The organism is Kitasatospora sp. NPDC051702 (genome assembly GCF_040681575.1).
Taxonomy (GTDB): Bacteria; Actinomycetota; Actinomycetes; order Streptomycetales; family Streptomycetaceae; genus Kitasatospora.
The window spans coordinates 31,432-143,528 of the sequence record NZ_JBFAZB010000001.1 but is presented as its reverse complement, the minus strand read 5'-3'; the positions used below and the strand labels follow the sequence as shown (position 1 = coordinate 143,528).

Here is a 112,097-nt window from a genome sequence, read left to right as displayed (position 1 = left end):
CGGTGCGCGGCAGTTCGTCGAGGAGCAGGACGGCGGCCGGGACCATGTGCCCGGGCAGCCGCTCGGCGAGCGCGGCGCGCAGCGCGTCCGGGTCCGGGGCGGCGCCGGGCGCGGGGACGGCGTAGCCGAGCAGCCGCTTGCCGTGCGGGCCGGGGCGGGCGATCACCACGGCCTGGGCGACGCCGGGCAGTTCGGCGAGGACGGCGGCGATCTCGCCGGGCTCGATCCGGAAGCCGCGGATCTTGACCTGGTCGTCGGCGCGGCCGAGGAACTCCAGGGTGCCGTCCGGACTGCGGCGGGCGAGGTCGCCGGTGCGGTACATCCGCGCGCCGGGCGGGCCGAAGGGGTCGGCGAGGAAGCGCTCGGCGGTGAGGTCGGGGCGGCCGAGGTAGCCGCGGGCCAGACAGGCGCCGGCCACGTACAGTTCGCCGGTGGCGCCGTCGGGGGCGGGCCGCAGCGAGCCGTCCAGCACGTAGGCGCGGGAGCCGCGCACCACCCGGCCGACCGGGGCGCCGTCCGGGCCCGGGGTCCAGGCGTAGGCGTCGACGGTGGTCTCGGTCGGGCCGTAGAGGTCGATCGGGTGCAGCCCGGGGACGGCGGTCAGCCGGCGCCAGAGCGCGGGCGGGGTGGCCTCGCCGCCGACCGCGACGACGGCGGGGCGGTGCCACTCGTCGTCCAGGATGCCTTCGGCGAGCAGGACTTCGAGGTAGGAGGGGGTCACGTCGAGGTAGTCGACGCGCTCGCGGTGGAGGTGGCCGGCCAGCACGGCGGGGTCGCGGTAGGTGGCGTCGTCGAGCAGGTGCAGCTCGTGGCCGTGGACCATCCAGAGCACCGGGTCCCAGCTGGCGTCGAAGGCGAACGAGGCGCTGTGGGCGACCTTGAGGCGCTCGCGGCCGGTGCGGCGCACGGCCGGGGCGATGTGGTCCTCGCCGTGGCCCGCGCACAGGTTGGCGAGCGAGGCGTGGGTGACCAGCACACCCTTGGGGCGGCCGGTGGAGCCGGAGGTGTGCAGCACGTAGGCGGCGTCCTGGAGCCGGGGGGCGGGCGGCGCGGAGGCGGGCTCGCCGTCGGCGTCGCCGGGCAGGACGGCGGACAGCCCGGCCGGCAGGTCCAGCGCGGCCAGGGCCTCGGGGGTGCCGATCGCGCAGACCGGGCGGGCGTCGGCCAGCACGGCCGCCAGGCGCGGGCGGGGGTGGGCCAGGTCGAGCGACACGCAGGCGCCGCCGGCCTTGAGCACGCCGAGCAGCGCGACCACGGTGTCGGTGCCGCGCGGCAGGGCGATCGCGACGGGCGCGCCGGCCCGTACGCCCAGGGCGGCCAGGCGGTGGGCGAGACGGTTGGCGGCGGCGTCCAGCTCGGCGAAGGTGAGCGCGCTGCGGCCGCTGCGGACGGCGACGGCGTCCGGGGTGCGGGCGGCCTGGGCGGCGAAGAGCTCGGGCACCGTCCGGTCGACCGGCGCCTCGGTGCGGCCGGCGGTGGCCCGGCGCAGCGCGGCCGGGTCGAGCAGGTCGATCCGGGCGATCGGCGTCCGCGGGGCGGTGAGGAGCAACTCGGCGAGGGCGTCGAGGTAGCGCAGCAGGCCGTCGCGGTGGGCGGCGAGCGAGGCGGCGTCGTAGCGGGCGGGGTCGGCGTCCAGGACGAGGCGCAGGGCGCCGCCGGGGGCCGGCGACACGCCGACCGCGAGGTCGTCGACGGGGCCGGCGGCGAGGTTGCGGACGACGCCGGGCAGTCCGGCGAGGTCGAGGTCGCCCTCGAAGGCCTTGATGTTGACCATCGGTCCGAACACGGCGCGGCGGTCGCCGGTGCGCCCGAGGTCGCGGCGCAGGTCCTCGAGCGGGTAGCGCTGGTGGCGGCGGACGGCGCGCAGCTCGCGGACGACGCGGCGCAGCAGCTCCTCGGCGGGGTCGGCGGCGTGGACGGCCACGCGCAGCGGGAGCACGTTGGCGGTGGCGACGGGGGTGCGCAGGGCGGCCGGGCCGCGGCGGTTGGCCAGCGGCAGGCCGAGCACGACGTCCTCGGTGCCGGCCAGCCGGTGCAGGTAGCCGGCGGTGGCGGCGAGGAGCAGTTCGGCCCAGGTGGCGCGGGCGGGGGCGGCGGCCCGCTCCAGGCGGTCGCGGGTGCCGGCGGGCAGGTCGGCGGTGAGGCGCAGCGGGGGTGCGGCGGGTGACGCGGTGTCATCGCCTGTGGCTGAGGGCGGGGTCGGGCCCGGGGTCGTGGCCGGCGTGCCGGGGAGGGTGGCGGGGCTGCCGGCGTCGGCCAGGCGGGCGGCCCAGTGGGCGCGGTCGGCCGGGTACTCCTCGCCGTCCCGGTAGGCGGCCTCCTCGGCGGCGGCCTCGGCGAGGTCCGCGAAGGGGCGCGCGGCGGGCTCGGTGGCGGTGGCGTGCGCGGTGTAGAGCTCGGCGACCCGCTCGCCGAGGAGGGTCAGCGCGTAGGCGTCGACGGCGAGGTGGTGGATCCGCCGGTACCACCAGGTCCGGTCGTCGGCGAGGCGGATCAGGGCCTGGGTGAACAGCGGGCCGCGGGTGAGGTCGGCCGGGCGGGCGAGGTCCGCGCGCATCCAGGCCTCGGCCTCGGCGTCCGGGTCGTGGGCGGCGCGCAGGTCGAGGCGGTGCAGCGGCCAGCGCGGGCCTGGGCTCAGCCGCTGACGGGGCGTTCCGTCGGGGCCGGTGACGACGACGGCGCTCAGCGCCTCGGCCTCGTCGACCGCCTGCCGCAGGGACTCCTCGAAGAGGTCCTCGTCGAGGAGTCCGGTGATCTCGACGGCGTCGCCGGTGTTGTAGGCCGAGCTGTCGGGGTCGAGCGCCTGGGCGTACCAGATGGCGGCCTGGGCGGCGAGCAGCGGGACGTCGGCGGCCTGGGTGTCGACGGCAGGCATGGTTCGGAGAGCTCCTCGGGGTCCGGCGAACGAAACGCCATACTTAGGTTAGCCTAATCTAACTTCATATGATCTGGTCAACGGCCCCCCGGGGCCACGGCCCTGACACCCCGGAGACGCCGCCCATGCCCCCGAGCGACGCCAAAGAGGCCGTCCGCGCACGCGTCCACGCCCACCGCGACGAGCTGCTCGCGCTCAGCCGCCGCATCCACGCCCACCCCGAGACGGCCTTCGAGGAACACCGCGCCGCCGCCTGGTGCGCCGAACTGCTGCGCACCCACGGCTACGCCGTCACCGCACCCGCGCACGGCCTGGCGACCGCGTTCACCGCGAGCCTCGGCGACGGGCCCACCACCGTCGCCCTCGTCTGCGAGTACGACGCGCTGCCCGGCCTCGGACACGCCTGCGGGCACAACCTGATCGCCGCCGCCGGCCTCGGCGCGGCCCTCGGACTCGCCCCGTACGCGGACCGGCTCGGGCTCACCGTGCGGGTGATCGGCGCACCCGCCGAGGAACGCGGCGCCGGAAAGGCACTGCTGCTCGCCGACGGCGCCTTCGACGGGGTGGACGCCGCGATGATGGTGCACCCGTGCCCGGTCGAGGTCGCCGACTTCCGCTCCTTCGCCCTCGGCACGCTCTCCGTCCGCTACACCGGCCGCGCCGCCCACCCGAGCCTCAACCCGCACGAGGGGCGCAACGCCGCGGACGCGCTGACCGTCGCCCAGGTCGCCCTGGGGCTGCTGCGCCAGCAACTCCCGCCGCACTGGCGGGTGCACGGCATCACCACCGCGGCCGGCACGGCGCCCAACCTCATCCCGGACAGCGCCAGCGCCGAGTACGAGATCCGCACCCCGGCGGCCGAGGACCTCGCGGAGCTGCGCGCCCGGGTCGAGGACTGCTTCCGGGCCGGGGCGCTCGCCACCGGCTGCGAGGTGCTGCTCGAACGACCCGAGCCGGACTACCTGGACATGCGTTCCGACCCCGCCCTGCTCGACCTCTGGCGGGCGAACGCGGCGGCCCTCGGCCGGCCGGAGCCGATCGAGAGCGGACCCTTCGCCTGCACCGACATGGGCAACGTGTCGCACGCGGTCCCGGCCATCCACCCCGTCCTCGACATCACCGGCGGCGCCTGCACCCCGCACGAGGCCGCGTTCGCCGAGGCCGCCGTGGGGCCGGAGGCGGACCGGGCGGTCCTGGACGGCGCGGTCGCCCTGGCCTGGACGGCCGCCGACCTCGCGGCGGCGCGGAGGGGCGGGGTGAGCGGACGGGCGGGGTGACAGCTGACAACTTTCAGATTTCAGCCGACAGATTTCAGATGACAGATTTCATCATCTGTCATCTGAAATCTGTCATCCGCCCCCCGCCACCTGTCCCCCGCCGCCCGTCACCCGCCGAGCAGTGCCGTCGAGGTCGCCCGGACCGCCGTCACGCCCAGGTCGCGGACCAGGGCTCCGACGTCCCCAGGCCGGTGCGGATCGGCCAGCACCACGGCGGCGCCGGTCCGCAGCGGCCACAGGAACTCCCAGAGCGGCAGACCGAGTTGGAGCACCCGGTCGCCCGGTCCGAGCGGGTGGGCGGCCTGCAGCTCGCGCACCCGGCGGTCCGCCTCGCCGTGGGTGAGCCGGACCTCCTCCGGTCGCCCGCCCGGCCCGAACCCGATGCAGAGCGGGTGCTGCGGGGTGAGCGCCCGGGGCGGGTCGGTGGCGAGCTCGCCCGCCGCGTCCAGCCCGGCGAGCGCCCCCGGCACCCCCTCCCCCAGTACGCACACCGGCGCCGTGCGGGCCAGCAGCAGCTCCCGGCGCCCGGGCGCGTCCGCCGGGTCCAACGGCAGGTAGGCCGCACCGGACTTGGCGACCGCCAGCAGCGAGGTCAGCAGGTCCGCCGGCCGGCCGGCGGCCGCCAGGCCCACCACCGCACCCGGGCGGGCGCCCCGCGCGGTCAGGACCCGCGCCAGCCGGTTGGCCGCGGCGTTCAGCTCCCGGTAGGTGACGACGGCGCCGCCCGCGATCACCAGGGCCGGCACCTCCGGCGTCCGCGCCGCCTGGGCCTCGACGGGCCCCACCGCGGTGGTCGGCGGGTGCTTCGGCGCCCGGGCCGCCCGGGGGTCCGGCGCACCGGGCCCGGACGGCGGAGCCAGGGTCAGCACACCGCCGGCCGGCCGCACGGCCGCGCTCCCAGGCGCGCTCCCCACCGCTCCCACCGCCTCCGCCGCCGGGGTCGCCCCCGCCGCTCCCCCCGCGGCTCTCTGGACCGCGAGCGCCTCCATCAGGCCGCGCCCAGCAGCGCGGCCCAGGCCTCGACGGCCGGGCGCTCGGCCAGCTGCACGAACCCGACCTCGGCGCCCTCGGCCCGCCAGCGCTCGGCGAGCGCCATCAGCCGCACCGAGTCCAGGCCCCAGTCGGCCAGGTTCTCGTCCAGCGGGATGTCCGCCGGGTCCTCCCCGAGCAGGTCGGCGACCTCGGCCCGGATCCGCTCCACCGTGAAGGCCATGCCCGTCACTTCCCTTCCAGCGTCGCGGACACGGCGTCCGCGGTCGTCACCAGTCCGCAGCGGCCGGCCACCCACGCGAGTGCGGCCCGGTGCTCCTGCGGGCCGAAGTCGGCGACCGCGTCGGCCACCACGAAGGCCTGCACGTCGCGCATCCAGGCGTCGCAGGCGGTGGCCTGGACCCCGATGTGCGCGTAGACGCCGGTGATCACCAGCTGGTCGCGGCCCTGCTCGCGCAGCAGCCGCTCCAGGTCGGTGCGCACGAAGGCGCTGTACTTCCACTTGGTGAGCACGGTGTCGCCCGGCGCCGGGGCGACGGCCTCGGCGATCGCGGTCGCCCGCGGGTCGTCCGGGATGCCGGGGCCCCAGAAGTCCTGCTGGAGGCCGCGTTCGGCCGGGCTCTGCCCGCCGGGCTGGGCCGAGTAGACCACCGGCATGCCGTGGACGGCGGCCAGCTTCGCCAACCGGGCGACGTTCCCGAACAGTTCGGGGACGGGCGGGGCGGCGGTGTCGAAGGCGTCCAGGAAGTGGTTCTGCAGGTCGTGCACCAGCAGCACGGCGCGCGCCGGGTCCACCGTCCAGGCGACCCGGTTGGCGGGCAGCTCCTCGGCGGCGGGCATCGGATAGGAGGGAATGCGGGGCAGGCCCACGGCGGTGGTTCCTTAGGGGACGGGGTGGATGGAGGGGGCGGGGGCTGGCAGCGCGGCCGCGATCGCGGCGCGCAGGTCCTTCTTGCTGACCTTGCCGATCCCGGTGGCGGGGAAGGCGTCGACGAACTCGACGCGGTCGGGCACCTTGTACTCGGCGAGCCCGCGTCCGCGCACGAAGCGCTTCAACTCGACGGACTTCGGCGGCCGTTCGGCGTGCTCGGGCCTCAGCACGACGTACGCGCAGGTGCGTTCGCCGAGGTACGGGTCGGGCATCGAGACGACCGCCGCGTCGTGCACGGCGGGGTGCGCGAGCAGGTGGTTCTCGATCTCCTCGGCGGCGACCTTCTCGCCGCCCCGGTTGATCTGGTCCTTGGCCCGCCCCTCGACCACCAGGTGGCCGGTGGGGGTGCGGCGGACGAGGTCCCCGGTGCGGTAGAAGCCGTCCGCCGTGAAGGAGGCGGCGTTGTGCCCGGGCGCGTTCCAGTAGCCGCGGATGGTGTACGGGCCGCGGGTGAGCAGGTGTCCGGTGGCGCCCTCGGGGACGTCGCGGTCCTGGTCGTCGACCACCCGGATCTCGTCGTCCGGGGAGATCGGCCGGCCCTGCGTGGTGGTGATCAGCTCGTCCGGGTCGTCCAGACGGGTGTAGTTGACCAGGCCCTCGGCCATCCCGAACACCTGCTGGAGGGTGCAGCCGAGCACCGGCCGCACGCGGCGGGCGGCCTCCTCACTGAACTTGGCGCCGCCGACCAGCAGCACCTCCAGGCTGTCCAGGTCGTTCCCGCCGGGCCCGGCCGCGCCGCGCTCGGCGGCGTCCAGCCAGAGCAGGGCGAGCGGCGGCACCAGCCCGGTGACGGTCACGCCCTCGCGCTCGATCAGCGGGAAGGCCGTCTCCGGGTTGGGCTGCGGGCACAGCACCACCCGGCCGCCCGCGTACAGCGTGCCGAGCGAACCGGGCGAGCTGAGCGGGAAGTTGTGGGCGGCGGGCAGCACGCACAGGTAGACGCTGTCCGCGTCGAGGGCGCACAGCTCGACCGAGCCGCGCAGCGAGTAGATGTAGTCGTCGTGGGTGCGCGGGATGAGCTTCGGCACGCCGGTGCTGCCGCCGGAGAGCTGCAGGAAGGCGACGTCGGCCGGGCCGGGCGCCTCGGTCGGGCCGGGCCCGTCGCAGGGCACGTCGGCGAGTCGCAGGTGCTCCCCCGGGTCGTCCCCGGCCACCAGGACCAGCCGCAGCGCGGGGTTCTCCGCCTGCACCCGGCTGGCGAGTTCGCGGTAGTCGAAGCCGTTCTCGACGGCCGGGACGACGTAGCCGGCCGCGCCGGTGAAGGAGCAGAAGTGGCCGATCTCGGTGGCCCGGTGCGCGGGCAGCGCGAAGACCGGCAGCGCGCCGATCCGGAAGAGCGCGAAGACCACCTCGAAGAACTCGGCCACGTTGGGCAGTTGGACCACCACCCGGTCGCCCCGGCGGATCCCCCGGGCGAGCAGCCCGGCGGCCATCCGGTCGGCGCGGCGGTCGAGTTCGGCGTACGTCCAGCGGCGCCCGGCGCCGGCCGGGTCCACGACGGCGATGCGCTCGCCGTGCTCGGCGGCCCGCTCGCGCAGCATCCGCCCGAAGGTCTCGCCGCGCCAGTACCCGGCGGCCCGGTAGCGCTCGGCGAACTCGGCGGGGTACGGGGTGAATCCGTCCGGGAGCGTCACTGCGGCACCCCCGCCGCGTCCAGGAAGGTGCGGAACTTGGCGCTGGTCTCGGCCAGTTCGTCCTCCGGGCGGGAGCGGTCCACGACGCCCGCGCCCGCGTAGACCCGCAGGGTCCGCTCGTCGGCCTCGGCGCAGCGGATGGTGACCACCCACTCGCCGTCGCCGTCCGCGTCGCTCCAGCCGACCATGCCGGTGTAGAGGCCGCGGTCGAAGGGCTCGACCTCGCCGATCACCCGCCGGGCCACGTCGGTCGGGGTGCCGCAGACCGCCGGGGTCGGGTGCAGCGCGGTGGCCAGCTCGAGGGCGGAGACCGCCGGGTCGGCCAGCTCGCCGCCGATGGTGGTGGCGAGGTGCCACATCGCGGCGGTCCGCACCAGGGTGGGCCGGTCCGGTACGTCCAGGGTGCGGCAGTACGGCGCCAGCGCGGTGCGGATCGCGTCCACCACCACGGCGTGTTCGTGCAGGTCCTTGGGCGACTCCAGCAGCGCGGCGGCGCGCCGGACGTCCTCGCCGAGGTCGGCGCTGCGCGGCACCGAGCCCGCCAACGGGTTGGCCAGCACGGTCGTGCCGCGCCGGGAGAGCAGGAGTTCGGGGCTGGCGCCGATCAGGGTGCGGCCGCCGCCGGCCGGGACGGCGAAGGTGTAGCCGCCCGGGTCCCGGCGGCCGAGCCGCTGGAGGATCGCGGGCAGGTCGAGGGCGCCGTCGGCGCTCAGCTCGACGGTGCGGGCCAGCACCACCTTGCTCAGCTCCCCGCCGCGCAGCCGCTCGACGGCCGCCGCGACCCCCGCGCCGTACGCGGCCGGCTCGGGCACCGGGCGGATCCGCCAGGCGACCTGCTCGGCCGGCGGGGCGGGCAGCGCGATCAGCGGGTCGTCGCGCAGCGCCCCGGCTCTACGGACCTTCAGCGGGACGGCGAGCTCGGCCCGGCTGTCGTGGTCGAAGGCCACCGCGCCGACCACCAGCGGCCGTTCGACCCCGGCGCGGCGCGCCTCGGCCAGTGTCGCGGCGACCCGCTCGGGCAGCGGGCGTCCGTCCTGCGGCACCCTGGCGTGCACGCCGGTGGTGAGCAGGGTCCGGGTCGGCGAGGCGAAGAACGCCTCGTCGGTGGCGGCCCGGTACTGGCCTAGCAGACCGCTGGCCGCGCCGATCACCGCGTGGTCGGGGCGCTGCGCGGGGGCGGCGGCGGGGTCCGCGAGCGCGGCGGGCCCGGCGGGGGCGTGGTGCACCGTGGTCACCGTGGTTTCTCCAGTCGTGGGACGGTCGGGACGGTCGGGGTGTGCCGGCGTGCCGGCGCCATCGGGGGCCTCGGCCTGCCGGATGCGCCGGGCCCCGGCCCCTGCCCCCGCACGGCGGCCCGGGCGCCGGGCACACCGCGGGGACGGCCGCCGCAGCGGCCGCCGGGGCACCCCCGGGCGGCCGGCGGGCGAGGAGCGGGGGGAACGGGGAGGAGGGGAACGGGGCAGGACGGGCCCGGAGCGGGCCCGGCGACGGGTCAGGCCCGCAGGGTGGCGCCGCCGTCGACGTACAGGTCGTGCATGGTGATGTGCCGGGCGCGGTCCGAGGCGAGGAAGACGACGGCCTCGGCGATGTCGGCGGGTGCGGCGATCCGCCCGAGCGGGATGCCGACCCGCCAGGAGCCCGGGTCGCCCTCGACGACGCGCCGCTCGGCGGCCTCGGCGTCCTCGCCCCAGAGCGCCCGCTGCATCGCCGTGTCGGTCGAGCCGGGCGAGACGATGTTGCAGCGCACACCTGAGCGGGCCAGCTCCAGCCCGAGACAGCGGGTGAACATGGTGGCCGCCGCCTTGGACGCCGCGTACGCGGCCATGCCGGCCCGCGGCACCCCGGCGGCGTTGGAGCCGACGGTGACCACGGCGCCGCGGCCGCGGCCGGCCATCCGGCCGCCGACGGTGCGACAGGTGTGGAAGACCCCGGTGGTGTTGACCGCGAAGGTGTCCGCCCAGTCCTGGTCGGTGAGTTCGACGGCGGGCGCGGTGCGCAGGATGCCGGCGACGTTCACCAGCACGTCCACCGGCCCGAGTCGGCGCTCGATGCCGTCGACGGCGGCCTCCACCGCGCGGGCGTCCGAGACGTCCAGCTCGTAGGGGTGTACGGCGGCCGTGTGCTCCGCGAGCGCCGCGAGCGCGCCGGGGTTGCGGTCCACCGCCGCGACGACGGCTCCCTCGGCGGCGAGCGCCCGGGCGACGGCGGCACCGATGCCCTGCCCGGCTCCGGTGACCATCGCGACGGTACCGGCGAATTCGGACTGTTGCACGGGACATCCCCTCCGACCAGCAAGATTAGGCAAGCCTAACCTAACACATTTGTTCGCCTGCACCGAGAGTCTGCGCGACCGTCAACTCCCCGCCTCGCCGACCGACTCCACCCCACCCCCGCCCGATGCGGCATCGAATCTGGACGCAACGTTGCGTCTAGTGCTAGCTTCCGACCCATCGAAGCGCAACGCAACGTTGCGTCCACTTTCCGCTCCGAAGGGAGCACCCCCATGCCCTCAGGGCCACCCACCCCCGCCACCGGCGCGCGCACACCCGGCCCCGACCCCCGCACACCCGGCCCCGACCCCCGCACACCCGGCCCCGCCACCCCGGGCCGCCGCCTCGCCCGGGCCGCCCTGGCCTTCGCCTTCTGGACCACCATGGCCGGCACCACCGTGCCGACCCCGCTCTACCCGCTCTACCAACACGCTCTGGGCTTCACCCCGTTGACGGTCACGGTGATCTTCGCGGTGTACGCGGCGGGAGTGGTCGCCGGGCTGGTCGCCCTGGGCCGGCTCTCCGACGAGATCGGCCGCCGCCCCGTCCTCGCCCTCGGCCTGCTGCTCGCCGCGGGTGCCGCAGGCCTGTTCGAGGCCGCCGACTCGCTGCCCTGGCTGCTCGCCGCCCGGGTGCTGTCCGGCCTCGCCGCCGCCCTGGTCACCGGCGCCGCCACCGCCGCCCTGCTCGACCTCGCCCCGCCGGAGCGTCGGCTGCGCGCCCAGACCGTCGCCCTCGCGGCGAACATGGGCGGCCTGGCCGGCGGCACCCTGCTGGCCGGACTGCTCGCCGAGTGGGCCGGCTCCCCGCTGCGGCTGCCGTGGACGGTGATGCTGGTCCTCACGGGCGTGGCCCTGACGGGCCTGCTCGCGGTGCCGGAGACCGTCACCGCGCCGGTCGGCTTCCGCCCGCGGCTCCAGCCGCTGCGCGTGCCCGCCGCCGTCCGCCCGGCGTTCCGGCGCGCGGCGGTCGCCGGCGGCTCCGGCTTCGCCGTGCTCGGCGTGCTGACCGCGGTCAGCGGGCTCTTCCTGGCGACCGTCCTCGGACTGCACGACCACGCGCTGGCCGGGCTGGTGGTCTGCCTCGCCTTCGCCGCCACGGCCGTCGGGCAACTGCTCGCCCGGAGCCTGCCGAAGGCCCGCGCCCTGCCCGCCGCCTGCGCCGGACTGGTGCTGGCCGCCGCGCTCGTCGCGACGGCCCTGCTCACCTCCTCGCTCACGCCGCTGCTGCTCGGTGCGGGGGTGAACGGCCTGGCCACCGGGACGGCCGTGGCGACCGGACTCGGCACCGTCAACGGCGGGGTCCCGCCGGAGCGGCGCGGCGAAGCGGTCTCCGCGTTCTTCGCGGTGCTCTACACCATGCTGTCGGTGCCGGTGGTCGGCGTCGGCCTGCTGATCCGGGCCACCGACCTGCGCACGGCCGGGGTCGTCTTCAGCGCCGTCGTCGCCCTCCTGGCGCTCGCGGTCGCCGCCGGGCTGCTCCGCAGCGGTGGCACCGCTGCACCCGGGCACCGGGAGGACGCGGCCCGGGCACCGCAGGGACGCGTGAGAGGATGACCCCGGCCGAGCCGTACCCCCGCCCGCGTGAGGACCCCAGCACCATCGCCAGCCAGCCCAGCCCCGCCACCGCCGGCACCCGCGCCACCAGCGGCCGCCGCAGCGAGGCCGCGCGCCTGGCCGTCCTGAACGCCGCCGACGACCTCCTGGTCGAGCACGGCTTCGAGGCGCTCACCATCGAGGGCATCGCGGCGGCCGCGGGGGTCGCCAAGCAGACCATCTACCGCTGGTGGAAGTCGAAGGTCGACATCCTCTTCGACAACCTGGTGCTGGACGCCGAAGGCGCCCTCGCCTGGCCCGAGCCCGCCGACCTGCGCGGCTACGTCCACCTGCACGCCCGCTTCCTCGCCGAGGAACCGGCCGGCAAGGTCCTGCTCGCCCTCCTCGGGCACGCCCAACTCGACGCCCGAACGGCCGAGTTGCTGCACACCGGATTCCTCGACGGGCTGCGCGCCCGGGACGTCTCCCTGGTCCGCGAGCAGCTCGGCCTGACCGAGGACGACGCCGCCGCGCTGCTCGACGCGCTGCTGGCCCCGCTCTACCACCGCGCCCTGGTGCTGCGCCGCCCGCTGGACACCGCCTTCGTGTCCGCGCTCGTCGACCGCCACCTCCCGCGCTGATCCCACCTTCCTCCAGCCCGGCGCGCTACCGCCCCGGGCCGATCCAGGAGTCGCCGTGTTCCGACGCCTGCGCCCCACGCACGACGTGGTGCTGACCGCCGTCACCCCGCTCACCCCCACCCTCACCCGGCTCACCTTCGCCGGGCCCACCCTGGCCGCCCTCGGCGTCGAGTTCCCCACCCAGTGGGTGAAGTTGGCGATCCCCGACGGCCAGTCCCGGGCCTACACCATCCGCCACCACCGCCCTGCGCAGCAGGAGGTCGACCTGGACGTCGTGCTGCACGGCGGCGGGCCGCTCTCCCGGTGGGCCTCCGTCGCCAGGCCCGGCGCACGCGCCCGGCTGGTCGGGCCGCGCGGTGGACGCCCCGCCCTCGACGGCGCGGCGCACCTGCTGCTGGCCGCCGACGAGAGCGCCCTGCCCGCGGCGCTCAGCCTGCTCGAACAGCTCCCGGCGGGCACCCGGGTGTCCGCCCACTTCGAGATCGCCACCGCCGCGGACGCCCTCCCCCTCGCCACCCGCGCCGACCTGACGGTGCGCTGGCTGCCGCGCGACGCGGGCGGCGGCCACGGCGTTCCCGGCGACAAGGGCCGTCTGTTCGCCCGCTCCGCCACCGCCGCCGAGCCGCCGCCCGGCTCCGCGGCCTGGGTCGCCGGCGAGGCCTCGGCCGTCGACGACGTCCGTCGCCACCTGCTCGCCGGGCGGGCCGTCCCCCGCGAGCTGCTCCACGCCAAGGGCTACTGGCGGCACGGCCGCCCGCTCTGACACCGCTGTCCGGGCCGGGTCCCGCCTGTGCCGCTCCCGGTCCGGCGGCGACGGGCCGCCGCAGGACCGGCGCGGGCGGAGAACGCGCGCCCTCGGCCGCGGTCAGCGCGCCGGTGTCGCCGGCGCCCCGGCCGCGGGAGCCCCGGTCGCCCGGCCCGCCCCCGTCGGGCGGGGCGTCGCCGGACCCGACCCGGTCGGCGCCGCGCCGGCCCCGGACGCCGCGCCGGCCCCGGGTGCCGCCGGGGCCGGGGCGAGGCCGGCGCAGCCGCGCAGGGAGTCCCGGCGCTTGAGGGCGGCCTCGGCGGCGGCACCCGTGACGGGCTGCGGAACGCCCTTGTCGTCGATGGTCGCCGGGGCGAAGGCCTCCCCGTCCACCTTGCCGTCCTTGCCGATGGTGAGGGTGGTGACGCCGGTCTCGTTGGAGAAGGCGTAGTTGGAGGTGCCGTACCAGAGGAAGTTGCCGAAGCCGTAGCCGACGTAGGTGCTGCCCAGCATGCCGGAGCCGACCATGGTGTGGGCGTGGGTGCCGACCACCGCGGTGGCGCCGGCGGCGGCGAGCTTCTTGGCGATGGTGGTCTGCGGGCCGGTCGGGCAGGCCTTGCCCTCGTCGCCCCAGTGCAGGTAGACGAGGACGACGGGCGCCTGCCGCTTCGCCGCCTCGACCGCCTTGACCACGGCGGGGACGTCCAGGGCCGAGGCGATGCCCGGCTTGTTGGCGCCGGCCCGCCACTTCTGGTTGGTGAGGTCCTCCACCTGGCTGGCGGCGACCACCGCGACCTTCACGCCGCGCACGGTGGTGACGTAGGGGGCGTACGCCTCCTTGGCGTCGTGGCCGACGCCGACGACCGGGATCGGCGAGGAGTCCTTGGCGGCGAGGGTGTCGGCGAGGCCGTCGGCGCCGAAGTCGACGGCGTGGTTGTTGGCCATCGAGACGACGTCGACGCCGGAGTCCTTGAGCGCCGAGAGCGCCTTGGGCGAGGTGCGGAAGGTGTAGGTCTTCGGCTCGGGGGCGCCGCGATCGGTGATCGCGGTCTCCAGGTTGAGCACGGAGAGGTCGGCGTCGGCGAGCGTCCGGGAGAGCGGGCCGAGGGCCGGCTCGGGCGGCTGGACGGCGAGCCTGGCCTCGGTGCGGCCCTCGAAGTGGACGTCCCCGGCGAAGGCGACGGTGATGCTGCCGTCGGGCCGGGGCGTGGTGGTGTCCTTCCCGCCGGTGCTCCCGGTGGGGGCGGCGCCGGGGGTGGCGGCCGGGCTGCTCGCCGCGGCGGAGGCGGCGGGGCTCGCGGCGGCGGGTGCCGGGTCGGGGTCGTCCGGGCCGCAGGCGGTGACGGCGGTCAGCCCGACGAGCAGCGCGACGGCGGCCGCGGCACGGCGCATGAGTGGTTCCCCCCGAGGTCGATCCGAGCGCGGTCAGCCTACGCCACGGCTCCGCCACCCCTCCGCCCCGGATCCGCAACATTTCGGACACAGGCCGACACGACGACCCGCTCCGGCCCCAGTGGGCCCGTCCGTCCCGACCGGCACGCGGACCGGGCCGTCCCGTCCCTGGCGCTCCGCCCGCCCGGGCGGGCAGCGTGGAGGAGGGGGCCGCCCGACACGGGCGGCGGGCCCGTTCCGGAGGTGGTTCGTCATGGGCAGCATCGAGGCCGTCGCCGGCCGCTCGCGCCGGATCGTGGTCGGCATCGACGGTTCGGCGCCGTCGAGGGCCGCACTGCGCTGGGCGGTCGACCAGGCCGCGCTGACCGGGGCGGTGGTGGACGCCGTCGCGGCCTGGGAGTACCCGTCGCTGTACGGCTGGTACATGCCGGTGGTGGACGACGGCTTCGAGCAGACGGCCCGGCGCACCCTGACCACCGAGGTGGACGAGGTGCTGGGGCGCGACCGCCCGGTGGAGGTCCGGGAGAGCCTGCTGCCCGGGCACGCCGCCGAGGTGCTGCTGGAGGCGGCCGAGGAGGCGGACCTGCTGGTGCTGGGCAGCCGGGGGCGCGGCACCTTCGCCCGGACGCTGCTCGGGTCGGTCAGCGTCCGCTGCGCCGTGCACGGGACCTGCCCGGTGGTGATCGTGCGCGCCGACGGGACGGCCTCGGCCGCACCGCGCGTCCCGGCGGAGGCGGCGGAGGCGGCAGGGGCGGCGGTCCGGCCGGAGGCGCCCGTCGCGGCGCGGTCGACGGTCGGCGAGGAGCCCGGCGGACCGGGCCCCGATCCCGTCCGCACCAAGGACTGGCAGCTCAGCCTGCACGTGGTCGAGGACGGCGGCACCACCCGGGTGCACGCCGTGCTGGACGCCGACGGCACCGTGCTGCACAGCGACGCCCTCGCCCGCCGCGGCCCGTTCGACGCCCCGGCGCCCGCCGTCGGGGACGAGTTCGCGGCCGGCCGCGCCCTGGTCGACCTCGGCCACCAGCTGCTGCGGGCCGGCGTCCACGGCGCCACCGGCCCGGCCGAGGACTGAGCCCGGCCGAGGACTGAGGGAGGCCCGGCCGGGGAGCGCCGGATGAGGCCCGCGGAGCACCGCACCGGCCGCCCCCGAGACCGGGGGCCGGGCGCCGACCGCCCGTGGTGCGGGATCCTGGAGCCCCGACCACCCCGACCACCCCGTCCGCCCGAACCCGGAGCCGCGAGCCGCCCATGGACGAGACCGTGACCACCCCGCCGGCCGATCCCGACCCCGATCCCGGAGCCGGAGCCGACGCCGGCCCCGGCGACTTCACCCCCGCCGAGCTCGCCCGCGGCCGCGCGCTGCGCCGCGCCCAGCTGCCGTGGGCGCTGGGCGGGCGGCTCGCCGGGCTGGCGCTGACCCTGCTGCTCGGTCTCACCCCGGCCGGGGCCGGCCTGGTCGTCGCCGTCGGGGGCTGGTTCGGCGGCTCCCGGACGGCCCAGGTGCTGGCGGGCGCGGCGGCGCTGCTGGTGCTGGGCCAGGCACTGCAGCTGCCGTTCGGCGCCCGGGTCCGGGTGGTCCGGGCCCGGTACGGGCTGGTGACGCAGGGCTGGGCCGGGTGGCTGTTGGACGCGCTGCGCGGTCTGGCGCTGGGCCTCGCGCTGGTGCTGCCGCTCGCGCTCGGGCTGTTCGCGCTGACCGCGTGGTCGCCGCGGTACTGGTGGGTGCCGGGGGCCGCGGCCGCGGCCGGGCTCACCGTGGCGCTCTCCTTCCTCCACCCGCTGCTGATCGAGCCGGTCTTCAACCGCTTCGCCCCGATGGCGCCGGGCGGGCTGCGCACCGCCCTGCTGGCGCTGGCGGAGCGGGACGGCGTGCGGGTGCGGGACGTGCTGGTGGCGGACGCCTCGCGGCGGACCACCGCGCTCAACGCCTACGTCTCGGGGCTGGGCGCGACCCGGCGGATCGTCGCCTACGACACCCTGGTGTCGACCGCGCAGCCCCGCGAGGTGGAGCTGGTGGTGGCGCACGAGCTGGGCCACGTGAAGCACCGGGACGTGCTGACGGGCACCGTGCTGGGCGCGTTGGGCGCCGCGGTGGCGGTGGCGGTGCTGGGCGTGCTGAGCGGCTGGGCGCCGCTGCTGTCGGCGGCCGGGGCGACGGACGCCGCGGATCCGCGGGCGCTGCCGCTGCTGGCGGCGTGCGCGGCGCTGCTGGGCGCGCTGTCGGGCCCGGCGCAGTGTGCGGTGAGCCGCCGGATCGAGGCCAGGGCGGACCGGCACGCGCTCGAACTGACGGCGGACCCCGAGCAGTTCGTCGCGATGCAGCGCAGACTGGCTCTGGCGAACGTCTCCGATGTCGACCCGCCGAGGGTGCTTGAGCTACTGTTCGCCACTCACCCGAGTACGACCCGCCGGATCGCCGCAGCCCGCGCCTGGGAAGCGGCCCGGGCCGGTCGGCCGTCGGGGGTGCGGCGCACGGGCCCGAGTGATTCCGTTGTATAGTGCAACAAATCTCGAGGAGGTAGGAACCCCGTGCCCGGCCGCCAGTCGTCCATCGACACCATCCAGCGCGAGCTGACCGCCTTCGCCCGCCGTGCCCGGCACAAGGCCTCCCAGCTGCACCCCGACCTCTCCCTGGTCACCTACAGCATCCTCGACCTGATCACCGAGCGCGGCGGCTGCCGGGCCGCCGACGTGGCCGCCCACTTCATGCTCGACAAGTCCACCGTCAGCCGCCAGGTCACCGCCCTGGAGAAGCTCGGCCTGCTGCGCCGCGAGGCCGACCCGGACGACCAGCGCGGCCAGATCCTGCGGGCCACCGAGGCCGGACTGACCCTGCTGCGGGACGCCAACGAGCAGCGCCGGCTGGCCTTCACGGCCCGCTTCACCGACTGGTCCGACGCGGACGTCGCCCGTTTCGCCGACTACCTGGCCCGCTACGGCGAAGAGGGCTGACGGCGGGGCGGCGCCGTCCGGGCCCGCCCGCCGGCTCCGGGTGCGCCGCACCGCCCGCACGGTGTACAGAGGAGGGGTGCCACTCCGGCAGCGTCCCCGTGACCCGCGCCCGCGCGACCGCCCCCGCGACCGCCGCCGTTCCTGGCGGCCCGACAGCCGGGTGATGACGGCCCTGTCTCTCGCGCTGATCGTCGTGATCACCGTCGTCGACATCGTCTCCCCGCCGGACATCCACCTCGGCCCGCTGCTGATCGTCGCCCCCGCGCTCACCGCCTCCGTCGCCGGGCCCCGGGCCACCGCCGCCGTCGCCCTGCTGGCCCTGGCCGGGCTCACCGTGATCGGCCTCGCCCGGGACGGCGTGACCACCGCCAACCACGAGACCCAGCTGGGTGCCCAGCTGGCCGTCTCCGTGCTGATCGTCGGCCTGCGGGTGCTGCGCGCCCGGCACGAGCGCGAGCTGGCCCAGGTCCGCTCGGTGTCCGAGGCCGCCCAGCGGGTGCTGCTGCGCCCGCTGCCGGAGCGGATCGGCCCGCTGCACCTGGCCTCCGTCTACCTGGCCGCCGAGGCCGAGGCGCAGGTCGGCGGCGACCTCTACGCGGCCGCCCGCACGACCACCGGCACCCGGCTGCTGGTCGGCGACGTCCGCGGCAAGGGCCTGCCCTCGCTGGGCGACGCGGCCCTGCTGCTCGGCGCCTTCCGCGCCGCCGCCCACCTGTACCCCGATCTGCCCGGCCTCGCCGCCTACCTGGACGGCACCGTCTGCTGGGGCCTCGCCCAGCCGGCCGAGCAGTCCCGCCCGCAGCGGGCGCCGGGCGAGGAGGCGGACGCGGCGGCGGAGGAGGGCTGGGAGTCCTTCATCACCGCCGTGCTGCTCGACATCCCCGACGACGGCTCGGCCGTCCGCCTGATCGACTGCGGCCACCCGCCGCCGCTGCTGCTGCGCCCCGACGGCATCACCACGCTGGCGGCCCGCCACCCGGCGCCGCCGCTCGGCCTGGGCGACCTCGCCCCGGTCCGGTACGAGACGGAGACCTTCCCCTTCCACCCTGGCGACCGGCTGTTGATCTACACCGACGGCGTGATCGAGGCCAGGGACGCGCACGGGCACTTCTACCCGCTCGCCGAACGCCTCGCGGCCCGGCAGGGCGAGAGCCCGGCCGTGCTGCTGAACCACCTGCACCGGGACCTGCTCGCCCACGCGGGCGGCCGGCTGGGCGACGACGCGGCGATGGTCGTGGTCGAGCGGCTGCCCTGATCGGCCCCGGAGCCCCGCGGCCCGGGCCCCGGTACGGCCCCCGTGGCCCCTGAACCGCCCCCGACGCCGCCCCGGATCCGCCCCTGCACCACCCCGGTCACGGCCGGTACGGCAGCTGCGGGACCTCGAAGCAGGTGGTCGTCATCGACGGCACCTGGGTGACCCAGCCGCCCCGGCCCGACTGCGCCGCGTCCTGCCAGCGGGCGGCGTTCAGACAGGCCCTGGTCGGCCCGCTGGGCGGCGGCTGCGGGACGAAGGAGGCGGGCAGGATCAGGCCGTGCGCGTCGTAGGGCTCGACGCGGTTCATGAAGGCCTCCGTGCAGGAGCGGGTCAGCGCGGCCCCGCAGGACGCCATCGCGTCGGCGAGCCACTGCGCGCCCGCCCAGCCCTCCAGTTCCCAGGCGGACAGCTGCGACCCGCGGTCCGGGTAGTACCGGGCCATCGCGGTGCGGAACTCGTGCACCGCCGGGTACTGCTCGTCCGCGTAGTTGAGGCTGGAGGAGGTCGCCCAGAGGACGTCGCGGCAGTTCGGCACGGCCTGGTAGTCGGTGCGCACCGACTCCGACCAGTTCTGCACGTTGGTGACCTTGGCCGTCAGCCCGACCCCGGCGTCGTCCAGGGCCCGGCACAGCGCCACGTTGCCCCGGGTGTCCATGGCGTCGAACAGCAGCTGTGAGCCGTCCGCCCGCACGGCCGCGGCGACCGCCTGGAAGTTCGGCAGCGCGAAGTCCACCGTCTGGAGCAGCACCCGGTAGCCCTCGGCCTCCAGCCCGGCCTTCAGCTGACCGGCGTAGCGGGCCGAGTCGGCCTGGTTGTAGGCGACCACGGCGGCGGTGCCCGCGCCCAGCCGCTCCCGGAAGAACCGGAACACCTCGGTGCTCTGGTAGAGCGTGCCGTTCCAGCCGACGGCCCGTCCGTCGCGCGGGGCGCTGCTGCCGTAGATCCCGTACAGGTGAGGCCAGCGGTCGTAGGCGGTGCCGATCGGCTGGCCGCCGACGTCCGGCACCGCCTGGGCGCTCACGTAGGGGGCGCCCGCGTAGTCCAGGACGCTGCCGCTGACGAAGGCGAAGACGTGCTCCCGGTCGATCAGCCGGTGCACGCAGTCCTGGTTGCCGATGCCGCTGCCGCCGTCGTCGCAGGTGAGGATCCGGACGGTGCGTCCGTGCAGGCCGCCGCGGTCGTCGAGGGCCTGGAAGAAGGCCTGGGCTCCGTAGCGCGGTCCGCTGAACACGTCGCCGCCGACGGGGCTGGTCGTCGAGGTGACGATGCCGACCCGGATCTCGGTGGCGCTGACGCCGGTGTCCGAGGCCGGGTTCCCGCCGGTGCTGCCGGGGCTGCCGGTGCCGCCGGCCGGGGTCGACCGGGCGGAGAAGGCGTCGGCCGGCAGCCGGGTCCCGCAGCCCGCGAGCGGCAGCAGCAGCGCCAGGACCGTCAGGACGGCCGCGAGCCCCGGCACCCCCGGGGCGCCGCCGGGCCGCCGGCGCGGCGTCGCGTCGACGGCCCGGCGGAGCGTCGGGGCCGTCAGCTGCATCCGGGGATCGGGGTGCCGCTGGCGCCGCCGGCCTGGGTGATCAGGCCGCACAGGGTCGAGCGGGACACCTTCCAGGTGCCGTTCTCCAGGACGGCCTGGCCGGTCGCGGCGGGCTCGACGACGGTGCCCTGCAGGGAGAGCGAGTAGGTGACGGTGGCGTCGTTCGCGTCAGTGAACGCGACGTCGGTGACCTTCGCCTGCACCTGGCCGACCCGCGGGTCCTGTGCGAAGCCCTGCAGCGCCGGGAGCAGCGCGTCACCGCCCTGGAGCAGCTTGGCCTTGTCCGGGATCGGGGTGGCGGGGTCGAAGAACTTCTCCCAGTTGGCGGTGACCTCCGTCTTCGCGGCAGCCGGATCGGCGGGCGCCGTGCCGCCGGACGCGGTCGGCGAACCGCCGGAGGTGGCGCTCGCGGAGGCGCTCGGGCTCGCGGCGGCCGAGGTGGTCGCCGAGGACCCGGACGTGCTGCTGCTGCACGCGGCCGCCGTGGCCACCAGCAGCAGGGCGAGCAGCGCGCCCGCCGTCCGCCGGGCCGGGCCGCCGCCCGTGGGGGTGCCGCTTCGCGTCACGCGCATGGTGTTCCCTCTCGACTGCGCCGCCCGGTCCCGCTCGCGGTGTCCCGGATGCTGTTCCAGGCCGATCCTGGAAACGTCGCAAGTGACACCATCAAGGCGGATCCATGGACGAATCGCAATCCGGCGGAGGGACCACCCGCCCCGCGGCGGGGGCTTTCCCCGTCCGGCGCGGTGCCCGCCGGCTGCGGGCCGTCCGGGGCGGGCGGGAGTGGGCCGGCTGGATCCTCCTGGCGGTCGGGGCGGTGCTGTGCGTGCTCGGCTGGTACGGGGTCTCCGGCGAGCGCTTCGCCGAACAGCAGATCCCCTACCTGGCCTCCTCGACCGTTCCCGGCGCGGCCCTCATCGTCTCCGGCGCGGTGATCGTGGCCGTGCGCCCGCCGCCAGACGGGCCCGGGGACCTCACCGGCCGACGGGTGGCGCGGCTGTACGAGCTGCTGGTCGAACCGGACGAGCCGCAGGGCGGCGGCGGGGCCGCCACCGGGCGGTGCGCCCTCCCCGGGGGCACCCACTACCACCGGCCGGACTGCCCGCTGGTCTCCGGCAAGGAGCGGGCCGGGGCGGTGGACGCGGCGGCCGTGCGGGACCGCTCGCTGACGCCCTGCCCGGTCTGCGAGCCGGACGGCGACCCGGACGGGCCCGCCACCCGTCCGGGCGAATCCGCCCCGCCCGGCGGGTGAACCGGTGGACGTCCTGCTGGCCGCGCCCGCCGACTCGCTCGGGCTCACCGTCGACCTCGCCCTCGCCGGGCTCACCGTCGGCTGCGCCGCCGCGCTCAGCGGCATCGGCCTGGTCGTCTGCCACCGCGCCACCGGCGTGCTCAACATCGCCCAGGGCGCCCAGGCGATGGCCGTCGCCTACCTGCTGCGGGACCTCGTCGTGGTCCGGCACTGGCCGGTGTGGCCCGCCGTCGCCTGCTGCCTGCTGCTGGTCGCCCCGGCGCTCGGCGTCCTGCTCGACGTCCTCGTCCACCGCCCCCTGCAGCGGCGCGGCGCCGGACCGGCCGAGACCATGGTCGCCGGGCTGGGCGTCTTCGTGCTGCTCATCGGCCTGGTCGTGCTGCTCTGGGGCCCGGCCCCGCTGGCCGGTGCCCCCTCCCCGCTCGGCGGCACCCCGATCCGGCTGCCCGGCGGGCACACCCTGCGGCCGGACACCGTCGCCCAGTTGGCCGCCATCCTCGTCCTCGGTCTCGGCGTCACCGCCGTCACCCGCTGGACCGGCTTCGGCCTGCGGCTGCGGGCCGTCGTGGACGACCGCCGCCTCGCCGCCCTCGCCGGGGTCGACGCCGACCGGCTCTCCGCCGCCGGATGGGCCTTCGGCACCTTCACCGCCGGGCTGGTCGGCGTCACCCTCGCCCCCTACCTGCTGCTCGACCCGTACGGGCTGCCGCTGCTGGTGATGGAGACCATGGCGGTGGCCGTCGCCGCCCGGCTGCGCAGCATCCCGGTGGCCGTCGCGACCGGGCTCGGCCTCGGCGTCGCCCAGGCGGAACTCACCCGGCTCCGGCCGTCCGGCCAACTGCTGCCGCTGGTCCAGGCCGTGCAGTCCAACCTGTTCGTCATCGCGCTGCTCGTCACCGCCCTGCTGGCCGGCCCGCACATCACCGGCGGCAGCCACGACCTCGCGCCGCTGGCCGCCCGCCGGGCCCGGCCGGGTGGGGGCGGGCCCGGTGGGGGCGGGCCCGGTGGCGGCGGGCGCGGCGGCCGGGTCGCCGGGGCGGTCTGCCTGGTCCTGCTCCTGCTGCCGCTGGGCTTCCGCGGCAACGACCTGCGCAGCGCCCTGCTGGTGCCCGCGCTCGCCCTCGTCCTGCTCTCCGTCGTCGTCGTGACCGGCTACGGCGGGCAGATCTCGCTCGGCCAGGCCGGGTACGCGGGCCTGGGCGCGCTCGGTACCGGGCTGCTGATGTCCGGCCGGATCCCCGGCGTCCCACCGCTGCCCGCCCTGCCCGCGCTGCTGCTCGCCGTCCTGGCCACCGCGCCGCTCGGCCTGCTCACCGGCTGGCCCGCGATCCGGCGCCGCGGCCTGGCCCTCGCCCTCGTCACCTTCGCCGTCGGCACCGCGATGAGCCGCTTCGTCTTCCAGCAGCCCTACGCCACCACCGGGCTCACCCTGGACCGCCCCGCCCTGCTCAGCGGCGACCGGGCCTTCTACCTCACCGAACTCCTCCTGCTCGGCCTCGGCCTGCTCACCGTCCGCGCCCTGCACCGGGGCCGCACCGGCCGCGCCCTCACCGCCGTGCGCGACCACGAGGCGGGCGCCACCGCGGCCGGGGTGGACGTCCCCGGCCTCAAGCTGCTCGCCTTCGTCGCCGGCGCCGCGCTCGCCGCGCTCGGCGGCGGCCTGATGGGCCTCGCCGGCCGGGCCTTCGACCCCGCCGCCTTCGACCCCGTCCGCGGTCTGCTCTGGTTCGCCGCCGTCGTCGTCGCCGGCGCCGACAGCGCGCTCGGCGCCGTCCTCGTCGCCGCCCTGCTCACCGGCCTCGACGCCGGCACCACCGCGGGCGTCTCCGCCGTCGCCGTCGGCGCCCTCGCCGTCGCGATCGGCCGTCTGCCCGGCGGCCTCGCCGCCCTTCCCGCCCGCCGGCCGCGGGCCACGGCGCCCCCGTTGCCCGCGTCCCGCCTCAGCCCGGCCGGCCGGCGCGTCCGGGCCCTGGTCGCCGCTCGGCTGGCCGACGAGCGGCGGCACCGGCCCTCCCGGGCGGACGGAGGTCCGCCGTGACCACCGCCGCCACCACGGCCACCGCCCGTCTCACCGCGCGCGGCATCGTGTACCGCTACGGCGGGATCGAGGCCGTCGCCGGGGTGGACCTGCTGGCGCCGCCGGGCCGGATCACCGCACTGATCGGCCCCAACGGCGCCGGCAAGAGCACCCTCTTCGACTGCCTCGCCGGCACCGTCCGCCCCGACGCGGGCCGGGTGCTGCTGGGCGGGCGGGACGTCACCCGGCTCGCCGCCCACCGGCGGGTGCGGCTCGGGCTGGCCCGGACCTTCCAGCAGATCGCCGTCTTCCCCACGCTCTCCGTCGCCGACAACGTCCGGGTCGGCGCCGAGCAGCACCGCGGCCGGCCCGACCCCCGGGCAGCCGCGGAGCGCACGGCCCGGGCGCTCGGACTGTTCGGGCTGCAGGACGTCGCCGCCGAGCCGGCCGCGGAGCAGCCGACCGGCGTGCTCCGGCTGGTGGAGCTGGCCCGGGCCCTGGCCGGCGGACCCAGGGTGCTCCTCCTGGACGAACCGGCCGCCGGACTGGACACCGCACAGACGGCCCGTCTGGTGACCGTCCTGCGCGGCCTCGCCGACCGCGGCATGGCCCTGCTGCTGGTCGAGCACGACGCCGAGCTGGTCGCCGAACTCGCCGACTCCGTCTACGCCCTGGCGGACGGCCGGCTCGTCGCCGGCGGGCCCACCCGCACCGTGCTGGCCGACCCCCGGGTCACCCGCGCCTGGCGGGGGGCCGGCTGATGTCCGCGGCACGCCCCCGGGCCGCCCGGGCAGGCGGCGCCCGGTGAGCGTCGAGCTCGCCCTGCAGGGCGCCCGGGTGCGGTACGGGCCGCTGGAGGCCCTGCACGGCGTCGGGCTCGCCGTGCCGGGCGGCGGCGTGACGGTGCTGCTCGGGCGCAACGGGGCCGGGCGGACGAGCGTGCTGCACGCGGTGGCCGGGCTGGTGCCTCTGTCGGGCGGGCGGGTGCTGTGGCGGGGGCGGGACGTCACGGGGTGGTCGGTGCACCGGCGGGTGCGGGCGGGGCTGGCGCTGGTGCCGGCGGAGCGGGGGGTGTTCGGGTCGCTGACGGTGGCCGAGCACCTGGGTCTGGGCGGCCCCGCCCGGTCGCGGGCGACGGCGCTGTTCCCGGAGCTGACCGCGCTGCTGGACCGGCGGGCGGGCACCCTCTCCGGCGGCCAGCAGCAACTGGTCGCGATCGGGCGGGCGTTGGCGGCCGACCCGGCGTTGCTGCTGCTCGACGAGCCGGAGCGCGGGCTGGCGCCCGCCGTGGCGGCCCGGCTGCACGCCCACCTGCTGGCGGGCACGGCCGCCGGCCGGACGGTGGTGCTGACCGCGCGGGCGCTGCCGCGCACCCTCGCCACGGCGTCGGTGGTGCACGTCCTGCACCGGGGCGAGGTGGTGTTCTCCGGCGAGCCCGCGGAGCTGGCGGGTTCCTGGACCACCGCGCGGTGACGGCGCCGATGCGCGGTGACCGCGCCGCTCACCGACGGCCGCGCCGCTCACCGAGGACCCGCCGCCGCGCGGTGACCGCGCTACTGCGCCAGGTACCCGCCGTCGACGGGCAGCACGGCGCCGGTGACGAAGGAGGCGTCGTCGGAGGCGAGGAAGAGCACGGCCGCCGCGACCTCGGCCGGGGTCCCGAGGCGCCCCATGGGATGCAGCCGCTCGATCCCGGCGAGGTACTCGGCGCCGCCCGGTTCGTCCCGGAGCCGGGCGACGCGCTCGGTGGTGATGGTGCCGGGCGCGACGGCGTTGACCCGGATGCCGCGGTCCGCCCACTCGACGGCGAGGTGCTTGGTGATGCCCGAGGCCACGAACTTGGCCGGGCCGTAGACGGCCTGGCCCCGCTGGCCGGCCTCGCCGGAGATGGAGGAGACGCAGACGACCGCGCCACCGGGCCGCTCCTGCGCGGCCATCGTCTGGATCGCGTACTTGCAGGTGAGGAACATGCCGCGGCCGTCGACGGCCATCACGCGGTCCCAGTCCTCGGCGGTGGCCTCGGTGACCTCCATCAGCGGGAGGACACCGGCGTTGGCCACCAGGACGTCGAGGCGGCCGTGCCGTTCGACGGCGGCCTCGACCATCCGGCGGGCGTCCTGGTCGAGGGAGACGTCGCCGACCACGGTGCTGACGGCGTGCGGCAGCCGGTCCGCGAGCCGGCGCAGACCGGCGGCGTCGACGTCGGTGGCGACCACCGACGCGCCCTCGCGGGCGAAGCGTTCGGCGACGGCCCTGCCGATGCCGCTGGCCGCGCCGGTCACCACGCAGACCCGGCCGGCCAGCCGGCCCACCGCGCCTCCGGTCTCGTTCACAGTCACCATGACGCCGGACTCTACCGATCGTCCGTCAGATTTCCTGGCAAGGCGCACAGTTGGGCGGCACGCCGGGGAGTCCAGCCGGGACGGCTCCTGCGTTGACGATGCGTCAGACCGTGAGCACGATCTTGCCGCGCAGGTGGCCCTGCTCGCTGATCCGGTGGGCCTCGGCGGCCTCCGCCAGCGGGAGCACCCGGTGCAGCGGCAGCCGCAGCGTGCCGGCCTCGTGCAGCGCGAGCGCGGCGGCGTAGGCGCGCTGGTGGTAGGGCACGCCCTCGTCCCCCGTGGTGATGCGGACCCCGTGCTCGGCCGCGCCGGCGAAGTCCGCGATGGTGAGCACCCGTTCGGCGGAGCCGGCCAGCTCGACGGAGAGCGGCAGCACCCCGCCCAGTCCGGCCAGGTCCAGCACCCGGTCCACCCCGCCCGGGGCGAGCGCCCGCACCCGCTCGGCCAGCCCCTCGCCGTAGGCGACCGGGACGGCGCCGAGTTCGGCCAGGTAGGCGTGGTTGGCCGGGCCGGCGGTGCCGATCACGGCGATCCCGCGGGCCCGGGCGAACTGCAGCAGCAGGGTGCCGACGCCGCCGGCCGCGCCGTGCACCAGCAGCGTCTCCCCGGCGCGCACGCCCAGCACGTCCAGCGCCCGCTCGGAGGTCTCCGCGGCGACCGGGATCGCCGCGGCCTGCGCCCAGTCCAGCGAGGCGGGCTTGCGGGCCAGCAGCGCGGCCTCGACGAGCGCCCGCTCGGCGTGGCCGCCGCCCATCAGCGCGCCGAACACCTCGTCGCCGGGCGCCCAGGCGGTGACGTCCGCGCCGACCGCCGCGACCACGCCCGCCACCTCGAATCCGGGCACGGCCGGGAGGGCGACCGGGAAGAACTCCCGGACGGCGCCGCTGCGCAGTTTGTGGTCGAGCGGGTTGAAGCCCGCCGCGCGGACCTCGACCAGGACCTGGCCGGGGCCCGGGGCGGGCAGTTCGACGTCGATCGGGCGCAGCACGTCCGCGCCGCCGTACTCGGGGAAGGCGATCGCCTTGGTCATGGAAGGTCCTCGTGGTCCGGTGTGGTCGGTCGCTCCGACCGTTCCATCCTGCGGCGCGGACGGCGGCGGCCCGGCCCGCCGTTCGGCCGGTTCCACCCGGCCGAACGGCCAGGCGCGGACCGGCCGGCAGCCCGTAGGCTCGACGGCATGGACGGAACCGACGGACGGCACGCGGACGCACGACGGCAGCGGGACTGGGGCCGCCCGGAGGACGCCCTGGCGCGCGCCGTCGAGGTGCTGCGCACCCCGAGGCCGGAGCTCCTGCACCGCCTCTCCGAGGTGCTCGCCACGCTCGTGCCGCACGTGGCGGTCGCCCAGCTCAGCGGCGTCTGCACGGTCTCCCCCGCGTACACCCACGGCCCGCCCGAGCTGGCCGGGGCCGTCGGCAGCGTGGAGCTGGACCGGCTGGCCGGGGCGGTCGCCGCGACCACCGCGACCGGCCGCCCCTGGCAGGGCGAGGCCGAACTGGCGGGCCGGCGGCGGCCGGTGGTGGTCGCCGCGGCGGCCCCGGAGGGCGGCGGCAGCGCGCTGCTGGTGCTGATCCGGGAGAGCGCCGAGCCGGTCCCCGAGGGGGCGCTGGCCCTGCTCCAGCAGCTGTGGGAGCTGGTCGTCACCCACGGCGACCACCGGGCCGTCGACGCCGCCCCCAAGCACGCCGCGGTCTCCCGCGCCTCGGCCGCGGCCCGGGCCCGGGCGATCGCCGAGTTCACCGGCATGCACAACGCGGCGCTCACCGCCGTCCTGGCGCCGCTGCGCTCGGCCGCGCTGGACGACGCCACGGCGCGCCGCAGCGCCACCGAACTCGCGGTGACGGCCCTGCTGGACCTGCGCCGCGGCGCGGACCTGGACCGCGCCCTGAGCGAGCAGAGCGCCGACGCCGCGTTCGCCCGGCTCGACCGGGAGCTGCGGCCGCTGCTGCGGCACACCGGGGTGCGGCTGGAGGTGGCGCCGCCGGCGGAGGCGGACCGGTCCGTGCCGGCGGACACCGCCCACACCGCCCGGGAGGCCGTCCGGGCGGCGGTGCTGGTCATGCTGGAGCAGGAGGGGCTGAGCAGGCTGCACGTGAGCTGGCGGTTCAGCGGTGACACGCTGCGCGCGGTGGTGCGCGACGACGGCCCGGGGCTGCTCGCCGCCGACGCGCTCGCCGTCCACCGCACCGCCGACCGGATCGCCGCACTGGGCGGGACCTGCGCCGTCGAGGCGGTCGCCGGCTGGGGCACCACGGTGACGGTCGACCTGCCGCTCGCCCTCCCCGGGCAGCCGGTCGCGGGCGACCCGTTGGACGGGCTCCAGCCGCGCGAGCTGGAGGTGCTCGACCAGCTGGCGCACGGCCGCCGCAACCGGGACATCGCCGCGGCGCTGCACATCAGCGAGTCGACGGTGAAGTTCCACGTCGCCAACATCCTGGCCAAGCTGGGCGTCTCCTCGCGCGGCGAGGCGGCGGCGCTGGCGCACCGCGCGGGGATGCCGGGCTCCCCGGCCCTGCACGTGGCCTCCTGACCACCCGCCCGCCGAGGCCCTGACCGCCGCCCCGGCCCTGACCACCCGCCCGCCCCGGCCCTGACCGCCGCCCCGCCGCCGACCCCGAGGAACGCCGTGACCGGACCGACCACCTGGGACCCGACCGCCCCCGGCGTCCTGCGGCTGCCCTCCGGGCGGCTGCTGCGCGGCCGCGCCCTGAGCCGCCCGCTGCCGCCGGGCCCGCACCCCTACTTCGCCCTCCACCTGCTGGGCCGCCCGCCGCGCCCCGTCACCTGGGAGAGCCGGTGGGTGCGCTGGCCCGACTTCCGGCTGCCCGCCGACCGCGCCGACGCCGCGGCCGCGTTCCGCGAGGCCTGGGAGCGGTCGGCGACCGAACGCGTCGAGGTCGGCTGCGCCGGCGGCCGCGGCCGCACCGGCACCGCGCTGGCCCGCATCGCGGTCCTCGACGGCGTGCCGCCCGCCGAGGCCGTCCGGTACGTGCGCGACCACTACGACCGCCACGCCGTGGAGACCCCGTGGCAGCGGCGGTTCGTGCGACGCCTGCCCTGACCGGCACCGGCGGCTACCCTGACCGGATGGGCGGGGAACCTGATCGGACGACGAACAACCGGGCGGACGCCGTGGTCGTGCACGGCGACCTCATCCAGGCCGGGACGGTCCACCAGGGCGGTGGCACCGGCGAACGCCCGGTCACCGCCGAGTCGTTGGCCGCCGCCTGCGCCGGGTACGCACGCCGGGTGCGGGAGACGTTCGGGCGACTGGACCTGGAGGTGCTCACCCCGCTCTCCGAGCAGGGCGAGCACCCGGTGGTGGAGCTGCGCGAGGTGTTCGTCACCCCGCAGGTGCGGGAGGACCCGCCCCCGGTCGAGCTCCCTCGCGAGCTGGTGCAGCGCCTGCTCGCGAACGGCGAGCAGACCACCGCGGAGGACGAACTCCCGCCGGGCCTGCGGCAGTCCACCGTCGAACGGCTGCGCACCGGGTACCTGAGCCGCCCGAGCGAGGACGTGCTCGACGTCCTCGCCGGGCCGCGCGGCGAACGGGTCGTGCTGCTCGGCGACCCGGGCTCCGGCAAGTCGACGGTGGCCCGCTACCTCGCGCTCGCCCTCACCCGGGGCGACGACTCCGGACCGCTCGCCCGGCTCGCCGGCCGGCTGCCCCTGGTGGTCGAACTGCGCCAGTACGCCGAGGAGCAGTGGCGCGAGCGCACCTTCGAGGACTTCCTGGACCACCGCCACCGCACCACCGGGATGTCCGTCCCCGGCCCCGAACTGCGCCGGCTGCTCACCGAGGGGCGGGCCGTGGTCGTCTTCGACGGCCTGGACGAGCTGTTCGACCCGGGGACGCGCGCCGCCACCGCGGAGCGGATCGCCGCCTTCGCCGCCCGCTACGACCGGATCCGCGTCGTGGTCACCTCCCGGGTCATCGGCTACCAGCGCGCCACCCTCGGCGGCGCCGGCTTCACCCACCTGATGCTGCAGGACCTCGACCCCGTCCGGATCACCGCCTTCGCCCGCCGCTGGTACGCCATCGCCTGCCCGAGCGACCCGCAGCTCGCCGCCCGGCTGGTCGAGCGGATCGGCGGCGCGGTCGAGGCGTCCCGGCCGATCCGCGAACTCGCCGGCAACCCGCTGCTGCTGACCATCCTCGCGATCATCGGCCGGCGCCAGACCCTGCCCCGGGACCGCCGGGGCGTCTACGAGCACGCCGTCCGGGTGCTCGTCGCCCACCTGGACCGCGACACCAAGCACCTGCGCGCCCCGCTGACCCCCGCCGCCGCCGAGGCCCTCGACCTGCTCGACGACCGCGAACTCCTGGAACTGCTGCGCCTGCTGGCCCGGCGGATGCAGGAGGGCATCGGCGGCATCGCGGGCAACCACATCCACGCCGACGACCTGGAGACGGTCTTCCGCGACTACTTCGCCCAGTTCGGCCTGCCCGCCCACCAGTGCCTGGCGGCCGCCCGGGCACTGCGCGACCAGCTGCGGGAGCGCAACTTCATCCTGGCGCGGTACGGCGGCGAGGTGTACGGCTTCGTGCACCGGGCGTTCCTGGAGTACCTGGCGGCTGCCGACGTCGTCCGCCGCTACACGGTCGACCGGGAGTGGACGCCGCAGGAGCTGATCGAGGAGGTGTTCGCCCGCCGGGTCGACGACCCGACCTGGCACGAGGTGCTGCTGCTGGTCGTCAACGAGCTGAGCGAGGCGGACGCCGGCCGGGTGGTCGACCACCTGCTCGACCGGGGGGACGCCGCCTCGCTGGTCCTGGCGATCCGTGCGCTGGCCGAGGTCCGGAAGATCGGCCTGCTGACCGCGCAGAGCGACCGGGCGATCGACGGCATGACCGCCGCCCTGACCGGCGCGGCCGGGCACCCCGGGAGCAATCCGTTGCTCGCCGCGCTGACGGCGCTGGCCGGCTTCGGCGCCGGGTGGTCCGGGCGGGAGCGCTACCTGCGCTGGTTCCGCCTGCGCGGCCAGTTCCTGCCGCTGGCCGAGGACGCCACCACCGTCGCCTGCACGCTGCACGACGACGTGCGGCCGGCGCTGGCGCTCGCCGTCCACGGGCTCAAGTCCGGCAGCCGGGCCTCCGCGGTGTCCGCCCTGGCCCAGCGCTGGCACGGACGGCCCGAGGTGCTGCCGCTGTTGCTGCGGCTCGTCGACGACGGCGTCTCGCTGGACCGCTACACCGTGGTCAACGAGGTGGCGAAGCGCTGGCCCGAGCACCCGGCGGTGCTGCCGCTGCTGCTCGGCCACGCCGAGACCAGCTCGGACGGCTACCTGCGCACCGTGGCCCTGACCGCGCTGGCCCAGCACTGGAACACCCGCGACGAGGTCCTCGCCGTCCTGCGCGAGCGGGCCGTCCGCGACCGCGACAGCCTCACCCGGGAGGCCGCACTGGTCCGGCTGGCCACGCACTGGCCCGGGCACCCGGAGGTGCTGCCGCTGCTGCTGTCGGCCGCCGTCCTCGACGCCTCGTCGACGGTGCGCTCCGCCGCCCTCACCGAACTCGCCCGCCGCTGGCCCGAGCACCCGGACGTGCTGCCGCTGCTGTTCGAGCGGGCCGCCGGGGATCCGGACCGCTTCCCGCGCGAGGTCGCGCTGAACCTGCTCGTCCAGCACCGGCCCGAGCACCCCGACGTCCTGCCGCTGGCCCTCGACCAGGCCGTGCACGCGCCGGCCTCGGTCCGGGCCACCGCACTGCGCAACCTGGCCGGCCGCTGGCTGCACCACCCGGGCGTGCTCCCGCTGCTGCTCGACCGGATCGCCCGCGACCCGGCCGACTACCCCCGCCAACTGGCCCTGCGCCAGCTGACCCTGGACGGCTGCGAGGACCCGGACGTGCTGCGGGTGCTGCGCGAGCGGATGACCGACGACCCCAGCCCGAACGTGCGCTCCAGCGCGATCGAGGGCGTGGCCCGCTCCCGGGCGCTGCGCGCCGAGGCCCCGGCGCTGCTGCTGGCGCGGGCCGCCGGCGACCCGGACGACTCGGTGCGCGCCACCGCGATCCGTGAACTGGCCGCCGGGTGGCCCGAACACCCGTCCGTGGTGGAGGTGTTGATCGACCGGGCGGAGCACGATCCGGGGGAGGCCGCGCGGCGCCACGCGCTGCAGGCGCTCGCCGCCCGACGGCCCGGGGCGCCGGAGACCGTCGACCTGCTCCACCGGGCCGCGGTGGACCCGTACTCCACCCGGCTGCGCACCACCGCCCTGGGCTTGCTGGCCGAACTCGGCGGGCGGCGCCCGGAGGCGGTCCCCTTCCTCCGCGCCCGCACCCGCGCGGACCCGGACCAGGAGGTCCGCTGCGAGGCGCTCAGCAGTCTCGCGGTGCTGGCCGGAGAGGAGGGCGAGGCGGTGGTCCGCGGCTGCGCCGCCGAGGACCCGAGCCCCGAGGTGCGCGGCCAGGCACTGACCATGCTCGCCTGGCAGTGGCCGGGCCGCCGGGAGACCGTCGCGGCCCTGCGGCGGGCGGCGGGCGAGGACCCCAGCCCCTACGTGCGGGGCGCCGCCGAGGCGGGGCTCCAGGTGGCGGCCCTGCTCACGCGGGAGGGGTGAGCGTGAAGTCCGCCCGGTCGCCGTGCATGACGAGGCGCAGCACCGGGCCGGGCTCCTCGGGGCGCCAGCCGGCGGCCAGGGCCGCGCGGACCAGGTCGGCGGCGAGGGCGGGGGTGACCGGGTCCAGCTGGAAGACCTCGGCGATCCGCTCCGCGGGGGCGGTGAGCAGCACCCCGAAGTTGAGCCAGGGGTCGTCGAAGCGGCGGACGACCTCGAGCGGGCGGGGCGCGCGCCCGGGCCCGTCGGGCCAGACCCGGACGGCCACGTGGTCGGCGTCCAGGTGCCGCACCACCCAGCGGTAGTCGCGGCCGTCGACGTGGAGGGCGCGCGGTGTCCTGAGGGCCATCCGGCGACGATACGCCCCGGGCGTGCCTCAGCCGCGGGCGGGTGGCCGGGGGCGGTCGCGCCAGGCGCGCTCCCACTGGCGGGTCAGGGCGGGGTAGACGACGAGGTGGCGGAACGGTGCGATGAGGGCCATGTAGCGGCGGCCGAGGCGGCCGCGGGGCTTGACCAGGACGGCCATCCGCAGCTCGTGGCCGCCGTCGCCGGTCGGCACCCAGCCGAGGTGCATGAGGGCGTGGACCGTCCGGTTGGCCACCTCGCGGACGGCCTCGTCGGGGAGTTCGTAGACCGGGGCGAGCGGCAGGCCGTCGTCGCGGGCGGGGTCGGCGGTGGCGCGCAGGCCGTCCGGCAGCCGGTCGCGCAGGGTGGGGAGCGCTCGGCCGGGGCCGGCGTCGGGCCGGTCCCAGCCGAGCAGCGCACCGAGGCCGCGGCGGGCCGCGAAGAGGGCCCGGACGGGCAGCGGCCGGCGGCCGCCGGTGCCGGCCCGCAGGGCGGCGAGCATGACCGGGAAGTCGTCCGGCCCGGCGCCGGGTGTGCGGTAGGACCAGACGTCCTCGACCCGGAAGTCTGCCGCGAAGCCGTGGATGCGCCACGGCCGTCCGGTGTGTGCCGTCGTCGGAAGCCTCATGGCTTCGCCCCCCTTTGTATACGCTGGCGTACACATCGAGGCTAGGCCGAATATACGGTGCCGTATATTCACCGGACGAGTGAGGCGGGTCACATCGTGGGCACTGCTCGCACACCGCGCGGGGCATGGGTGGAGGAAGGGCTGCGGGCCCTCGCCGCGGGCGGCCCGGACGCCGTCCGGGTCGAACCCCTGGCCAAGCGGCTCGGCGTCACCAAGGGCGGGTTCTACGGGCACTTCGCCGACCGCGAGGCCCTGCTCGCCGAGATGCTGGACACCTGGGAGCGGGAGAGCACCGACGAGGTCGTCGACCGGGTCGAGCGCGAGGGCGGCGACCCGCGGACCAGGGCCCGGCGCGCCGGCGCGCTCACCTTCTCCGGCGAGCGCCTGCTGCCGCTCGACCTCGCCGTCCGGGACTGGGCCCGGCGGGACGAGGCCGTCGCCGAGCGCCTGCGCCGGGTCGACAACCGGCGGATGGACCTGCTGCGCGAGGTGATCGGCTCCCTCTGCACCGACCCGGACGAGGTCGAGGCCCGCAGCCTGATCGCCATGTGCGTGGCCGTCGCCCGGCACTCCCTCGCCGCCGACCACGGGGGGCGCACCCGGGCCGAGGTCCTCGACCGCGCGGCGGAGCTGCTCTTCCCGGGCCAGGGTGCACCCCAGGGCCCCCGGGGGACCGGGTGACGGCTCACAGCTCCCAGGTGCGGGCGGCGGCCCACTCCTCGACGCCCTGCCAGTGGATGCCGGGGTGCTCGCGGTGCAGCGCCTCGGTGTCGATGTCGAGGCCGGTCTCCCGGAAGTAGCGGAACATCGCCGCCAGGTCGCCGGAGTAGCCCTCGACGACGGACAGCGGGACCTCCCGGTACCGCACCGTCCGCCCGCTCGCCGCGCTGATCGCGGCGGCGATCCGCTCGCCGGTGCACCACTGCGAGGCGATGTCCACCCGCCGGCCGGCGTACGCGTCCGGGTGGGCGAGGACGTGGGCGGCGAAGGCACCGATGGTGTCGGAGGCGATCACCGGGAGCGCGGCGCCGGGCGGCATGGGCAGCGGGAACCAGCCGTCGCGCAGGGACGGGAGCGTCCAGCCGTTGGCGTAGTTGTCCAGGAACACGGCCGGGCCGAGGACGGTCCACGGCAGGCCGAGACCGGCGAGGTGGCGCTCGATCAGGTGCTTGCTCTCGAAGTGCGGGATGCCGGTGGCGCGGTCGGCGTTGCTCGCCGAGGTCAGGACGAGGTGCCGGACGCCGGCGGCGGCGGCCGCGTCGAGCAGGCCGACGCCCTGGCGGACCTCGGTGTCGACGTCGGTGCCGAAGGGGGTGGACATCGCGAACAGCGCCCCCGCGCCGTCGAGGGCGGCGGCGAGCGAGTCCGGGTCGTCGAAGTCGGCTCGCACGGGTTCGGCCCCGAGGGCGGCGAGCCGGAGCGCGGCGGGCGAGGTGACGTCGCGGGTGAGGGCGCGGACCGGCCGGCCGGCCCGCAGGAGGGCCCGGGCGGTGGCACCGCCCTGGGCGCCGGTGGCGCCGGTGACGGCGACGGGGAGCCGGGGCGGCTGCGCAGTATTTACCTGTGTCATGCAGACAATGTAGAAGGAAGTCTCTGCGTCGCACAACTTATTTCGGCGCTGCCGGATACCCTGGCCGCATGACGACCCGCGACGACCTGATGGCCGAGCTCTGGCCGGCCTCCCGCCGCTACCTGGCCTCGTACGTGCTGTTCAACCAGGCCGTCGCCGACCACCTCGGCATGCACCCGACCGACGTCCAGTGCCTCAGCCTGCTCACCCTGGAGGACGGCCCGGTCACCACCGGCCGGATCGCCGAGCTCACCGGCCTCACCAGCGGCTCCGCCACCCGGCTCGTCGACCGCCTGGAGAAGGCCGGCCTGGTCGCCCGCCGCCGCGACGAGGCCGACCGCCGCCGCGTCCTGGTCGCCGTCCTCCCCGACGCCCTGGAGCACTTCGGCCGGGTGTGGCGCACCCTGGGCACCGACTGGGCGGCCGTCTACGCCGACGACAGCGAGGCCGAACTGGCCTTCCTGCTGCACCACATGCGCCGCGTCGTGGACCTCAGCCACCGCCAGATCGCCCGGCTGGCGAACGGCCTGGAGCCCGCCTGACGGCGGCGGGCCCCCGGGCCCGTCCGGTCAGGTCTTGCGCAGCGCCGGCGCCGGAGCCCCGATCAGCAGCCGCCGCACGGCGTCCCAGGCCGCGCGCAGCGCCGCCGCGCACGCCCGGGTGTCCGAGCCGAGCAGGCGCACCCAGGCCCCGGCGTCGTGCGGCAGCACGCTCACCCCGTACAGCAGACCGCAGTCCGCCAGCGCCCCGTGCAGGGTGTCGGCGACCAGCGCCGCCGGCGCGAGCGGGCTGACCGCGTACAGCGTCGACATCACGTCGTGCCCGCCCAGCACCGCCGGGCCGGTCACCCCGGCCGCCGCGGGCTCCAGCCGGACGGTGTCGACGGCGACCGGCCGGCCGTCCGGGCGCCGCACCTCGAGGTCGGAGGCGAACACCCGGTAGGCGTTGCGCTCGCCCCGGGCCAGGCGCCCGGCGAGGACGGTCTCGCCGGCCAGCACGGTGGCGGTCGGGTCGACGGTGAGCACGGTCCGCTGGTAGAGCCGGGAGTCGACGAAGGGGATGACCGGCTCGGGCAGGTACTCGACGTAGGCGCGCGGGCCGGCCTCCAGGTTCACCAGCTGCGTCGCGTAGTCGAACTCCATCCGGTAGACCTTGGTCGCCGCCTGGGTGGTGAGGTGGGTGGCGGTGTCGGCGCCGCACCGCAGGTCGGTGCGGAGCCGGTCGGCCTGGAGGATCCCGCCGCCGGTGGACATCAGGAGCGTGATGGCGAGGTCCGGGCGGGCCGGGTCGTAGTAGAGCGGGCGCATGATCTGCAGCGGCGACTTCTGGTAGTGGCCGGTGAGTTCGGTGCGGGCGCCGATCCGTTCGAAGGCCAGCTCCAGCAGGCCGACCTTGCCGGGGCGTCCGACCGCCAGCGTGTCGGGGGTGCCGGCGTGCCGGCGGACGGCCTCCGGGACGCGGGCCGGCTCGTAGTGCGCGGGATCCAGCCGGTCCCGCCGCGCCGGGCGGACCGGGCGGACCGGGCGGCCTCGTCCGGCCGGCGGCTCCGGCCCGGCCGGCGGCTCCTGCCCCGCCGGGCGGGCCGGCGGCCGCGGCGCGGGCGGGGCGGACCGGCCGCCGGCGGGGGCCGGGACTCCCCCGCCGGTGGTCACGGTCATGCCGGGACCTTGCGGAAGGTCTCCAGGAAGGTCGCGATCTCCTCCAGCCCGTGCCCGGTCAGGCAGTTGGTGAGCACGACCGGTCCGCCCTCGCGGACCCGGTGGGCGTCGGCCTCCATGACGCCGAGGTCCGCCCGGACGTACCGGGCGATGTCGATCTTGTTGATGACCAGCAGGTCGGACTCGGTGATGCCCGGGCCGCGCTTGCGGGGCATCTTCTCGCCCTCGGCGGTGTCCAGCACGAACAGGAAGAGGTCGACCAGGACCGGACTGAAGGTCAGGGTCAGGTTGTCGCCGCCGGACTCGTACAGCAGGGTGTCGACGTCCGGGAAGCGCTCCAGGATCTCGGCGCCGGCCGCGAGGTTCATCGTCGGGTCGTCCCGCACGGCGGTGTGCGGACAGGCCCCGGTCTCGACGCCGACGACCCGCTCGGGGTCGAGCACGCCGGCCAGGGTCCGGCGCACGTGCTCCGCGTCCTCCTGGGTGTAGATGTCGTTGGTGATGACGGCCGGGCGGTGGCCGCGCTCGATCAGCACCGGCACCAGCGCCTCGATCAGCGCCGTCTTGCCGGACCCGACGGGCCCGCCGACGCCCACCCGGAGCACGTTGTCGGTCATGCCTTCCTCCTCTGCTGCAGGGTCATGTGGTCGGACCGGTCCGGGGGCGCGGCGCCGCGCACCGCGGCCCCCGGACGGCCCCGGACGGGCCCGGGTGGGCCCGGGTGGGGCCCTAGCTGGCGAACAGCCTGGCCTCGGCCCGTTCGTGCCGGCCGGACATCGCGTCCGCGACCGGCACGCACCCCCCGAGGTCCGCGAGTTCCCGGGTGAGCGCGGCCGCGACGGTCTCCTCGATCACCGGCGCCGTCGCCCGCAGCACCACCTGCGCCCGGCGGTGGTCGGTCAGCCGCAGCCGCAGGGCCGCGCCGACGAAGCTGGCGCAGAAGGCGAACAGGTCACTGGCGACGGCCTGGTCGACCGGCACGTCGGCCGCCGCGTAGACGACCCCGGCGGCCACCGCCTGCGAGCCGGGGGCCCGCTTGTCGGCGACCAGCACGGCGTACCGCTCCAGCGCCTCGCCGCCCACCGACTCCCGCGCGATGTCGAGGAGTTGGCGGCCCGTCCGGGTGGCGGCCAGCCGCAGCTCGCGGTTGAGCCGGGTGGCGTGCAGCCGCTGGTCCACCTCGGCCAGGTGCTCCCAGTCCCCGGCCCGGGCCGCGCGGTGCGCCAGGGCGAGCGCGGTGGCGTCGGACGGGCCGACGCCGTGCCGCAGCAGGTCGGCGAGCAGCTCGGGCAGGGTGTCCGGGGTGACGGCCCTGGCCTGGGCGTAGCCCTCCAGGCCGTGCGAGAGGGTGTAGAAGCCGCTGGGGAAGGCGGAGTCGGTCAGCTGGAGGCTGACCAGCAGCGACCCGAGGCCCCCGGCGGCCGGGGGCCGGTCGCCGCTCACGTGAGGTAGAACAGGTGGTTGAGCGGGAGTTCGCGGGCCGGCTCGATGGTGGCGGGCTCGCCGTCCAGGGTGACCTTGTAGGTCTCCGGGTCGACCGCGATCTTCGGCAGCGCGTCGTTGCGGACCATGTGCTGCTTGCCGACCGAGCGGCAGCGCCGCACCGGCAGGACCCGGCTCTCCAGGCCGAGCCGGTCCGGGACGCCCAGGTCGACGGCCGCCTGGGACATGAAGGAGACCCGGGTGGCCTGCCGCGCCCGGCCGAGCGCGCCGTACATCGGCCGGTAGTAGACCGGCTGCGGGGTGGGCAGCGAGGCGTTCGGGTCCCCCATCAGGGCCCAGTTGATGACGCCGCCCTTGATCACCGTCTTGGGCTTGGCGCCGAAGGAGTTGATCGGCCACAGCACGATGTCGGCGAGCTTGCCGGGCTCCAGCGAGCCGATGTGGTCGGCGGTGCCGGAGGCGACGGCCGGGTTGATGGTGAGCTTGGCGAGGTAGCGCAGCACCCGGAAGTTGTCGTTGCGCGCGGTGTCGCCGGCGAGCTTTCCGCGCTGGTCCTTGCAGTGGTGGGCGGTCTGGAAGGCCCGGGTGAAGGACTCCCCGATCCGGCCCATCGCCTGCGAGTCGGAGGAGAAGATCGAGATGACGCCCTCGTCGTGCAGGACGGTCTCGGCGGCGATCGTCTCGGCGCGCACCCGGGAGTCGGCGAAGGAGACGTCCTCGGGGATGTCGTGGCTGAGGTGGTGGCAGACCATCACCATGTCCAGCAGCTCGTCCACCGAGTTGACGGTGTAGGGGAGCGTCGGGTTGGTGGAGGACGGCAGGACGTTGGGCTCGCCGGCGATCCGCATGATGTCGGGGGCGTGGCCGCCGCCCGCGCCCTCGGTGTGGAAGGTGTGGATGGTGCGTCCGTCGATCGCCGAGAGGGTGTCCTCGAAGAAGCCGGACTCGTTCAGGGTGTCGGTGTGGATCGCCACCTGGACGTCGTACTCGTCGGCGACGCCGAGCGCGCTGTCGATCGCGGCCGGGGTGCTCCCCCAGTCCTCGTGCACCTTGAGGCCGCAGACGCCCGCCTCGACCTGCTCGCGCAGCGCGCCCGGCAGCGAGCCGTTGCCCTTGCCGAGCAGGCCCACGTTGACCGGCAGGTCCTCGACCGCCTGGTACATCCGCCCGATGTTCCACGGGCCGGGCGTGCAGGTGGTGCCGTTGGTGCCGTCGGACGGGCCGGTGCCGCCGCCGATCAGCGTGGTGATGCCGTTGCTCAGCGCCTCCTGCACCTGCTGCGGGGCGATGAAGTGGATGTGGGTGTCGATGCCTCCGGCGGTGGCGATCAGGTGCTCGCCGGAGATCACCTCGGTGCCGGGGCCGATCACCAGTTTGGGGTGCACCCCGCTCTGGGTGTGCGGGTTGCCGGCCTTGCCGACGGCGGCGATGAAGCCGTCCTTGACGCCGATGTCGCCCTTGACGACGCCGAGCACCGCGTCCAGCACCACGACGTTGGTGATCACCAGGTCCAGGGCGCCCTGGACGGAGGTCGCGGCCGGGTCCTGGGCCATGCCGTCGCGGATGCCCTTGCCGCCGCCGTAGACGGCCTCGTCGCCGTAGTGGCCCTCGTTGAAGTCCTTCTCGATCTCGACGACCAGGTTGGTGTCGGCGAGGTGGAAGCGGTCGCCGACGGTCGGCCCGAAGAGGTCGGTGTACTGCTTGCGGGACAGGACGGCCATCAGCGGCTGGTCTCCTTGAGGTCGAGGTTGGTGCCCTTGAAGCCGCGTGCCAGGGCCTGGTCGATCGCCCGGGCGCGGGTGTCGGGGGAGGTGATGCCGCCGTTGACGAGATTGCTGAAGCCGACCAGCCGGCCGTGGCCGCCGAACTCGGCGAGCGTGACGTCCTTGCTGTCGCCGGGCTCGAAGCGCACGGCGGTGCCGGCCGGGATGTCCAGGTGCTTGCCGAAGGCGGCGTTGCGGTCGAAGTCGAGGGCCCGGTTGGCCTCGAAGAAGTGGTAGTGCGAACCGACCTGGATCGCGCGGTCGCCCGTGTTGCTGACCGTGATGGTGACCTTGGCGCGCCCGGCGTTGATCTCCACCGGGTCCTCGCCGTACAGGTACGCGGCTCCACCGGACATGGCGGGCCCTTCCTCTCTGTCGGTTCAGTGCTGTGGGGGCTGGGTGTGGGCGTGGCGGTGCCCGTGCGGGAGCGGGGCCGGGAGGCGGCCGCCGGAGGGGACGGGAACGGCGGCGGGAACGGGGACGGGTGCTTGGAGCCGGTGGCCGTGGGTGTGGGTGCGGCCGTGGGTCCCTCCGGGGCCGTGACCGTGGGTGTGCGTGCCGCCCGGCCCGTGGCTGTGCGCGTAGCCGTGCCCGTGCTCGGCGTCGAGGCCGGCCAGGATGCCGTCCTCGCCGTGGCCCAGCAGGTGCAGCGCCGCCGCCGTGCGGGCCGCGACCACGCCCGCGATCGCGGCCGGCCCCAGCAGCGGCCCGCCGTCCCGCACCCCGGGCAGTCCGGCGCGCAGGGCCGGCCCGAAGGAGGCCGGGACGGCCGTGACGGTGCGGGCGCCGAGCAGGCGGCAGCGTTCCGCGCCCTCGGCCGGGTCCGGGTCGCCGCCCGCGAAGGCCACCTCCACCCAGCGGTGGCGCCCGTACTGGCGGACCAGCCGGGCGGTCCGGAACAGGTCGGCGTCCTCGAACGGCCCGGCCGCCGGAGCGGTGACCAGCAGGGCGCCCCCGGGGCCCGGTCCGTCGGCGCCGTGCGCACCGGCCGCGGCCCGCAGCCAGCCGACCAGGTGGTCCCGGCCGCCGAACGGTTCGGTGAGGGCCAGCCGGCCCCGGACCTCGCCGTCGGCGAGCCAGCGCAGGGCCCGGGCGGCGTCGGCGACCAGCCCCGGGTCACGCCCGAGGGTCATCGGGACGACGCAGACCGGGCCGTCGGCGGCGGCCAGCGCCGAGCGGACGGCCTCGGCGAGCGGGCGGCCCACGGCGGCGGCGGCGTGCACGGTGGGCTCGCGCTCCACCAGGGCGGCCAGGTCCCGACCGCCGTCGCTCTCGTGCCCGCCGACCAGCACCACGGTGGCGGCCGGCGCGGCGTGGCGTCGGGTCATGGCTCAGGCACCCACCGGGTCGTGGCAGGACACCAGCTTCGTGCCGTCCAGGAACGCCGCCTCCACCTGGAGCAGCGGCAGCATCTCGCGGACGCCGGGCATGACGTCCGCGCCGCCGACGACCTGCTTGCCGATCTCCATGCACTCGGCGACGGTGCGGCCGTCCCGGGCGCCCTCCATGATCGCCTCGCTGATCAGCGCGCAGGCCTCGCTGTAGTTCAGTTTCACGCCGCGCTCACGGCGCTTCCGGGCCAGGTCGGCCACGACGTAGATGTAGAGCTTGTCCATCTCCCGCGGGGCGAGATTCACGGGGAACCACTCTTCCTTTCCGCTTCCCGGATGCGGCCCGAACGGACGGGCCCATGGCGAACGGGCCTTCGGCGAACGGGCGCGTGGCCGAAGGTCTTCGGCTGAACGACGGTGTGGCTGAGATGTGTGGCTGACGGTGCGTTGCTGGCGGTGCGTTGACGATCCCCGGCGAACGAGCGGTCGGACCCCGCCGGTCGCCGGTCAGGCCCTGCGCAGGCGGGGGACGGCCGGGACGGCCGCCAGGAACAGCATGGTCGTCAGGACGAACGGCCAGGTGAAGGCGTGGCCACCGAGGGGCGCGGAAGCCGCGGCGAGCGCCGGGGTCAGGACGGTGGCGCCGGCCGCGCCGAGCACGGCGTAGGCCGCGCTCCAACGGCTCCGGGCCACGAACACCCCGCACAGCGCCATCGCGGTCAGCACCCCGCTGTAGCCGTACAGCCCCTGGCCCACGGCCGCCGCGGGCGCGCCGAGCGCCCAGGCGGTGAGCAGGCCCGTCGCGCTGCCCGCGCAGGCCAGCAGGCCCGCGAGCCGGTCGGCCGCGACGATGCCGGCCAGGAACAGCAGGCCGACGTACCACTGCGGCATGAAGAAGACCTGACCGATGTTCGCGAAGAACCCCTGCCACAACTCCTCCCAGCCCAGTTCGGTCGTGCCGGTCGCCGGGCCGGGCAGCGCCGCCGGGCCGGCGGCGCCGTGCCAGAGCCGCCGGAAGCCGGGCGCCGCGACCGTGATCGCACCGGCGACCAGGCAGAACGGCGCGGTCAGCGCGGGCAGGCCGCGGCCCGAGAGCAGCGCGCCGAGGCCCGCGGTGACGACGACCGCGACGGCGGCCCCGACCACCGCCACCAGCACGGTCGCCGGGTGGTCGGGTCCGAGGAACACCGCGCACGCCAGGGCCACCAGGCACCCGTTGTACCCCTGCAGACCGGCCGCCACGGTGCTCCGCGCCAGCCCGAGGCCGTACGCGGCGCCGGTGGCGACCGCACTGCCCAGCAGGCCGTAGAGGCCGTACCGCCAGCCGGCCGCGAACAGCGCCGCCACGAAGAACAGTCCGCACACGGCGGACGGCATGAAATCGACCTGGGCGACGCCGCGCAGTACCTCGACGACCAATCCGACCGACCGGGGGCGGGCGACCTCCGGATCCCCCGACCCACCCTTTTCCTGACCCATACGTCGCATCTATTCCCGCTACGAAAGTCCACGGCATGGCGAATATCCCTCCGAGCCGCTCGACTTACCCACGAGCCCCGCCCGGCGATTCCTCCGGAACCGTACTCCTGCGGATTGCCGACATGCTTGCACACGACCGGTTACAGCCGTATGGCGAAGCGTGATCACCCCGCCTCTGAGCTGCAACATTTTGTTGAAGAGGCAGGTCGGAGGCGGTCCGGGCCGAGTGCATTCTTTGCGAAGTTTTACTCGCGACCGTCGAGAACGAGAAGGTGGCCATGCCCGGGAATTCGCCACGAAGCCCCACCCCCCGGGCAATTCGGGCGCCCGTCCCGCACCTCCGGAGGTGACGCCGACCGCCCGTGTGACGGGAATGTGTCCACCGTGCGTCGAAGGCCGTTCGCGTTCCCGGATACGCTCCTCCCGCGTCCGGTGGGCGGACGGGAAAGGGCCCCGCCCCGCCTTGCCCCGGCCCCGACACCGGTTCGGCCCCGGACCGCCGCCGACGCCGCGCCGGCCCGCCCCGGCGCCGGAGTAAGCGGTTTCCCCCGCCCCCGGGCTCTAGGGGGGTGAGGAGGTGCTCATGGGAGAAACGAAGACCGACCGGGACGAGGAGTTCCAGGCCTTCATCGTCGGGGCCTGGCCACGCCTGATCCGCACGGCCTACCTGCTGGCCGGCGAGCAGTACGCGGCGGAGGACCTGGTGCAGTCCGCGGCGGAGAAGGCCTGCGCGTCCTGGGCGAAGGTCCGCCGGGCCGGGGACCCGTACGCCTACGTGCGGCGGATCCTGGTGAACCAGCACGCCCGCCGCTGGCGGCGCCGACCGCCCGAACTGCTCGTCGACGTCCTGCCGGACGCGCCCGGCGTCGAGGACGGCTTCGCGCGGTCCGAACAGCGCGGGGAACTGCTGGCCGCGCTCGCCACCCTGCCGGCCCGCCAGCGCGAGGCCGTGGTGCTGCGGCACTGGGAGGACCTGAGCGACAGCCAGGCCGCCGTCGCGATGGGCTGCTCGGTGGGAGCCGTGCGCAGCCACGCGGCGAAGGGGATAGCCAAGCTGCGCGAGGTCGCGGCACTGAAGGAACTCAAGGGCATGGCACGCATCGGAGGTGCGGTATGAGCACGGGCGGGGACAACGCGGCGTTCGGCGCGGGCACGGCGGCGGACGGCACCGACGCGTGGGTCGGCCGCGGACTGGCCGACGCGGCGACGGGCGCCAGGATCGGCTCCGTCCCGCTGCCGGACATCATGGCCGGCGGCCGGCGGATCCGGCGCCGCCGGCGCACCATGGTCGGCGCGCTCGCCCTGGCCGCCACCGTGGCGCTGGCCGGCGGCGTGACGGCCACGCTGCACCCGGGCCCCGGCGGGGCGCCGCAGCCGCTCGTCGCGGCGAACTCCGGCCCCGCCACCGGCACCGGGGCCGCCCCGGCCACCGATCGGGCCCCGACGACCGCGCCCGCCGCGAAGGACCCGTTCACCCCCGTCCGGGTGGTCATCGGCCAGGGCACCGTCGACGGCAAGGAGTGGAAGCTGTGGCAGGCGGTCTGGCCGGCCGCCCCGAAGGAGCGGGCGTACGAGCAGGCCCTGGCCGTCTGGCAGGAGCGCAACGCCGTCGACCCGACCGTCGAGAAGCCGACCACCGACTTCGTCCAGCACTACTGGTCGACCACGGAGGACGTGGTCAACACGTACGCCACGCTGGACGGGGTGCGCCAGAAGTACGACTCCCAGGGCAGCTTCCCCGACGCGGCCCACTTCGACCCGCGGGACGGCGACTACATCGGGGGCGGCGTCATCGGCCCCCGGAGCAAGGACGGCACCCCCGGCCCGCTCCCGATCCGGCTGGCCAGCGTCACCGCCGGCCCGAACGTCGGCCGGATCGTGGTGACCTGGACGGACGGCACCGTCCTCGAACCGCAGCTGGTCCCGGTCGGCGACACCCCGTACCGCCACGTGGTGGTGCCCGAGCAGCCGGGCCGGAAGGTGCAGTCCTGGCAGTTCTTCGCCAAGGACGGCACCGGGATCCCGGACTCCGGCCTGAAGCTGCTCACCGAGTAGCCCCGCCCCGCGCCGCGGTGCCCACCCCGCGCCGACTTCCCACTCCGCCGCGGCGCTCAGGCCCCGGGCCGGACCAGGAGGTCCGCGGCGACCGCCGTTCCGTCGGTGCGGACGGTGCCGGCCACGGCGGCGGCCCGGGCCCGCACCTCCGGGGTCAGCGCCTCCCCGAGCGCGGCGGACAGGGACTCCACCGTCGGCGTCGCCCCGTCGTGGGCCACGCCGACGCCCAACGCGGCCACCCGGCCCGCCCAGTAGGGCTGGTCCACGATCTGCGGCACCACCACCTGGGGCGCACCCGCCCGGGTGGCCGTCGTCGTCGTGCCCGCGCCGCCGTGGTGCACCGCGGCCGCCACCCGCCCGAACAGGGCCTGCTGGTTGACCTCGCCGACCACGAAGCAGTCGTCCCGCCCGTCGCCGTGGCCCAGTTCGGCCCAGCCACGGGCGATCACCACGCGGCGGCCCTGCGCGCGCACCGCCGCCACGGCCACCTCGGCGACGTCCTGCGCGCCGCGCATCGGCATGCTGCCGAAGCCCACGTACACCGGGGGCTCGCCGGCGTCGAGGAAGGCCACCAGGTCGGCCGGGAGCGGGCGTTCGTCCGGCAGGATCCACGCGCCGGTCTGCACGACGTCGAGGCCCGGCGCCTGCCGCCACGGGTCCAGCACCGGGTCCGTCGCCAGCCAGGGCCGCGCGGTGAGGACGTGGTCACGGACGTTGTCCACCGGCGGCAGGCCCACCGACACCCGGTGGCCGTTGACGGCCTCGCCGAACAGCGCGTTCATCGTCCCGACGTTCAGCGCCCACAGCTCCGCGTTGTCGGTCACCTCCGGCGGGTACGGCCGGCCGGGGTACTGGAACGGCGGGTGGTGCGGGGAGGGCAGGACGGTCGGCTGGAGCGCCAGGTAGGCGTAGCGCAGGCCCAGCTTCTCGGCCGCCGACCGTGCCCCGGCCGCTGCGGGGAACAGGCCGGTCGCCACCACCGCGTCCCCAGGCCCCGCCCCGGCGGAGACCGCGTCGTAGAACTGCGCGACCAGGTCGGCCGCGCGCCGGGGCAGTTCCGAGGACGCGGGCGGCGGCCCCGTCACCAGCGAGCGCACCGAGAGGCCGGTCGGCACCATCTCCACGCCGACGGCGTCCAGTTGCGCCGCGAACTCCTCGTCCGGCGGCGCGCACACCCGCACCTGCGCACCGAGCTCCCGCAGCCGCACCGCCAGTCCGGCCAACGGCTGGACGTCCCCCCGCGACCCGTACGTCGCCAGCACCACGCGCATCCGTGAATCTCCCGTTCCCCCAGGCAGCGATCTTGACCCGGCGATTCTGCGGCACCACCGGGGCCTTGCCGCAAGACCCCCCGTGCGCTATACGTTGAGAGTGGAGAGGGGTGATCACCCCTCCGCCGCGAGCGCCCGGACGTGCGGATCCCGCGGGGGCGCTGGGGAGCCCACGGGCCGTCAGGGGGTGGCGCGGCCGATCGCGCGCAGGACGTCGGCGAGCCAGACCAGGTGGTGGCCCACGGCGCGGTCCGGGTCGGCGAGCAGGGCCTCCAGGTGCTGCCACGACTCCGAGAGCTGTCCGATCGTCAGGGCCGGGGGCCCGGCGTACACCTCGTGGAGCTCGCCGCCGGGGACGGACCAGAAGTAGTCCTCGTCGAGCGCCACCCGGTCGCCGGTCGAGGCCTCCACGTGCCGCAGGGCCAGGTCGAGGACTCGGCGGAGGCCGTCGGTCGGGATGTGCAGGGGTTCGCCGGTCATGGCCGCCATCGTGCCGCAGCCGCGCGGGCGGCCCCCCTCCGGGGCGGCCCCGCGGGTGATGGCGGGGTGGGCACGGAAAGTGACGACACAGAGTTTTCACACGGAGTCCACCCGCAGGGCGGTGACCAGCACTGACACTCTGTCAACAGGCCGCGAACTGGGATGCTTCGAGTGCGCACGGTCAACGACCAGGTGACATTGTGTCGGGAGCGTGTGCGTGGACCGTCCGGACGGCGAACACACTTTCACTCCAATCACACGGTATGACTAGTATCGCCTCGTCAAAAGCCCGTGCCCGACGGCCCGGCCCCGACCCGGCCGGCCGCCAGCCCCAAGGAGTCTGCTCTGCGCGCGCGTGCGAATCGGCGGCCCCCGACGCCGAAGGCCCCCCGCAGGCGTCCACGCCTGTCACTGCGGACGGCGTTGCTCGTCCTCGCAGTCGTCCCCAGCGTCGCCCTCGCCGTCCTGTGGGCGGTCACCAGCGGCCAGACGGTCTTCGACTTCCAGCGCCAGGCCGGCCAGGGACTGCTCGCGCAGAAGGCCGGCCAGCCGTCCAACATCGTCTACTACAACCTCCAGGAGGAGCGCCGGCTCAGCGCCGAGGCGCTCGCCCGGCCCGGCGCCAACGCCGACCAGCTGCGCCGCCAGCGCCAGCAGACCGACGACGCGGTCCGCCAGTTCCAGACCCTCTCCGGCGAGACCGCCGACAACGCCCCCGAAGAGGTCCGCACCGCCGTCGCCGAGGCCCGCCAGGCCCTCGGCCGACTCGCCGAGCAGCGCGCCGCCGTCGACCGGGGCTCGATCGACCAGCAGTCCCTGTTCGCGTACTACACCGACCTGATCGCCGTCGACCTGCGGCTGTTCACCGCGCTCAGCCACGTCGACACCGGCGAGGTCACCTGGATCTCCAAGACCCTGGTCAACGCCTTCTGGGCCAAGGAGATGCTCGCCCGCGAGGACGCCCTGCTGGCCCGCGGCTGGCCCACCGGCCGGCTCGCGACCGCCGACTACCAGCAGGTCGAGCAGGCCATCGGCGCGCAGGAACACCTCTTCACCGTCCAGGTCGTCCCGTACGTCCCGGACGCCGAGGCGCCCGCCTGGCGCGACCTGATGAACAGCCCCGCCTGGCAGGCCAAGACGGCCGTCGAACAGTCGCTCACCCGGCCCGCCGGCGCCGAGACCAACGGCACCGTCAGGCTCCCCGCCGCGCAGGACCAGTGGCGCCAGGCCGTGGACCAGCTCAACCCGCAACTGATCAAGGCCATCGAGACCCGCACCAGCGGAATCGTCGACGTCGGCAAGGGCACCATCCTCTCCCTGCTCACCCGGGTCGTGCTGACCACGGTGGTCGGCCTGATCACCGTCGTCGCGGTGATCACCGCCTCCTGGCGCCTCAGCCGCTCGCTGCGCCGCCGCATCAAGGAACTGCACACGCAGGCCGAGGAGATGGAGCGCACCCTGCCCGAGGTGGTGGAGCGCCTCGGCCGCGGCGAGCCGGTCGACGCCGAGGCCGAGAGCCGCAGCATCACCGCCGGCCCGCACGGCAACGGCACCGACGAGCTGGCCCGGCTCGGCCAGGCGCTCAACCTGGCCCGGTCCGCCGCCGTCGAGGCCGCCGTCCGGCAGGCCGAGCAGCACCGCGGCTTCGAACGGCTGCTGCAGCGCATCGCCCGCCGCACCCAGCTGCTGATCGGCCGCCAGCTGCGCAAGCTCGACGAGCTGGAGCGCCGGCACGAGGACCCGGAGGTCCTGGAGGGCCTGTTCGACCTCGACCACCTCACCGCCCGGCTGCGCCGCTACGAGGAGAACCTCGTCATCATGGCCGGCGGCCAGCCGCAGCGGCGCTGGCGCAAGCCCGTCCCGCTGCTGGACGTGCTGCGCGCCGCCCAGGGCGAGGTGCAGGACTATCGCCGGATCCTGCTCGACGTCGAGGGGCACCCGTGGCTGTCCGAGCGGGCCGTCGGCCCGGTCGCGCACGTCCTCGCCGAGCTGATGGAGAACGCCACCACGTTCTCCAAGCCCCCCACCCCCGTGGAGGTCAGGGCCGCGATGGTCGGGCGCGGGCTCGCCGTCGAGATCGAGGACCGCGGGCTCGGCATGGACCCGGAGCAGTACGACGCGGCCAACGAGCTGATGAGCCGCCCGCCGCGCACCGACGTGCTGGCCCGGGCGGACGACATCCGGCTCGGTTTCCACGTCGTCGCCCGGCTCGCCGCCAACACCGGGCTGCGGATCGAGTTCCGGCCGTCGGCCTTCGGCGGCACCCGGGTGGTCGTGCTCGTCCCGGACGAGCTCGTCATCGACGGCGACGCGGGCCTGCCGGACGAGGGCTCCCCGGTGGAGCCGATCCCGCTGGTGCGGCGCTCGCGCAAGGCCCTGCTGACGGCCTCCGACGAGGCGCCGGAGCCGGCCCCGACCGGACCGCCGGTCGCCCCCGTCGACGCCTTCGGGGGCACCGACGCCCCCGGGCCGGTGGACGCCTTCGGGCAGGTGGACCCCTTCGGTCTGGCCCAGGACGGCCCGCAGCCGCGGCCGTTCGGCCAGGCACAGCCGTTCGGCGAGGCGCAGGCCCAGTCACAGGCGCAGGCCCAGGCTCAGTCACAAGCCCAGCCGCTCGGCCGGGCCGCGGACGGCGAGCACGCCCAGGCGTTCGGCCGGGCCCAGTACGGCGAGCGGACCCGGGCGCGGTTCGGCGACCGGCCCGGGCACCCGCCGGAGGCCGCGGCCGTCCCGGACGCCCCCGCCGGGCCCGCCCACGACACCGCGGACCTCGAGGAGGACCCGTCGGCCGCCCGGGTCTCCGGGGTCTCGCACCACGCCCCGGCCGACCCGCTCGGGCACGTCGAGTACCTGCGGCCCGAGGACCTCCCCGCCGCCGAGCCGCTGCCGTTCCCCGTCGCGTCCGCCGGGCAGCCGGACGAGGCCGCGGACGCACCGCTGTTCGGGCCGTCCGGGCAGCCGGCGGAACGGCCCGTCCAGCACGGCTCCCCCGCCGCCGAGGCCCCCACCGGGCGGGCCCCCTCGCACGACGCCCCCGCCTACCCGGACATCGCCTACGCCCGGGTCACCGCCGCCGAGGCTCCCTACGCCGACGAGCAGTACCGCCCGGCCGACCACTACCGGCTGGCCGAGCGCCGGCGCCGCGAGTACCCCTCCGCGGTGCCGCTCTCGCCAGCCGAGGGCGGGCAGGCCCCGCTGCCGCAGCGGGTGCGGCAGGCCAGTCTGGCCGCCGAGCTGCGCGTCCCGCCGCCGCCCCGGCAGGAGTGGGTCGACCCGGCCGGCGGGCCCCGCCCCGAGGCCTCCGGACCGGACACCGGAGCGGCCGGCGGCCCCGCCGGGGGCCCGTTCCAGCGCCCCGTCCGGCGCTCCGGTGCGACGATCGGCGCCTTCCAGCGCCAGTCCCGCGCCGCCCGCGCCCAGGACGGCGGCGAGCACCCGCTGCCCCGGGCCGCGACCCCGCCGGCTCCCCCCACCGACCTCGCCGGCCCCCCGACGCCCGCGCCCGGCCCCTCCCCCTGGGCCCTGCCGGCCGCGGACCCCCGAACGACACGAACGGATGACCAGTCATGAACCGCACGATCGCCACCCACCAGGACCTGGACTGGCTGCTGGACGGACTCGTCGACTCGGTGCCCGGGACCAGGAACGCCGTCCTGCTCTCCGACGACGGCCTCGTCGTCAGCCACTCCCGCAGCATCGAACGGGCCGACGCCGAGCGCCTGGCCGCCGTCGCCACCGGGCAGCAGAGCCTCGCCCGCGGCGTCGGCCAGCTCTTCGACGGCGGGCCCGTCCACCAGGTGATCGTGGAGCTCGCCGAGTGCTGGCTGTTCATCATCGCCGCCGCCCAGGGCACCCACCTGGCCGTCGTCGCCTCGCAGGAGGTGGACGCCGAGGTGATGTCCGTGGCCATGCACACCCTGGTGCAGCAGGTCGGCAAGAAGCTCAGCACCCCGGTGCGTCAGGACGCCGCCCCCGGTGCCCCGGCCGGCCCCGGCGCCCCGGCCGCCTTCGACGCCTTCGCGGCCCGGAACCGGGGCTGACGCCGGTGGGACCGCACGGGGCCGGCGAGCCGGCGCACGGCCGGGCACCGCACTGGAGCGAGCTGCCCGGCGAGGACGCGGAGGACGAGTCGGGCGTCATGGTGCGCCCCTACACCATCACCCGCGGCCGCACCGCCCCCGAACGCGACGACCTCACCCTGATCACCGTGCTCACCACCGTCGAGGAGGAGGCCGCCCGGGCCCTGGCGCGGGGCAGCCGCGCCGGTGCCCGCGGCCTCCAGCCCGAGCACCGGACGATCCTCGACCGCTGCCGGCGCCCGGCGGCGGTCGCCGAGGTGGCGGCCGGCCTGGACCTCCCGGTCTCGGTCACCAAGATCCTGCTGGGCGACCTGGTCGCCCAGGGCCTGCTGCGGGCCCGGGCGCCGCTCTCGGTGGCCCGCGCCGCCGGGGGCGTGGACCTCGGCCTGCTCACGGCCGTTCGCGAAGGACTCCGGAGACTCTGAACCATGGCGACACCCCACTCCAGCAGTGCCGTCGACGCGCCGGCCGCCGTCAAGATCCTCATCGCCGGCGGATTCGGCGTCGGCAAGACCACCCTGGTCGGCTCGGTCAGCGAGGTCACCCCGCTGCGCACCGAGGAGTACCTGACCCGGGCCAGCGTCGGCGTCGACGACCTGTCCGGCGTCGACCAGAAGGACACCACCACCGTCGCCCTGGACTTCGGCCGGATCACCGTCAACCCCGACCTCGTCGTCTACCTGTTCGGCACCCCCGGGCAGGAGCGGTTCTGGTTCATGTGGAACGACCTGGTCAACGGCGCCCTCGGCGGCATCGTCATCGCCGACACCAGGCGGCTCGACACCAGCTTCGCCTCCATCGACTTCTTCGAGAGCCGCGGCATCCCCTTCGTCGTCGCCATCAACTGCTTCCACAGCCACAACACCCGGACCCCGGACGAGATCCGGGCCGCCCTCGACCTCGACCCGCAGGTCCCGATGCTGCTCGGCGACGTCCGGGAACGCGCCTTCGGCCGTGACCTGCTGCTCGCCCTGGTCGACCACCTGATGGACCTCGCCGCCGCCCCCGTCGGCTGACCCGCCACCCCCTGGAGCCACCTCATGACCCCACCCCTGCGCGTCCTCGTCCACGGCGGCGGCATCGGCGGACTCACGCTCGCCACCGCCCTCGCCCGGCGCGGCCACCGGGTCGACGTCGCCGAACTGCGCGACCGCCCGGAGGCGCTCGGCGTCGGCATCATCCAGCCCTCCAACGCGCTGCACGTGATGCGCGCGATCGGCGTCCTCGACGACTGCCTCGCCGCCGGTTTCGAGTGGGAGGTGCTGACCATCTGCGACCCGGCCGGCGCCACCCTCGCCAGGATCCCGCAGCCGCGGATGGACGGCGCCCCCGCCAACAACGGCATCCCCCGCCCCGCGCTCGCCCGGGTGCTCGCCACCGCCGCCGCCGCGGCGGGCGCCACCGTCCGCTTCGGGACGACGATCGCGGAGCTCACCGACGACGGCAACGGGGTCGACGCCACCCTCACCGACGGCCACCACGACCGCTACGACCTCGTCGTCGGCTTCGACGGCATCGGCTCCCCGCTGCGCAGGCACCTGTACGGCGACGCCTACGCCCCCGAGTACACCGGCTTCGCCAACTGGCGCGTCACCCTGCCACGTTCGCCCGAGGTGCAGGGCGTGGTGATGTCCGCCGGGAACCTCAGCGCCAAGGCGCTGCTCACCCCGATCAGCACGGAACTGATGTACCTGGGCTCGGTGTTCGCCGAGGCCGAGGACTTCCGCCCCGACCGGGAGCGCGCCCACGAGCAGCTCCACGAGCGGCTGGACGGCTTCGGCGGCCCCGTCGCCGAGGCCCTCGCCCAGGTCACCGACCCGGCCGCCGTGGTCTACACCCGGATCTCCCAGGTCACCGTCGAGGAGCCCTGGCACGTCGGCCGCATCGCCCTGGCCGGCGACGCCGCCCACGCCTCCACCCCGCACCTCGCCCAGGGCGCCGCGATGGCCGTCGAGGACGCCCTCGTCCTCGCCGAGAGCCTCGACGCGGCCGACGACGTCCCGGCCGCCCTCGCCGCCTGGGAGGAGCGCCGCCGCCCGCGCGCCCTCTGGGTCCAGTCGCTGTCCCGCGCCGTCCTCAAGCAGGAGACCGGCACGCCGACCACCGCGGAGGAGGACGAGCTCCTGAAGATCGGCATCCCGGGCGCCGCCCACGTGCTCGTCAAGCCGTACTGACGGCGGCCGCCGCACACCCGCACGCCGCCGGCCCGCCCGGGCCGGCGGCGCGTCACCGGCCTCGTGCCACCGGCCCCGCGGGCGGCGCGCCGCCGATCCCGTGCCGGCGCGCCCACACCGCCGCCGAGACCCGGGCCAGCAGCCGGGCCGCCGGATCGGCGCGGTCGCTGCCGTCGGCGAGCGGGCCGGAGTAGCAGACCGCGATCAGGTACGGCGGGCAGTCCGGCGGGTGCACCAGGCCCACGCAGTGCCGGGCACCCGGGATCCACCCGTTCTTGAACGCGATCCGGGTCCCGGGCGGCAGCCCCGCCGCCAAGTCCACCCGGAAGGAGTTGCGCTCCAGCAGCTCCAGCAGCGCCGGCTCGCCGGCGAGCGAGTGGAGGAGCCGCACGAGGTCACGGGCGCTGACCAGGTTGTGCACCCCGGCGTCGCGCGCCGCGTAGTCCTCGATGCCGCGCGGGCTCGCACTGCGGCTCGCGCCGGCCCGGCGCCACACCTGTGCGACCGCCGCCCGGTCGACCCGCGCCAGGCACAGGTTGGTGGCCAGGTTGGAGGAGTGCGTGATCATCCGTTCGGCGAGCAGCCGCAGCGGCACGTGGGTGCCCAGCAGCTCCCAGGGCAGCGGATCGCTGTCCCAGTCCGGATCGTTGCCGAACTCCCCGCCGACGACGGACCGGAAGCGGTTCACCACCGACACCTCGGCGTCGAGGTCCACCCCACTCCGGGCGAGCGCCGCCAGCACCGCCACCTTCATCGTGCTGGCGGCGTCGTGCAGTTCGTCCGGCGCACGCACGAACACCGGCTCCGCCCCCGCCCAGGGGGCCACCACCACGGACAGCATGCCGCCAGAGTAGGGGAGTCCGGGTCCGGTCGGGCGTTCGCCACGGAGTGGGAAGTCGAACCGGGCGACGTCCCGCTCCGTGGCGAACGCACTCAGACACCGTTGCGGCGGCGTCGGCGACGCTCGTGGACCACGACCACGAGACCGCCCGCCAGCAGCAGCCCGATGCCGGCACCGGCGGCCACCACGATGCCGCCGCTGGCGCCGGTGGAGGGGAGCACGCCCCCCGGGGTCCCGGAGGGCCCCGCGCCCGGAGCCGTGCCCGGGCTCACACCCGGCGTCACGCTCGGGCCCGTAGTCGGCGTCGGGCTCGGGCTCACACCCGGCGTCACGCCCGGGCCCGTACTCGGCGTCGGGCTCGGGCCCGTACTCGGCGCCACGCCCGGGCCCGTAGTCGGCGTCACGCCCGGGCCCGTACTCGGCGTCGGACCCGTACTCGGCGGCGGACCCGCGGTCGGGCCCGCACTCGGGCTCGCCGAATCGCTCGGGGTGGCGGTGGGCGACGGCGGGGAGGTGGCCGAGGTCCAACTCACCGCCAAGGTGGTGCCGGTGACGACCTTGTCGGCACCACTCGCCAGAAGCAGGTCCTGACTGTCCGGGCTCACCAGCGCCCGGCCCACCGGCGCCGGGACCGACGCAGTCGCCCTGATGGTCGCGCTACCGGCTTCGGCGCCCGCCGGAGCCTTCACGAAGACCGAGTCCCCGCTCATGGCGGGTGGACTCAGCCGGCCTCCCCCGTCGGACACGGCCTTCCCCGCCCGATCGGTCAGCACCACGCCCGCCGCGACCGCCGCCGGGTCCAGCGAGACGTCCACCGGATCCCCCGCGGAGGTGATCCCGATCGGACCGAGCACCGACCCGGCACTCCCGGACACCGCGCCGGGGGTGAGGGAGAGCGGAGCGGCCGGCTCAGGGGCGTCGACGGCATGCGTTGCCAGGTAGTCGGCGAGCCTGGCTCCGACCGGATCCCACGGGACGCCCGTGACGTGGTTGGTGATGCGCCAGATCGCGGCCTGGGTCGCCCCGGCCGCGCGCTGCGGGGAGATCTCGCCGCCCACCAGCTCGCCCAGCTCGCCCTCGGACACCGCCGGGTACCCGTGCTGCAGGATCCAGTTGACCTTCCCCGCATCGGGGTTGGCCCGGAGTGTCGGTACGTCGGACCGACCGCCCTCACGGTAGACCGAACCCGGGTTCAGTTCGGCCCGAGCGTCGAGGCAGTAGACGAACAACGTGCCGCCGTCGGCGGTCGTCACCTTGACCAGGCCCCCGATCCTCCCGTCGTCCTTCGCTTCGCCCAACCGGATGTAGTCACCGAGTCCCACGACCTCGGCCGCCGTGATGACCGTCCCCCCGGCACCACCGTCCGCCGCGGCAGCCTCCGTCGGCGCGGTTCCGCCGACCGTCAGCACTCCGGTCGCGAGCGCGGCAGCCGCCGCGCGGAGTGCGCATTTCCACGTCACTGCTGGTCCTTCCTGCTTGAGCCTCAGGCCTCGGCCATCGTGTTTTCGACCGGATCGGCGGTTCTCTCCGCCTCACCCTTCGCGGCACGGCGCTGCCCGGGTAGGGGGGTCCGCCCTGTCGCCCCATAGATCAGACCTATGACCCACCGCCCCGGCTTCCACCCCGGAGGGCGGGATCGAAACGCCGGGTCGCCGGGGCCCCCCTCGATGCCCCGGCGACCCGCCCCCCTCGACCCGCAACTGCGCCGAGCAGCCGCGGGCTTGTCCATCCGGACACGAACAAACCTACCGGCGTCCGGATCCGCCGAGCGCCCGCTTCCGGTGGCACTGCCTGCACCACCGGGCTGCAACTTCCTGCGAGCCCCGGGACGTTGGTCCCGACCGGTCGGGGCGCAGGTCCCTGGGGAGCCCCCGGCCGCTGTTGGACGATCACTGTCCTGCGGCGGCCCGATCCGGACCGCCACCTCCGCTTCGACACCCCGAGGGCACCCGCGTGGAAGGCAACACACTGGCAGTACTGGGCGTGAGCACCCGGGAGGAGTCGGTCTACCGGCTGCTCCTGCGCTCCCCCCGCATCGGCATCACCGCGATCGCCCTCGGCTGCGGACTCGGTCTCGACGACGCCCGGGCGGCCGTCACCGGGCTCCGTGAAATCGGTCTGGCGACCACCGCGCACGGTCGGCCCCCGCACGATCCCGCGTTCGACGCCGTCGACCCGAGAACCGCCGTCGAACGGCTGGCCCGGTGCCGGCTCGACGGACTCCAGGACGAGATCCGACGGGTCCTCTCTGCCCGCCACCTGGTGGACGGCCTGCTGGAGGACCTGCGGGCGGGGCGGCAGGATCCGGCGGGCGACCTCCAGTACGTCGAGGGCATCGACCAGGTGGTCGAGTGCGTCGACGAGTTGTCGTTCTTCGTCCGCGAGGAGCGTCTGACCACCCACCCGGGGCCGATCATCTCCGCCGCTCTCGACGCCGTCCGGGCCTCCGACCTCAAGTACCTACGGCGCGGCCTGCGGATGCGGACCATCCTGCACAGCAACGCCCTCGAGTGCCGCAGGGTCAGCCGCTTCGCCACCGAACTGGCCGAACAGGGCGCCCAGGTACGCGGTACGCCCGACCCGCTCGAACGGATGGTGGTCTTCGACCGCCGAACCGCCCTCGTCGCCACCGACCCGCAGGACATCACCCGGGGCGCCCTGGTCATCCGCCAACCGGGAGTGGTCGCCCACCTGCTGGCTCTTTTCGAGCGCCGCTGGTCACAGGCCTGCGGCGTCGGGGAGGAGCTCCCGAGCGCGATCGAGCGGGAGGTGCTGCGGACCATGGCCCGCGCCGACAAGGACGAGGCCGGCGCCCGCACCCTGGACATGTCGGTGCGGACGTACCGCAGCCACGTCGCGGCACTGATGCGACGCCTCGGCGCCCCCAACCGGTTCCAGGCCGCGCTGGCGGCCCGGAACCGGAACTGGATCTGACCGGCGCCGGCGGGGAGCCGTCGGCCGGACGGGGTGCCGGCGCCCTCGGTCCGGAGGAACCCGCTCGCTCGGGCGAGAAACGCAGGAGTGGGAAGTCGGACCCGCCGACTTCCCACTCCTGGGATCGCTCTCGGGGGAGGCTCAGCTGCTGGTGGGCTTCGTGGACGGCAGGACCGCGGAGCCGGCGAGCAGGGGCCATTCGCGGTGGAACGGGGGCAGCGGGAGCTTGCCCTCGATGACCGGGGTGCCGAAGACCTTGAGGTGGGCGGTCAGCGAGCCGTTCAGGTCGACGCCGCCGACCAGGGACCAACTGCCCTGGGCCTGCGGCGGGTTGCCGGAGGAGTCGGCGCTCAGGGAGCCTTCGGCCTGGGCCCGCAGGTAGGGGGCGACGGTCGTCTCGACGCCGACGGTGTCGTAGAGGCCGATGCTGACCTCGGTGCCGAGGGCGGCGCGGACGCCGGCCTTGCCGGTGAGGCGCACCCGGACCGGGGACACCTTGGTGTCGGCGCTGGTGGTCGGGGCCCAGCCCTTGCCGCCGGTGTAGTCGGCGCGCACGGCCCAGGTGCCGGTGGCCTCCTGCTCGGCCTCCAGGTGGACCTGGCCGTCGGCGCTGATCTCCAGGTAGCAGGTGAGGCCGAGGTTGACCACGACGGGCAGCCCGGCGACGGTCAGCACGGGGCTGGCCTGGAGCTTGGCGAAGGGCAGCCGGACGGGCGCCGCGCCGGTGTCGCGGGCGAGGTCGCCGGTGACCTTCCAGTGGGCCTGGGCGCCGAGGTCGAAGCCGATGGAGGCGGTGCGGGGGCTCCCGGCGGCCGCGCCGTGGTAGGCGAAGTGGACGGCGGGGTGGAGCTGGAGGGAGCCGCTGGCGTCGACGCTGGCGCCGCCGGGCAGCGGCATGGGCGCCTTGACGTCGACCTCCAGGGTGCCGGAGGCGTCGGCCTTGACGCCGGACGGGTCTGCGCCGACGGTGGCCTTGAGGTCCTTGACCAGCGGGGTGACGGTGATGCCGTGCGGGTCGACCGGCACCTTGCCGTCGGCCTCGGTGCCGCCGAGGAGTTCGGCGAGGGTGGCGGGGCGGGTGGCGAGGTTGAGGGTGGTGCCGGCGCCGGGGTGGACGGCGGTGACGGCGACCAGCGCGCCCTGGGGGGCGGCGGCGGTGGGCGGGCTGGCGATCAGCTGCCCGGGCTGGACGGCGGGGGCCGCGGTGGGGGTGCCCGACGGGGTGGCCGGGGTGGAGGGCGCGGTCGTCGGCGCGGTCGTCGCGGCCGGCGCGGAGAGGACGGCGGTGCCGCTCGCCGGGTCGTACGCGGTGAGCTGGAGGTTGCGGTCGGCCGGGGTGGCCGCGCCGCCGTCCTTGGCCGGGGCCGCGATGGCGGCCTGCTTGTCGCCGGCCGGCGCGGCGGCGACGGGTGCGGCGGCGGCCGCGGTGGGCTTGGCGCTGGTGGGTGTGGCGGTCGGGGTGCCGGCCTTGGCCCGGGGGGCGCCGGCGGCCTGGGCGGCGGCCGGGGTGCCCGCGGCGGCGGCCGGTGCGGCGGCTGCGGTGCCGGTGGCGGCCGGTGCGGCGGCGCCGGCGGCGGCTGGTTGGGTGCCCGGGGTGGTGGGTCCGCAGGCGGCGACCCCGGCGAGGATGAGGGTGAGGACGGCGGGGCCGGTGGCCCTGCCTATGGAGCGCTTGAACACGCGGCGCTATGTTACTGACGAGGAATAAGTTTGTCGAAGACAGGCCAAACGGCGGGCGTCGCCGAGGTGAACGCACCGGGGTGAACGCGCCGAGGCGCCCGGAGCAGGGCCCGCGCAGGCAGGCCGGGCAGGCAGCCGGGCGGGCGGGTCAGGCCAGCCGGGCCGCCGGCTTCGGCCCGCAGGCCAGCGGCCCCGGCTCGACACCGGCGGCCAGCTCGGCCAGGTACCGCTCGCGCGGCATCAGGACGGCCCCGAGGCTGCGGATGTGCGGGCCGTCCCACTGGGCGTCGAGCAGCCGCCCGCCGGCCGCGCCGAACCGCACGCCCAGGTCGGCGACGGCCACCCGGGCGGCGTCGGGGCGGAGGTGGAACATCGAGTCGAGGCTGAGGACGGGCCCGGTGGCGACGCCGAAGACCCCGCCGATCAGCTCGTCGCCCTCCCACACCTCTCCGCTGTGCGCCGCCCCGAGCGCGTGCAGCTCCTCCAGCCCCTTCTTCAACTCGTCGGTGAGCCAGACGGGTTGACGCCGCTCGGCGCAGCGCTCCAGCACCTCGCCGAAGGACCGGTCGGCGCTGGTCCACCACGGCAGCCCGTTCCGGAGCCGCCGGGCGAGCCGGCGGCCGATCCGCACGCCGTCGGGGGGCAGCACGGGGCGGGGGTCGGGTGACCACCAGGCGAGCGCGTACGGGTCCGCGTCCGGGCCTCCGGAGGGACCGCCGGGGGCGGTCAGCAGCGCCAACTCGCCCTTCTCCACGGCATCCTGGAAGCGCGCCTCGTTGTACGCGGCGGCGAACTCGTCGGCCGCGGGCATCGGGAACAGCCCGCACCGGTAGGCCGCCAGCAGCTCCGCCGCGCCGAGGCCCGCACCGAAGGCCACCGGCCCGTCCGCGGGCGCGGTGCGCACGTCCAGTCCGGCGAAGGCGTTCATCCGCGCAGCGCTCCGGCCGGTGCGGCGAGGAAGCCCTCCGCCGCCAGTTGCCGCAGGTAGAGGTCGAGCAGGTCGGCGTCCACCGCGGGCAGCTCGATGCCGCTGCCGGTGAGCGCCTCGTCGGTGTTGGCCCGGTCGAACAGCGGGAAGGTCGGGCGGAAGTACATCTCGCTGATCGACAGGTCCGTCCCCGGGCTGCGGTCGACGAAGAGCGGGACGAACGGGGTGATGGGGTGGGTCGGGTGGCCGGCGGCGAACCGCACCAGACCCTGTACCCACTCGCCGTACGGGAGTTCGGCGATCGGGTGGCCGCGGGCCCGGAGCCGGTCGGCGAGGTCGGCGAGGACGGCCGGGCGCGGCGAGGTGAGGTGGTAGACCTCGCCGTTGGCGGGGGCGTGGGCGGCGATGTGGGCGACGGCCTGGCCGAACCGGTCGGCCGGGACGAAGTCGAGCAGCAGCCGCACGTCGGGGCAGGTGCCGCTGTCGGCGAGGTACTTGATGAGCGCGCAGATCTCGGTGCCGGTGTTCATGACGCCGCTGGCGAGGTCCCCGGTGACGTCGTTGGTGCGCAGCACGGTGACGGGCAGCCCGGCGGCGGCCGCGTTGTGCAGCAGCTGCTCGGAGACCCACTTGCTCTCGACGTAGCCGACGCCGAGTTTGTCGGCGTGGGCGAGCGGGGTCCGCTCGGTGACCTCGTCGACGCCGGCCGCGCCGAAGCCGGCCAGGACGGCGAGGGTGGACAGGTAGTGCACGGGGATGCCCCGGCTGTGCCCGGCGAGGCGGACGATCTCGCGGGTGCCGCCCACGTTGGGTGCGTGCAGCTGGTGGTACGGGTAGATGAAGTTGACCTGTCCGCCGAGGTGGTGGATGGCGTCCACGTTGCCGGCCAGCCAGGCGAACTGGCGCTCCGTGAGGCCGAGCCGGGGTTCGGCGAGGTCGCCGACCAGCGGCAGCACGCGGGTGTCGGCGAGGTCGTGCCGCAGGAAGCGCTGCTGGGAGGCGCGCAGGCGTTCCAGCCCGTGCTCCTCGTCGGGGGCGCGGACCAGGCAGTGGATCCGGGCCCGGGTGGTGGCGAGCAGGGCGTGCAGCAGGTGGGCGCCGCAGAACCCGGTGGCACCGGTGAGCAGGATCTCGGCCGGATCGGCCCGGCAGGGCGCGGGGCTCCAGGACTGCTTTACCGGGTAAGGGAGTTGGGCCTCGGCGGCCCAGTCCAGGGCGGCCTCCCGGGTGCCGGAGCCGTCGGCGCGGGCGGCCTGCACGGCGGTGGCGAAGGCGCGCAGGGTGGCGTCGCGCAGCAGGGCGCGGGTGAGTGCGCGGATCCGGGTGACGTCGATGCCGAGCATGATCCGGGCGCGGGCGAGCATCTCCATGGCGAGCAGCGAGTTGCCGCCGAGGGCGAAGAAGTCGTCGGCGGGGCCGACGTCCTCGACGCCCAGCAGCTCGGTCCACAGGTGCCCGATGGCGGCCTCGACCGCTCCGGCGCCGGGGGCCGACCCGACGCGGTCCTGGGTGCGCGCGGGGGTGCGCCGTTCGCCGTCACGCCGGTGCACCTTGGGTTCGGAGCGCGGCAGCAGGCGGCGGTCGATCTTGCCGGCGGCGGTGAGCGGCATGCTGTCCAGCAGGACGAACTCGGCCGGGACCATGTACTCGGGCAGCCGCTCGGCCAGGTAGGCCCGGATCCGGTCGCGCCGGGCGCGGGCGCCGGTGGAGGCGCGGTCGGCGAGCGTGTAGTACGCGGTGAGCGCGCGGCTGCCGTCGGGGGCGCCGCTGTCGGCGGCGACCCGGGCCTGCCGGACGTCGGGGTGGGCGGCGAGGGCGGCCTCGATCTCGGCCGGGTCGACCCGGTTGCCGCGCACCTTGACCTGGTCGTCGAGGCGGCCGAGGATCTCCAGCTGCCCGTCGGACCGCCAGCGGCCGGCGTCGCCGGTGCGGTACATCCGCTCGCCGGGGACTGGCGCGTACGGGTCGGGCAGGAAGGACTCGGCGGTGAGCACGGGGGCGCGCCAGTAGCCGCGGGCCAGACCGGGGCCGCCGAGGTGGATCTCGCCCTTCTCGCCGGGCCGGACGGGCCGCAGCCGGGCGTCCAGGACGTGCACCCGCACGCCGGGCAGCGGGCGGCCGATCGGCATGGGCGCGGCCGCCCCGGCCGCACCGGCGGTCGCCAGGAGGTCCGGGGTGATCTCGCACAGGGCGGAGGTGATGGCGGCCTCGGTGACCCCGTAGGCGTTCACCAGGCGCACGCCGGGCAGCCGCTCCAGGCAGGCCCGGCAGTCGTCGGCGTGCACGACGTCGCCGCCGACGACGACCAGCCGCAGTCCGTCACGACCGGGCCCCGGCGGCGTGGTGCCGCCGATGGTGCCGCCGGCCGGGCGGGCGGTGTCGGAACCGGCGGTGTCGGAACCGGCGGTGTCGGGGGTGGCGCCCGTGGGGGCGGGGCGCGTCGCGCCGGGCGGCGTTCCGCCGGCCCCGTCCGGCGGGTCCGGGGCCGGTGCGGGTGGCACGGCGGGCGGGAGCAGTGCGAGCACGTGGTGCCAGTACGCGGGGGTGAGGTCGGCGACGGTCAGGCCGACGCCGTCCATCCGGTGGACGAGCTCGGTGGGCGCCCAGGTCCGGCCGCCGCCGAGGACCAGGGTGGCCCCGGCCAGCAGCGTGGCGAAGACCTGCTCGAGGGAGGTGTCGAAGCCGAGCGCGGCGAGCTGCAGGACGCGGTCGCCGGGGGCCAGGCCGTAGGCGCGCACGACCCGGTCGAGGGTGAAGACCAGGGAGCGGTGGGTGACCGCGACGCCCTTGGGGACGCCGGTGGTGCCGGAGGTGTAGATCAGGTAGGCGAGGTCGTCGGGCCTGGAGTCCGGTGTCCCGGCAGGTGCCACGGGATCCGGCGGGCCGGCGTCGGGGCGCAGGTTCCGTACGCCCGGGAGCGCCCTGCCGTCCGTGACGGCGACCTGGGCTCCGCAGTCCTCGACGAGCTGGTCGATGCGCCGCACCGGGTAGGCCGGGTCGAGCGGCAGGAAGGCCCCGCCGGCCTTGAGCACCCCGAGCCAGGCGACGACGAGGGCCGCGCCGCGTTCGAGGCAGACCGGCACGACGTGGTCCGGGCCGGCGCCGGCGGCCCGCAGGGCGTCGGCCAGGCGGTCGCTGCGCCGGTCGAGCTCCCGGTAGCTCAGCGTGACGCCGTCGTCGATCACGGCGGCGGCTTCGGGGTCGTGGGCGGCGCGGGTGCGGAACAGGCCGTGCACGGTGTCGGCGAAGCCCGCGGGTGACCGGCCGTGCCGGGGGTCGCCCGGGAAGCCCAGGGAGGGCGGGCGCCACTCGCGCTCCACGTAGGCCCGGCAGTCCTCGCGGGTGGACGGCCCGTGGATCAGGTACCAGCCGCCCGGGACGGTTAAGTCGCCGGGCCAGATCGCGTACTGACCGTTGTCGTTGCGAACCACGGCGTGACGTCCGGCGTTCACATCGGTTACTGCGCCCTGTGCGCTGTCGACTGCTTCGTCCACCGGCTTGACCTCGTGGTGTGGCGGCAGAATGCTGGGAGGTGCGACATTTCCGACTATACGCACTCACGGCACAGGAGGAACGTCCGGTCGGGGTCCGGCCGGGCGGACCGGCCCCTGCGCCGAACCGGACCGGGGCGAGCCGACCCGACCGCCGAACACCCCGCCCTCGCCCGAACTAGCCCGCCGGAACGGCCGGGTGATGTCGCGGAGGAGGTAGCCCCGTTGACTCGTCGGCGCCAACGCCTGATGGCCGTCTACCTGGTGTGGATGGTGCTGTTCACCGGCATCTACTACGCCAACCCCTCGCAGCGGATCATCTGGTGGACGGGCATCGGCCTCGGCGGCGTCGCCGCCATGGTCGTCGGCGTCCGCCTCAACCGCCCCGCGCACGCGATGCCCTGGTACCTGCTCGCACTCGCCAACCTGAGCTTCACGGCGGGCGAGGTGGTGCAGGCGATCCAGCTGAACATCCTGCACCTGGACAACCCCTTCCCGTCCGTGGCGGACGTCTTCTACCTGGCCGAGTTCGTGCTGTACGCGTTCGGCGTGCTCGGCTTCATCCGGTGGCGGACGGCCCATCAGGACCGCGCCGGGCTGCTCGACGCACTGATCCTCACCATGGGCCTGGCGCTGCTCTCCTGGATCTACCTGATCCTCCCGTACGCCCGGAACCAGGACCTCACCTGGATCCAGAAGGCCGTCTCGATCGCCTACCCGCTCGGCGACGTGGTCGTCCTGGCCCTGCTGCTGCGCCTGCTCACCCCCCGCGGCGGCAAGAGCCGCTCGCTGCAGCTGCTCACCGTGGGCACCCTCGGCATCCTGGCCTCCGACGTGCTCTACGGGCTGATCCAGCTGCACGGCACCTGGCACATCGGCACCCCCGTCGAGCTCGGCTGGGCCGCCTTCTACACCGCCTGGGGCGCGGCGGCCCTGCACCCCTCGATGGTCGAGCTCACCAAACCGGTGCCCACCCAGCAACCCGACCTCAGCCCGGGGCGGCTGCTGCTGCTCACCCTGGCCTCGCTGGTCGCCCCCGCGATCCTGATCATCGAGTCGCTGGCCGGCAACACCAGCAACGCGGGCGTGATCGGCGCCTTCTCCGCGCTGATCTACCTGCTCGTGCTGGCCAGGCTGGCGGTCGTCGTGGTCGCCCGCAGGGAGGCCATCTCACGCGAACGGGCGCTGCGCGAGGCGGGTGCCCGGCTCACCGCGGCCGTCACCGTGGAGGAGGTCGCGGACGCCGTCCAGGCCTCCGCGTCCACCCTGATGCCCGCCGAGGCCGGGCACGTCGCGCTGCTCGCCGTGACCGAGGCCGGGGTGCTGCACGTCCGGCACGCCGAACGCGGCCCGGCGCAGCACCACCTCGGCCCCACCTCCGACTCCGACGAGGTGCTGGCGCTCGCCGCCTACCGGGAGACCCGCTTACTGCCCGTCGAGGACATCGGCACCGACCTGGCCACCCGTCTCGACGGGATGCCCTCGGCCCTGCTCTGCCCGCTCACCCTCGCCGAGCGCCCCTCCGGCGACCCTCTGATCGGCGCCCTGATCGTCACCGGCACCGACCAGGAGCTGACCAGCCTCTGGAGCTCGCTGGAGATCCTGGCCGCCCAGGCCGCCCTGGCCGTGGAGCGCGTCATGCTCAGCCAGGAGGTCAACCGCCGCAACAGCGAGCTCTACTTCCGCACCCTGGTGCAGAGCGCCAGCGACGTCATCCTGATCCTCGACGCGGACGACGGCGTGCGCTACGCCTCCTCCTCCGCCGAGCGGGTGCTCGGCTACCCCGGACTGCACGGCAGGCTGTTCACCGACCTCGTCCCGCCCGAGGACAGCCGGTCCGTCGGCAAGGCGCTGGCCCGGATGCGGGGGCCAGCCGACCCGCCGTCCGGCGGCGTCGCGGGCCGCGAGTCGCGCGAGCAGCCGCGTGAACACTGGCGGCTGCTGCGGCAGGACGGCACCCCGATCGAGGTCGAGGTCCGCTTCAACGACCTGCGCGCCGACCCGACCGTCCTCGGACTGGTGCTCACCCTGCGCGACGTGACCCAGCAGCGCCAGATGGAGCGCGAGCTCACCCACCGGGCCTTCCACGACTCGCTGACCGGCCTCGCCAACCGGGTGCTGTTCCAGGACCGGGTCGGCCACGCGCTCTCCCGCGGTGAGCGCAGCGGCGCCGTCACCGGCGTCCTCTTCATCGACCTGGACGACTTCAAGGTGGTCAACGACACCCAGGGGCACGCGGTCGGCGACGAGCTGCTGGTCGCCGTCTCGCTGCGGATCTCCACCGCGCTGCGCACCTCGGACACCGCGGCGCGGCTCGGCGGCGACGAGTTCGCCGTACTGGTGGAGGACGCGCTGCGCCCGGGCGACGTCGACGCGATCGCGGACGGCGTGCTGGCGGTGTTCGGCGAACCGTTCAAGCTCAGCGCGGGCGCCGTCCGGGTGACGGCGAGCATCGGGGTGGCGACCACCGAGGACAGCGTGGACGCCGCCGAGCTGCTCACCCACGCCGACCTGGCGCTCTACTCGGCGAAGGCGGCCGGTCGCCGCCAGTGGTGCCACTACCAGGCGGCCCTGCAGGCCGGGCTGGTCGAGCGGCACGAGCTGAACGAGAACCTGGACACGGCGATCGCCGAGGCGGCCTTCCAGCTGTACTACCAGCCGATCGTCGACCTCGCCACGGGCGACCTGGTCGCCTTCGAGGCCCTGGTCCGCTGGCCGCACGACCGGCGCGGCATGGTGCTGCCCGACGAGTTCATCTCCCTCGCCGAGGAGAGCGGCCAGATCGTCCCGCTCGGCGCCTGGGTCCTGGAACGCGCCGCCCTGGAGGCCGCCGCCTGGCACGCCGCCAGCTCCGCCGCCCGGGCCAGCAGCGGCCGGCCCCCGCTGCGGGTCAACGTCAACGTGTCGGCCCGCCAGTTCCGCGACGCCGGTTTCGTCGACGTCGTCCGCGACGTCCTGCGGACCTCCGGAATCGACCCGCACACCCTCGTCCTCGAACTCACCGAATCCGTCCTGATGCGCCGCGACGACCGCGTCCACGCCGACATGGCCACCCTCGGACAACTCGGCGTCGGCATCGCCATCGACGACTTCGGCACCGGATACTCGTCACTCTCCTACCTGCGCGAGTTCCCGATCTCCATTCTCAAGATCGACAAGTCCTTCATCGACGGACTCGGACTCTCCCAGCAGCAGTACGCCCTCGTCGAGGGCATCGCCCGCATCGCCGACACCCTCGGCGTCAAGGTCATCGCCGAGGGCATCGAGCACCCCGACCAGCGCGACCTCCTCGCCGCCATGGGCTGCCCCTTCGGCCAGGGCTACCTCTTCGCCCGCCCCATGACGGCCGACCAGGCCCGCACCCTCGTCCTGGACACCGTCCCGACCCGCGGGCTGAGCCGGCGGCACGGCCGGGGCTGAGCGGGACTTTCCCATTCGCCGTTCTTCTTTCGCCTTTCTTCATGCGGCCGGGCATTTCTGACGGACAGTCGATTCCTGCCGCCCGGAATCGATTCCAGAGCGTGAGTGATCCGTTACGGAATCGTCATCCTGATTGGTAACTGAGTGTCCGCTGAGCGTGAAAGATTGACCTCTGCTTTAACCAGGCCATTCCAAAGACCGAAATTCTCTTGAGAGAGACTTGATGGCACGACGTTCTCAGGCCTCGTCCGCATTCGCGGCCGGGGCCTTCTCCACGCGTCGAATGCGCCCGATATCGGCGCTCCTGACGCTCGGCCTGCTGGTGCAGGCCGGCGTGGTGGTGGACGCGGTGACAGCCGCCCCCGCCTCCGCCGCCCCCACTCCCCCCGCCCCGCCCGCCGTCCCGGGCACCGAGGCACCCGACGAGGCGTCGGCCCTGCTCGCGGCCCGGCTGCAGAAGCGCCGCATCGAGGTCACCGGCGCCCGGACCGAGTTCTCCACGGTGTGGGCGAACCCGGACGGCACGCTGACCTCCGACCGCTCCACCGGGCCGATCCGGATGAAGGTCGGCGACGCCTGGGTGCCTGTCGACACCACCCTGGTGCAGACGCCCGACGGCAAGGTCGCACCGAAGGCGCACCCCGGCGGAGTCGTCTTCGAGGGCGGCGACGCCGGCGTGACGGTGGGCGACAGCCTGCCGGGCGCCGCGGCGACCCCGGGCGCACCGAACGCACCGACGGGAGCGCCCTCGGCGGCCCCGAGCGCGACGCCCGGCGCAGCCCCGACCTCGGCCGCGCCGACCACCGCTGCGCCCACGGCCACCGCCACCACCGGCACGCCCGGCGCGACCGCCGCCCCGAGCGGGACGCCCTCGGCCACGCCGTCCGCGTCGCCGTCACCGTCCGCCTCCGCGTCGGCATCGGCATCGGCTGAGGCGACCCGCGCCTCGCGCGGCGCCGCCCGCGCGGCCGCACCGGCGGCCGACCCGCAGCCGGCGCCCGCGCCCGCTCCCGCCGAGCGCGAGCTGGTGAAGTTCGGCACGGGTGACCAGCAGGTCCGCTTCGGCTGGCTGGGCAAGCTGCCCAAGCCGAAGCTGGACGGCAACAAGGCGACCTACGTCGACGCCCGCCCCGGCGTCGACCTGGTGCTGGAGGCCACCCGGACCGGCTTCGAGCAGTTCCTGATCGTCAAGGACCGCTCCGCCGTGTCCCAGGCGGGCACGCTGACGCTCCCCCTGGACACCACCGGCCTGGACGTCGCACCGCAGCAGGACGGTTCGATCCAGCTGCTCGACAAGGCGACCGGCAAGGCCGCGGTCAGGATCCCGGCCCCCGTGATGTGGGACGCCGCGGTCGACCCGGCCTCGCAGGAGCACCTGAACCGCGGCCCCGTCACCATGCAGGTCCGCGGTCAGGGCGCCGACACCGAGCTGGTGTTCACCCCCGACGCCGCGTTCCTGGCGAGCCCGAGGACGCAGTTCCCGGTCACCGTCGACCCGGTGGTCGACGTCGGCACGATCTTCGACACCTACGTCCAGACCAACGAGAACATCGACGCCTCGTCGTCGACCGACCTCAAGCTGGGCAGCTACGACGGCAAGGTCGTGGCCCGGTCGTTCCTGACCATCCCGGGCGCCTCGTTCAACGGCAAGCAGATCCTGGGCGCCACGCTCAACGTCTACAACTACCACTCGTCCTCCTGCACCGCGAAGCAGTGGGAGGTGTGGAACGCGTACGGCGCCAACTCCGGCACCCGCTGGGGCAACCAGCCCGGCATCGACCGCAAGTGGGCGACGTCCAACGACACCTGGGACGTCGACGGCGGTGACACCCACCAGTGCACCGCCCCCGACGGCTCCGCGTGGGCGAAGGCCGACGTCACCGAGATGGTGCGGTACTTCGCGCAGCACGACTCCAGCTACGGCTTCATGCTGAAGGCCGCCGACGAGTCCAGCAGCCTGTCCTGGAAGCGGTTCAGCTCCGCGGAGGGCGGCGCCCCGCCGTTCGTCTCGGTCACCTACAACACCGTCCCGGCCACGCCCGCGACCGTCGAGGTGCAGCCGTCCCAGCAGGGCAACCCGCGCTACACCTCGGACGCCAACCCGCGCTTCCAGGTGCAGGCGGCCGACCCCGACGGCGACCCGCTGAAGATCTACCTCGACCTGTGGCGCGGCGGCACGTTCATCGGCAGCATCGCCAAGGACACCCCGAACGGCGCCATCGCGACCGTCCGCCCCTCCGACTACGGCATCGCCAAGCTGGACGAGGGCGTGCAGTACTCGATCTGGGCCATGCTCGACGACGGCAAGTCCCGCTCCGGCTGGGTCGGCACCAACGTCGTGGCGGACACCGTCAAGCCCGGCACCCCGTTCGTCAGCTCGGCGGACTACCCGGCCGACGGGCTGTGGCACGGCACCGCCAACCAGGCCGGTTCGTTCACCTTCTCGCCCGCCCCGGGCACCGACGACACCGCGGCCTACGTCTACACCCTGGACGGCGGCACGCCGGTAACGGTCACCGCCACCGGCGCGCTGACCACGTCGATCACGCCGACCACCGAGGGCCGGCGCGTGCTCAGCGTGCAGTCCAAGGACCGTGCGGGCAACCTCTCCCCGCCCGCGACGTACACCTTCCAGGTCGGCCAGGCGGGCATGAGCTCGCCGGTCAACGGCACCCAGTCCGCGAAGCGCGTCAAGCTCGCGGTGGACGCGCAGGCCCAGTTCAAGCGCGTCGTCTACCAGTACCGCCGCGGCCCCGGCGCCACCGAGTACGCCGTCCCCCGCACCAACCTGACCAAGGCGGACAACACCGCGGTCTCCGAGGACAAGCCGCGGCTCGCGGACCTCGGCCCGCACGCCAACTGGAGCGTCCTCGACACGCTCGGCCAGGTCGGCGGCGTCGTCCAGGTCCGCGCCCTCCTCTTCCCCGAGGACGGCTCCGGCAGCGGCTACGCCACCGTGTGGAACACCATCACCGTCGACCGCAACGCCGACGGCGCGGCGGGCGCGGGCATCGGCCCCGGCTCGGTCAACCTGCTGACCGGTGACTTCTCGACCGACGTGACGGACGTCAACGAGTTCGGCATGTCGGTCAAGCGCGCGGCCTCGTCGCGTGACGCCGGCCGCGGCTGGCAGCCCCAGGGTGAGCGCCTGACGCTCAACCAGCGCCAGGTCGGCACCGACCTGACCGGCTTCACCGCCGGTCAGGCGACCCTCGCCCGTTCCACGGCCCGCGGTCACGACAACTCGACCGACTCCCTGCTGGTCGTCCCGGCCAGCTCCGGCTGGGACTCCTTCGCCGCGCTCGGCCCCGAGTACACGCTCGGCCAGGGCATGCAGCCCGGCAAGACCTACCGCCTCACCGGCTGGATCTACGTCCCCGGCGCGACCGGCCTGGACAACCCGCTGGCCAACCGCGGCCTGCGCATGGTCGGCGTCTACCGCACCCCGGCCGGCTACGGCGAGACCGCGTCCCCGAAGGCCTCGTTCACCGACGGCTGGCAGCAGCTGACGCTGGACATGACGGTCCCGAAGGACGCCACCGAGGCCTGGTTCCGCCTCTACAACGGCAACGCCGCGGGCAGCGGCAAGGAGGTCTTCTTCGACGACCTGTCGCTGAAGGAGATCGTCGCCCCGTTCGGCCCGCAGTGGGCCGGCGGCCCCGACGCGGGCACCGACGCGGACTTCCGCGCACTGTCCTTCCCGCAGTCCGACCTGGTCGAGATCAAGGGGAACGACGAGTCCTCGCTGACCTTCGCCAAGGGAAGTGACGGCAGCTTCTTCCCCGAACCCGGCGCCGAGGCGATGTCCCTCAAGGCCGTGCCGGCGAAGTCCGGTGCCGTGGTCCTGTCGACCACGGGGCAGTGCCTCGAGGTCCCGAACGGCGCCGCCGGGAACGGTGCCCGGCTCCAGCCGGCCGCCTGCACCGGTGCGTCGAACCAGCAGTGGACCCGCGGGGACGACCTGACCCTGCGCCTGCTCGGCTACTGCCTGGACAACCCCTGGGGCCAGACCGCCAACGCCACCCCGCTCACCCTGTGGGGCTGCAACGGCGGCGACAACCAGCAGTGGGAGGTCCGCACCGACGGCACGGTCATGAACCGTCACTCGGGCCAGTGCCTGGACGCCGACAAGGGCGCCTCGATCTGGGTCTGCTGGGCCGGCCCCAACCAGGTCTGGGACATCCAGACCGCCGGCACCACGTACGAGCTGACCGCTCTGGACGGTGCGAAGTCCGTCTTCGCCCGCCAGGCAGGCTCCACCATCTACCAGCTGGTCAGCGAGATCGGGTCGGACCCCTCGTCGACCACCCGCTACCAGTACGACACCTCCGCGGGTCGCTCACTCGTCAAGCGCGTGATCCCGTCCGTCGAACCGGGCGTCGACGACGTCAACGGCTGCACGGTCGACCCGCTGCCTCGCGGCTGCGAGGTGATGGAGTACGACTACGCCAAGGCGACCACCGCCACGTCCACGAACCCGGGTGACTACCTGGACCGGGTCCGCGGCGTGAAGGTCTGGTCGTGGAACCCGGCCACCTCCAGGCAGGAGCCGGTCGAGGTCGCGCACTACGCGTACGACGACAAGGGCCGCCTGGCACAGGTCTGGGACCCGCGACTGGCCACCCCGCTGAAGACCACGTACGCCTACGACGACGCCGGCCGGGTCACCCGGATCGGCGCCGCCGGCGAGCTGCCGTGGAGCTTCGACTACGGCAAGGCCGCCGCCGACCAGGACCCGGGCCGTCTGCTCAAGGTCCGCCGCGGCACCCTCGCGCCGGGCAGCAAGGACCAGGTCAACGGCGAGAACGCGACCAGCGTCGTCTACGACGTGCCGCTGACCCGCGGCGCCGGCGGCCCGTACGACCTGTCCGGTGGGGACGTGGCCACGTGGGCACAGACCGACGCGCCCACCGATGCCACCGCCGTCTTCGGCCCCGAGGACGACCCGGGCACGAACACCGCCTCGGCCGCCAAGCCGGGTGCGGACGGCTACAAGCCGGCCACCGTGCACTACCTCAACGCCTCCGGCAACGAGGTCAACACCGCGACCCCGTCCGTCACCCCCGGCGGTGACATCGACACCAAGGAGTACGACCGGTACGGCAACGTCCTCCGTGCCCTGGAGGCCACCAACCGCTCGCTCGCGCTCGGCACCCACCCGGACACGGACAAGCTCGCCGCCGAGCTGAACCTGCCCCAGATCCCGGCCGACCTCACGGCCGCCGACCTGAACGACGAACAGAAGGCCCGCAAGGCCGAGATCACCAAGTCCCGGGCGCGCCTGCTCGACTCCCGCACCGCCTACTCGGCGGACGGCCAGGACGTGGTCGACACGCTCGGCCCGGTCTACCGCGCCTCACTGGCCGAGCAGGTCAACGGCCAGACCAACCCGGCCGTGGTGACGGGCGAGGCGGAGAAGCTCCCCCAGCTCGGCACCAACACCAAGGTGCAGACCGACAACGACTGCTGCGGCGTCACCTGGTCCGGCGGAGCCCAGCTGGGCGTCCGCGGTACGGCCATGGGTGCGTTCGACGCGATGCGCGTCACCGTTCCCGAGGAGGGCGACTACGTCCTCTCCGGCCAGCTGACCAAGAACAGCGACCACGGCGTCGTCCAGTTCGCGATCGACGGCAAGGACGTCGGCCAGCGGATCGACACGTACAGCGCCAACGCCGTGGTGGCCCCGTACACCACCGGCGCGGCGGTGAAGCTGACGCGCGGCGACCACGAGGTCAAGGTCACCGTCGTCGACACCAACGCGGCCAGCGGCGGCGAGCGGTTCCACGCCGGGCTCGACACCGTCACCCTCACCAAGGCGACGGTCAACCCGACCCTGGCGGCCGGCACCTCGGTCGTGGCGCGCGACCACAACACCGTCACCTACGACGAGGGGAAGCCCGACGGCCGGGCCTACCACCTGGCCACCACCTCCACCGACGGCGCCCGGATCGACGGCTACGCCGACGATGTCGAACTGCGCGTCACCAAGCACGGCTTCGACCCGGTCATCGGCGGCACCTCCGGGTGGACGCTGCGGGCGGCCACCTCGGTGACCACCGACGCCCTGGGGGCCAAGCTCACCTCGACGGTGCGGTACGACGCCCTCGGGCACGCGCTGGAGTCGCGCAAGCCCGGCTCGACCGGCAGCGACGCCGGGACGGTCAAGTCGGTGTTCTACACCGCCGGGGCCAATCCGGACGACGCCGCGTGCGCCAACCGACCCGAGTGGGCCGGCCTGCCCTGCGTCACCATGCCGGGCGGCGCCGTCACCGGGGCCGACGCCTCGCGGATGACGACCACCCTGCCGGTGAAGCGGGTCACCCGCTACTCGGCCTTCAACGAGCCCGAGGAGATCACCGAGAACAACGCGGGCAAGTCGCGGAAGACCGTCACCGGCTACGACAACGCCGACCGGATCACCTCGGCCGAGATCACCTCCGACGAGGGACTCGCGCTCCCGAAGGTCACCACGGAGTACGACCCGGCGACGGGCGACATCGTCAAGACCACCGCGGGCGGCAAGTCCCTGACCAGGGTCCTGGACCAGCTCGGCCGACTGATCTCCTACACGGACGCCGACGGTGGCACCACCACCACGGAGTTCGACAGGTTCGGCAAGCCGGTGAAGGTGAGCGACCCGACCGGGTCGACCGCCTACGCCTACGACCGGGCGAAGGAGCCCCGCGGGCTGGTCACCTCGGTGACCGACAGCGTCGCGGGTGAGTTCACCGCCAAGTACGGACCGGACGGCCAGCTCGTCGAGCAGACCTACCCGGGCGGGATCGTCCGCAAGGACACCTTCAACGCCGTCGGCGAAGCCACCGGCCGGAGCTACGTCCGCACCTCCGACAACGCCGTGGTCTGGACCCAGACCAGCGACGTCTCCACCCAGGGCCAGGTGGCCAAGGACACCAGCTCCACCGCCACCCGCTCCTATCAGTACGACCGGCTCGGCCGGCTGGTGAAGGCCGAGCAGACCACGGTCGCCACGGGCTGCGTCACCCGCCAGTACGCCTTCGACGCCCACTCCAACCGTCTGTCCAAGCAGACCTCCCCGCGCGGGGCGGCCGGCGAGTGCAGCACGGCCGGGGCCACGGCGGAGAACCACACCTACGACAGCGCCGACCGGCTCACCGACGCCGGGTTCGTCTACGACGCCTTCGGGCGGACGGTGAAGACGGCCACCGGCGCGACCAACACCTACTGGGCGAACGACCGCGTCGCCGCCCAGGAGAAGGGGGACACCAAGCAGGAGTGGGCCGTCGACGCCGCCCACCGTCTGACCGCGTTCACCACCAGCAAGAAGCAGGCGGACGGCTCCTGGGCCAACGCCACGTCGAAGCTGAACCACTACGGCGACGACTCCGACGAGGTCCGCTGGACGGTCGAGGACACCACTCAGGGCAACCTGACCCGCAACGTCTCGGGGCCGGACGGCGACCTGGTCGCCACCACCAGCAGGACCGGTGACGTCCAGCTGCAGCTGACCAACCTGTTCGGCTCGGTGGTCATCACCACGGACACGGCACTGGCCAAGCCGGTGGTGCTGGACTTCGACGAGTTCGGCATCCCGCAGGACGGCCAGGCGGGCGTCCGCTACGGCTGGCTCGGCGGGAAGCAGCGCTCGGCCGAGGCCCAGGACGGCGACATCCTCATGGGTGCCCGTCTCTACAGCCCGGCGCTCGGCCGCTTCCTGCAGGTCGACCCGGTTCCGGGCGGCAATGCCAGCGCCTACGACTACTGCACCGGCGACCCGATCAACTGCACCGACCTCGACGGCAACTGGGGCATGCCCAAGTGGCTGAAGAAGACGGTGGAGGTCGTCGCCAAGGTGGCGGAGGTGGCGTCGTACATCCCCGGCCCCATCGGTGCCGTCGCGGCCGCCGTCTCCTCGGTGTCGTACGCCGCCACCGGGAACTGGGCGAAGGCCGCCGAGATGGCGGTGACCGCCGTGGCGGCGACCGTCGGCGCCGGCCCCGTGGTCAAGGCCGCGGCGACAGCCGTGAAGTCCACCCGGGCGGCGTCCCGGGTGGAGAGGGCCGCCAACACCGCACGGAAGATCTTCCGCCGAACGGGCTGCAACTCGTTCGAACCGGAGACGCCGGTCCTGATGGCCGACGGAACGTATCTGCCGATCAGCGAGATCCAGGTCGGCGACTACGTCGCGGCAGCTGACCCGGAAACCGGCGAAACCAAGGCCCAGCCCGTCCTCGCGGTCTACACGAGCTTCGCCCCGAAGCACATCGTCGAGATCGGTACGGACACCGACCCGGCCTCGCCGGGCATCCGGGCGACCTCCTACCACCCGGTCTTCGTCGAGGGCCGTGGATGGGTCAACGCGGCGGACGTCCGGATCGGCGACCAGCTGCAGGGGCCGAACGGCACGCTCAGCACGGTCACCTGGGTGCACGACGAGGGCGACCTCGACGAGCAGCTCGTCTACAACCTGAACGTCGGCAACGCCCACACGTACTTCGTGGCCACCGGGTCCGACGACGTCCTGGTCCACAACAGCAGCGACACCTGCCCGATCGTCCGGGTCCACCCGACGTCCCGGTCCGGCATGGCAGGGCCGGGGCCGTACGCACGCTTCGGAGTCGTCTGGCCCAAGGGAATGTCCCGCTCGTTCGGCCCGATCAAGGCCAAGATCGACATGATCGGCCGGAAGTACGGCTGCCATGCGTGTGGCAGCAAGACCGACCTCACCTCGAAGGGTCACCACATTCCCGACCACATTCCCGCGGTTTCCGTCAACCGGCGCGCAGGGGGAAATCTCCCCACGATCCTGCTCCCGCACTGCACGGTATGCTCGGCAAAACAAGCGAGGTTCATGTCGAGAGTCTCGAACGCAATCAAGAAGCGGCGAGCCGGTCGCTGATGAGATCGCACGGATCAAGCGAAGGGATGTAAATGAAGCTCTTCATTCGGGCTCTCATCGTCGGCGAGATCGACGAGGAGCAGGTGCCCCAGATCACGGCTGACGCCCTGGACACCTTCAACCACAACCCGTTCATCGTGTTCGCCGACGGCTGGGAGATCGAGATCGGCACGACGTCCGACCTCGAGGGTGATGCCACCTGGCAGCCCGGCATCGAGAAGTCGACGTACTACCTGGACTGCTCCCCCGTGGGCGAGCAGTCGTGGCCGGAGATCCATGCCGCGCTGGACAAGCTCCGCCAGGGCTTCGAGGCGGCCGGCACCCGGCTCACCTGGCAACTCGTCGACCAGCTCGCCGAGTAGCGGTTCCTGAACAGGTGAAGGCGGCACCACCGTTTCGGTGGTGCCGCCTTTCGCACGCCCGACAGGTACGCGGCCTGACCGGCGGAGGTGCGGGGACGCCGCCGGTCGGCGTCCCCCTCACGCCGGCCCGACGCCGTCCGCCGGGGCGTCCCCGATGCGCCCGCTGTCACGCGGAGGGCGAATGGCGGCCCCGCGCGGACGACGGAATCAGGAACATCGACGAGGGGGCGGAATGGAACTCGAGGAGCTGGCCGAGCGGATTTCGGCCGCCGGATCGTCCGGGGGCGTGATTCCCGGCTTCCTGCCGATCGCGGTCGAGATCGATCAGGACGGTCCGGTGGTGACCGTTCACCTCGGCGGCCTGCTGGACATCGACCTGCGGCCGGCCGGGGACTGGTCCGACTACTGGTTCTTCTGCGGAGGATTCGTCTTCGAGGAGATGCCCGCCGAAGCGGCGATCGCCGCTGTGCTGGCGATCGCCCGGGGTGAAGCCCGTGTCCGGACCACCGGGAGGTGGATCTTCCGGGACCGGGTGCTGGAGCTCGACCTCGCCGGGGAGACCTGGCAGGCCTTCCGCCCGCCGCCCGACCGGACACCGCGGTGGGAGCAGCTCGTCGGAGAATAGAGAAGGCACCGCCCGGGCGGTGGTCGAGTGGCCCGTCGTGACTCCGCGACGGGCCGCTTCGCGAAGGAGGCGCAGGACCATGGGGCTGTCGATCCAGTTGGTGGACACCCGGCTGACCGGCGGCACGGCGCGCCGGGCGAAGGCGAAGGGCGGGCGGAGGGCGAGGCGGCACGTCGTTTCCGACATCGTCGACCACCTTCCGGAGGACGGGGAACTCGCGGCGGTGCTGGCGGCGGCGGGCCGGGACGCGGTGCCGACATTGGCTCGGGTCGATCCGTACGACGACACGGAATTCGACCACTACTTCTGCGAACTGGCGCTCGCCGAACTCGACCGCGTGGCCGGGCTCCCGCTCGCCGCGGCGGAGATGGCATTCGTCCGCGAACTCCGCGCCCTGATCCGGCGGGCCCTCGCGGAGCCCGCGTACGTCGTCCGGTTCATCGGCGACTGAGCGTCTGGGCGGCCGGGCGCTCGGGTGCCCCGGGTGCCCGGCAGCCCGGCTCCCGGTCCGGCCATCAGAGGCCGTCGAAGGCCGTCAGAAGGCCGTCAGAGGCTGCCAGAGGGCCGTCAGAGGCCGGTGGCCGGCCAGACGGCCACGGCCGCGGTGGTGACGAGCACCAGGTTGAGGGCGATCCGCCGGTCCCCGCCGGTCAGGTGGACGGCGATCGCACAGGCCTGGAGGAGCACCAGGCCCGCGGCCGCGGCCACGGCCAGCGGGGGTGCCACACCGGTGAGCGGCGGCAGGACGAGCCCGGCCGCGGCGAGCACCTCGACCGTCCCCAGGGCCCTGAGGGCGGGCAGGGGGACGCGGTCGACCCAGGCCATCATCGGGCGGAGCCGGTCGGGGCTGCGGAACGCCTTGAGCGCGCCCGCGTAGAGGTAGAAGAGGGCGAGTGGTCCGGCGAGGACCCAGTAGGCGGTGGTCATGGCTTCCGTTCTCGGGCCGCCTGTCAGCGGGCCCGTCGGCTGGTTCAGGCGCGTTCGGTCGCGGGCTCGGTCGCGGGCTCGGTCGCGGGCTCGGTCGCGTAGCGGCTCATGGCGTCGAGGTTGGCCTGGGGCGTCAGCGGCCGGCCGCCGTCGAGCGACTCCCGGAGGTCGCGGAAGTACTGCACGTACAGGTCGGGGGTGAACGTGCTGAGCATGACGGCGGGTCGGTCGGTCGGGTTGGCGAAGGTGTGCGGGGTGCCGGGCGGGACCACCACGAGCGTGCCCGCGCCGGCCTCGTGCTCCTCGTCCCCGACGGTGAACCGCACGGTGCCGGAGAGGACGTAGAAGCCCTCGTCGTGCCGGGCGTGGCGGTGCTGCGGCGGCCCCTGGGTGTGCGGGGCGAGGACGGACTCGGCGATCGCGAGGCGGTGCCCGGTGTGGCTGCCGTCCTCCAGGACGCGCATCTGCGTGGTGCCCAGGACGATCGTCTCGCCCTCGCCGGGGCGCACCACCGAGAGGGCGGGGGCGGGCTGCGGGGTGTCGGTCGCTGCTTCTTCGGTCATGTCCACCAGTGCACCGCCGGGAGTCCGCCGGTGTCCAAGACCCGTCCCGCGGAGCCGATACCGGGTGGGTATCGTGGCAGCGTGGAGCTGCGAACCCTGCGCTATTTCGTGGCCGTCGCCGAGGAACTCCACTTCGGCCGGGCGGCCACCCGACTGCACATGAGTCAGCCGCCGCTGAGCCGGGCGGTCAGGCGGTTGGAGGCGGAGGTCGGGGCGCTGCTGTTCGACCGCTCGCCGAACGGCGTCACCCTCACCGCCGTGGGCGCGGTGCTGCTCGACGAGGCGCGGGCCCTGCTCGACCACGCCGACCGCGTCCGGGTGCGTGTGGGTGCGGCCGCCGGCACCGCGACCGTCACCGTCGGCATCCTGGGTGACGGCAGCGACCCGGGGGTGTCCAGGCTGGCCGCCGCTTTCCGCCGGGTCCATCCGGGCGTCGACGTCCGCGTCCGCGACACCGACCTGACCGACCCTACGTGCGGGCTGCGCGCCGGGCTGGTCGACGTCGCCCTGACCCGGGCGCCGTTCGACGAGACCGCCCTGACGGTGCGTGCGCTGCGCAGCGATCCGGTGGGCGTGGTGCTGCGCGCCGACGATCCGCTGGCCCGCCGCGACCGGCTGCGGCTGGCCGAGCTGGACGACCGCCGCTGGTTCCGGTTCCCGCCGGGCACCGACCCGGTCTGGCAGGCGTACTGGCACGGCGGCGCACCGCGCGAGGGCCCGGTGGTGCGCGGCGTCCAGGAGTGCCTGCAGGCCGTGCTGTGGAACGGCACGGTCGGGCTGGCCCCGCTCGGGCACGACCTGCCCACGGAGTTGACGGTGGTGCCGCTGGCCGACATGGGGCCGAGCCGCATGGTGGCGGTGTGGAACGAGGGGGACGCCGACCCGCTGGTCCGGTCCTTCGTCGAGATCGCGACGGCCGCCTTCCGCCGCTGAGCGCCGGCGCCGGCACCGGCACCGGCCGACCCCTCGGGGCAGCCGGACGCCTCCGCGGCCGGACGCCGTGGCAGCCGGATAGCGTGGCGGCATGACGGATTCCCTGCGGCACCCCCGGCCCGGTATCACGTGGGACTGGTGGGCGGTCGACGCCGACGGCTTCCTCGTGCGGTTCGGCGACGGCCCGGCCCCCGAGGCGCTGCTGGCGCACGTGGACCGCGTCGACGCCGCGGCCACCTGGGCGGAGGAGCACCGCCCCACGTGGTTCGGCCGGGCCCCGCTGCCGCCGCTGCACGCCTTCGACGCCGACGGCGTGTTGCCGACCTACACCCGGCACGGTGTCCCGGACTCCCCGTTGCGACTGGCCGACGCTCCCGCGGTGATCGCGGACGTCGCGTCCCTGGTCCGCCTGAAGCGGGCGGTGGGGGACGCCTGGACGATCCACCTCGACGAGGGCTGGGTCTAGGACCGCCCGCCCGGCGCCCGCCTCGGGCCGGCGGAAAACCGCTGGTGGGCACGGTCCCGATCGGAGGAGGATCCTTCCCGTACGTACACGGGTGAGGGGAAGGCCATGGGCCGCCGACCACCGGCGGCGCCTGCACGAGGTGGTGGCGCACTGGGCGCCGTTGCGGCCCGGACGGTCACGGTGGTCGCGGAATCCGGAAGGTGGGCAGCAGGGTTGAGCGGTTCGGAGCTGGTGGAGGCCGTGCGGCGGGCGGCGGAAGCCGGGGTCTGGCGCGGCGACGGCGGCGTCGTCGAGGAGGCGATCGAGAACATCGAGTACTTCTGCGCCCCGCGCGGCGGGTCCGGTGCGGTGGGTGCCGGGGGCGCGGCCGAGCTGTCCGCGGTGCTGACCGGCACGATGGAGGCCTGGCTGCGGGACGCCGGGTCGGACGGCACGGGCAGGCCCGGTGTGGTCTACGCGTGGCACGACGACCAGGCGCGGCAGCTGCGGATGTCGTTCGTGTCCGGCACGCGCGCGGACCTGCCGTTCGGGGCCCGACTGCTGCTCGTCGACCGCGCATCGGACGTCGTGGCCGACTTCCTGGCCGACGGGTTCCGCGACATACGCACCCCGCTGAAGGTGTTCGCCCTCGAACTGGCCGGGCAGGCCTGACGCCCGCTCCCCCTCGTCGACGACCACGGGACCGACCGCCGCCCGGAGTGGAACGTCGGGCGGGCCGACTTCCTGTGCTCAGGCGCCGGGGGTGGACTCCAGGGCCCGGGAGAGGGTGGTGAGGAGCGGCAGGGTGGGGATGGCGTGGCCGGCCTCGATGGCGCGGATCTGCGGCTCGGAGAGGCCCGAGCGGGCGGCGAGGTCTGCGGTGGTGAGGCCCAGCGCCGTGCGGCGGTCGCGGACGGCGTCCGCGAGGGCCGCGGCCGGGTCACCGCCGGGGTGGGCGGGGAAGTCCTCGATCAGGGGGCGGCTCGGTCTGTTCACGATCTCTCCTCGATGACCCACGGGGGCGCACAGCCTGACACATGGTCAGGTCGAGGAGGGCGAAGCGGTGGTCAAGGATTCTTGACCACCGCTTTGTCGTCCGGCCACTTGACGGCAAGGCCGGCCGCCGCGGCCGGAACGGCGGACGATCAGACCGTACGGAGACTTCTTTCGACGATCCGGGTCGACAACGCCCTGGCATGCCACCCGGCCGACCGTCAGGGCGTGGCGGCGCGGTCGGAGGTGCTGCGCAGGACGCAGAACTCGTTGCCCTCCGGGTCGGCGAGGACGGCCCAGCCGGTGCCGTCGGGGTTGCGGTGGTCGCCGACGAAGGTGGCGCCGAGGCCCAGCAGGCGTTCGACCTCCTGGTCGCGCGAGGTCTCCGGGCGCAGGCACAGGTGGAGGCGGTTCTTGACCGTCTTCGGCTCGGGCACCTGGTTGAAGTACAGGACCGGCTCGTCGGCCAGCATCACCTGGACCTCCGGGTCGCCGGGCCTGTCGTCCGGGTGGAGCGGGCGGCCGGTCACCGCGCTCCAGAACCGGGCCAGCCCGTAGGCGTCCGCACAGTCGATCACCAGGTTCTGCAGTACCGAGACCATGCGCCCGAGCCTTCCCGATTTCCGCTCCGGCCGCCACCGCTTCGCGCACGTTCCTCCCCGTCCGGCCCCGACGGCCGCCGAACGTCGGGCCCGGACGGGGAGGCGTGCGCGGCCGGTCAGTCGAGGCAGAACTCGTTGCCCTCGACGTCCTGCATCACGATGCAGGACTCGTTCACGCCGTCGGCGACCAGCACCTGCACGCAGACCGCACCGAGGGCGACGAGCCTGTCCCGCTCGGCCTCGAGGACGGAGAGGCGCTCCTCCCCCACGAGCCCGGTGCCGGCCCGCACGTCGAGGTGGACCCGGTTCTTGACGACCTTGCCCTCGGGCACGCGCTGGAAGTACAGCCGCGGCCCCTCGCCCGTGGGGTCCGTGCAGGCGAACGCCGCCCCCTGGCGCTCGGGCGGCAGCGAGCGGTCGAAGTCGTCCCAGCTGTCGAACCCGGCCGGCGGCGGCGGTACGACGTACCCCAGCACCTCACACCAGAAGCGGGCGACGCGCTCGGGATTCGCGCAGTCGAAGGTGACTTGGAACTTCTTGATCGACGACATCGCTCCACCGTAGTGGCGTGCGCCGGTCAACGGGAACCGGTTTTTCCGGTACTCGCGGGGCCGCCGGACCGTCCGGAGGAACGGCGGCCGCGGGCGTCCCCCGGCCGCCGCCTCTCCGTGGCCGGGTCGGCTACCCGACCGGGTGCGGGTGGCCGAGGTGGGGGAAGGTGGGGAGGAGGTCGGTGTGCGGGGGGATGTGGTCGCTGGTGACCTTGCCGCCCGACACCATGGTGAGGCGGGCCGAGGTCACGTCGTCGACGAGGGTCCGCCCGTTGGGGTAGCCGGCCGGGCGGGAACGGTCGTAGCGCAGGACGTCGGGGAGGACGAGCTTGAGCGTCTCGGTGGCGGCCTCGGTGGTGTAGTCCCCCATCTGCTGGAGGACCGCCGTCCACGGCTCCCGGTAGAGCTCCCAGTCGTCGGCGGGCTCGCCGGCGTTGTAGGCGTCCTTGACCTCCTCCTTGTTGAAGTAGGCCGTGAGGGAGGGGTGGGCGCCCCGGTCGACCGAGACCAGCTGACCGTCCTGACGCAGGCTCACCCGTGCCCACACGCCGATGGTCGGGTCCGGGCCGAGCTCCTCGTCGGGGACCTCGATGGCGATGCCGAAGACGTTGGCCTCGGCCATCGCGTCCTTGCCGGTCCAGGTGAACTCGTTGACGATCCCTTCGAGGTCGGCGAAGAAGGGGTCGCTGCGCAGGCCGACGGAGAGCTTGCAACCGTTCGCCTCGATGACGTCGGGCGCGTCCCCGAAGGCCACCGGGACGGAGTTGAACAGGACGTCCCCGGCGGGCTCGTGCTGCTGCGCGGCGGAGCCCGTGGAGCGGTGGACGGTCACGGTCTGGCCGCCCGCGCCGGAGGCCGGGTCGGAGAAGGTGAAGGAGTAGGCGACGTCGGCGAGGTTGTCGCCGTCGTTGTCGATGTTGATGCGGTAGACGGCGTCGGGGTGGAACTCGGCCGCCCGGGTCGGGGCGTACGGGTTCACGTTCATGATGAGGACGGTCCGACCCGACGCGTCGCTGCCCGGGAACGCGAACACGTCGGTCAGGTCGAGCCGCGCGTCGCCCCGGGGGGAGCGCAGGTGGGGGCCGCTGAGGTGGTGGGACATGGGGATGTCGTAGCAGGACGCACCCGACACGGGACCGACGACACCCGTACAGAAGGAGCTTGTCCGCCGATTGGATCAGGGGCGGGACGGGGTCAGAGCGCGACGGTGAAGGCGAGGAACGACGCCCAGGCGTCGGGGCTGAAGGCGAGGTGGGGGCCGGAGGCGTCCTTGGAGTCGCGGACGAGGACGGCCTCGGTCGTCTCGGCGATCTCGACGCACTCGCCGCCTTCGTTACCGCTGTGGCTGCTCTTGAACCAGGCGATCTCGACGCAGTTCGCATCCTCGTTGGTGCTGTAGCTGCTCTTGAACCAGGTGACGTCGCTACGCATGGCTCCCCCAAGGATGGTGGGACGGCACGGTCAACCTGACGGTACGCCAACGACCCGCCGCCCGGAAGCGGTGGGTCGTTGAAAGGGTCGTTTCAGACCTCGACGGTCGCCGCGAACTGCACGAACGCCTGCCACGCGGCCGGCTCGAACGCCAGCTGCGGGCCGCTCTTGTCCTTGGAGTCACGCACGTGGACAACGCCGGGCATCTCGGCGACCTCGATGCAAGCTCCACCCTCGTTGCCGCTATAGCTGCTCTTGAACCATGCCAGCTCGGTGCTCATCGTTCTCCCAAGATCTTCTCGATCAAGGCCAGGGACTCCTCTGGGCCGTGGGCCTGCGCCCTGAGGGTGCCATACCGTGCGTTCATGATCCGGACTTCCTCCGGGTCGACGATCAGCCTACTGCTCGTCTGCACCTCGATGTAGGCATGCTGCGGTCGCCCTTTGGGCGTGATGAGAATGAACGGACCACCCATTCCCGCGTGTTCGGACCTGTTCAACGGCAGCACTTGGACGACCATCCCTCGAGTCCGCCCGACCTCCAACAGTCGGCGAAGCTGCGCCGCATGCACCTCCCACCCACCCAAGGGCCTCCGCAGCACGCTCTCATCGATCACCCAGCTGAACATCCCCCGAGGCCATCGGGCCAGCACCTCTTGACGCGCCATTCGCGCCGCCACCCGCATCTCGATCACTTCCTCAGCAAGAGGTGGCTGCCTCATCGCATAGACCGCACGCGCGTGCTCCTCTGTCTGAAGAAGCCCAGGAATATCGAGCGTGGCGAAGTCGTGCATCTCGATCGAATCAATCTCTAGCGCCGCATAGCCCCGGAACCAGGCAGGGTGTCGAATCCGCGCCTTGGCCCGAGCCCTCATCACGTCGTCCTTCGTGACGGCCAACAGGCCCCCGGCGTCGAGCAGTTTGTCGGTCGCGACCAGGAGCTCAGGCTGCGGCGTGCGCGTTCCGCGCTCGACCGCGCCGATCAGGTGCTCCCCGTAGCCAACCTGCTCGGCGAGTTCCTTCTGCGTCATCCCGGCACGCTCCCGCAGGAGCTTGATCTGCTTGCCGATCGCTCGGAAGAAGTCCGAGACCTCCCCCAGGTCCTCCGGCAGTTCCGTCCGCACCTCGTCGGCCGACTCGTTGTTTCGCGCTGCACCCATGGCGACCGCCCCACCTGCGTCTTTGTCACATGACAAAAAGCTGTCCGCACCTGCACAAGCACTCTCTGTGCTCGCCAGAACCATGGTCAGCGTACGTCCGTGCCGTCACGCTTTTCTCCCATGACGACCGAAATCCCCCTCGACAGCCCCCGTCGCCACACCACCACGCTCGCCGCCACCCCCAAGGGCGCGGCCGTCTGCCGACGCGTCGCGCGGCGCCAACTCACCTTCTGGGAGCTGAATTCGACGCACACCGAGCCCTACTACTCCGCGCTGCTGATCGTCGCGGAACTCGCCGCTAACGCGACTACCCATGGCCGCGTTCCGGGGCGCGGTTTCGAGCTGCACCTCTGCCTCACCACCACCGCGCGCCGGGGCACCACCCTCCGCATCGAGATCAGCGACCCGCGGGGCGACCGGCTCCCGGCCCTGCCGACCTCCCACGCCCCGAACTCCCAGTCCGGGCGCGGTCTCGTCCTCGTCGACGCCCTGGCCGACCGCTGGGGCACCATCCCCCGCCACCCCAACGCCAAGACCGTCTGGGCCGAACTCGACCTCGCCGAACTCGACCTTCCCGAGGCCGACTTCACCGAATCCGACCTCACCGTCACCGATGCCACCGATGCCGCCTGAGCCCCGCGATACGCCGCCCGGCGGCGCCACGCTCTGCACGATCCTGCCGTTCGCGCTCCTCCTCGCGCTGCTCGCCTGGATCCACCCCCTCACCGCGCCGCACCGGCCCGCCCCCACCCCGACGGCGACAGCCACCCCCACCACCCGCTGAACCAGAAGGGAGTGGGAAGTCGGCCTCACCGACTTCCCACTCCCTTGTGGTTCACCCAGCCTCACCGAAGCGGCGGAGGAGTTCACGCGCCCGGGCGCTGCCGGGGTCGAAGGTCTGGTAGGCCAGGTCCCCCGTGACCGCAGGCCCGTAGAGCCGGACGCCCTGGCACTCGAAGCAGAACGCGATCTCGAACAGCACCTGCTCGGGGAAGACCGGGTGCCGGCCCGTGTGCGCCCGCAGCGCGAAACCGGGGGTGAAGCAGCGCATCCGGGTGCCCATCGGAAGGGCGGCGACGTCCGCGAGCACCTCCCGGGCGTCCTCCCACCAGCCGATGGTCTCGCCGGGGACGGTGTCCTTCCACGCGTACCAGCCGAAGGGGTCGTCGATCCGTACGACCTCGAGGCGCTCGATCAGGTCCGCGGTGGTGGGCAGCAGCATTCGGGCAGTCTCCCACCCGGACTCCGCCGCCACCCCACCGCCCGCTACCGCCCACCGCCGCTACGGCGTCGCGGCGCGGATCTCGTCCAGCGACTCCCCCAGGACGGACTCGGCCCGGGTGAACCAGTCGGCGATGACGGCGATCTCGTCCGGGGTGTAGTCGGCGAACAGGGCGCCGATCCGCTCGTCACCACCCACCCGTCTCACACCAACGGAGGAGACATGAGCACACACGGCGACCACGACACGGGGCACACCGTCGCCGGCCGCAACCCGGCTCCCGCCCCGACCCCCACGTCGACCCCGGCACACGCTCCGACCGCCGTACCCGCAGCGGTCCCGACCCCTGTGCGGGACCGGCCGCGGGTCGACGCCTAACCGGCGTGCACGCCGGTGTTCTGGCAGGCGTGCAGCAGCCACCGGCCGTCCTCGGCCCGCGTCATCACGTACAGCGGGGCGCCCTCCGAGTCCCCCTCGGGCGAGCGGTAGACCTGCCGGACCTTCACCGCCGCCACGTCCGGCCGCAGGAACTGCACGTGCGCCACCTCGTACGAGACGTCGCCGTCCCAACTCGCCCGGGGCAGGACCTCGCGGGTGAAGGCGGCGATCTCCTCGAAACCGATCAGCACCTTCCCGTGGGCGGTGGTCCACAGGGCGTCCGGGTGGAAGAGCGCGAGGAAACCCTCGGCGTCCTTGGCCCGCTGGGTGCGCTCGACGGTGGCGACGACCTCGGCAAGTGCCTTGAGGTCGGTGTCGGTTGATGTGTTCGTCATGTCGATCACTCTCCCCTCTCAAGCGCACTTGAAGTCAAGTCCGGCCGCCGGCACCACCCGCCAGCACCGCCCCCGCCCGGTACAGCTCCACCAGCAGCGGCCGCAGCGCCTCTCCGGCCGCCGTCAACCGGTACGAGGTCCGCACGGGGAAGCCGGCGATCCGCTCCCTGGTCACCAACTCCCGCTCCCCCAGCGACCGCAGGCGCTCGGCGAGCACCTTCGGGCTGATCTCCGGCAGCCGGCCGCGCAACTCCCCGTAGGACGCCGGCCCGTGCATCAGCTCCCGCAGCACCAGGGTCGTCCAGCGGCCCGACAGTGCCGCCAGCGCCACCTCCACCGGGCAGTCCTCCTGGGGCCGCGCCGTCCGGCCGCGCTCGTCCGGCACGAGTTCGGCGTCCCAGCGCCGCGGCCGCCCGTCGCTTCCCGTTTGGTGACCCACGGCGGGGCCGACTTCACTGCTCGCATGACTCACCCCACCAGCCTCACCCTCACCACCGACCCGGCACAACACCCGGCCGTCTTCGCCGCCGCCTTCAACACCGGGGACCCGGCCGTCCTCGCCCGGGTCTACGCGCCCGGGGCGGTCTTCGCCCCCGCCCCCGGTGCCGCCGTCACCGGCCCCGAACTCCACCGCGCCAGTGCCGGGTTCCTCGCCCTGGGGCTGCCGATCAGCGTCCGGACCCGGCACACCTACGTCGCCGGTGACACCGCCCTGCTCGTGGTCGACTGGACCATCGAGGGCACCGCCGCCGACGGCACCGCCGTCCACCTCGCCGGCACCGCCACCGACGTCGCCCGCCGCGGCCCCGACGGCCTCTGGCGCTACCTGATCGACAACCCCTTCGGCACCGCGTGACCCCGGGCCCACCAGCGGGCCGTCCACTGGCGGCTCCAGCCCGCCGCCTACGACCTGCCGGACGGCCACCGCCTCGCCCTGGTCGTCGACAGCCGCGACAAGCTGTACGCCTTCACCGGCACGCCGGACACCACCACCACCGTCTCCTCCCCGAACGGGGACGAGGCCGCGTTGCTGGAGCTCCCGCTCGGCTGACCGACCCGGCCGACGGGCGGCCCCCGCCGAGCCCGGGCTCGGCGGGGGCCGTCCGTCGGGGTCGGACCACCCGTCCGGGATCAGACCACGCTGCCCGTCGGGGAGGCGGTGGCCGGGGCGGTGCTGCCGGCGGCGACCCCGAGGGTGCGCTCGACCTTGGCGACCGCCGTGCGGTACTGCAGGGAGGCGAGCTGGGAGTCGGCGCCCTGGCGCTGGAAGAACCCGAAGGCCATCCCGACGTCCCCGAAGCGCTCGATGCCGACGAAGGCGTTCAGCTGGACGCCGGCCAGCGTGCCGTCGAGGCGGACGGCCGGGGCGTCCTGGCGGTCGCCGAGGGCGACGGGGCTGACGGTGAAGGTCACCGTGTCCTCGGTGCCCGCGTTGAAGGTGATGCTGTGACAGGACTTCAGGGCGTCGGAGACGGTGTTGAAGTCGCTGGTGAGCTTGACCGGGTCCTCCGCGGTGAGGGACTGCGTCACCATCGGGTTGCCGTCCGGCCCGTCCAGCTCGACCTCGGCGTGCGGGGTCGCGGGGCCGTTCTGGCCGGTGCGCATGTTGATCAGCGCACTGAGCGCGTCGCAGCCGCTGACCGGGGTCGGGTTCTCCTCCGGCCCGGGGCTCTCGGAGGAGGGCGCCTCGGTGTAGTCGGGGCCGAGGTCGGCGGCCGTGAGCAGGGCCGACCTGAGCTGGTCGACGGAGGGCAGGTCCTGCGCGGGCACGGCCCGCGCGGCAGCGGGCACCGCCGGTGCGGCGGCGGACGCGGCCGGTGCGGCGGCCGCGGCGAGGTGCGCCGGGCCCAGCGTGACCGCCGCGACGACGACGGCGGCGGTCAGGGCGTGGAGAGTCCTCGGATGCGACATGCTGGCCCCCGATCGAGGGTCGGGCAGGGACAGGCGTCCAGTGTCCCACCGGGGGCGGGGGCGGGCGCGGCGGGAGGACGTCCGCGCAGGTCAGACCAGGTCGGCGGGCGGGGCCTGAAGGGTCCGCAGGGTCTCCGTGAGCCACTCCACCCAGAAGGTCTCCAGCCCGATCCCGGCCCGCAGCACGGCGTGCTGGAGCCGGTGACCGACGTCCCCGATCCCGTCCGTCGCCCCCTCGGCGTCGCCGGCGCCCGCCACCACCGCGTCCCGGCCGCCCGCCCCGGCCGGGAAGTCGCGCCGCTCGATCGCCAGGTAGTCGTCCAACTGCGTGCGGTGCAACGCCAGATGGCGCTCCAGCTCGGCCGCCAGGCCGTCCGTGCCGACCACCGCGGCCGCGCGCAGCCGCAGCAGCAGCGGCTCCCGGACGGCCCGTGGCCCGGCGCCCTCGGCCGTCCAGCGGGCCAGTTCGGCCCGGCCGCCGGGCAGCACCTCGTACTCCTTGCGCTGGCCGCGTGCCGGGCCCTCCGGCCGCAGCACCCGGATCCACCCGGAGGCCTCCAGCCGGGCCAGCTCCCGGTAGATCTGCTGGTGGGTGGCGGGCCAGAAGAAGCCGATCGACTTGTCGAAGCGCCTGGTCAGCTCCAGCCCCGAGGACGGCTTCTCCAGCAGGGCGGTGAGGATGGCGTGCGGCAGCGACATGCCGCCGATCCTAGGCGGATCCCGGGGGCCGTCCGCCCGCCCCCGGGGCCCCGGCCACCTGCGCGGACGGCACGGGCGGCGCAGGCGGAGCGGGTGGATCGGGCCCGGTGGACGGCACGGCGGGTGCGGCTGGTCGGCCCGACCCGGCCCGACCGGCCCGACCGGCCGACCCGCCGCCCGCCCCGCCGTCCGCCCGGCTCAGAGCGCGGCGGCCAGCTCGGTGCCCTGCTTGATGGCCCGCTTGGCGTCCAGTTCGGCGGCGACGTCGGCGCCACCGATCAGGTGCACCTCCAGGCCCCGCTCCCGCAGCGCGTCGTAGAGGTCGCGGCGCGGCTCCTGGCCGGTGCAGAGCACCACGGTGTCCACGGGCAGCAGCTGCCGCTCGCCGTCCACGGTGACGTGCAGACCGGCGTCGTCGATCAGGTCGTACGTCGCGCCGGCGACCATGGTGACGCCGCGGTGCTTGAGCTCGGTGCGGTGGATCCAGCCGGTGGTCTTGCCGAGCCCGGCACCGACCTTGCCGGTCTTGCGCTGCAGCAGGTGGACGCTGCGCGGCGGCACCGGCCGCTCGGGGCGGCGCAGTCCGCCGCGCTCCCGGTACTCCGGGTCGATGCCCCACTTCGCCTGGAACACCGGCGGGTTGAGGCTGGCCTGGTCCCCCTGGTCGGTGAGGAACTCGGCCACGTCGAAGCCGATGCCGCCCGCGCCGAGGATCGCGACCCGCTCGCCGACGGGCGCGCCGTCGCGCAGCACGTCGAGGTAGCCGACCACACTGGGGTGGTCGATGCCGGGGATGTCGGCGGGCGTGCGCGGCGTGACGCCGGTGGCGAGGACGAGCTCGTCGAAGCCCTCGGCGGCGAGCTGTTCGGCGGTGACGGTCGCGCCCAGGCGCAGCGTGACGGCCAGCTCGGCGAGCCGGGTGCGGTAGTAGCGCAGCGTCTCGTCGAACTCCTCCTTGCCGGGGATCCGCCGGGCGACGTCCAGCTGCCCGCCGACGGCCCCGGCGGCGTCGAACAGGGTGACGTCGTGGCCGCGTTCGGCGGCGGCGACGGCGCAGGAGAGCCCGGCCGGGCCGGCCCCGACCACGCCGATCCGCTTGCGCACCTTCGTCGGGCCGAGCACGAGCTCGGTCTCGTGGCAGGCCCGCGGGTTGACCAGGCAGGAGGTGATCAGGCCGCTGAAGGTGTGGTCCAGGCAGGCCTGGTTGCAGCCGATGCAGGTGTTGATGGCCTCGGCGCGGTCGTCCTGCGCCTTGGCGACGAAGTCGGCGTCGGCGAGCAGCGGGCGGGCGAGCGAGACCAGGTCGGCGCTGCCCTCGGCGAGCAGACGCTCGGCGATCTCCGGGGTGTTGATGCGGTTGGTGGTGACCAGCGGGATGCCGACCTTGCCCATCACCTTCTTCGTCACCCAGGCGAACGCGCCGCGCGGCACCGAGGTGGCGATGGTGGGGATGCGGGCCTCGTGCCAGCCGATGCCGGTGTTGATGATCGTCGCCCCGGCGGCCTCGACGGCCTGGGCGAGCTGGACGACCTCGTCGAAGGTGGAGCCGCCGGGCACCAGGTCGAGCATGGAGAGGCGGTAGACGATGATGAAGTCCTCGCCGACCCGCTCGCGGACCCGGCGGACGATCTCGACCGGGAAGCGCATCCGGCGCTCGTAGGGGCCGCCCCACTCGTCCTCGCGCCGGTTGGTGGCGGCGACGACGAACTCGTTGACCAGGTAGCCCTCGGAGCCCATGATCTCGACGCCGTCGTACCCGGCGCGGCGGGCGAGTTCGGCGCAGCGGACGAAGTCCTCGACGGTCTGCTCGACCTGCTCGGTGGTGAGCTCGTTGGGGACGAAGGGGCTGATCGGGGCCTGGAGCGCGCTGGGGGCGACCAGGTCGGGGTGGTAGGCGTAGCGGCCGAAGTGCAGGATCTGCAGGGCGATCCGGCCGCCGGCGGCGTGCACGGCGTCGGTGACGACGCGGTGGCGGTCGGCCTCCTCCTCGGTGGTGAGCATCGCGCCGCCGCCCCAGGGGCGCCCGGCCTCGTTGGGGGCGATGCCGCCGGTGACGATCAGGCCGACACCGCCGCGGGCGCGCTCGGCGTAGAACGCGGCCATCCGCTCGTAGCCGCCGGGGGCCTCCTCCAGGCCGACGTGCATGGAGCCCATGATCACGCGGTTGGGCAGAGTGGTGAAGCCGAGGTCGAGCGGGCTGAGCAGGTGCGGGTAGCGGCTGCTGCCGGGGGTGCTGCTCGTCGGCGTGCTCGTGGACGCGCTCATCGACGTCTCCTGGGGGCGGCGGGGCTCGGTTGTTACCGCAGGGTAGGGGACGCCGGGACCCTTATGCAACTAGTTGCATAAGGGTCCCGGCGGGGGCGCGCGCCCCCGGCCGCAATCCGCCGGTTCGCCCCGACACCCTCCCCGGGCGGGCGTATGGTCTTATCGACTTGCAGGCAGTGCGGCACGCGGGAGGGGCGGCCATGCGAGGTGGCTCGATAGCCGTGGTCGGCGGCAGCATCGCCGGAAGCGCCTTCGCCGGGGCCGCCGCCCGGCTCGGCGCCGAACGGATCGTGGTCCTGGAGCGCAGCCCCGGCCGGCTCGAGGACCGCGGCGTGGGCATCTGCATCCACGACGACCGCCTCGACGAACTCGTCCGCGCCGGACACCTCGGCCGGGACGTCCGGCGCCACCGCCTCACCGTCCGCCGCTGGGTCACCCGCGACCCCTCCCCGGGCGGCGGCGGCCCGGACGGCCGCGGACGCGCGCTCTGGGCCCAGCCCATGCCCTTCCACTCCCACCACTGGGCGGTGCTCTGGCAGGCGCTGCGCGAGCGCACCCCCGCGACCGTCGAGTACCGGCTCGGCACCACCGTCACCGCCGTCGGCGGCGGCCCGGACGGCGCCTGGACCAGCCACCCCGACGGCACCCGCGAGCACTACGACCTGGTGATCGGCGCCGACGGCTACCGCTCCGCCGTGCGCGCCGCGCTCTGCCCCGAGGCCCTTCCCGAGTACGCCGGGTACGTCTGCTGGCGCGGCAGCTACGACGCCGCACGCCTCGCCGAACTGCCCGGCGGCGCCGGGGCCTGGCCGGAGGACGAGTGCGCCACCGTCTGCTACCCCGGCGGCCAGGTCGTGCTCTACCGCATCCCCGGACTCACCCCCGGCACCACCCAGGTCAACTGGGTCTTCTACGCGCCCACCCCGGCCTGGCTGCGGCTCGACGGCCCCACCAGCATCCCGGCCGGCAGCCTCACCGACGGACAGCTCGACGGGCTCCGGGCACTCGCCGAGGAACGGCTGCCGCCCTACTGGTCCGACGTGGTCACCCTCACCCCGCGCGACCGGACCTTCCTGCAGCCCGTCTACGACATGGCGGCCCCGCGCCTGGCCGCCGACCGGCTGCTCCTCGGCGGCGACGCCGCCACCGTGGTGCGCCCGCACAACACCAGCGGCGCCGTGAAGGCCCTGCAGGACGCGCACGCCTTCGAGCAGGCCGGGCGGGCCGTCGGACACCCGGCCGGCGACCGGCCGGCGGGCTCCTGGTCCGGCCTGCTGGCGGCGTACGACCGCGAACGGGCCCCGGCCGGCCGGGAGCTGGTCGACCTCGGGCGGCGACTCGGGCGGGCCCAGGTCGGCGCGGCGCCGGACTGGGCGGCCATGGACGGGCCGGCGATGGACGCCTGGTGGCGGGGGCAGCTCACCGGCGGCTCCGGGTTCGGCGGCCAGGCCCTCGGCCGGGCGGCGCCGCGGGGGTGACGGCGGGGCCCCGCGCCGAGCCCGCGCCCGCACACAGCACGACGGCCGCGCCCCGGAGGGACGCGGCCGTCGTGACGCCGTCAGAGCGACGGCACCGGTCAGACGTTGACGCCGTAGTCGGTCGCGATCCCGCGCAGGCCCGAGGCGTAGCCCTGGCCGATGGCGCGGAACTTCCACTCGGCGCCGTTGCGGTACAGCTCGCCGAAGACCATCGCGGTCTCGGTGGAGGCGTCCTCGCTCAGGTCGTAGCGGGCGATCTCCTGGCCGTTGGCCTGGTTGACGACCCGGATGAACGCGTTGCGGACCTGCCCGAAGCTCTGCAGCCGGGTGTCGGCGTCGTAGATGGACACCGGGAAGACCACCTTGGCCACGTCGGCCGGCACCTTGTCCAGGTCGACCTTGATCTGCTCGTCGTCGCCGTCGCCGCCACCGGTCAGGTTGTCGCCGCTGTGCTCGACCGAACCGTCCGGGCTGCGCAGGTTGTTGAAGAAGACGAAGTGCTGGTCCGAGATGACCTTGCCGAGGGCGCCGCAGAGCAGCGCGCTGGCGTCCAGGTCGTAGTCGGCCCCGGTGGTGGTGCGCACGTCCCAGCCGAGCCCCACGATCACGGCGCTCAGACCGGGCGCCTCCTTGCTCAGCGAGACGTTGCCGCCCTTGGCCAGCGAAACTCCCACAATGCCCTCCTCGGATCTCTCCCTGCGGACGAATCTACAACACTGTAGAGATCACGGGGATCCACCTGCGGTCGGGCTCCGCCCCCGGCATTCCTCAGGGTCGCCGGGCCGTCCGCCGGCCGCCCGGCGCCGGGGCGCCCGGCACCGACCGCCGACCTACACTGACCGTGGCGGCACACCGGGACCAAGGCTGCTCCCCCGGCGGCCCCCACCGCAACCCCCTCGCGGGAGGTTCCCATGCGCCAGCGGTACAGCTTCCACCTCGACCGGGCCGGACACTCCGTCACCGTCAACGTCCGCTCCGGCTGGATCACCGAGACCGAACTGCTGGTGGACGGCCGGGAGTACGCCTTCCACCGGGTGCACGGGCACGGCGTCTACCCGCTGACGCTGGCCGTCCGCACCGCCGAGGAGCCGCCGCTGCAGCTCGCCGTCCGCCTGGACCGCACGGGCACCACCGAACACCCGCTGGCCTGCGTGCTGGAGCTGGCCGGGGCCGAACACCCGATGGCGGACCGCACGGCGCGCTGACACCCCGCCCCCGGCCCCCCGGGGGGCCGCGCCTCGGGACGCCCGGGCTCAGGACGGCCGGCGGTCCCCGAGGATCTCCTCGACGGCCGGGCGGGCCCGTTCGGCGTCCGCCGCGACCAGGCCGATCCGGGTGCGGCGGTCCAGTACGTCCGCGGCGTCCAGCGCACCCTCGTGGGTGACCGCGTACGCGACCTCGGCGCGGGTCACGTCCACGCCCTCGGCGATCGGCCGGACCTCCCCGGCGGCCAGCACCTCCCCGGCCGCGCCGCCGTGCCGGGCCAGCAGGGAGGCGGGCGCGCCCTGCGGGGCCGGCCGGCTGTCCCGGTGCGCCGGGGCGCCGACCAGCGGCAGGCGGGCCGTCCAGCACGCCCGGGCCGGCAGGCCGCGCAGGCGCACGGCGGCGTCCACCGCGTCCTCGGCCATCCGCCGGTAGGTGGTGAGCTTGCCGCCGACCACGGTGACCACCCCGGACGGCGACTCCAGCACCGCGTGCTCGCGGGAGATGTCGGCCGTGCTGCCGCCGCCGGTGTCGATCAGCGGCCGCAGCCCCGCGTAGGCGCCGCGGACGTCCGTGGCGGTCAGCGCGGTGCTGAGGGCCGTGTTGACGGTGTCGAGCAGGAAGGCGATCTCCCCCTCGGTGGGCACCGGCTCGTCCGGGATCGGGCCCGGCGCGTCCTCGTCCGTCAGCCCGATCGCCACCCGGCCGAGCTGCTGCGGCAGGGCGAAGACGAACCGGCTGGTGGAGCCGGGCACCGGCACGGTCAGCGCGGCGGTCGGGTGCCCGAGCGCCGCGGCGTCCACCAGGACGTGGGTGCCCCGGCTGGGCCGCAGCCGGATCGAGGTGTCCACCTCGCCCGCCCAGACGCCGGTGGCGTTGACCACCGCGCCCGCCCGCACCGTCAGCGACTGCCCGCTCAGCGTGTCGACCAGCCGGGCCGAGGTGCCCGTCACCGACTCGGCCCGCACCCTGGTCAGCACGCTCGCGCCGTACTGCGCGGCGGTGCGCGCCAGTGCCACCACCAGCCGCGCGTCGTCGACCAGCTGGCCGTCGTGCGCGACCAGTGCGCCGGCCAGGCCCGCGGAACGCACGCCCGGCACCAGCCGCCGCGTCCGGGCCGCGTCGATCCGCCGCACCCTCGGCAGCAGCGCGCCCGGGGTGCCCGCGCTCAGCCGCAGCGCGTCCCCGGCGTGGAAGCCCAGCCGGATCAGCGAGGCCTGCCCGGGGCGCAGCAGCCCCGGCAGCAGCGGCACCAGCTGGGGCAGCGCGCGGATCAGGTGCGGGGCGGTGCGGGTCATCAGCACGCCCCGCTCCACCGCGCTCTCCCGGGCCACCCCGATCCGGCCGGAGGCCAGGTAGCGCAGGCCGCCGTGCACCAGCTTGGAGCTCCAGCGACTCGTCCCGAAGGCCAGGTCGCGGGACTCCACCAGCACCGTGCGCAGCCCGCGCGAGGCCGCGTCCAGGGCGACGCCGGCGCCGGTCACGCCGCCGCCGATGACCAGCAGGTCGACGGACGGGCCCTCGGCGAGGGCCTCCAGCTCCACCCGCCGGCGGGCCGCGTTGAGTTGACCGGAACCGGCGAAGGGCCCGGCGGACGTCGAGGTCATGGCGCGAGGTATCCGTTCAGCGCTCTGGCCAGTTCGCGCCGCCAGGCCGCCTCGGGCAGCAGGGAGGCGACCATGCGGTGCGACTGGACGGTGGACTGGGCGATCAGCAGGACCATCGCGGCCAGTTCGACCGGCTCCCCGGCCCGGACCGAACCGTGCCGCTGGCCCTGCTCGATGCCGGAGCGCAGCGCCTCCAGCAGGCCGCGCTGGCTGGTGCCGAGCCGTTCGACGACGTACTCGAGGAGCAGGTCGGAGTCGGCCGAGTGCAGCAGCGCACCGAGCAGCGGGTGGTCCCGCAGCCGGACGGCGACCTCGACCACCCCGTCGACGAAGGCCTCCCGGTCGATCGGGGCGCCGTCGCCCCCGGCCGCCAGGGCGACGCCCTCCCGGGTGGCCGCGATCTCCCGGGTGAGCAGGGCGCCGATCACCGCCCGGACGTCGGGCCAGCGGCGGTAGACCGTCGGCCGGCTGACCCCGGCGCGGCGCGCGATCTCCGCGAGCTGCGTGCGGCGCACGCCGAAATGGACGACCAGGTCGGCGGCGGCGTCCAGGATCACGTCGTCGGTGCTGCGGGGTGCCGCGGCGGCGGGCGGAGCGGCGACGGGCTCGGCGGCGGCGCGGGGTGCCCGGGCCGCCCCGGGGGGCCGCCCGGTGCTCGGGGAGTCGGCGTTACTACTTGACATGATGTGTGAAACTGTAACGCATGGCACCTGAGACGCAAGCGGGACCGGCCGGCGCCGCACTTCCGCTCCCCCCGATGAAGTGGGACGCCTGGGGCGACCCGGCCCTCGCCAAGGAGCTGTCCGCGGACATCAAGGGGCTGCTCGCCGCCGCCCTCGGCGTCACCGGCGACGCCACCCCCGGACCGGCCGCCGACGAGGTCCTCCTGCGCCCCTCCCGGATCACCCCGGACGACCTCAAGGCCCTCGCCGACGCCGTCGGTGAGGACCACGTCAGCGCCGCCGACGCCGACCGGCTCCCGCGCGCCGGCGGCAAGTCCACCCCCGACCTGCTGCGCCGCCGCAGCCGCGAGCCGCAGGACGCGCCCGACGCCGTCGTGCTGCCCGGCGGCGAGGACGAGATCGCCGCCGTCCTCGCGCTCTGCGCCGAACGCCGCCTCGCCGTCGTCCCCTTCGGCGGCGGCACCAGCGTCGTCGGCGGCCTCGACCCCGAGCGCGGCGGCCACGGCGCCGTCGTCTCCCTCGACCTGCGCCGCCTCGACCGGCTCCTCGACCTCGACGAGACCTCCGGCGAGGCCGTCCTCGGCGCCGGCCTCACCGGCCCCGCCGCCGAGGCCCTGCTCGCCGAACGCGGCTACGAGCTCGGCCACTACCCGCAGAGCTTCCGCTACGCCACCATCGGCGGCTTCGCCGCCACCCGCTCCTCCGGCCAGGACTCCGCCGGGTACGGGCGGTTCGACGAGATGGTCCGCGGCCTGCGCGTCGTCACCCCCGTCGGCGTCCTCGACCTCGGCCGCGCCCCCGCCTCCGCCGCCGGCCCCGACCTGCGCGAGCTCTTCCTCGGCTCCGAGGGCACCCTCGGCGTCATCACCGCCGTCCGCCTGCGCGTCCACCCGCTGCCCGCCGCCAAGGCCTACGAGGCCTGGAGCCTGCCCGACTTCGCCACCGGCACCGCCGCGCTGCGCGCCGTCGAGCAGCAGGGCACCGGCCCGACCGTCATCCGGCTCTCCGACGAGGCCGAGACCATGGTCAACCTCGCCATGACCGAGCAGATCGGCGGCGCCCCCGCCGTCACCGGCTGCCTCGCCGTCACCGTCTTCGAGGGCACCGAGGACCAGGTCGCCACCCGCCACCGGCTCACCCGCGACGCCCTGCTCGCCGCCGGCGCCACCTCCCTCGGTGAGCAGCCCGCCCGCGCCTGGGAGCACGGCCGGTTCAACGCCCCCTACCTGCGGGACTCCCTGCTCGGCGCCGGCGCGCTGTGCGAGACCCTGGAGACCGCCACCGACTGGAGCCGGCTGCCGCAGCTGCGGGCCGCCGTCACCGAGGCGCTCACCGGCGCCCTGCCGGGCGCCCTCGTGCTCTGCCACATCTCGCACGTCTACCCGACCGGCGCCTCGCTCTACTTCACCGTCGTCGCCGCCCTCGGCGAGGACCCGCTCACGCAGTGGGCCGCCGCCAAGCGGGCCGCCGGCGACGCCATCGTCGCCGCCGGGGGCACCATCACCCACCACCACGCCGTCGGCGCCGACCACCGGCCCTGGATGACCGACGAGATCGGCGACCTCGGCGTGCGCATCCTGCGCGCCGTCAAGGCCGAACTCGACCCGGCGGGCATCCTCAACCCCGGCAAGCTGATCCCGTGACCGGCCCGAGAACCGTGCACCGCGTCGCCGTTCTCACCAACCCGGCGGCGGGCGCCGGCCACGCCGCACCCGCCGCCCGGCGGGCCGTCGCCCACCTGAGCGCCCTCGGCCTCCGGGTCGACCGGCACGAGGGCCGCGACCCCGACGACGCCCGCCGCCTGGCCCGCGAGGCCGTCGCCGACGGCGTCGACGCACTGGTCGCCGTCGGCGGCGACGGGATGATCAACCTCGCCCTGCAGGCCGTCGCCGGCACCCCGGTGCCGCTCGGCGTGATACCCGCCGGCACCGGCAACGACCACGCCCGCGCCTACGGCATCCCCCGCGACGACCCCGAGGCCGCCGCGGCCGTCGTCGCCGCGGGCCGGACCAGGACCGTCGACCTCGGCCGGATCACCACCGGCGACGGCACCGCCCGCTGGTTCGGCTCCGTCCTCGCCACCGGCTTCGACTCGCTGGTCAGCGACCGCGCCAACCGGCTCCGGTGGCCGCGCGGGCGGATGCGCTACAACCTGGCCATCCTCGCCGAGTTCGCCAACCTCCGGCCGCTGCCCTTCCGCCTCACCCTCGCCGACGGCACCGTCATCGAACGCGACCTCACCCTCGCCGCCGTCGGCAACACCGGCAGCTACGGCGGCGGCATGCTCATGTGCCCCGCCGCCGTGCCCGACGACGGGCTCCTCGACGTCACCCTGGTCGACGCCATGCCCCGGCTGCGGATCGCCCGCTTCTTCCCCACCCTGTTCAAGGGCACCCACACCACCCGCCCCGAGGTCACCACCCACCGCACCACCGGCCTGCGGATCGACTCCCCCGGCATCACCGCCTACGCCGACGGCGAGTTCATCGCCCCGCTGCCCGTCGACGTGAGCGTCGCCCCGGGCGCCCTGCGGATCCTGGTGCCCTGACGCCCCCGGGCACGCCGGCGGCCCCGGACGGCGGCGTGCCCCCGGAGCGGCCCCGCGTCGGCCCCGGGCCGGCCCGGGTGGACGCTCAGCCGACCAGACGGCGGCGCCACAACAGGGGGCGCAGCTCCACCACGCGCGACGCGTCGCCGTTCCAGACCGTCTGCAGGCCGGCGTCGGTGAGGGCGGCGACCACCTCGTGACCGATGGCCGTCGTGGTGAGCGGGGAGGCGTCGAAGCCGCCGTAGTGCAGGGACAGCCCCTCGCCGGCGGCCGCGGCGTCGGTGCCCTGGGCGTCGAAGTAGACGTAGCCGCGGGCGTCCGGCGCGCCGTCCGCGGCGATCTCCTCGTCGGCGCAGGTGCGGCAGCAGGTGAAGTCCTCGCGGGCCGTGATGCCGGCCTCCTCCAGGGCCGCGAAGGCCCGGGTGAGGCGCTCCGGGTCGGTCTCTCCGATCCACCCCGTCTGCTCGCCGACGCGCTCCAGCCAGAGCCGGTCGGCCAGCTGCTCGGCCTGGGCCCGGGACACCGGCCGGCGGTCACCGGAGACCAGGTAGTCCTCGGCGAGTTCGGCGAGGTCGGCCCGGGTCGCGTAGCCACCGGCCAGGGTGAGCCGCAGCCGGTCCAGCAGCAGCCCCAGCTCCCCCGGCGGCAGGTCCAGCGGCGGGACGGGCTCGGGCGCCGGCCCGGTGGCCAGCGGCCGCCAGTCCAGGCCCGCGCCCCAGCCGGGCTCGCCGCGGGACCAGCCCGTCATCGCGGCGACGACCGCCTCCGGTTCGTCCAGCCGGACCCCGAAGTGTCGCTCGGCGGAGCCGTCGCGGTGCTCGAGCTCGTAGTCCCCGCCCTCGGCGTGCCACACCTGGATGTACACGTCGGGCAGGTCCGGTATCCGCTGCACGACGAGGAAGCGGTCCCCGTCCGCGCCGATCCGCCGCACCAGCCGCGCCAGGACCTCCGCGCCCACCCTCCGGTGCCGCGTCCCGTCGTTCTCCTGCACCCCGATCGCCAACATGCAGGTCATGCTGGCACACGCCGCCGACGATCGGAGCCCTGCTCAGGCATGGTGACGGTCACGTTCTCGGGCCCGGCACCGGTCACGCTCCCGCCCGGCACCGGTCTCCGGCTCAGGCCCGGTACCCGGCGCGGTCGAGGCGGAAGACCACGTTGGGGCGCAGCGGGCCCTCGGGGGCGTCCGGGTCGTCGAAGTCGACGGCCGGGTCGTGCACCATGCCGAGGCGGCGCATGACGGCCTGGGAGCGGAGGTTGGTGGCGGTGGTGACGGCGAGGACCTCCGGCAGCCCCAGGGTGTCGAAGCCGTGCGCCAGGACGGCGCGGGCCGCCTCCGTCGCGTAGCCGCGGCCCCACGCGGTGCGGGCCAGCCGCCAGCCGATCTCGACGCCGGTGAACGGCAGGCCCTCGTCGACGTCGTCCAGGCCGGCGAAGCCCACGAACTCGCCGCTCTCCCGCACCTCGACGGCGAGCCAGCCGTACCCGCGCCGCTCGGTCGCGGCCTCGAACCGGGCCACCGAGGCGTCGGCCTGCTCGCGGGTGAGGACGTCGCCCAGGTGCTCGCGGACCTCGGGGTCGGCGTTCATCGCGGCCCACGGCGCGAGGTCGCTCTCGCGCCAGCGGCGGATCAGCAGGCGTTCGGTGTGCAGTTCGGTGTGCGGTTCGGTCATGCGCCCCAGCCAACGCCACCCGCCCGACCAGGGCAAGCGCAATTTCCGCGGGCGCACCGACGCGCCGGCCCGGGGCATTCCCCGGCGGGAATTGTTCCGCGGCAGGGCGGCCCGGAGCATGGGGGTCGTACCGAACGGACGCCAGGAGGCAGGGACATGAGCATCGACGCGCAGGACATCGCCGACCGTTACGCCGCGGTGTGGACGGAGGCGGACCCGCAGCGGCGCCGCGAGGCGATCGCCGCCCTGTGGGCACCGGAGGCCGTGCACCTGCTGCACCCGCCGGTCGAGGTGCGGGAGGCGGCGGCCCGGGTGGGCTTCGACGACCCGGTGCTGGAGGCCCGCGGCCACGCGGAGCTGGAGGTGCGGGTGACACGGGCGTACCAGGAGTTCGTGGCACCCGGGGAGTTCACCTTCCGGGCGCGGAAGGACGCGTTGCGGCTGCGGGACGTGGTCACCTTCGGCTGGGAGATGGCGCCGAGCGCGGGCGGGGAGGCGGTCGGCGGCGGCCTGGAGTTCGTGGTGGTGGGGGCGGACGGCCGGATCACCGCGGACTACCAGTTCCCCGGGCGCTGAGCAGGGCCTCGGTGGTGGCCGGGTCGGTGGGCAGGAAGGCCTCCAGCTTGAGTTCGGCGAGCGTGACGTCCACGGCGGTGGCGAAGGTGGTGACGGTGGTCATCAGGTGGAGCTCGCCGGCGGAGGTGTCCAGCTCCAGGGGGACGGCGAAGCCCAGGTGCTGCTCCCCCGGGTCCGGGTCCGGGACGTAGCCGGACAGTTCGGCGTGCAGCTCGCCCAGGTGCCGGGTGCGCTCCAGGATGTGCCGGGCCCAGGTGGGGAAGTTGCGGATCCGCGGGGCGAGGCCGTCGGGGTGGAGGGCGAGCCGGTAGGCGTTGGTGCCCGGGCCGACGAGCCGGGGGTCGGCGTCCTCGGTGAGCAGGTCGAGCGCGGCGTTGGCGGCGACGACGTCGCCGCGCCGGTCCACCACCAGGGCCGGGTACGGGAGGTGGCCGGTCAGGATGTGGTCGATCGCCGCCCGGACCGGGGCCAGCTCCGGCCCGTCCAGGGGCGTCTCCGGGTAGACGGGGGCGAAGCCGGCGGCCAGCAGCAGCTCGTTGCGGTCGCGCAGCGGCAGCTCCAGCGACTCGGCGAGCCGGACGACCATGCCCCGCCCGGGGACGGAACGGCCGGACTCGATGAAGCTGAGGTGGCGCTGGGTGGTGCCGGCGCGGGTGGCGAGGTCGAGCTGGCTGAGGCGGCGGTCGGTGCGGCGCTCGCGCAGGGCCTGGGGGAAGTCCATGCTGCCAGCCAACCCCGGAACGGCCGAAACCGCCATTCCCCGGCGGGAATTGAGCCGATTCTCCGCGGTCGGCAGGATCGGGGCCATGGACATCGGTGTGTTTCTTCCGACCGGCCAGGCCCAGTGGGCGCCCGCCGGAGACCCTCGTGAGCTGATCGGATTCGCCCGCCGGGCCGAGGAGCTCGGCTTCGCCTCGCTCTTCGTCAACGACTCGCTGCTCACCCCTCGGATCGAGCCGCTCACCATGCTGGCGGCCCTCGCCCCGGTGACGGAGCGGATCGGGCTGGGCACCGGGGCGCTGCTGCCGGTGCTGCGCCGCCCCGTCCAGGCCGCCCAGACCCTGGCCTCGGTCGACCTGCTCTCCGGCGGCCGGCTGACGGTCGCGGTCGGGGCGGGCTTCCCGGGCCGGTTCGGGCGGCCGTTGCACGAGCTGTCGCAGGTGCCGTGGGAGCGGCGGTTCGCCCGGCTGGACGAGACGGTGGCGCTCTGGCGGGCGCTGTGGAGCGGGGCGACGGAGTTCCGCGGCGAGTTCCACGACTTCGCCGAACTCCCGCCCGCGACGGCCCCGTTCCGCCCGGGCGGGCCGCCGCTGTGGCTCGGCGGCGCGACCCCGGCCGCACTGGCCCGCACCGGCCGCGACTACGACGGCTGGCTGCCGTACCCGCCCGACCCCCGGGCCTACGCCACCGGGCTGGGCGCGGTGCGGGAGGCCGCCCGGGAGGCGGGGCGGGACCCGGGGGCGGTGACGCCGGCGCTGTTCGTCAACGTCCGGATCGACCGCGACGCGGCGGCGGCGCGCGAGGTGATGGACGCCTACGCGCTGGCCAACTACGGCCTGCCGCTGGCGGAGGTGGAGCGGATCCAGGCCGTCGCGCTGGGGACGCCCGAGGAGGTGGCCGCCGTCCTCGACCGGTACGCCGCCGCGGGCGCCCGGCACGTGGTGGCCCGGCTGGGCGCCATGGACCTGGCCGGGCAGGCCGAGCAGCTGGAGCGCCTGGCCGCGCTCACCCTGCCGGGTTCGCGGTGACCGGCCCGGGGCCGCGGTGACCCGCCGGGAGCCCGTACCGGTCCGCCGGGGCCGCCGGGGCCGCACGGAACCGCCCGGGCGGGTGGCGGACCACCCGCCCGGGCGCCCTCACACGCCCCGGGTGGCCTTGACCCGGCCGGCGTCGATCGCGGCGACCAGTTGGGCGTGGTCCAGCGCCGTCTGGTCGGCGTACTGCAGGGAGAAGTCGGCGATCGCCTCGGCGAAGGTGTCGGCGCCGCCGAGGTACCCGGCGATGGCGAGGCGGTCCCCGGTGCGGGCGTGGGCGCGGGCGAGGGTGCGGCCGCAGAGGTCCGCGTAGTCGCGCAGACCGTGCACGGTCATCTCGGCGACCTCGACGGAGCCCTTCATGTCGCGCAGCTGGCGGCCGTAGAAGTGGCGGCCGGCCGGGCCGGTGGTCCAGCCGAGGAAGATGTCGCTGGCGGCCTGCATGAGGTGCTGGCCGGTGACGACGCGGCGGCCGCCGTGGTGGGCGGCGACCTCGGCGTCGACCCTGGTGGTCGGCAGCTGGGACTCCAGCACCGACCGGCCGGCCTCCTTGATCTGCAGGAACAGCGGGTCCCGGGTGTCCCGGCCCTCCAGCAGGACGATGAAGCACCGGGTGCCGACGCTGCCGACGCCGACGACCTTCATCGCCGCGTCGACGAAGCGGTAGCGGTCCAGGAGGACCCTGCGGTCCTCGGCGAGGGTGGCCCGGTAGTCGCTGAACACCCGCCCGACGCCGCGCAGTTCGTCCTTCTTCAGGGGTTCGATCAGGGGCGGCGCGCTGATGATGCGCCGGCGGCCGTCCCGCACCTCGGTGAGCTTCTCGAAGGCCTGCAGGCTGGTGCGCCGGCGGGCGTGGGCGATCCCGGCCTCGAAGCGCTTGCGCTGCTTGGGCGTGCGCAGCAGCGGCAGCAGGTCCTCGGTGTCGATCCGGGCGTACCAGACGTCGAGTTCGCCGAGCCCGGCGAGCCGGCGCATCGCGGTGGCGTAACCGAGGGCGGCGGCGCGGGCGGCGCGGCGGGCCCGTTCGTCGTCCTGCCCGTTGTCCCGGGCGGCGACGGCGACGCTGGCGGCGAGGCGTTTGACGTCCCACTCGAAGGGGCCGGGGTAGGTCTCGTCGAAGTCGTTGACGTCGAAGAGCAGCGCACGCTCCGGGGAGGCGTACACGCCGAAGTTCAACAGGTGGGCGTCGCCGCAGAGTTGCACGGTGAGCTCGGTGTTCGGGACGGCGGCGAGGTCGGCCGCCATGACGGCGGCGGCACCGCGCAGGTAGGTGAACGGGGTCTCGACCATCCGCCCGTAGCGGATGGGCAGCAGCCGGGCGACCCGGTCGGCCGCCTGCTCCTGGAGCACGGTGACCGGATCGGGGCGGTCCGCCGCGGGGATCCACCGCCCGTGGGCGGAGCGGGAGACGCGCTGGCGGGCGGTCCGGCCGGCGCGGCGGCGTTCGGCGGGGGTGGTCATGCGCGGCTCCTCGGTCGGCCGGAAGGCGAAGGTGCGCCTTCTCGCGACGCTAGGGCAGGAGTGCCGGGGGCCGCACCGCACGCACCCCCGGCACTGCGCCGTCCGGATGAAAGCCGGGCTCACCCCACCGTGAAGTCCGCCATCATCGCCATGTCCTCGTGCTCCAGGTTGTGGCAGTGCAGCATGTACGTCCCCGCGTAGTCGGTGAAGCGCACCAGTACCTCGACCCCCTCGGCCGGACGCAGGTCGACGGTGTCCTTCCAGCCCGCGTCGTACGCGCCCGGCGCCCCGCCGTTGCGGCCGATCACCTGGAAGTGGTTCAGGTGGACGTGGACGGGGTGGTGCAGGTCGCTGGTGAAGCGCCACCGTTCGACGCTGCCGAGCGCGGGCCGGGCGAGGTCGCGGCCCGGCTGGTACGCGTCGCCGTTGATGGTCCAGCCGAGGCCTCGGCTGCGGCGGAAGGCGAAGTCCCGGGTGGTGACGGCGGCGGAGGCGTCCAGCTCCTCGACGGTGGAGAGCCGGTCGGGCACCGTCGAGTCGTCGGAGACCTGCCGGGAGGAGACGTCGAAGCACATCACCTCCGCGGTGCGGCCGCTGCCGAAGCGGTTGAGCAGCCGCACCCGGGTGCCGGGGGCGTAGCGGGAGAAGTCGACGACGAGGTCGAAGCGCTCGGCGGGGGCGATCTCCAGAGCGTCGTGGGCGACCGGGGCGGCCAGCAGGCCGCCGTCGGAGCCGATCTGGACCAGGGCGTCGCCCCCGGAGGGCTGCGGGTCCAGTTCGAGCCGGTACTGGCGCGTGTTGGAGGCGTTGAGCACCCGCAGCCGGTAGCGGGCGCGGTCGACGTCGAGCCGGGGCCAGGGGGCGCCGTTGACCAGGATGACGTCCCCCAGGACGCCGTTCATGTAGTCGTCGGTGACGCCGGGCACCGCCAGCGCGGCGTCGGTCGAGGGGTACCGGAAGGAGCCGTCGGCGGCGAAGGAGCGGTCGGCGAGCATCAGCGGGAGGTCGCGGTCGCCGCGTGGCAGCGGCAGGGCGGCCTCCTCGTCGTCGTGGACGAGGTGGAAGCCGGCCAGTCCGCGCCAGACGCCGGGCCCGGTGAAGCCCATCCGGTGGTCGTGGTACCAGAGGGTGGCGGCGCGCTGGAGGCCCGGATAGGTGTGGGTGCGCTCGCCGGTGACGCTGCGTCCGCCGCCGTGCTCCATCCCCGCCATTCCCGGCATCCCCGCCGCGCCCTGGGCGGCGGCTCCGGTGGAGCCGACCGGCAGCAGCAGGTCGGTGGGGTAGCCGTCGCTGTCGGCCGGGGTGTGCCCGCCGTGCAGGTGGAGCACGGACGGCACCGGCAGCTCGTTGCGGTGCCGGACCACCGCGGCCCGGCCGGAGCGGGTGACCACCGTCGGCCCGGGGAAGCTGCCGTTGTACGTCCAGGCCTCGGTCCGCACCCCGGGCAGGATCTCCAGCCGGGCGACCTGCTGGGTGACCTCGTAGTAGTCGGAGGTCGCGTCGCTGCGCACCGGCTGGAGCACCGCGGGCACCGGCAGCGGGACGCGGAAGGCCTCCGGCAGGTCGAGTTCGCTGGTGAGCAGCCGGCCCGGGCGGCCCTCGGCGAACAGCCGGGCGGCGGACGGGACGGCCACGGCGGCCAGCGCGCCCGCACCGAGCACGGAGGCGCCGATGCCGAGGAACCGGCGGCGGTTCACTTGGACACCTCCACCGGCCCGCCGGGACGCGGCAGCCGCCCGCTGCCGTCCGGCCCGGGCAGCGCGCCGGCCGGGGCGGGCAGCGGCAGCCGCCAGGCGCCGACCAGGCCGAACAGGACGGCGCTGACCAGCAGGACGCCCAGCGTGACGTGCACGCCGATCGCCCGCGCGTAGCCCGCGGTGATCTGGCCGGTGACGGCGACGACGAGCACGGCGGTGGTCCACAGCGGCCAGAGCGGTCCGCGGCCGGGCCGGCGCACCAGCGCGGCCGCCGCCAGTTGGAGGACGGCCACGGTGGCGAGCGTCATCGCGTTGCCCTCGTGGTCCTTGAGCGACTCGTAGGTGCCGTTGAGGAAACTGCCGGCCAGCATGGCCTGGAGCAGCGCCAGGAGTGCCAGGGTGGTCGCGGTGATGCGCAGCAGGATCAGCGGCCAGCGGGGTGCCGGGGCCGCGGGAGGACTGCTCATGTCGGGCTACTCTCTGCTTCGGCGGGTCGGTCGGGGCGGGCGAGAGCGTAGCTGATCCGACATCACGATCACTGCCGATAAAGGGTCTTGGGCTCGACCGCCACCCCATTGCGCCTGCCGGGACGCCGTTTGTCACCCGTACGAGCGAGCCCTTCGTGCACCGGTCGATCCGCCCGGGAGCCCGCCGCCCGCCCCGGGGCACCGGCGTTCACACCTCGTCGGCGGGGACGGCCTCGTAGGCGGCGCGCAGCTCGGCCAGGACGGCGTCACCGGGGTCGAACGCGGTGCCGTCGATCGCCGCGACCGGCCGGACGCCGACGCCCGCGTTCACCGCGAACGCGGCCCGGAACCCGGCCAACCCGGCGGCGTCCACCGGCTCGTGGGACTGCGGCCCGTCGTACGCACCCGCCAGCAGCGCCGCCGTCACGCCGGGCAGGCTGGGGCCCTGCGGCCAGACCAGCCGGCGGCCGTCCAGCAGACCGAGGTTCCAGGTGGCGCCCTCCGTCACCAGGCCGCTGTCCGGATCGACCAGCAACGCGTCGTCGAAGCCGTCGAGTTGGGCGCTGCGCCGCTGGTGGACCAGACCGAACAGGCCGACGTGCTTCACCTGCGGCAGCTCCCGGCGGTAGGCCACCGTCCGGACCCGCAGCGGGGCGGGCACGGCGGCCGCGGCCGGGCGGGTGGTGACCAGCAGCCGGGGCACGGCCGGGCCGGCCGGGCGCTCCAGGCCGAGCTCCGGGTCGTACACCGTCACCCGGACCGTCACCGGTGCGCCGTCGGCGGGCAGCACCGCCCGGATCCGCTCGCGCACCGCTGCCCGGTCCAGGCCGGCGGCGAACAGCGTCCGGCAGTCCCGGACCAGCCGGTCCAGGTGCAGCGCCAGCCCCCTGGCCCTGCCCTCCGCCACGCGCAGGGTGGTGAAGTGCCCGTAGTTGAGCAACCCCAGCGCGGCCAGCCGCGCCGGGTCGGCGGGCCCGCCGTCGATCTCGATCTCAGCCATCCCCCGAGTCTGCCAGCCGGGCGGCCGCCACCGCCGGGCGGTACGGGCTGACCACCCGGCGGCCGGCCGCCCGGGCCGACTGCTCGACGTGCTCGATCCGGTATGCCAGGCCCTCCGGCTCCCCCGCGTCCGACCAGCGCCACGCCTCCGCCCACCACTGCGGCCCGCGCACCAGCGGCCGGCCGGCCAGCGCCAGGTGCAGCGCCAGCGTGGAACGCGCGTAGCCGTGCACCCAGCCGTCGGCGGAGCGGTACTCGGGCGTCTCGTCCAGCCGCAGCCAGTCGCCCTCGTGGCCGGCGGCGAGCATCGACACCCAGCCGCGCACCCGGTCGGACACCAGCAGGTGCAGCCAGCCGGCCTCCTCCCGCACCTGGTAGCGCGGCAGCCGGGGCACCCGGGCGAGGGTCAGCGAGTGCTTCCAGCCGACCACCCAGAGCCCGCGGCGCAGGTAGTAGCGGACGGCGTGCTGCCAGGTCCAGTGCGCCTCCAGCCGGAAGCCGGGCAGGCCCTCGACGGTGGCCGCCGCGTACACCTCGTCCAGCACCCCGGCGGCCAGCCCCCGGCCGCGCGCGCCGGGGCGCAGGTAGAGGGAGGAGAGGGCGAGCTGGCCCGACCCCCTGGTCCAGTTGTCGACGGCCACCGTGCCGGCCACCGCGCCGCCCCCGTCGAGCACCCAGTAGCGGCGCCGGTACAGCTCACCGCCGGGCCACTCCCGGCCGCTCTCGCCGAGCGCCTCGCGCCACCGCCGCTCGGCGTCGGGCGCCAGGACGTCCGGATCCACCCGCTCACCCAGCTCACCCTCCACCAGGGACGCCAAGTCCCAGCGGGCGAACCGCCGTTCGTCCCCCTCGGCGGCCACCCGCAGCAGCGGACCCGCCGCCAGCCGGTCCTGCGCCCGTTCCACCGCCGCATCCCACGACCTCACCACGGCGGCCACCCTAGCGGGGCGATGGGGACTTTCCGTAATCCACCGGACACCGAACGTCAGACCGGGCGCCGGACCCGCCCCCGCGGAGCCCGGCCGGATGGCGGGGAAACCCGACCGCGGGACCCGACCCGGCCCTGCCGACCGCGCGGACCCGCGGCGATGCCATGGAACCGGCCGGTAGGGACCGGCCGGGACCGGCCGGGGGAGAGCGCGGCCCGGACGGCCACCGGCCGCTGCGCCCCCGCGCTCATCCGGTCGCTCTAGCCGACCGGGTGACGGTCCTTCGGGGCCGCTGCCGGGAGCGGGCCGGCGACGGGCGGACGCGGGCGGGTGAGGGCGACGGCCGCGACCACCAGGGCGCCACCGACGAGCGCGTTCCAGCCGACCGGCTCGGCGAGCAGGACGGCGCCGAGGGCGGTCGACCACAGCGGCATGACGTAGGTGACGGCCGAGGCCACCCCGGTGCCCGCGGTGCGGACCAGGCCGAGGTTGAGCAGGTACGCCAGGCCGGTGCCCACCGCGCCCAGGACCAGCAGGGCGCCGGCCCCGCCCGCACCCGGCCAGTGCGGGGCGCCCGCGGCGAGCGGCGCGATGACCGCCGACTCCGCGGTCGCACAGGTGATCTGGACGGCGGACAGGGCGACCACGGACTCCGGACGGCCGGACAGGAAGCGGCGCAGGTAGGCGAAGCCGGCGCCGTAGCAGCAGGCCGCGGCCAGACAGGCCAGGCCGCCGACGGCCTCGCCGGAGCCGATGCCGCGCCAGACCCCCAGCACCGTGAGCACGCCGGCGAAGCCCACGGCGAGGCCGCACAGCCGGCGCACGCCGGGGCGGCGCTCCTGCGGGACGACCAGCACCGCGAACAGCAGTGTGAACAGCGGGGTGGTCGCGTTCAGCACTCCGGCGAGCACCGAGCTCACCCTGGTCTCCCCGAACGAGAACAGGGTGAACGGCACGCTGTTGAGCAGCACCGCGACCACTGCCGAGTGCCCCCAGAGCGCACGGTCGCGCGGGGCGCCCCCGCGGCGCAGCAGGAGGATCGCCCAGAGCGTGGCCGCACCGAGGGCGCAACGCCAGAACGCCACCCAGACCGGCGGCACCCCCGCCTCCACCGCCACCTTGATCAGCGCGAAGCTCGCGCCCCAGATCGCCGACAGCGCCACGAAGCCCGGCAACCAGCGCCGCACCCCGACCACCTCCCCCTCGTCCCGTCCGGCATCCGCCTGGACACAGGGTGGCCGGGCGGCGGAGCATGAGTCCAACAAGTCGCGGTGCCCCACGGATGAGGAAGTCTCATGGCCCCGGAGGTCAACCTGGCCCAGCTGAGGGCCCTGGTCGCGGTCGCCGACACCGGCGGGTTCGGTGCGGCCGCGGACGAACTGGGCATCAGCCAGTCCGCCGTCTCGCACGCCGTGGCCGCGCTGGAGCGGGTGCTCGGCGCACCCGTCCTGCTGCGCGGCACCCCGGCCCGGCCCACCCCGCTGGGCGAGCAGGTCCTCCCGCACGCCCGGACGGCCGTCGCGTCCGCCGCCGCCGTCCGGGCCGTCGCCACCCGGCACTCCGGCGGCCTCACCGGCACCGTCCGGCTCGCCGCACCGACCACCGTCTGCCAGGCGCTGCTGCCCGGGCTGCTCCGCGACTGGAAGGCCGCCCACCCGCAGGTCACCGTCCGGGTCTTCGAGGGCGAGGACGCCGAACTGGCCACCTGGCTGGCGGCCGGCACCGTCGACGCCGCGGTCCTGGTCGACGCCGGCCCGCACCCGCCCGGGGCGGTCGCGCTCGGCGCGGACTCGATGCACGCGCTGCTGCGCCGCGACCACCCGCTCGCCGGGCAACGGAGCATCCACGTCGCCGAGTTGGAGGACGACGACTTCCTGCTCTCGGAGGGCGGCTGCGAGCGCCACATCCGCGAGTCGTACCGCCGGGCCGGCACCCGGTTCGCGCCCCGGCACCGGATCCGCGACCTCAACACGCTGATCGGCATGGTGCACGCGGGCGTCGGGGTCTCCGTGATGCCCGCGCTGGCGCTCACCATGGTGCCGGCCGACTGCGTGCTGGTACCGATCCGGCCCGCCGTCCACCGCACGCTCACCCTCACCGGCCCGGCCGGCCGGCCGTGGTCCCCGGCCGTCACCGGACTGCTGGCCGCGGTGCGGGCGGGGGCGGGCGCAGGGGTCGGGGTGGGAGCCCGAGTGGGGGCCGGGGCCACCGGGATCTGACCGGGGGCGGTGCCCGGCGGAACTTTTCGGCGGCCCGGGCCGGACCGATGGCGTTTTTCGTCGATGCAGTGGCCGGCGGCTGGTCCGCATCACGCACGGGCCGGAGGGTGGCGGCAGTCGCGTCACCACCCGAGGGGGAACCCGTGCCCGCCCAGTCCCGCCCGTACCCGCACCGCTGGACGGCGCTCTGCGCCCTGCTCACCGCCGAGGCGATGAACCTGCTGGACGCGACGATCGTGCAGGTCGCCGCGCCCGCCATGCGCGCCGACCTCGGCGGACCGGCCGCCGCCGTGCCCTGGCTGACCTCCGCCTACACCCTGCCGTTCGCCGTCCTGCTGCTCACCGGTGGCCGGCTCGGCGACCGGTACGGGCGGCGCCGGGTGTTCCGCACCGGCGTCGCCGGCTTCCTGCTCGCCTCGCTGGCCTGCTCCTGCGCGCCGACGCTCGCCGCCCTGCTCGCCTTCCGGGCCGTCCAGGGCGCGACCGCGGCCGTCGTCGTGCCGCAGACCATCGGCCTGATCAAGGCCCTGTTCCGCGGGCCCGAGACGGGGCGCGCGCTGGGCACCATCGGCCCGGTGATGGGGCTGGCCGCGCTCTGCGGACCGGTCCTCGGCGGGCTGCTCACCCACGCCGACCTGCTCGGCTCCTCCTGGCGCGCGGTCTTCCTGGTCAACCTGCCGCTCGCCCTCGCCGTGCTGGCCGTCGCCCCGCTGCTGCCGGAGGACCGTGCCCCGCACCGGCCCGGACTCGACCCGGCCGGCAGCACGCTCGCCGCCGCGGCCACCGGGCTGGTGGTGCTGCCGCTGCTCCGGCCCGAGGGCTCGGTGACGGACGCCCCGGCGCTGGCCTCGCTCGCCGCCGGGGCCGCCCTCACGGTGGGCTTCGGCGCCCACCAGCGGCGCGGTGCCCGGCGCGGCGCCGCCACCCTGATCGAGCGGAGCCTGTTCACCTCGGTGCGCTTCCCCGCGGCGCTGGCCTGCTCGGCCCTGTTCTTCGCGGTCACCACCGGGCTCACCCTGGTCGTCGTCCTCCAGCTCCAACTGGGCTCCGGGGCCGATGCGTTGACCTGTGGACTGACGCTGCTGCCGGGCTCGGCCGGGATGGCCGCGGCCTCCTGGTACACGGGGGCGCGGCTGCTGCCCCGGTACGGGGCGAAGGTCATGCCGGTCGGGCTCGCGGCGCTGGCCCTCGGCCTGCTCGCCGTCGCCGGCGCCTACCGGGCCGGCGGGAGCCCGGCACCGCTGTCCTGCGCACTGGTGGTGCTGGGCGCCGGCCAGGGCCTGTTCACCCCCGCCTTCTTCACCACCGCCCTGCGACCGCTGCGGCCGCAGGAGACCGGCTCGGCGGCGGGCCTGCTCAACGCCGTGCAGCAGCTGGGCGCGACCCTCGGCGTCGCGGTGCTCGGACGGGTCTACCTCGCCGGTCCGGACACCGCCGGGGCGCAGCGCGCCTGCTGGGTGGCGCTGGGCGCGCTGGTGCTGCTCGCCGCGGCCACCAGGGGGATGCGCACACCCGGCGGCGAACCGCCCACAGCCGGCCCGGACGCGTCAGGGCCGGACGCGGAGGCACGGCACGCGGCGAGGCCGGACCGGGCAGAATCGGAGCCCACCGCCGAACCGCAGGGGACCGCACATGCCGGATGAGCTCGACCGCGCCGTCGTCCACGCCCTGCGGATCGACGGGCGCGCCCCGTTCAGCCGGATCGCCGCCGTCCTCGACGTGTCGCCGCAGACCGTCGCCCGCCGCTACCGGCGGCTGCGCACCGAGGCCGGGCTGCGGGTCGTCGGGCTCGCCGACCCGCACCGGGCCGGCCGGGCCCAGTGGCTGCTGCGCCTGACCGCCGGCCCGCACACCGCCCAGGGCCTCGCCCAGGCGCTGGTCCGGCGCCCCGACACCGCATGGGTCAAACTGACCTCCGGCGGCACCGAGATCACCGCCATCGTCGAGACCGCTCCGGGCACCGACGGCCACAGCCTGCTGCTGCGCGACATCCCGCGCACCGCCGCCGTCACCGCCGTCTCCGCCCACTGCCTGCTGCACACCTACCGCGGCGGGCCGTCCGCCTGGCCGGGCAGCACCGACGCGCTGACCGAGGAGCAGGAGGCCCGGCTGCGGCCCGCCGAGACGGGGCCGGGCCGGGCGACGGCGGGCCCGAGCCGGGCGACGGCAGGTGCGATCCGGTCGCCGACCGGGCTGGACCGCACCGACCACGCGCTGCTCGCCGAACTCCACCGGGACGGCCGGACCCCGCTCGGCGACCTGGCCGCCGCGACCGGGCACACCCCCGCCACCGTCGCCCGCCGGCTGGCCGAACTCCGCGCCGACGGCACGGTCTTCCTCGACGTGGAGTACGACACCCGGCTGCTCGGGGCCGACATGCAGGCGCTGCTGTGGATGAGCGTCGCCCCCGCGCACCTGGACCGGGTCGGCCGCGCGCTGGCCACCCACCGCGAACTCGCGCTGGTCGCGGCGACCACCGGGCCGAGCAACCTCACCGCCACCGCGCTGTGCACCGACCCGGCGGACCTGCACCGCTACCTGACCCGGCGGCTGGGAAGCGTCCCGGAGATCACCGCGCTGGAGTCTGCGCCGGTGCTGCGCACGCTGAAGTCGGCCGGGCCCGTCGCACCGCCGCCGTCGCGCCGCGGCCAGGTCCGCTAGGTTCCGGGCCCCCGTCGGCCCCGCCCGGGCGGGGCC

Annotated in this window: 103 protein-coding genes and 1 pseudogene (1 of these 104 running past the window's edge); 46 read left to right on the top strand and 58 right to left on the bottom strand. The window is 75.2% G+C overall.

The genetic code is table 11. The annotated features are described in order from the left end of the window. A protein-coding gene (locus tag AB0N04_RS00630; RefSeq protein WP_360205144.1) for an amino acid adenylation domain-containing protein crosses the window boundary here: on the bottom strand, positions 1-2,875 show its 5' end (the start). It extends 4,364 nt beyond the left edge of the window; the window shows 2,875 of its 7,239 coding nt (coding positions 1-2,875); its start codon is at positions 2,873-2,875; the stop codon falls past the left edge of the window. Positions 2,876-3,000: 125 nt separating this feature from the next. Here AB0N04_RS00630 and AB0N04_RS00625 point away from each other — a divergent pair, with 125 nt between their 5' ends. Further along, positions 3,001-4,152 (top strand): M20 family metallopeptidase, encoded by a 1,152-nt coding sequence (locus tag AB0N04_RS00625; RefSeq protein WP_360205142.1) that lies wholly within the window; start codon positions 3,001-3,003, stop codon positions 4,150-4,152. A gap of 107 nt (positions 4,153-4,259) precedes the next feature. Here the strand turns inward: AB0N04_RS00625 and AB0N04_RS00620 are convergent, their stop codons facing one another. From AB0N04_RS00620 to AB0N04_RS00595, 6 genes are all read right to left on the bottom strand, one after another. Continuing rightward, positions 4,260-5,039 carry an AMP-binding protein gene (locus tag AB0N04_RS00620; protein WP_360205140.1) on the bottom strand — a complete coding sequence of 260 codons (780 nt, stop codon included), beginning with the start codon at positions 5,037-5,039 and terminating at the stop codon, positions 4,260-4,262. 101 nt (positions 5,040-5,140) lie between these two features. Continuing rightward, the gene (locus tag AB0N04_RS00615; protein ID WP_360205138.1) at positions 5,141-5,365 is read right to left on the bottom strand and encodes a phosphopantetheine-binding protein; all 225 of its coding nucleotides are present in this window, start codon (positions 5,363-5,365) and stop codon (positions 5,141-5,143) included. A gap of 5 nt (positions 5,366-5,370) precedes the next feature. Further along, positions 5,371-6,012, bottom strand: coding sequence for an isochorismatase family protein (locus AB0N04_RS00610; RefSeq protein WP_360205135.1), 642 nt, complete (start codon positions 6,010-6,012; stop codon positions 5,371-5,373). 12 nt (positions 6,013-6,024) lie between these two features. After that, a complete protein-coding gene (locus tag AB0N04_RS00605) occupies positions 6,025-7,707 on the bottom strand; it encodes a (2,3-dihydroxybenzoyl)adenylate synthase (protein ID WP_360205133.1) in 1,683 nt (560 codons plus the stop codon). Then, a complete protein-coding gene (gene dhbC, locus AB0N04_RS00600) occupies positions 7,704-8,858 on the bottom strand; it encodes an isochorismate synthase DhbC (protein WP_360205452.1) in 1,155 nt (384 codons plus the stop codon). The genes AB0N04_RS00605 and dhbC overlap by 4 nt, the downstream gene beginning before the upstream one ends. Positions 8,859-9,199: 341 nt before the next feature. Beyond that, positions 9,200-9,979 (bottom strand): 2,3-dihydro-2,3-dihydroxybenzoate dehydrogenase, encoded by a 780-nt coding sequence (locus AB0N04_RS00595; RefSeq protein ID WP_360205130.1) that lies wholly within the window; start codon positions 9,977-9,979, stop codon positions 9,200-9,202. 231 nt (positions 9,980-10,210) lie between these two features. On the opposite strand from AB0N04_RS00595, the gene AB0N04_RS00590 reads away from it, so the two are divergent. Genes AB0N04_RS00590 through AB0N04_RS00580 form a run of 3 tightly spaced genes read left to right on the top strand, consistent with a single transcriptional unit; the run spans position 10,211 to position 12,916 of the window. Further along, positions 10,211-11,533 carry an MFS transporter gene (locus AB0N04_RS00590; protein WP_360205128.1) on the top strand — a complete coding sequence of 441 codons (1,323 nt, stop codon included), beginning with the start codon at positions 10,211-10,213 and terminating at the stop codon, positions 11,531-11,533. Next, positions 11,530-12,153 carry a TetR/AcrR family transcriptional regulator gene (locus AB0N04_RS00585; protein ID WP_360205125.1) on the top strand — a complete coding sequence of 208 codons (624 nt, stop codon included), beginning with the start codon at positions 11,530-11,532 and terminating at the stop codon, positions 12,151-12,153. Before AB0N04_RS00590 ends, AB0N04_RS00585 begins: the two co-directional genes overlap by 4 nt. A 55-nt stretch (positions 12,154-12,208) precedes the next feature. Beyond that, the gene (locus tag AB0N04_RS00580) at positions 12,209-12,916 is read left to right on the top strand and encodes a siderophore-interacting protein (protein ID WP_360205122.1); all 708 of its coding nucleotides are present in this window, start codon (positions 12,209-12,211) and stop codon (positions 12,914-12,916) included. Positions 12,917-13,018: 102 nt separating this feature from the next. Here AB0N04_RS00580 and AB0N04_RS00575 read toward each other — a convergent pair whose 3' ends face one another. Then, positions 13,019-14,290, bottom strand: coding sequence for a CapA family protein (locus AB0N04_RS00575; protein ID WP_360205119.1), 1,272 nt, complete (start codon positions 14,288-14,290; stop codon positions 13,019-13,021). 253 nt (positions 14,291-14,543) lie between these two features. Between AB0N04_RS00575 and AB0N04_RS00570 the strand changes: the two genes are divergently transcribed. The 4 genes from AB0N04_RS00570 (at position 14,544) to AB0N04_RS00555 (ending at position 18,500) form a co-directional block, all read left to right on the top strand. Beyond that, the gene (locus AB0N04_RS00570) at positions 14,544-15,365 is read left to right on the top strand and encodes a universal stress protein (protein WP_360205116.1); all 822 of its coding nucleotides are present in this window, start codon (positions 14,544-14,546) and stop codon (positions 15,363-15,365) included. Between the two features lie 176 nt (positions 15,366-15,541). Further along, entirely contained in the window at positions 15,542-16,792 is a 1,251-nt protein-coding gene (locus tag AB0N04_RS00565) for a M48 family metalloprotease (RefSeq protein WP_360205114.1), read from the top strand. Between the two features lie 30 nt (positions 16,793-16,822). Continuing rightward, complete coding sequence (locus AB0N04_RS00560) at positions 16,823-17,245, top strand: MarR family transcriptional regulator (RefSeq protein WP_360205111.1); 423 nt, start codon at positions 16,823-16,825, stop codon at positions 17,243-17,245. 163 nt (positions 17,246-17,408) lie between these two features. After that, a complete protein-coding gene (locus tag AB0N04_RS00555; RefSeq protein ID WP_360205108.1) occupies positions 17,409-18,500 on the top strand; it encodes a PP2C family protein-serine/threonine phosphatase in 1,092 nt (363 codons plus the stop codon). A 97-nt stretch (positions 18,501-18,597) separates the two neighbouring features. Here the strand turns inward: AB0N04_RS00555 and AB0N04_RS00550 are convergent, their stop codons facing one another. Then, the gene (locus AB0N04_RS00550; RefSeq protein ID WP_360205105.1) at positions 18,598-20,031 is read right to left on the bottom strand and encodes an ABC transporter substrate-binding protein; all 1,434 of its coding nucleotides are present in this window, start codon (positions 20,029-20,031) and stop codon (positions 18,598-18,600) included. After that, a complete protein-coding gene (locus tag AB0N04_RS00545; RefSeq protein ID WP_360205102.1) occupies positions 20,022-20,603 on the bottom strand; it encodes a hypothetical protein in 582 nt (193 codons plus the stop codon). Before AB0N04_RS00545 ends, AB0N04_RS00550 begins: the two co-directional genes overlap by 10 nt. Before the next feature lie 104 nt (positions 20,604-20,707). On the opposite strand from AB0N04_RS00545, the gene AB0N04_RS00540 reads away from it, so the two are divergent. Genes AB0N04_RS00540 through AB0N04_RS00525 form a run of 4 tightly spaced genes read left to right on the top strand, consistent with a single transcriptional unit; the run spans position 20,708 to position 24,770 of the window. Beyond that, a complete protein-coding gene (locus AB0N04_RS00540) occupies positions 20,708-21,280 on the top strand; it encodes a hypothetical protein (RefSeq protein WP_360205099.1) in 573 nt (190 codons plus the stop codon). A 4-nt stretch (positions 21,281-21,284) separates the two neighbouring features. Beyond that, positions 21,285-23,318, top strand: coding sequence for an ABC transporter permease (locus AB0N04_RS00535; RefSeq protein ID WP_360205096.1), 2,034 nt, complete (start codon positions 21,285-21,287; stop codon positions 23,316-23,318). Further along, positions 23,315-24,058, top strand: a complete 744-nt coding sequence (locus tag AB0N04_RS00530; protein WP_360205094.1) for an ATP-binding cassette domain-containing protein — start codon at positions 23,315-23,317, stop codon at positions 24,056-24,058. Before AB0N04_RS00535 ends, AB0N04_RS00530 begins: the two co-directional genes overlap by 4 nt. A 43-nt stretch (positions 24,059-24,101) precedes the next feature. Beyond that, the gene (locus AB0N04_RS00525; protein ID WP_360205091.1) at positions 24,102-24,770 is read left to right on the top strand and encodes an ATP-binding cassette domain-containing protein; all 669 of its coding nucleotides are present in this window, start codon (positions 24,102-24,104) and stop codon (positions 24,768-24,770) included. An 80-nt stretch (positions 24,771-24,850) separates the two neighbouring features. Here the strand turns inward: AB0N04_RS00525 and AB0N04_RS00520 are convergent, their stop codons facing one another. Beyond that, a complete protein-coding gene (locus tag AB0N04_RS00520) occupies positions 24,851-25,639 on the bottom strand; it encodes an SDR family NAD(P)-dependent oxidoreductase (RefSeq protein ID WP_360205088.1) in 789 nt (262 codons plus the stop codon). A gap of 103 nt (positions 25,640-25,742) precedes the next feature. Continuing rightward, a complete protein-coding gene (locus AB0N04_RS00515) occupies positions 25,743-26,669 on the bottom strand; it encodes an NADP-dependent oxidoreductase (protein WP_360205085.1) in 927 nt (308 codons plus the stop codon). Between the two features lie 147 nt (positions 26,670-26,816). Between AB0N04_RS00515 and AB0N04_RS00510 the strand changes: the two genes are divergently transcribed. The 3 genes from AB0N04_RS00510 to AB0N04_RS00500 all read left to right on the top strand — a co-directional run bounded on the left by AB0N04_RS00510 (position 26,817) and on the right by AB0N04_RS00500 (position 32,200). Next, positions 26,817-28,169 carry a LuxR C-terminal-related transcriptional regulator gene (locus AB0N04_RS00510; protein ID WP_360205083.1) on the top strand — a complete coding sequence of 451 codons (1,353 nt, stop codon included), beginning with the start codon at positions 26,817-26,819 and terminating at the stop codon, positions 28,167-28,169. A 96-nt stretch (positions 28,170-28,265) separates the two neighbouring features. Beyond that, complete coding sequence (locus tag AB0N04_RS00505; protein WP_360205080.1) at positions 28,266-28,700, top strand: protein phosphatase; 435 nt, start codon at positions 28,266-28,268, stop codon at positions 28,698-28,700. Positions 28,701-28,726: 26 nt separating this feature from the next. Further along, positions 28,727-32,200, top strand: coding sequence for a HEAT repeat domain-containing protein (locus AB0N04_RS00500; protein ID WP_360205078.1), 3,474 nt, complete (start codon positions 28,727-28,729; stop codon positions 32,198-32,200). Here the strand turns inward: AB0N04_RS00500 and AB0N04_RS00495 are convergent. Both AB0N04_RS00495 and AB0N04_RS00490 read right to left on the bottom strand, forming a co-directional pair. After that, positions 32,184-32,546 carry a hypothetical protein gene (locus tag AB0N04_RS00495; RefSeq protein WP_360205075.1) on the bottom strand — a complete coding sequence of 121 codons (363 nt, stop codon included), beginning with the start codon at positions 32,544-32,546 and terminating at the stop codon, positions 32,184-32,186. The two genes, AB0N04_RS00500 and AB0N04_RS00495, sit on opposite strands and share 17 nt — an antisense overlap. Positions 32,547-32,573: 27 nt before the next feature. Next, positions 32,574-33,170, bottom strand: a complete 597-nt coding sequence (locus AB0N04_RS00490; protein ID WP_360205072.1) for a DUF2867 domain-containing protein — start codon at positions 33,168-33,170, stop codon at positions 32,574-32,576. A 96-nt stretch (positions 33,171-33,266) separates the two neighbouring features. Between AB0N04_RS00490 and AB0N04_RS00485 the strand changes: the two genes are divergently transcribed. Beyond that, entirely contained in the window at positions 33,267-33,851 is a 585-nt protein-coding gene (locus AB0N04_RS00485) for a TetR/AcrR family transcriptional regulator (RefSeq protein ID WP_360205069.1), read from the top strand. Positions 33,852-33,855: 4 nt separating this feature from the next. On the opposite strand, the gene AB0N04_RS00480 is transcribed toward AB0N04_RS00485, so the two are convergent. Next, entirely contained in the window at positions 33,856-34,740 is an 885-nt protein-coding gene (locus tag AB0N04_RS00480; RefSeq protein ID WP_360205067.1) for an NmrA family NAD(P)-binding protein, read from the bottom strand. A 68-nt stretch (positions 34,741-34,808) separates the two neighbouring features. On the opposite strand from AB0N04_RS00480, the gene AB0N04_RS00475 reads away from it, so the two are divergent. Further along, positions 34,809-35,282, top strand: a complete 474-nt coding sequence (locus tag AB0N04_RS00475; RefSeq protein WP_360205064.1) for a MarR family winged helix-turn-helix transcriptional regulator — start codon at positions 34,809-34,811, stop codon at positions 35,280-35,282. A gap of 27 nt (positions 35,283-35,309) precedes the next feature. Here the strand turns inward: AB0N04_RS00475 and AB0N04_RS00470 are convergent, their stop codons facing one another. The 8 genes from AB0N04_RS00470 to AB0N04_RS00435 form a co-directional block, all read right to left on the bottom strand. Beyond that, positions 35,310-36,398, bottom strand: a complete 1,089-nt coding sequence (locus tag AB0N04_RS00470; RefSeq protein WP_360205062.1) for an urease accessory protein UreD — start codon at positions 36,396-36,398, stop codon at positions 35,310-35,312. Continuing rightward, a complete protein-coding gene (ureG, locus tag AB0N04_RS00465; protein WP_360205059.1) occupies positions 36,395-37,015 on the bottom strand; it encodes an urease accessory protein UreG in 621 nt (206 codons plus the stop codon). The genes AB0N04_RS00470 and ureG overlap by 4 nt, the downstream gene beginning before the upstream one ends. Before the next feature lie 112 nt (positions 37,016-37,127). Beyond that, positions 37,128-37,841 carry an urease accessory UreF family protein gene (locus AB0N04_RS00460; RefSeq protein ID WP_360205056.1) on the bottom strand — a complete coding sequence of 238 codons (714 nt, stop codon included), beginning with the start codon at positions 37,839-37,841 and terminating at the stop codon, positions 37,128-37,130. Continuing rightward, positions 37,838-39,562, bottom strand: a complete 1,725-nt coding sequence (ureC, locus tag AB0N04_RS00455) for an urease subunit alpha (protein ID WP_360205054.1) — start codon at positions 39,560-39,562, stop codon at positions 37,838-37,840. Before ureC ends, AB0N04_RS00460 begins: the two co-directional genes overlap by 4 nt. Next, the gene (locus AB0N04_RS00450; RefSeq protein ID WP_360205052.1) at positions 39,562-39,960 is read right to left on the bottom strand and encodes an urease subunit beta; all 399 of its coding nucleotides are present in this window, start codon (positions 39,958-39,960) and stop codon (positions 39,562-39,564) included. The genes ureC and AB0N04_RS00450 overlap by 1 nt, the downstream gene beginning before the upstream one ends. A 24-nt stretch (positions 39,961-39,984) precedes the next feature. Next, on the bottom strand, positions 39,985-40,932 hold the full coding sequence (locus AB0N04_RS00445) for a cobalamin biosynthesis protein CbiX (RefSeq protein WP_360205049.1): 948 nt from the start codon (positions 40,930-40,932) through the stop codon (positions 39,985-39,987). Between the two features lie 3 nt (positions 40,933-40,935). Beyond that, positions 40,936-41,241, bottom strand: coding sequence for an urease subunit gamma (locus tag AB0N04_RS00440; RefSeq protein ID WP_360205047.1), 306 nt, complete (start codon positions 41,239-41,241; stop codon positions 40,936-40,938). A 201-nt stretch (positions 41,242-41,442) separates the two neighbouring features. After that, the gene (locus AB0N04_RS00435) at positions 41,443-42,414 is read right to left on the bottom strand and encodes an urea transporter (RefSeq protein ID WP_360205044.1); all 972 of its coding nucleotides are present in this window, start codon (positions 42,412-42,414) and stop codon (positions 41,443-41,445) included. Positions 42,415-42,997: 583 nt separating this feature from the next. Here AB0N04_RS00435 and AB0N04_RS00430 point away from each other — a divergent pair. Next, on the top strand, positions 42,998-43,531 hold the full coding sequence (locus AB0N04_RS00430; RefSeq protein ID WP_360205041.1) for a SigE family RNA polymerase sigma factor: 534 nt from the start codon (positions 42,998-43,000) through the stop codon (positions 43,529-43,531). Further along, on the top strand, positions 43,528-44,469 hold the full coding sequence (locus AB0N04_RS00425; protein WP_360205038.1) for a hypothetical protein: 942 nt from the start codon (positions 43,528-43,530) through the stop codon (positions 44,467-44,469). Before AB0N04_RS00430 ends, AB0N04_RS00425 begins: the two co-directional genes overlap by 4 nt. A 56-nt stretch (positions 44,470-44,525) precedes the next feature. Here AB0N04_RS00425 and AB0N04_RS00420 read toward each other — a convergent pair whose 3' ends face one another. Both AB0N04_RS00420 and AB0N04_RS00415 read right to left on the bottom strand, forming a co-directional pair. Then, on the bottom strand, positions 44,526-45,740 hold the full coding sequence (locus AB0N04_RS00420; RefSeq protein ID WP_360205035.1) for a glycosyltransferase: 1,215 nt from the start codon (positions 45,738-45,740) through the stop codon (positions 44,526-44,528). A gap of 180 nt (positions 45,741-45,920) precedes the next feature. Then, positions 45,921-46,220, bottom strand: coding sequence for a hypothetical protein (locus AB0N04_RS00415; protein WP_360205033.1), 300 nt, complete (start codon positions 46,218-46,220; stop codon positions 45,921-45,923). A gap of 423 nt (positions 46,221-46,643) precedes the next feature. Between AB0N04_RS00415 and AB0N04_RS00410 the strand changes: the two genes are divergently transcribed. The 5 genes from AB0N04_RS00410 (at position 46,644) to AB0N04_RS00390 (ending at position 52,473) form a co-directional block, all read left to right on the top strand. Beyond that, positions 46,644-49,790: a nitrate- and nitrite sensing domain-containing protein gene (locus AB0N04_RS00410; RefSeq protein WP_363362847.1), complete on the top strand. Its 3,147-nt coding sequence runs from the start codon at positions 46,644-46,646 to the stop codon at positions 49,788-49,790. Continuing rightward, positions 49,787-50,260 (top strand): roadblock/LC7 domain-containing protein, encoded by a 474-nt coding sequence (locus AB0N04_RS00405; RefSeq protein WP_360205029.1) that lies wholly within the window; start codon positions 49,787-49,789, stop codon positions 50,258-50,260. The genes AB0N04_RS00410 and AB0N04_RS00405 overlap by 4 nt, the downstream gene beginning before the upstream one ends. A gap of 98 nt (positions 50,261-50,358) precedes the next feature. Continuing rightward, positions 50,359-50,724: a DUF742 domain-containing protein gene (locus AB0N04_RS00400; RefSeq protein ID WP_360205450.1), complete on the top strand. Its 366-nt coding sequence runs from the start codon at positions 50,359-50,361 to the stop codon at positions 50,722-50,724. A gap of 3 nt (positions 50,725-50,727) precedes the next feature. Continuing rightward, positions 50,728-51,315, top strand: a complete 588-nt coding sequence (locus AB0N04_RS00395) for an ATP/GTP-binding protein (protein ID WP_360205026.1) — start codon at positions 50,728-50,730, stop codon at positions 51,313-51,315. A 24-nt stretch (positions 51,316-51,339) separates the two neighbouring features. Then, positions 51,340-52,473 (top strand): FAD-dependent monooxygenase, encoded by a 1,134-nt coding sequence (locus AB0N04_RS00390; protein ID WP_360205024.1) that lies wholly within the window; start codon positions 51,340-51,342, stop codon positions 52,471-52,473. Between the two features lie 52 nt (positions 52,474-52,525). Here AB0N04_RS00390 and AB0N04_RS00385 read toward each other — a convergent pair whose 3' ends face one another. Both AB0N04_RS00385 and AB0N04_RS00380 read right to left on the bottom strand, forming a co-directional pair. Further along, positions 52,526-53,314 carry a serine hydrolase gene (locus AB0N04_RS00385; RefSeq protein ID WP_360205022.1) on the bottom strand — a complete coding sequence of 263 codons (789 nt, stop codon included), beginning with the start codon at positions 53,312-53,314 and terminating at the stop codon, positions 52,526-52,528. Positions 53,315-53,406: 92 nt separating this feature from the next. Beyond that, a complete protein-coding gene (locus AB0N04_RS00380; protein WP_360205019.1) occupies positions 53,407-54,612 on the bottom strand; it encodes a Cys-Gln thioester bond-forming surface protein in 1,206 nt (401 codons plus the stop codon). Between the two features lie 655 nt (positions 54,613-55,267). Between AB0N04_RS00380 and AB0N04_RS00375 the strand changes: the two genes are divergently transcribed. Next, entirely contained in the window at positions 55,268-56,248 is a 981-nt protein-coding gene (locus AB0N04_RS00375) for a LuxR C-terminal-related transcriptional regulator (protein WP_360205016.1), read from the top strand. Positions 56,249-56,389: 141 nt separating this feature from the next. Here AB0N04_RS00375 and AB0N04_RS00370 read toward each other — a convergent pair whose 3' ends face one another. The 3 genes from AB0N04_RS00370 to AB0N04_RS00360 all read right to left on the bottom strand — a co-directional run bounded on the left by AB0N04_RS00370 (position 56,390) and on the right by AB0N04_RS00360 (position 62,308). Continuing rightward, complete coding sequence (locus AB0N04_RS00370; protein WP_360205013.1) at positions 56,390-57,928, bottom strand: hypothetical protein; 1,539 nt, start codon at positions 57,926-57,928, stop codon at positions 56,390-56,392. A 148-nt stretch (positions 57,929-58,076) separates the two neighbouring features. Beyond that, positions 58,077-58,856, bottom strand: a complete 780-nt coding sequence (locus tag AB0N04_RS00365; protein WP_360205010.1) for a leucyl/phenylalanyl-tRNA--protein transferase — start codon at positions 58,854-58,856, stop codon at positions 58,077-58,079. After that, positions 58,853-62,308, bottom strand: a complete 3,456-nt coding sequence (locus AB0N04_RS00360; RefSeq protein WP_360205007.1) for a thioester reductase domain-containing protein — start codon at positions 62,306-62,308, stop codon at positions 58,853-58,855. Before AB0N04_RS00360 ends, AB0N04_RS00365 begins: the two co-directional genes overlap by 4 nt. Before the next feature lie 264 nt (positions 62,309-62,572). Between AB0N04_RS00360 and AB0N04_RS00355 the strand changes: the two genes are divergently transcribed. The 5 genes from AB0N04_RS00355 (at position 62,573) to AB0N04_RS00335 (ending at position 76,083) form a co-directional block, all read left to right on the top strand. Continuing rightward, positions 62,573-65,767, top strand: coding sequence for an EAL domain-containing protein (locus AB0N04_RS00355; protein WP_360205005.1), 3,195 nt, complete (start codon positions 62,573-62,575; stop codon positions 65,765-65,767). A 283-nt stretch (positions 65,768-66,050) separates the two neighbouring features. After that, entirely contained in the window at positions 66,051-74,645 is an 8,595-nt protein-coding gene (locus AB0N04_RS00350) for a ricin-type beta-trefoil lectin domain protein (protein WP_360205002.1), read from the top strand. Between the two features lie 32 nt (positions 74,646-74,677). After that, positions 74,678-75,007 (top strand): hypothetical protein, encoded by a 330-nt coding sequence (locus tag AB0N04_RS00345; protein WP_360204999.1) that lies wholly within the window; start codon positions 74,678-74,680, stop codon positions 75,005-75,007. Between the two features lie 232 nt (positions 75,008-75,239). Further along, positions 75,240-75,632 (top strand): hypothetical protein, encoded by a 393-nt coding sequence (locus AB0N04_RS00340; RefSeq protein WP_360204997.1) that lies wholly within the window; start codon positions 75,240-75,242, stop codon positions 75,630-75,632. A 79-nt stretch (positions 75,633-75,711) separates the two neighbouring features. Next, positions 75,712-76,083 (top strand): hypothetical protein, encoded by a 372-nt coding sequence (locus AB0N04_RS00335; protein ID WP_360204994.1) that lies wholly within the window; start codon positions 75,712-75,714, stop codon positions 76,081-76,083. 116 nt (positions 76,084-76,199) lie between these two features. On the opposite strand, the gene AB0N04_RS00330 is transcribed toward AB0N04_RS00335, so the two are convergent. Together AB0N04_RS00330 and AB0N04_RS00325 are read right to left on the bottom strand one after the other, a co-directional pair. Then, positions 76,200-76,559, bottom strand: a complete 360-nt coding sequence (locus tag AB0N04_RS00330) for a DoxX family protein (RefSeq protein WP_360204991.1) — start codon at positions 76,557-76,559, stop codon at positions 76,200-76,202. Positions 76,560-76,603: 44 nt separating this feature from the next. After that, complete coding sequence (locus AB0N04_RS00325) at positions 76,604-77,122, bottom strand: cupin domain-containing protein (RefSeq protein ID WP_360204988.1); 519 nt, start codon at positions 77,120-77,122, stop codon at positions 76,604-76,606. 81 nt (positions 77,123-77,203) lie between these two features. On the opposite strand from AB0N04_RS00325, the gene AB0N04_RS00320 reads away from it, so the two are divergent. From AB0N04_RS00320 to AB0N04_RS00310, 3 genes are all read left to right on the top strand, one after another. Then, complete coding sequence (locus AB0N04_RS00320) at positions 77,204-78,055, top strand: LysR substrate-binding domain-containing protein (protein ID WP_360204985.1); 852 nt, start codon at positions 77,204-77,206, stop codon at positions 78,053-78,055. 91 nt (positions 78,056-78,146) lie between these two features. Further along, a complete protein-coding gene (locus AB0N04_RS00315; protein ID WP_360204982.1) occupies positions 78,147-78,521 on the top strand; it encodes a hypothetical protein in 375 nt (124 codons plus the stop codon). A 213-nt stretch (positions 78,522-78,734) separates the two neighbouring features. Continuing rightward, positions 78,735-79,172 (top strand): hypothetical protein, encoded by a 438-nt coding sequence (locus AB0N04_RS00310; protein ID WP_360204979.1) that lies wholly within the window; start codon positions 78,735-78,737, stop codon positions 79,170-79,172. 78 nt (positions 79,173-79,250) lie between these two features. Here the strand turns inward: AB0N04_RS00310 and AB0N04_RS00305 are convergent, their stop codons facing one another. The 7 genes from AB0N04_RS00305 to AB0N04_RS00275 all read right to left on the bottom strand — a co-directional run bounded on the left by AB0N04_RS00305 (position 79,251) and on the right by AB0N04_RS00275 (position 83,320). Continuing rightward, complete coding sequence (locus tag AB0N04_RS00305) at positions 79,251-79,496, bottom strand: helix-turn-helix transcriptional regulator (protein ID WP_360204977.1); 246 nt, start codon at positions 79,494-79,496, stop codon at positions 79,251-79,253. 218 nt (positions 79,497-79,714) lie between these two features. Continuing rightward, positions 79,715-80,095 (bottom strand): VOC family protein, encoded by a 381-nt coding sequence (locus AB0N04_RS00300; RefSeq protein WP_360204974.1) that lies wholly within the window; start codon positions 80,093-80,095, stop codon positions 79,715-79,717. Between the two features lie 116 nt (positions 80,096-80,211). Further along, complete coding sequence (locus AB0N04_RS00295; RefSeq protein ID WP_360204971.1) at positions 80,212-80,646, bottom strand: VOC family protein; 435 nt, start codon at positions 80,644-80,646, stop codon at positions 80,212-80,214. Between the two features lie 130 nt (positions 80,647-80,776). Further along, positions 80,777-81,748: a DUF4331 family protein gene (locus AB0N04_RS00290; protein ID WP_360204968.1), complete on the bottom strand. Its 972-nt coding sequence runs from the start codon at positions 81,746-81,748 to the stop codon at positions 80,777-80,779. A 92-nt stretch (positions 81,749-81,840) separates the two neighbouring features. Further along, positions 81,841-82,077 carry a DUF397 domain-containing protein gene (locus tag AB0N04_RS00285; protein WP_360204965.1) on the bottom strand — a complete coding sequence of 79 codons (237 nt, stop codon included), beginning with the start codon at positions 82,075-82,077 and terminating at the stop codon, positions 81,841-81,843. Between the two features lie 92 nt (positions 82,078-82,169). Continuing rightward, on the bottom strand, positions 82,170-82,358 hold the full coding sequence (locus tag AB0N04_RS00280; protein WP_360204962.1) for a DUF397 domain-containing protein: 189 nt from the start codon (positions 82,356-82,358) through the stop codon (positions 82,170-82,172). After that, positions 82,355-83,320 carry a helix-turn-helix transcriptional regulator gene (locus tag AB0N04_RS00275; protein WP_360204959.1) on the bottom strand — a complete coding sequence of 322 codons (966 nt, stop codon included), beginning with the start codon at positions 83,318-83,320 and terminating at the stop codon, positions 82,355-82,357. Before AB0N04_RS00275 ends, AB0N04_RS00280 begins: the two co-directional genes overlap by 4 nt. A 36-nt stretch (positions 83,321-83,356) precedes the next feature. On the opposite strand from AB0N04_RS00275, the gene AB0N04_RS00270 reads away from it, so the two are divergent. Beyond that, entirely contained in the window at positions 83,357-83,869 is a 513-nt protein-coding gene (locus AB0N04_RS00270) for an ATP-binding protein (RefSeq protein ID WP_360204956.1), read from the top strand. Beyond that, positions 83,859-84,020, top strand: coding sequence for a hypothetical protein (locus tag AB0N04_RS00265; RefSeq protein ID WP_360204954.1), 162 nt, complete (start codon positions 83,859-83,861; stop codon positions 84,018-84,020). The genes AB0N04_RS00270 and AB0N04_RS00265 overlap by 11 nt, the downstream gene beginning before the upstream one ends. A 51-nt stretch (positions 84,021-84,071) precedes the next feature. Here AB0N04_RS00265 and AB0N04_RS00260 read toward each other — a convergent pair whose 3' ends face one another. The 4 genes from AB0N04_RS00260 to AB0N04_RS00245 form a co-directional block, all read right to left on the bottom strand. Beyond that, positions 84,072-84,458: a hypothetical protein gene (locus AB0N04_RS00260; protein ID WP_360204951.1), complete on the bottom strand. Its 387-nt coding sequence runs from the start codon at positions 84,456-84,458 to the stop codon at positions 84,072-84,074. 60 nt (positions 84,459-84,518) lie between these two features. Next, positions 84,519-84,656 carry a hypothetical protein gene (locus AB0N04_RS00255; protein ID WP_360204949.1) on the bottom strand — a complete coding sequence of 46 codons (138 nt, stop codon included), beginning with the start codon at positions 84,654-84,656 and terminating at the stop codon, positions 84,519-84,521. Positions 84,657-84,832: 176 nt separating this feature from the next. After that, positions 84,833-85,231: an SgcJ/EcaC family oxidoreductase gene (locus tag AB0N04_RS00250; protein WP_360204946.1), complete on the bottom strand. Its 399-nt coding sequence runs from the start codon at positions 85,229-85,231 to the stop codon at positions 84,833-84,835. A 34-nt stretch (positions 85,232-85,265) separates the two neighbouring features. Next, positions 85,266-85,670, bottom strand: a complete 405-nt coding sequence (locus AB0N04_RS00245) for a helix-turn-helix domain-containing protein (RefSeq protein WP_360204943.1) — start codon at positions 85,668-85,670, stop codon at positions 85,266-85,268. A gap of 24 nt (positions 85,671-85,694) precedes the next feature. On the opposite strand from AB0N04_RS00245, the gene AB0N04_RS00240 reads away from it, so the two are divergent. Together AB0N04_RS00240 and AB0N04_RS00235 are read left to right on the top strand one after the other, a co-directional pair. Continuing rightward, complete coding sequence (locus AB0N04_RS00240) at positions 85,695-86,087, top strand: DUF4440 domain-containing protein (protein WP_360204941.1); 393 nt, start codon at positions 85,695-85,697, stop codon at positions 86,085-86,087. A gap of 42 nt (positions 86,088-86,129) precedes the next feature. Beyond that, positions 86,130-86,282, top strand: a pseudogene (locus AB0N04_RS00235) (acyl esterase); the annotation flags it as partial. Positions 86,283-86,362: 80 nt separating this feature from the next. On the opposite strand, the gene AB0N04_RS00230 reads toward AB0N04_RS00235, so the two are convergent. The 3 genes from AB0N04_RS00230 to AB0N04_RS00220 all read right to left on the bottom strand — a co-directional run bounded on the left by AB0N04_RS00230 (position 86,363) and on the right by AB0N04_RS00220 (position 90,106). Continuing rightward, the gene (locus tag AB0N04_RS00230; protein ID WP_360204939.1) at positions 86,363-87,142 is read right to left on the bottom strand and encodes a hypothetical protein; all 780 of its coding nucleotides are present in this window, start codon (positions 87,140-87,142) and stop codon (positions 86,363-86,365) included. Between the two features lie 90 nt (positions 87,143-87,232). Beyond that, positions 87,233-87,841, bottom strand: coding sequence for a PadR family transcriptional regulator (locus AB0N04_RS00225; protein ID WP_360204936.1), 609 nt, complete (start codon positions 87,839-87,841; stop codon positions 87,233-87,235). Positions 87,842-88,039: 198 nt separating this feature from the next. Then, positions 88,040-90,106, bottom strand: a complete 2,067-nt coding sequence (locus tag AB0N04_RS00220; RefSeq protein WP_360204934.1) for an NADPH-dependent 2,4-dienoyl-CoA reductase — start codon at positions 90,104-90,106, stop codon at positions 88,040-88,042. Positions 90,107-90,306: 200 nt separating this feature from the next. Here AB0N04_RS00220 and AB0N04_RS00215 point away from each other — a divergent pair, with 200 nt between their 5' ends. After that, positions 90,307-91,584, top strand: a complete 1,278-nt coding sequence (locus tag AB0N04_RS00215; protein ID WP_360204931.1) for a monooxygenase — start codon at positions 90,307-90,309, stop codon at positions 91,582-91,584. Positions 91,585-91,682: 98 nt separating this feature from the next. Here the strand turns inward: AB0N04_RS00215 and AB0N04_RS00210 are convergent, their stop codons facing one another. After that, a complete protein-coding gene (locus tag AB0N04_RS00210; protein ID WP_360204928.1) occupies positions 91,683-92,258 on the bottom strand; it encodes a TerD family protein in 576 nt (191 codons plus the stop codon). Positions 92,259-92,495: 237 nt separating this feature from the next. Here AB0N04_RS00210 and AB0N04_RS00205 point away from each other — a divergent pair, with 237 nt between their 5' ends. Then, the gene (locus AB0N04_RS00205) at positions 92,496-92,789 is read left to right on the top strand and encodes a hypothetical protein (protein ID WP_360204925.1); all 294 of its coding nucleotides are present in this window, start codon (positions 92,496-92,498) and stop codon (positions 92,787-92,789) included. A 48-nt stretch (positions 92,790-92,837) separates the two neighbouring features. Here the strand turns inward: AB0N04_RS00205 and AB0N04_RS00200 are convergent, their stop codons facing one another. Further along, complete coding sequence (locus AB0N04_RS00200) at positions 92,838-94,394, bottom strand: glycerol-3-phosphate dehydrogenase/oxidase (RefSeq protein ID WP_360204923.1); 1,557 nt, start codon at positions 94,392-94,394, stop codon at positions 92,838-92,840. Further along, a complete protein-coding gene (locus AB0N04_RS00195) occupies positions 94,391-95,077 on the bottom strand; it encodes a TetR/AcrR family transcriptional regulator (RefSeq protein WP_360204921.1) in 687 nt (228 codons plus the stop codon). Before AB0N04_RS00195 ends, AB0N04_RS00200 begins: the two co-directional genes overlap by 4 nt. A 74-nt stretch (positions 95,078-95,151) precedes the next feature. Between AB0N04_RS00195 and AB0N04_RS00190 the strand changes: the two genes are divergently transcribed. Beyond that, positions 95,152-96,720, top strand: a complete 1,569-nt coding sequence (locus AB0N04_RS00190) for an FAD-binding oxidoreductase (RefSeq protein ID WP_360204919.1) — start codon at positions 95,152-95,154, stop codon at positions 96,718-96,720. Beyond that, a complete protein-coding gene (locus tag AB0N04_RS00185; protein WP_360204916.1) occupies positions 96,717-97,625 on the top strand; it encodes a diacylglycerol kinase in 909 nt (302 codons plus the stop codon). The genes AB0N04_RS00190 and AB0N04_RS00185 overlap by 4 nt, the downstream gene beginning before the upstream one ends. 85 nt (positions 97,626-97,710) lie before the next feature. Here the strand turns inward: AB0N04_RS00185 and AB0N04_RS00180 are convergent, their stop codons facing one another. Then, positions 97,711-98,631: a hypothetical protein gene (locus AB0N04_RS00180; protein WP_360204913.1), complete on the bottom strand. Its 921-nt coding sequence runs from the start codon at positions 98,629-98,631 to the stop codon at positions 97,711-97,713. 112 nt (positions 98,632-98,743) lie between these two features. Continuing rightward, on the bottom strand, positions 98,744-99,298 hold the full coding sequence (locus tag AB0N04_RS00175) for a GNAT family N-acetyltransferase (RefSeq protein WP_360204910.1): 555 nt from the start codon (positions 99,296-99,298) through the stop codon (positions 98,744-98,746). A 156-nt stretch (positions 99,299-99,454) separates the two neighbouring features. On the opposite strand from AB0N04_RS00175, the gene AB0N04_RS00170 reads away from it, so the two are divergent. Next, positions 99,455-99,874: a hypothetical protein gene (locus AB0N04_RS00170; protein WP_360204907.1), complete on the top strand. Its 420-nt coding sequence runs from the start codon at positions 99,455-99,457 to the stop codon at positions 99,872-99,874. Here AB0N04_RS00170 and AB0N04_RS00165 read toward each other — a convergent pair. Beyond that, positions 99,843-100,595, bottom strand: coding sequence for a helix-turn-helix transcriptional regulator (locus AB0N04_RS00165; RefSeq protein ID WP_360204904.1), 753 nt, complete (start codon positions 100,593-100,595; stop codon positions 99,843-99,845). The genes AB0N04_RS00170 and AB0N04_RS00165 overlap by 32 nt on opposite strands. Positions 100,596-100,680: 85 nt before the next feature. Here AB0N04_RS00165 and AB0N04_RS00160 point away from each other — a divergent pair, with 85 nt between their 5' ends. Next, positions 100,681-101,622, top strand: a complete 942-nt coding sequence (locus AB0N04_RS00160) for an LLM class flavin-dependent oxidoreductase (protein WP_360204901.1) — start codon at positions 100,681-100,683, stop codon at positions 101,620-101,622. A gap of 108 nt (positions 101,623-101,730) precedes the next feature. Here the strand turns inward: AB0N04_RS00160 and AB0N04_RS00155 are convergent, their stop codons facing one another. The 6 genes from AB0N04_RS00155 to AB0N04_RS00130 form a co-directional block, all read right to left on the bottom strand. After that, positions 101,731-103,089 (bottom strand): DUF2252 domain-containing protein, encoded by a 1,359-nt coding sequence (locus tag AB0N04_RS00155; RefSeq protein ID WP_360204899.1) that lies wholly within the window; start codon positions 103,087-103,089, stop codon positions 101,731-101,733. A 119-nt stretch (positions 103,090-103,208) separates the two neighbouring features. Then, the gene (locus AB0N04_RS00150; RefSeq protein ID WP_360204897.1) at positions 103,209-104,786 is read right to left on the bottom strand and encodes a multicopper oxidase domain-containing protein; all 1,578 of its coding nucleotides are present in this window, start codon (positions 104,784-104,786) and stop codon (positions 103,209-103,211) included. Then, positions 104,783-105,253, bottom strand: coding sequence for a hypothetical protein (locus AB0N04_RS00145; protein WP_360204894.1), 471 nt, complete (start codon positions 105,251-105,253; stop codon positions 104,783-104,785). Before AB0N04_RS00145 ends, AB0N04_RS00150 begins: the two co-directional genes overlap by 4 nt. Before the next feature lie 208 nt (positions 105,254-105,461). Then, the gene (locus tag AB0N04_RS00140) at positions 105,462-106,253 is read right to left on the bottom strand and encodes an aminotransferase class IV (protein ID WP_360204892.1); all 792 of its coding nucleotides are present in this window, start codon (positions 106,251-106,253) and stop codon (positions 105,462-105,464) included. Continuing rightward, positions 106,246-107,181 (bottom strand): GNAT family N-acetyltransferase, encoded by a 936-nt coding sequence (locus AB0N04_RS00135; RefSeq protein ID WP_360204889.1) that lies wholly within the window; start codon positions 107,179-107,181, stop codon positions 106,246-106,248. Before AB0N04_RS00135 ends, AB0N04_RS00140 begins: the two co-directional genes overlap by 8 nt. A 260-nt stretch (positions 107,182-107,441) precedes the next feature. Then, positions 107,442-108,368, bottom strand: coding sequence for a DMT family transporter (locus tag AB0N04_RS00130; RefSeq protein ID WP_360204886.1), 927 nt, complete (start codon positions 108,366-108,368; stop codon positions 107,442-107,444). 108 nt (positions 108,369-108,476) lie between these two features. Between AB0N04_RS00130 and AB0N04_RS00125 the strand changes: the two genes are divergently transcribed. From AB0N04_RS00125 to AB0N04_RS00115, 3 genes are all read left to right on the top strand, one after another. Beyond that, positions 108,477-109,400: a LysR substrate-binding domain-containing protein gene (locus AB0N04_RS00125; protein WP_360204883.1), complete on the top strand. Its 924-nt coding sequence runs from the start codon at positions 108,477-108,479 to the stop codon at positions 109,398-109,400. Positions 109,401-109,543: 143 nt separating this feature from the next. Continuing rightward, on the top strand, positions 109,544-111,043 hold the full coding sequence (locus AB0N04_RS00120; RefSeq protein WP_360204880.1) for an MFS transporter: 1,500 nt from the start codon (positions 109,544-109,546) through the stop codon (positions 111,041-111,043). Then, positions 111,033-112,061, top strand: a complete 1,029-nt coding sequence (locus AB0N04_RS00115) for an AsnC family transcriptional regulator (RefSeq protein ID WP_360204878.1) — start codon at positions 111,033-111,035, stop codon at positions 112,059-112,061. The genes AB0N04_RS00120 and AB0N04_RS00115 overlap by 11 nt, the downstream gene beginning before the upstream one ends. The last annotated feature ends 36 nt before the right edge of the window (positions 112,062-112,097 follow it).

What these genes read in the sequence shown, in the direction of transcription:
- AB0N04_RS00275 (WP_360204959.1), bottom strand. Translation starts at nt 83,320, where the DNA reads ATGGTTCTGGCGAGCACAGAGAGTGCTTGTGCAGGTGCGGACAGCTTT.
- AB0N04_RS00395 (WP_360205026.1), top strand. Translation starts at nt 50,728, where the DNA reads ATGGCGACACCCCACTCCAGCAGTGCCGTCGACGCGCCGGCCGCCGTC.
- AB0N04_RS00435 (WP_360205044.1), bottom strand. Translation starts at nt 42,414, where the DNA reads ATGGGTCAGGAAAAGGGTGGGTCGGGGGATCCGGAGGTCGCCCGCCCC.
- AB0N04_RS00325 (WP_360204988.1), bottom strand. Translation starts at nt 77,122, where the DNA reads ATGACCGAAGAAGCAGCGACCGACACCCCGCAGCCCGCCCCCGCCCTC.
- AB0N04_RS00215 (WP_360204931.1), top strand. Translation starts at nt 90,307, where the DNA reads ATGCGAGGTGGCTCGATAGCCGTGGTCGGCGGCAGCATCGCCGGAAGC.
- AB0N04_RS00350 (WP_360205002.1), top strand. Translation starts at nt 66,051, where the DNA reads ATGCGCCCGATATCGGCGCTCCTGACGCTCGGCCTGCTGGTGCAGGCC.
- AB0N04_RS00340 (WP_360204997.1), top strand. Translation starts at nt 75,240, where the DNA reads ATGGAACTCGAGGAGCTGGCCGAGCGGATTTCGGCCGCCGGATCGTCC.
- AB0N04_RS00500 (WP_360205078.1), top strand. Translation starts at nt 28,727, where the DNA reads ATGGGCGGGGAACCTGATCGGACGACGAACAACCGGGCGGACGCCGTG.
- AB0N04_RS00270 (WP_360204956.1), top strand. Translation starts at nt 83,357, where the DNA reads ATGACGACCGAAATCCCCCTCGACAGCCCCCGTCGCCACACCACCACG.
- AB0N04_RS00145 (WP_360204894.1), bottom strand. Translation starts at nt 105,253, where the DNA reads ATGAGCAGTCCTCCCGCGGCCCCGGCACCCCGCTGGCCGCTGATCCTG.
- AB0N04_RS00345 (WP_360204999.1), top strand. Translation starts at nt 74,678, where the DNA reads ATGAAGCTCTTCATTCGGGCTCTCATCGTCGGCGAGATCGACGAGGAG.
- AB0N04_RS00495 (WP_360205075.1), bottom strand. Translation starts at nt 32,546, where the DNA reads ATGGCCCTCAGGACACCGCGCGCCCTCCACGTCGACGGCCGCGACTAC.
- AB0N04_RS00450 (WP_360205052.1), bottom strand. Translation starts at nt 39,960, where the DNA reads ATGTCCGGTGGAGCCGCGTACCTGTACGGCGAGGACCCGGTGGAGATC.
- AB0N04_RS00550 (WP_360205105.1), bottom strand. Translation starts at nt 20,031, where the DNA reads ATGCAGCTGACGGCCCCGACGCTCCGCCGGGCCGTCGACGCGACGCCG.
- AB0N04_RS00570 (WP_360205116.1), top strand. Translation starts at nt 14,544, where the DNA reads ATGGGCAGCATCGAGGCCGTCGCCGGCCGCTCGCGCCGGATCGTGGTC.
- AB0N04_RS00475 (WP_360205064.1), top strand. Translation starts at nt 34,809, where the DNA reads ATGACGACCCGCGACGACCTGATGGCCGAGCTCTGGCCGGCCTCCCGC.
- AB0N04_RS00165 (WP_360204904.1), bottom strand. Translation starts at nt 100,595, where the DNA reads ATGGACTTCCCCCAGGCCCTGCGCGAGCGCCGCACCGACCGCCGCCTC.
- AB0N04_RS00170 (WP_360204907.1), top strand. Translation starts at nt 99,455, where the DNA reads ATGAGCATCGACGCGCAGGACATCGCCGACCGTTACGCCGCGGTGTGG.
- AB0N04_RS00250 (WP_360204946.1), bottom strand. Translation starts at nt 85,231, where the DNA reads ATGACGAACACATCAACCGACACCGACCTCAAGGCACTTGCCGAGGTC.
- AB0N04_RS00590 (WP_360205128.1), top strand. Translation starts at nt 10,211, where the DNA reads ATGCCCTCAGGGCCACCCACCCCCGCCACCGGCGCGCGCACACCCGGC.
- AB0N04_RS00575 (WP_360205119.1), bottom strand. Translation starts at nt 14,290, where the DNA reads ATGCGCCGTGCCGCGGCCGCCGTCGCGCTGCTCGTCGGGCTGACCGCC.
- AB0N04_RS00200 (WP_360204923.1), bottom strand. Translation starts at nt 94,394, where the DNA reads ATGACCTCGACGTCCGCCGGGCCCTTCGCCGGTTCCGGTCAACTCAAC.
- AB0N04_RS00405 (WP_360205029.1), top strand. Translation starts at nt 49,787, where the DNA reads ATGAACCGCACGATCGCCACCCACCAGGACCTGGACTGGCTGCTGGAC.
- AB0N04_RS00385 (WP_360205022.1), bottom strand. Translation starts at nt 53,314, where the DNA reads ATGCTGTCCGTGGTGGTGGCCCCCTGGGCGGGGGCGGAGCCGGTGTTC.
- AB0N04_RS00330 (WP_360204991.1), bottom strand. Translation starts at nt 76,559, where the DNA reads ATGACCACCGCCTACTGGGTCCTCGCCGGACCACTCGCCCTCTTCTAC.
- AB0N04_RS00425 (WP_360205038.1), top strand. Translation starts at nt 43,528, where the DNA reads ATGAGCACGGGCGGGGACAACGCGGCGTTCGGCGCGGGCACGGCGGCG.
- AB0N04_RS00555 (WP_360205108.1), top strand. Translation starts at nt 17,409, where the DNA reads ATGACGGCCCTGTCTCTCGCGCTGATCGTCGTGATCACCGTCGTCGAC.
- AB0N04_RS00115 (WP_360204878.1), top strand. Translation starts at nt 111,033, where the DNA reads ATGCCGGATGAGCTCGACCGCGCCGTCGTCCACGCCCTGCGGATCGAC.
- AB0N04_RS00400 (WP_360205450.1), top strand. Translation starts at nt 50,359, where the DNA reads ATGGTGCGCCCCTACACCATCACCCGCGGCCGCACCGCCCCCGAACGC.
- AB0N04_RS00365 (WP_360205010.1), bottom strand. Translation starts at nt 58,856, where the DNA reads ATGAACGCCTTCGCCGGACTGGACGTGCGCACCGCGCCCGCGGACGGG.
- AB0N04_RS00205 (WP_360204925.1), top strand. Translation starts at nt 92,496, where the DNA reads ATGCGCCAGCGGTACAGCTTCCACCTCGACCGGGCCGGACACTCCGTC.
- AB0N04_RS00490 (WP_360205072.1), bottom strand. Translation starts at nt 33,170, where the DNA reads ATGAGGCTTCCGACGACGGCACACACCGGACGGCCGTGGCGCATCCAC.
- AB0N04_RS00470 (WP_360205062.1), bottom strand. Translation starts at nt 36,398, where the DNA reads ATGACCGTGACCACCGGCGGGGGAGTCCCGGCCCCCGCCGGCGGCCGG.
- AB0N04_RS00300 (WP_360204974.1), bottom strand. Translation starts at nt 80,095, where the DNA reads ATGGTCTCGGTACTGCAGAACCTGGTGATCGACTGTGCGGACGCCTAC.
- AB0N04_RS00415 (WP_360205033.1), bottom strand. Translation starts at nt 46,220, where the DNA reads ATGACCGGCGAACCCCTGCACATCCCGACCGACGGCCTCCGCCGAGTC.
- AB0N04_RS00540 (WP_360205099.1), top strand. Translation starts at nt 20,708, where the DNA reads ATGGACGAATCGCAATCCGGCGGAGGGACCACCCGCCCCGCGGCGGGG.
- AB0N04_RS00390 (WP_360205024.1), top strand. Translation starts at nt 51,340, where the DNA reads ATGACCCCACCCCTGCGCGTCCTCGTCCACGGCGGCGGCATCGGCGGA.
- AB0N04_RS00290 (WP_360204968.1), bottom strand. Translation starts at nt 81,748, where the DNA reads ATGTCCCACCACCTCAGCGGCCCCCACCTGCGCTCCCCCCGGGGCGAC.
- AB0N04_RS00480 (WP_360205067.1), bottom strand. Translation starts at nt 34,740, where the DNA reads ATGACACAGGTAAATACTGCGCAGCCGCCCCGGCTCCCCGTCGCCGTC.
- AB0N04_RS00285 (WP_360204965.1), bottom strand. Translation starts at nt 82,077, where the DNA reads ATGCGTAGCGACGTCACCTGGTTCAAGAGCAGCTACAGCACCAACGAG.
- AB0N04_RS00335 (WP_360204994.1), top strand. Translation starts at nt 75,712, where the DNA reads ATGGGGCTGTCGATCCAGTTGGTGGACACCCGGCTGACCGGCGGCACG.
- AB0N04_RS00240 (WP_360204941.1), top strand. Translation starts at nt 85,695, where the DNA reads ATGACTCACCCCACCAGCCTCACCCTCACCACCGACCCGGCACAACAC.
- AB0N04_RS00280 (WP_360204962.1), bottom strand. Translation starts at nt 82,358, where the DNA reads ATGAGCACCGAGCTGGCATGGTTCAAGAGCAGCTATAGCGGCAACGAG.
- ureC (WP_360205054.1), bottom strand. Translation starts at nt 39,562, where the DNA reads ATGGCCGTCCTGTCCCGCAAGCAGTACACCGACCTCTTCGGGCCGACC.
- AB0N04_RS00265 (WP_360204954.1), top strand. Translation starts at nt 83,859, where the DNA reads ATGCCGCCTGAGCCCCGCGATACGCCGCCCGGCGGCGCCACGCTCTGC.
- AB0N04_RS00230 (WP_360204939.1), bottom strand. Translation starts at nt 87,142, where the DNA reads ATGTCGCATCCGAGGACTCTCCACGCCCTGACCGCCGCCGTCGTCGTC.
- AB0N04_RS00295 (WP_360204971.1), bottom strand. Translation starts at nt 80,646, where the DNA reads ATGTCGTCGATCAAGAAGTTCCAAGTCACCTTCGACTGCGCGAATCCC.
- AB0N04_RS00585 (WP_360205125.1), top strand. Translation starts at nt 11,530, where the DNA reads ATGACCCCGGCCGAGCCGTACCCCCGCCCGCGTGAGGACCCCAGCACC.
- AB0N04_RS00260 (WP_360204951.1), bottom strand. Translation starts at nt 84,458, where the DNA reads ATGCTGCTGCCCACCACCGCGGACCTGATCGAGCGCCTCGAGGTCGTA.
- AB0N04_RS00160 (WP_360204901.1), top strand. Translation starts at nt 100,681, where the DNA reads ATGGACATCGGTGTGTTTCTTCCGACCGGCCAGGCCCAGTGGGCGCCC.
- AB0N04_RS00615 (WP_360205138.1), bottom strand. Translation starts at nt 5,365, where the DNA reads ATGGCCTTCACGGTGGAGCGGATCCGGGCCGAGGTCGCCGACCTGCTC.
- AB0N04_RS00315 (WP_360204982.1), top strand. Translation starts at nt 78,147, where the DNA reads ATGACGGATTCCCTGCGGCACCCCCGGCCCGGTATCACGTGGGACTGG.
- AB0N04_RS00190 (WP_360204919.1), top strand. Translation starts at nt 95,152, where the DNA reads ATGAAGTGGGACGCCTGGGGCGACCCGGCCCTCGCCAAGGAGCTGTCC.
- AB0N04_RS00195 (WP_360204921.1), bottom strand. Translation starts at nt 95,077, where the DNA reads ATGTCAAGTAGTAACGCCGACTCCCCGAGCACCGGGCGGCCCCCCGGG.
- AB0N04_RS00420 (WP_360205035.1), bottom strand. Translation starts at nt 45,740, where the DNA reads ATGCGCGTGGTGCTGGCGACGTACGGGTCGCGGGGGGACGTCCAGCCG.
- AB0N04_RS00520 (WP_360205088.1), bottom strand. Translation starts at nt 25,639, where the DNA reads ATGGTGACTGTGAACGAGACCGGAGGCGCGGTGGGCCGGCTGGCCGGC.
- AB0N04_RS00125 (WP_360204883.1), top strand. Translation starts at nt 108,477, where the DNA reads ATGGCCCCGGAGGTCAACCTGGCCCAGCTGAGGGCCCTGGTCGCGGTC.
- AB0N04_RS00430 (WP_360205041.1), top strand. Translation starts at nt 42,998, where the DNA reads ATGGGAGAAACGAAGACCGACCGGGACGAGGAGTTCCAGGCCTTCATC.
- AB0N04_RS00140 (WP_360204892.1), bottom strand. Translation starts at nt 106,253, where the DNA reads ATGGCTGAGATCGAGATCGACGGCGGGCCCGCCGACCCGGCGCGGCTG.
- AB0N04_RS00515 (WP_360205085.1), bottom strand. Translation starts at nt 26,669, where the DNA reads ATGACCAAGGCGATCGCCTTCCCCGAGTACGGCGGCGCGGACGTGCTG.
- AB0N04_RS00565 (WP_360205114.1), top strand. Translation starts at nt 15,542, where the DNA reads ATGGACGAGACCGTGACCACCCCGCCGGCCGATCCCGACCCCGATCCC.
- AB0N04_RS00180 (WP_360204913.1), bottom strand. Translation starts at nt 98,631, where the DNA reads ATGTTGGCGATCGGGGTGCAGGAGAACGACGGGACGCGGCACCGGAGG.
- AB0N04_RS00175 (WP_360204910.1), bottom strand. Translation starts at nt 99,298, where the DNA reads ATGACCGAACCGCACACCGAACTGCACACCGAACGCCTGCTGATCCGC.
- AB0N04_RS00155 (WP_360204899.1), bottom strand. Translation starts at nt 103,089, where the DNA reads ATGACCACCCCCGCCGAACGCCGCCGCGCCGGCCGGACCGCCCGCCAG.
- AB0N04_RS00545 (WP_360205102.1), bottom strand. Translation starts at nt 20,603, where the DNA reads ATGCGCGTGACGCGAAGCGGCACCCCCACGGGCGGCGGCCCGGCCCGG.
- AB0N04_RS00445 (WP_360205049.1), bottom strand. Translation starts at nt 40,932, where the DNA reads ATGACCCGACGCCACGCCGCGCCGGCCGCCACCGTGGTGCTGGTCGGC.
- AB0N04_RS00225 (WP_360204936.1), bottom strand. Translation starts at nt 87,841, where the DNA reads ATGTCGCTGCCGCACGCCATCCTCACCGCCCTGCTGGAGAAGCCGTCC.
- AB0N04_RS00220 (WP_360204934.1), bottom strand. Translation starts at nt 90,106, where the DNA reads ATGAGCGCGTCCACGAGCACGCCGACGAGCAGCACCCCCGGCAGCAGC.
- AB0N04_RS00510 (WP_360205083.1), top strand. Translation starts at nt 26,817, where the DNA reads ATGGACGGAACCGACGGACGGCACGCGGACGCACGACGGCAGCGGGAC.
- AB0N04_RS00625 (WP_360205142.1), top strand. Translation starts at nt 3,001, where the DNA reads ATGCCCCCGAGCGACGCCAAAGAGGCCGTCCGCGCACGCGTCCACGCC.
- ureG (WP_360205059.1), bottom strand. Translation starts at nt 37,015, where the DNA reads ATGACCGACAACGTGCTCCGGGTGGGCGTCGGCGGGCCCGTCGGGTCC.